The 98713-nt window shown below is 40.5% G+C and carries 99 protein-coding genes, 1 pseudogene, 2 riboswitches and 1 other annotated feature (1 of these 103 only partly in view); of the genes and pseudogenes, 72 read left to right on the top strand and 28 right to left on the bottom strand.

Going from position 1 to position 98713, the window contains the following annotated elements:
- The first annotated feature begins 347 nt into the window (after positions 1–347).
- From thiL to tsaD, 5 genes are read left to right on the top strand one after another with little or no spacing between them, the layout of a single operon-like run.
- The gene (gene thiL, locus QSJ46_RS18000; protein WP_285605140.1) at positions 348–1325 is read left to right on the top strand and encodes a thiamine-phosphate kinase; all 978 of its coding nucleotides are present in this window, start codon (positions 348–350) and stop codon (positions 1323–1325) included.
- Between the two features lie 13 nt (positions 1326–1338).
- Complete coding sequence (tsaE, locus tag QSJ46_RS17995; RefSeq protein WP_059376127.1) at positions 1339–1815, top strand: tRNA (adenosine(37)-N6)-threonylcarbamoyltransferase complex ATPase subunit type 1 TsaE; 477 nt, start codon at positions 1339–1341, stop codon at positions 1813–1815.
- On the top strand, positions 1796–2485 hold the full coding sequence (gene tsaB, locus QSJ46_RS17990) for a tRNA (adenosine(37)-N6)-threonylcarbamoyltransferase complex dimerization subunit type 1 TsaB (protein ID WP_185854137.1): 690 nt from the start codon (positions 1796–1798) through the stop codon (positions 2483–2485). Before tsaE ends, tsaB begins: the two co-directional genes overlap by 20 nt.
- Before the next feature lie 25 nt (positions 2486–2510).
- Positions 2511–2939 (top strand): ribosomal protein S18-alanine N-acetyltransferase, encoded by a 429-nt coding sequence (gene rimI, locus QSJ46_RS17985; RefSeq protein WP_047202836.1) that lies wholly within the window; start codon positions 2511–2513, stop codon positions 2937–2939.
- Positions 2932–3960 carry a tRNA (adenosine(37)-N6)-threonylcarbamoyltransferase complex transferase subunit TsaD gene (gene tsaD, locus QSJ46_RS17980; protein ID WP_107163983.1) on the top strand — a complete coding sequence of 343 codons (1029 nt, stop codon included), beginning with the start codon at positions 2932–2934 and terminating at the stop codon, positions 3958–3960. Before rimI ends, tsaD begins: the two co-directional genes overlap by 8 nt.
- Positions 3961–4230: 270 nt before the next feature.
- Here tsaD and QSJ46_RS17975 read toward each other — a convergent pair whose 3' ends face one another.
- Positions 4231–6153: an ABC-F family ATP-binding cassette domain-containing protein gene (locus tag QSJ46_RS17975; RefSeq protein ID WP_285605139.1), complete on the bottom strand. Its 1923-nt coding sequence runs from the start codon at positions 6151–6153 to the stop codon at positions 4231–4233.
- A gap of 138 nt (positions 6154–6291) precedes the next feature.
- Between QSJ46_RS17975 and moaC the strand changes: the two genes are divergently transcribed.
- The 4 genes from moaC to tatC are packed head-to-tail and all read left to right on the top strand — an operon-like array spanning position 6292 to position 8424.
- On the top strand, positions 6292–6783 hold the full coding sequence (gene moaC, locus QSJ46_RS17970) for a cyclic pyranopterin monophosphate synthase MoaC (RefSeq protein WP_212040312.1): 492 nt from the start codon (positions 6292–6294) through the stop codon (positions 6781–6783).
- A 15-nt stretch (positions 6784–6798) separates the two neighbouring features.
- Entirely contained in the window at positions 6799–7452 is a 654-nt protein-coding gene (locus QSJ46_RS17965; protein ID WP_008355687.1) for a redox-sensing transcriptional repressor Rex, read from the top strand.
- 27 nt (positions 7453–7479) lie between these two features.
- The gene (locus tag QSJ46_RS17960; protein WP_008355689.1) at positions 7480–7659 is read left to right on the top strand and encodes a twin-arginine translocase TatA/TatE family subunit; all 180 of its coding nucleotides are present in this window, start codon (positions 7480–7482) and stop codon (positions 7657–7659) included.
- Between the two features lie 6 nt (positions 7660–7665).
- Complete coding sequence (tatC, locus tag QSJ46_RS17955) at positions 7666–8424, top strand: twin-arginine translocase subunit TatC (protein ID WP_285605138.1); 759 nt, start codon at positions 7666–7668, stop codon at positions 8422–8424.
- 38 nt (positions 8425–8462) lie between these two features.
- On the opposite strand, the gene QSJ46_RS17950 is transcribed toward tatC, so the two are convergent.
- From QSJ46_RS17950 to QSJ46_RS17940, 3 genes are read right to left on the bottom strand one after another with little or no spacing between them, the layout of a single operon-like run.
- Positions 8463–9089, bottom strand: a complete 627-nt coding sequence (locus tag QSJ46_RS17950) for an NUDIX hydrolase (RefSeq protein ID WP_285605137.1) — start codon at positions 9087–9089, stop codon at positions 8463–8465.
- Positions 9090–9145: 56 nt separating this feature from the next.
- Entirely contained in the window at positions 9146–9340 is a 195-nt protein-coding gene (locus QSJ46_RS17945; RefSeq protein WP_003213897.1) for a YdiK family protein, read from the bottom strand.
- Positions 9337–10071, bottom strand: coding sequence for a CPBP family intramembrane glutamic endopeptidase (locus QSJ46_RS17940; RefSeq protein WP_047202831.1), 735 nt, complete (start codon positions 10069–10071; stop codon positions 9337–9339). Before QSJ46_RS17940 ends, QSJ46_RS17945 begins: the two co-directional genes overlap by 4 nt.
- Before the next feature lie 229 nt (positions 10072–10300).
- Between QSJ46_RS17940 and groES the strand changes: the two genes are divergently transcribed.
- From groES to QSJ46_RS17915, 5 genes are all read left to right on the top strand, one after another.
- A complete protein-coding gene (gene groES / locus QSJ46_RS17935; RefSeq protein WP_024426730.1) occupies positions 10301–10585 on the top strand; it encodes a co-chaperone GroES in 285 nt (94 codons plus the stop codon).
- A gap of 55 nt (positions 10586–10640) precedes the next feature.
- Entirely contained in the window at positions 10641–12275 is a 1635-nt protein-coding gene (gene groL / locus QSJ46_RS17930; protein WP_024424467.1) for a chaperonin GroEL, read from the top strand.
- Positions 12276–12533: 258 nt separating this feature from the next.
- On the top strand, positions 12534–14003 hold the full coding sequence (locus QSJ46_RS17925) for an MrcB family domain-containing protein (RefSeq protein ID WP_285605136.1): 1470 nt from the start codon (positions 12534–12536) through the stop codon (positions 14001–14003).
- 26 nt (positions 14004–14029) lie between these two features.
- A complete protein-coding gene (locus QSJ46_RS17920) occupies positions 14030–14359 on the top strand; it encodes a nucleotide pyrophosphohydrolase (protein ID WP_047202830.1) in 330 nt (109 codons plus the stop codon).
- 81 nt (positions 14360–14440) lie between these two features.
- Entirely contained in the window at positions 14441–16120 is a 1680-nt protein-coding gene (locus QSJ46_RS17915; RefSeq protein ID WP_285605135.1) for a DUF2075 domain-containing protein, read from the top strand.
- 566 nt (positions 16121–16686) lie between these two features.
- Here the strand turns inward: QSJ46_RS17915 and QSJ46_RS17910 are convergent.
- On the bottom strand, positions 16687–17223 hold the full coding sequence (locus QSJ46_RS17910) for an LptM family lipoprotein (protein ID WP_041087011.1): 537 nt from the start codon (positions 17221–17223) through the stop codon (positions 16687–16689).
- Between the two features lie 245 nt (positions 17224–17468).
- Between QSJ46_RS17910 and QSJ46_RS17905 the strand changes: the two genes are divergently transcribed.
- Positions 17469–17903 (top strand): hypothetical protein, encoded by a 435-nt coding sequence (locus tag QSJ46_RS17905; RefSeq protein ID WP_107163989.1) that lies wholly within the window; start codon positions 17469–17471, stop codon positions 17901–17903.
- Positions 17904–17933: 30 nt separating this feature from the next.
- Here QSJ46_RS17905 and QSJ46_RS17900 read toward each other — a convergent pair whose 3' ends face one another.
- The 3 genes from QSJ46_RS17900 to QSJ46_RS17890 form a co-directional block, all read right to left on the bottom strand.
- Positions 17934–18284 carry a DUF4064 domain-containing protein gene (locus tag QSJ46_RS17900; RefSeq protein ID WP_047202828.1) on the bottom strand — a complete coding sequence of 117 codons (351 nt, stop codon included), beginning with the start codon at positions 18282–18284 and terminating at the stop codon, positions 17934–17936.
- A gap of 138 nt (positions 18285–18422) precedes the next feature.
- On the bottom strand, positions 18423–18890 hold the full coding sequence (locus tag QSJ46_RS17895) for a hypothetical protein (RefSeq protein WP_285605134.1): 468 nt from the start codon (positions 18888–18890) through the stop codon (positions 18423–18425).
- A 124-nt stretch (positions 18891–19014) separates the two neighbouring features.
- Entirely contained in the window at positions 19015–19689 is a 675-nt protein-coding gene (locus tag QSJ46_RS17890; RefSeq protein ID WP_285605133.1) for a hypothetical protein, read from the bottom strand.
- Positions 19690–19898: 209 nt separating this feature from the next.
- On the opposite strand from QSJ46_RS17890, the gene QSJ46_RS17885 reads away from it, so the two are divergent.
- Complete coding sequence (locus QSJ46_RS17885; protein ID WP_024424478.1) at positions 19899–20267, top strand: RlpA-like double-psi beta-barrel domain-containing protein; 369 nt, start codon at positions 19899–19901, stop codon at positions 20265–20267.
- Positions 20268–20340: 73 nt separating this feature from the next.
- The gene (locus QSJ46_RS17880) at positions 20341–21390 is read left to right on the top strand and encodes a hypothetical protein (protein ID WP_047202825.1); all 1050 of its coding nucleotides are present in this window, start codon (positions 20341–20343) and stop codon (positions 21388–21390) included.
- Positions 21391–21604: 214 nt separating this feature from the next.
- Here QSJ46_RS17880 and QSJ46_RS17875 read toward each other — a convergent pair whose 3' ends face one another.
- From QSJ46_RS17875 to gabP, 3 genes are all read right to left on the bottom strand, one after another.
- On the bottom strand, positions 21605–21976 hold the full coding sequence (locus QSJ46_RS17875) for a carboxymuconolactone decarboxylase family protein (protein WP_039176890.1): 372 nt from the start codon (positions 21974–21976) through the stop codon (positions 21605–21607).
- A 275-nt stretch (positions 21977–22251) separates the two neighbouring features.
- Positions 22252–23784, bottom strand: coding sequence for a multicopper oxidase family protein (locus QSJ46_RS17870; protein ID WP_224930565.1), 1533 nt, complete (start codon positions 23782–23784; stop codon positions 22252–22254).
- A 98-nt stretch (positions 23785–23882) separates the two neighbouring features.
- The gene (gene gabP / locus QSJ46_RS17865; protein ID WP_073979373.1) at positions 23883–25271 is read right to left on the bottom strand and encodes a GABA permease; all 1389 of its coding nucleotides are present in this window, start codon (positions 25269–25271) and stop codon (positions 23883–23885) included.
- A gap of 482 nt (positions 25272–25753) precedes the next feature.
- Between gabP and QSJ46_RS17860 the strand changes: the two genes are divergently transcribed.
- From QSJ46_RS17860 to QSJ46_RS17790, 15 genes are all read left to right on the top strand, one after another.
- The gene (locus tag QSJ46_RS17860; RefSeq protein WP_034282879.1) at positions 25754–26653 is read left to right on the top strand and encodes a cation diffusion facilitator family transporter; all 900 of its coding nucleotides are present in this window, start codon (positions 25754–25756) and stop codon (positions 26651–26653) included.
- 102 nt (positions 26654–26755) lie between these two features.
- Positions 26756–27718, top strand: a complete 963-nt coding sequence (locus QSJ46_RS17855; RefSeq protein WP_039176899.1) for an AAA family ATPase — start codon at positions 26756–26758, stop codon at positions 27716–27718.
- On the top strand, positions 27715–28905 hold the full coding sequence (locus QSJ46_RS17850) for a DUF58 domain-containing protein (protein WP_285605132.1): 1191 nt from the start codon (positions 27715–27717) through the stop codon (positions 28903–28905). Before QSJ46_RS17855 ends, QSJ46_RS17850 begins: the two co-directional genes overlap by 4 nt.
- Before the next feature lie 9 nt (positions 28906–28914).
- Positions 28915–31119, top strand: a complete 2205-nt coding sequence (locus QSJ46_RS17845; RefSeq protein ID WP_285605131.1) for a DUF4129 domain-containing transglutaminase family protein — start codon at positions 28915–28917, stop codon at positions 31117–31119.
- Between the two features lie 187 nt (positions 31120–31306).
- A complete protein-coding gene (guaA, locus tag QSJ46_RS17840; RefSeq protein WP_047202820.1) occupies positions 31307–32848 on the top strand; it encodes a glutamine-hydrolyzing GMP synthase in 1542 nt (513 codons plus the stop codon).
- Positions 32849–33059: 211 nt separating this feature from the next.
- On the top strand, positions 33060–33254 hold the full coding sequence (locus QSJ46_RS17835; RefSeq protein WP_285605130.1) for a hypothetical protein: 195 nt from the start codon (positions 33060–33062) through the stop codon (positions 33252–33254).
- Between the two features lie 213 nt (positions 33255–33467).
- On the top strand, positions 33468–33791 hold the full coding sequence (locus tag QSJ46_RS17830; protein WP_285605129.1) for a hypothetical protein: 324 nt from the start codon (positions 33468–33470) through the stop codon (positions 33789–33791).
- A 60-nt stretch (positions 33792–33851) separates the two neighbouring features.
- Positions 33852–34214, top strand: a complete 363-nt coding sequence (locus tag QSJ46_RS17825; protein WP_285605128.1) for a hypothetical protein — start codon at positions 33852–33854, stop codon at positions 34212–34214.
- Positions 34215–34231: 17 nt separating this feature from the next.
- The gene (locus QSJ46_RS17820; RefSeq protein WP_285605127.1) at positions 34232–35620 is read left to right on the top strand and encodes an FtsK/SpoIIIE domain-containing protein; all 1389 of its coding nucleotides are present in this window, start codon (positions 34232–34234) and stop codon (positions 35618–35620) included.
- Positions 35621–35919: 299 nt separating this feature from the next.
- The gene (locus QSJ46_RS17815; protein WP_285605126.1) at positions 35920–36423 is read left to right on the top strand and encodes a peptidase; all 504 of its coding nucleotides are present in this window, start codon (positions 35920–35922) and stop codon (positions 36421–36423) included.
- A complete protein-coding gene (locus QSJ46_RS17810; protein WP_285605125.1) occupies positions 36404–37432 on the top strand; it encodes a replication initiation factor domain-containing protein in 1029 nt (342 codons plus the stop codon). The genes QSJ46_RS17815 and QSJ46_RS17810 overlap by 20 nt, the downstream gene beginning before the upstream one ends.
- Positions 37433–37452: 20 nt before the next feature.
- Positions 37453–37656 carry a DUF3173 domain-containing protein gene (locus QSJ46_RS17805; protein WP_056705756.1) on the top strand — a complete coding sequence of 68 codons (204 nt, stop codon included), beginning with the start codon at positions 37453–37455 and terminating at the stop codon, positions 37654–37656.
- Entirely contained in the window at positions 37656–38912 is a 1257-nt protein-coding gene (locus tag QSJ46_RS17800) for a tyrosine-type recombinase/integrase (RefSeq protein ID WP_285605124.1), read from the top strand. The genes QSJ46_RS17805 and QSJ46_RS17800 overlap by 1 nt, the downstream gene beginning before the upstream one ends.
- Before the next feature lie 274 nt (positions 38913–39186).
- Positions 39187–39822: a hypothetical protein gene (locus QSJ46_RS17795; protein WP_285605123.1), complete on the top strand. Its 636-nt coding sequence runs from the start codon at positions 39187–39189 to the stop codon at positions 39820–39822.
- Positions 39822–40826 (top strand): DUF262 domain-containing protein, encoded by a 1005-nt coding sequence (locus tag QSJ46_RS17790; RefSeq protein ID WP_285605122.1) that lies wholly within the window; start codon positions 39822–39824, stop codon positions 40824–40826. The genes QSJ46_RS17795 and QSJ46_RS17790 overlap by 1 nt, the downstream gene beginning before the upstream one ends.
- Before the next feature lie 6 nt (positions 40827–40832).
- Here QSJ46_RS17790 and QSJ46_RS17785 read toward each other — a convergent pair whose 3' ends face one another.
- Genes QSJ46_RS17785 through QSJ46_RS17770 form a run of 4 tightly spaced genes read right to left on the bottom strand, consistent with a single transcriptional unit; the run spans position 40833 to position 44294 of the window.
- A complete protein-coding gene (locus QSJ46_RS17785) occupies positions 40833–41072 on the bottom strand; it encodes a hypothetical protein (protein WP_285605121.1) in 240 nt (79 codons plus the stop codon).
- Positions 41065–41541, bottom strand: a complete 477-nt coding sequence (locus tag QSJ46_RS17780; protein ID WP_047202819.1) for a YbaK/EbsC family protein — start codon at positions 41539–41541, stop codon at positions 41065–41067. Before QSJ46_RS17780 ends, QSJ46_RS17785 begins: the two co-directional genes overlap by 8 nt.
- Before the next feature lie 2 nt (positions 41542–41543).
- A complete protein-coding gene (locus QSJ46_RS17775; RefSeq protein WP_285605120.1) occupies positions 41544–42632 on the bottom strand; it encodes a helix-turn-helix domain-containing protein in 1089 nt (362 codons plus the stop codon).
- Positions 42633–44294 (bottom strand): 2-isopropylmalate synthase, encoded by a 1662-nt coding sequence (locus QSJ46_RS17770; RefSeq protein ID WP_285605119.1) that lies wholly within the window; start codon positions 44292–44294, stop codon positions 42633–42635.
- Positions 44295–44350: 56 nt separating this feature from the next.
- Positions 44351–44615 (bottom strand) — a binding site (T-box leader).
- Between the two features lie 249 nt (positions 44616–44864).
- Between QSJ46_RS17770 and QSJ46_RS17765 the strand changes: the two are divergent.
- Positions 44865–45042: pseudogene (locus QSJ46_RS17765) on the top strand (GMP synthase (glutamine-hydrolyzing)); the annotation flags it as partial.
- A gap of 106 nt (positions 45043–45148) precedes the next feature.
- Here QSJ46_RS17765 and QSJ46_RS17760 read toward each other — a convergent pair.
- The 5 genes from QSJ46_RS17760 to QSJ46_RS17740 form a co-directional block, all read right to left on the bottom strand.
- A complete protein-coding gene (locus QSJ46_RS17760) occupies positions 45149–47515 on the bottom strand; it encodes a hypothetical protein (RefSeq protein ID WP_285605118.1) in 2367 nt (788 codons plus the stop codon).
- 90 nt (positions 47516–47605) lie between these two features.
- Positions 47606–48337, bottom strand: a complete 732-nt coding sequence (locus QSJ46_RS17755) for a CPBP family intramembrane glutamic endopeptidase (RefSeq protein ID WP_285605117.1) — start codon at positions 48335–48337, stop codon at positions 47606–47608.
- A gap of 95 nt (positions 48338–48432) precedes the next feature.
- Positions 48433–48843 carry a hypothetical protein gene (locus QSJ46_RS17750; RefSeq protein ID WP_285605116.1) on the bottom strand — a complete coding sequence of 137 codons (411 nt, stop codon included), beginning with the start codon at positions 48841–48843 and terminating at the stop codon, positions 48433–48435.
- Between the two features lie 5 nt (positions 48844–48848).
- Positions 48849–49301: a LytTR family DNA-binding domain-containing protein gene (locus QSJ46_RS17745; RefSeq protein WP_285605115.1), complete on the bottom strand. Its 453-nt coding sequence runs from the start codon at positions 49299–49301 to the stop codon at positions 48849–48851.
- A 5-nt stretch (positions 49302–49306) separates the two neighbouring features.
- On the bottom strand, positions 49307–49873 hold the full coding sequence (locus QSJ46_RS17740) for a GNAT family N-acetyltransferase (RefSeq protein ID WP_285605114.1): 567 nt from the start codon (positions 49871–49873) through the stop codon (positions 49307–49309).
- Between the two features lie 131 nt (positions 49874–50004).
- Between QSJ46_RS17740 and QSJ46_RS17735 the strand changes: the two genes are divergently transcribed.
- On the top strand, positions 50005–50574 hold the full coding sequence (locus QSJ46_RS17735) for a hypothetical protein (RefSeq protein WP_285605113.1): 570 nt from the start codon (positions 50005–50007) through the stop codon (positions 50572–50574).
- Between the two features lie 45 nt (positions 50575–50619).
- Here QSJ46_RS17735 and QSJ46_RS17730 read toward each other — a convergent pair whose 3' ends face one another.
- Positions 50620–50793 (bottom strand): Fe3+ hydroxamate ABC transporter substrate-binding protein, encoded by a 174-nt coding sequence (locus tag QSJ46_RS17730; RefSeq protein WP_285605112.1) that lies wholly within the window; start codon positions 50791–50793, stop codon positions 50620–50622.
- Positions 50794–50972: 179 nt separating this feature from the next.
- Between QSJ46_RS17730 and QSJ46_RS17725 the strand changes: the two genes are divergently transcribed.
- Together QSJ46_RS17725 and QSJ46_RS17720 are read left to right on the top strand one after the other, a co-directional pair.
- On the top strand, positions 50973–51518 hold the full coding sequence (locus QSJ46_RS17725; protein ID WP_047202811.1) for a sigma-70 family RNA polymerase sigma factor: 546 nt from the start codon (positions 50973–50975) through the stop codon (positions 51516–51518).
- Complete coding sequence (locus tag QSJ46_RS17720; protein WP_285605111.1) at positions 51487–52935, top strand: DUF4179 domain-containing protein; 1449 nt, start codon at positions 51487–51489, stop codon at positions 52933–52935. The genes QSJ46_RS17725 and QSJ46_RS17720 overlap by 32 nt, the downstream gene beginning before the upstream one ends.
- 18 nt (positions 52936–52953) lie before the next feature.
- Here QSJ46_RS17720 and QSJ46_RS17715 read toward each other — a convergent pair whose 3' ends face one another.
- Positions 52954–54141: an MFS transporter gene (locus QSJ46_RS17715; protein ID WP_285605110.1), complete on the bottom strand. Its 1188-nt coding sequence runs from the start codon at positions 54139–54141 to the stop codon at positions 52954–52956.
- Positions 54142–54241: 100 nt separating this feature from the next.
- Between QSJ46_RS17715 and QSJ46_RS17710 the strand changes: the two genes are divergently transcribed.
- From QSJ46_RS17710 to ablB, 21 genes are all read left to right on the top strand, one after another.
- A complete protein-coding gene (locus tag QSJ46_RS17710; protein WP_107164008.1) occupies positions 54242–55138 on the top strand; it encodes a LysR family transcriptional regulator in 897 nt (298 codons plus the stop codon).
- A gap of 115 nt (positions 55139–55253) precedes the next feature.
- A riboswitch (purine riboswitch) is annotated at positions 55254–55355 on the top strand.
- Between the two features lie 144 nt (positions 55356–55499).
- Complete coding sequence (locus QSJ46_RS17705) at positions 55500–56825, top strand: NCS2 family permease (protein ID WP_041087063.1); 1326 nt, start codon at positions 55500–55502, stop codon at positions 56823–56825.
- Positions 56826–57032: 207 nt separating this feature from the next.
- On the top strand, positions 57033–57194 hold the full coding sequence (locus tag QSJ46_RS17700) for a hypothetical protein (protein WP_166644707.1): 162 nt from the start codon (positions 57033–57035) through the stop codon (positions 57192–57194).
- Positions 57195–57205: 11 nt separating this feature from the next.
- On the top strand, positions 57206–57385 hold the full coding sequence (locus QSJ46_RS17695) for a YezD family protein (protein ID WP_047202807.1): 180 nt from the start codon (positions 57206–57208) through the stop codon (positions 57383–57385).
- Positions 57386–57605: 220 nt separating this feature from the next.
- Positions 57606–58397: a hypothetical protein gene (locus QSJ46_RS17690; RefSeq protein WP_151284106.1), complete on the top strand. Its 792-nt coding sequence runs from the start codon at positions 57606–57608 to the stop codon at positions 58395–58397.
- A gap of 204 nt (positions 58398–58601) precedes the next feature.
- Entirely contained in the window at positions 58602–59156 is a 555-nt protein-coding gene (locus tag QSJ46_RS17685; protein ID WP_024424505.1) for a DUF2179 domain-containing protein, read from the top strand.
- The gene (locus tag QSJ46_RS17680) at positions 59153–59353 is read left to right on the top strand and encodes an NETI motif-containing protein (RefSeq protein WP_012009137.1); all 201 of its coding nucleotides are present in this window, start codon (positions 59153–59155) and stop codon (positions 59351–59353) included. Before QSJ46_RS17685 ends, QSJ46_RS17680 begins: the two co-directional genes overlap by 4 nt.
- A 79-nt stretch (positions 59354–59432) precedes the next feature.
- A riboswitch (purine riboswitch) is annotated at positions 59433–59534 on the top strand.
- A 169-nt stretch (positions 59535–59703) separates the two neighbouring features.
- Positions 59704–60192 carry a 5-(carboxyamino)imidazole ribonucleotide mutase gene (purE, locus tag QSJ46_RS17675; protein WP_039183007.1) on the top strand — a complete coding sequence of 163 codons (489 nt, stop codon included), beginning with the start codon at positions 59704–59706 and terminating at the stop codon, positions 60190–60192.
- Positions 60185–61327, top strand: a complete 1143-nt coding sequence (gene purK / locus QSJ46_RS17670) for a 5-(carboxyamino)imidazole ribonucleotide synthase (RefSeq protein ID WP_212040335.1) — start codon at positions 60185–60187, stop codon at positions 61325–61327. The genes purE and purK overlap by 8 nt, the downstream gene beginning before the upstream one ends.
- Positions 61324–62619, top strand: coding sequence for an adenylosuccinate lyase (purB, locus tag QSJ46_RS17665; protein ID WP_024426701.1), 1296 nt, complete (start codon positions 61324–61326; stop codon positions 62617–62619). The genes purK and purB overlap by 4 nt, the downstream gene beginning before the upstream one ends.
- Before the next feature lie 72 nt (positions 62620–62691).
- Positions 62692–63414 (top strand): phosphoribosylaminoimidazolesuccinocarboxamide synthase, encoded by a 723-nt coding sequence (gene purC, locus QSJ46_RS17660; RefSeq protein ID WP_039176936.1) that lies wholly within the window; start codon positions 62692–62694, stop codon positions 63412–63414.
- Positions 63407–63661 (top strand): phosphoribosylformylglycinamidine synthase subunit PurS, encoded by a 255-nt coding sequence (purS, locus tag QSJ46_RS17655; RefSeq protein ID WP_003214349.1) that lies wholly within the window; start codon positions 63407–63409, stop codon positions 63659–63661. The genes purC and purS overlap by 8 nt, the downstream gene beginning before the upstream one ends.
- Positions 63658–64341, top strand: a complete 684-nt coding sequence (purQ, locus tag QSJ46_RS17650) for a phosphoribosylformylglycinamidine synthase subunit PurQ (protein ID WP_024424510.1) — start codon at positions 63658–63660, stop codon at positions 64339–64341. The genes purS and purQ overlap by 4 nt, the downstream gene beginning before the upstream one ends.
- Positions 64325–66556 (top strand): phosphoribosylformylglycinamidine synthase subunit PurL, encoded by a 2232-nt coding sequence (gene purL / locus QSJ46_RS17645; RefSeq protein WP_073979912.1) that lies wholly within the window; start codon positions 64325–64327, stop codon positions 66554–66556. The genes purQ and purL overlap by 17 nt, the downstream gene beginning before the upstream one ends.
- Positions 66532–67962 (top strand): amidophosphoribosyltransferase, encoded by a 1431-nt coding sequence (gene purF, locus QSJ46_RS17640; protein ID WP_039183010.1) that lies wholly within the window; start codon positions 66532–66534, stop codon positions 67960–67962. The genes purL and purF overlap by 25 nt, the downstream gene beginning before the upstream one ends.
- 96 nt (positions 67963–68058) lie before the next feature.
- Entirely contained in the window at positions 68059–69099 is a 1041-nt protein-coding gene (gene purM, locus QSJ46_RS17635; RefSeq protein ID WP_047202803.1) for a phosphoribosylformylglycinamidine cyclo-ligase, read from the top strand.
- The gene (gene purN, locus QSJ46_RS17630; protein ID WP_058837849.1) at positions 69096–69665 is read left to right on the top strand and encodes a phosphoribosylglycinamide formyltransferase; all 570 of its coding nucleotides are present in this window, start codon (positions 69096–69098) and stop codon (positions 69663–69665) included. The genes purM and purN overlap by 4 nt, the downstream gene beginning before the upstream one ends.
- Positions 69666–69680: 15 nt before the next feature.
- Entirely contained in the window at positions 69681–71219 is a 1539-nt protein-coding gene (gene purH, locus QSJ46_RS17625) for a bifunctional phosphoribosylaminoimidazolecarboxamide formyltransferase/IMP cyclohydrolase (protein ID WP_024426697.1), read from the top strand.
- Positions 71220–71231: 12 nt separating this feature from the next.
- Positions 71232–72506, top strand: a complete 1275-nt coding sequence (purD, locus tag QSJ46_RS17620) for a phosphoribosylamine--glycine ligase (protein ID WP_285605109.1) — start codon at positions 71232–71234, stop codon at positions 72504–72506.
- 111 nt (positions 72507–72617) lie between these two features.
- Positions 72618–72818 carry a hypothetical protein gene (locus QSJ46_RS17615; RefSeq protein WP_047202800.1) on the top strand — a complete coding sequence of 67 codons (201 nt, stop codon included), beginning with the start codon at positions 72618–72620 and terminating at the stop codon, positions 72816–72818.
- A gap of 14 nt (positions 72819–72832) precedes the next feature.
- Positions 72833–73678 (top strand): putative beta-lysine N-acetyltransferase, encoded by an 846-nt coding sequence (gene ablB / locus QSJ46_RS17610; RefSeq protein ID WP_224930622.1) that lies wholly within the window; start codon positions 72833–72835, stop codon positions 73676–73678.
- On the opposite strand, the gene QSJ46_RS17605 is transcribed toward ablB, so the two are convergent.
- On the bottom strand, positions 73673–75331 hold the full coding sequence (locus QSJ46_RS17605; RefSeq protein WP_285605108.1) for a PucR family transcriptional regulator: 1659 nt from the start codon (positions 75329–75331) through the stop codon (positions 73673–73675). The genes ablB and QSJ46_RS17605 overlap by 6 nt on opposite strands.
- 190 nt (positions 75332–75521) lie before the next feature.
- Between QSJ46_RS17605 and QSJ46_RS17600 the strand changes: the two genes are divergently transcribed.
- From QSJ46_RS17600 to QSJ46_RS17585, 4 genes are read left to right on the top strand one after another with little or no spacing between them, the layout of a single operon-like run.
- Positions 75522–76886 carry an aspartate aminotransferase family protein gene (locus QSJ46_RS17600; RefSeq protein ID WP_107164016.1) on the top strand — a complete coding sequence of 455 codons (1365 nt, stop codon included), beginning with the start codon at positions 75522–75524 and terminating at the stop codon, positions 76884–76886.
- 12 nt (positions 76887–76898) lie between these two features.
- Positions 76899–77585, top strand: coding sequence for a CoA transferase subunit A (locus tag QSJ46_RS17595; RefSeq protein WP_064497684.1), 687 nt, complete (start codon positions 76899–76901; stop codon positions 77583–77585).
- The gene (locus QSJ46_RS17590) at positions 77561–78226 is read left to right on the top strand and encodes a 3-oxoacid CoA-transferase subunit B (RefSeq protein ID WP_285605107.1); all 666 of its coding nucleotides are present in this window, start codon (positions 77561–77563) and stop codon (positions 78224–78226) included. The genes QSJ46_RS17595 and QSJ46_RS17590 overlap by 25 nt, the downstream gene beginning before the upstream one ends.
- A gap of 14 nt (positions 78227–78240) precedes the next feature.
- Entirely contained in the window at positions 78241–79506 is a 1266-nt protein-coding gene (locus tag QSJ46_RS17585; protein ID WP_285605106.1) for a peptidase, read from the top strand.
- Positions 79507–79536: 30 nt separating this feature from the next.
- Here the strand turns inward: QSJ46_RS17585 and QSJ46_RS17580 are convergent, their stop codons facing one another.
- Positions 79537–79758 carry a YgaP family membrane protein gene (locus QSJ46_RS17580; RefSeq protein WP_285605105.1) on the bottom strand — a complete coding sequence of 74 codons (222 nt, stop codon included), beginning with the start codon at positions 79756–79758 and terminating at the stop codon, positions 79537–79539.
- 125 nt (positions 79759–79883) lie between these two features.
- On the opposite strand from QSJ46_RS17580, the gene QSJ46_RS17575 reads away from it, so the two are divergent.
- Positions 79884–81626, top strand: coding sequence for an adenine deaminase C-terminal domain-containing protein (locus QSJ46_RS17575; RefSeq protein WP_285605104.1), 1743 nt, complete (start codon positions 79884–79886; stop codon positions 81624–81626).
- 558 nt (positions 81627–82184) lie between these two features.
- Positions 82185–82499 carry a YerC/YecD family TrpR-related protein gene (locus QSJ46_RS17570; protein WP_024424524.1) on the top strand — a complete coding sequence of 105 codons (315 nt, stop codon included), beginning with the start codon at positions 82185–82187 and terminating at the stop codon, positions 82497–82499.
- A 242-nt stretch (positions 82500–82741) separates the two neighbouring features.
- Here QSJ46_RS17570 and QSJ46_RS17565 read toward each other — a convergent pair whose 3' ends face one another.
- Positions 82742–84322, bottom strand: a complete 1581-nt coding sequence (locus tag QSJ46_RS17565) for an FMN-binding glutamate synthase family protein (protein ID WP_041087101.1) — start codon at positions 84320–84322, stop codon at positions 82742–82744.
- Between the two features lie 139 nt (positions 84323–84461).
- Here QSJ46_RS17565 and QSJ46_RS17560 point away from each other — a divergent pair, with 139 nt between their 5' ends.
- The gene (locus QSJ46_RS17560; protein ID WP_039176971.1) at positions 84462–84692 is read left to right on the top strand and encodes a hypothetical protein; all 231 of its coding nucleotides are present in this window, start codon (positions 84462–84464) and stop codon (positions 84690–84692) included.
- 47 nt (positions 84693–84739) lie between these two features.
- Here QSJ46_RS17560 and QSJ46_RS17555 read toward each other — a convergent pair whose 3' ends face one another.
- A complete protein-coding gene (locus tag QSJ46_RS17555; protein WP_285605103.1) occupies positions 84740–85090 on the bottom strand; it encodes a DUF2283 domain-containing protein in 351 nt (116 codons plus the stop codon).
- A gap of 274 nt (positions 85091–85364) precedes the next feature.
- Between QSJ46_RS17555 and pcrB the strand changes: the two genes are divergently transcribed.
- The 5 genes from pcrB to QSJ46_RS17530 all read left to right on the top strand — a co-directional run bounded on the left by pcrB (position 85365) and on the right by QSJ46_RS17530 (position 92736).
- Positions 85365–86057, top strand: coding sequence for a heptaprenylglyceryl phosphate synthase (gene pcrB, locus QSJ46_RS17550; RefSeq protein WP_047204235.1), 693 nt, complete (start codon positions 85365–85367; stop codon positions 86055–86057).
- Between the two features lie 57 nt (positions 86058–86114).
- Entirely contained in the window at positions 86115–88337 is a 2223-nt protein-coding gene (gene pcrA, locus QSJ46_RS17545) for a DNA helicase PcrA (protein WP_024426683.1), read from the top strand.
- A gap of 44 nt (positions 88338–88381) precedes the next feature.
- On the top strand, positions 88382–90388 hold the full coding sequence (gene ligA, locus QSJ46_RS17540) for an NAD-dependent DNA ligase LigA (protein WP_285605102.1): 2007 nt from the start codon (positions 88382–88384) through the stop codon (positions 90386–90388).
- 15 nt (positions 90389–90403) lie between these two features.
- Entirely contained in the window at positions 90404–91600 is a 1197-nt protein-coding gene (locus QSJ46_RS17535; protein ID WP_047204232.1) for a CamS family sex pheromone protein, read from the top strand.
- A gap of 128 nt (positions 91601–91728) precedes the next feature.
- Positions 91729–92736, top strand: coding sequence for a phosphotransferase enzyme family protein (locus QSJ46_RS17530; RefSeq protein WP_285605101.1), 1008 nt, complete (start codon positions 91729–91731; stop codon positions 92734–92736).
- Between the two features lie 44 nt (positions 92737–92780).
- Here QSJ46_RS17530 and QSJ46_RS17525 read toward each other — a convergent pair whose 3' ends face one another.
- Positions 92781–93473 carry an MgtC/SapB family protein gene (locus QSJ46_RS17525; RefSeq protein ID WP_024424547.1) on the bottom strand — a complete coding sequence of 231 codons (693 nt, stop codon included), beginning with the start codon at positions 93471–93473 and terminating at the stop codon, positions 92781–92783.
- A 167-nt stretch (positions 93474–93640) separates the two neighbouring features.
- A complete protein-coding gene (gene putP, locus QSJ46_RS17520; RefSeq protein WP_047204230.1) occupies positions 93641–95122 on the bottom strand; it encodes a sodium/proline symporter PutP in 1482 nt (493 codons plus the stop codon).
- 422 nt (positions 95123–95544) lie between these two features.
- On the opposite strand from putP, the gene gatC reads away from it, so the two are divergent.
- The 3 genes in view from gatC to gatB are tightly spaced (at most 14 nt apart) and all read left to right on the top strand, a layout consistent with a single transcriptional unit that may run on beyond the window.
- Positions 95545–95835: an Asp-tRNA(Asn)/Glu-tRNA(Gln) amidotransferase subunit GatC gene (gatC, locus tag QSJ46_RS17515; RefSeq protein ID WP_285605100.1), complete on the top strand. Its 291-nt coding sequence runs from the start codon at positions 95545–95547 to the stop codon at positions 95833–95835.
- 14 nt (positions 95836–95849) lie between these two features.
- Positions 95850–97307 (top strand): Asp-tRNA(Asn)/Glu-tRNA(Gln) amidotransferase subunit GatA, encoded by a 1458-nt coding sequence (gatA, locus tag QSJ46_RS17510; protein WP_047204229.1) that lies wholly within the window; start codon positions 95850–95852, stop codon positions 97305–97307.
- 13 nt (positions 97308–97320) lie between these two features.
- A protein-coding gene (gene gatB / locus QSJ46_RS17505) for an Asp-tRNA(Asn)/Glu-tRNA(Gln) amidotransferase subunit GatB (protein WP_024424551.1) crosses the window boundary here: on the top strand, positions 97321–98713 show its 5' portion. 38 nt of this gene lie beyond the right edge of the window; only the first 1393 of its 1431 coding nucleotides appear in the window; the start codon lies at positions 97321–97323; its stop codon lies off the right edge, out of view.

Raw genomic sequence — 98713 nt, 5'->3', positions numbered from 1 at the left:
CCGGTAGTTCAGTTGGTTAGAATGCCTGCCTGTCACGCAGGAGGTCGCGGGTTCGAGTCCCGTCCGGACCGCCATTTTTATAACTTGTAAACGAAAACGTATAGTTTCGTTTTTTTTTATGTCTTTTTCTTTCTACAAGTACCCACGATGCAATGAAATGATTTGTGTTTGGCTACACTATATGAAAGAATAGATAGATTACTTCAACCCAGCCTGGTTTTTACACACCAGGCTTTCTTTATATCATTTTTAGTTGGAACTGAGACTTATATTCGCTACACTAATACTAACTGTGTTTGACATCATGTCTACTTAACCAATTGATTGCAAGAAGGGGCTGTCTTTTTATGGATGAATTTGATCTTATTCGCCGAATCACACCAAAAGATACATATCAGCGCTCTTTGATCATGGGCATCGGTGATGATGCAAGTGTTTATCAACCTCATTCACATTGTGAAGAGGTCGTTTGTGTTGATACAATGGTGGAACATGTTCATTTTCGTTTTGACTTTTCCACACCTTTTGAAGTTGGCTTTAAGGCACTGGCAGTCAATGTCAGTGATATCGCTGCAATGGGAGGCACCCCAAAGTATTATCTTGTTTCAATTGCAATCCCGCCTCATGGTGATGAAACAATCGTCACGGCTCTTTATGAGGGAATGAAAGCATTGGCTGACACCTATCGTATGGATTTGATTGGTGGAGATACAGTAGCCACCCGCAGTGACTTTGTCATTACCGTGACGGTTATTGGTGAGGTGTCAAAGGGAGCAGCTTGTTATCGCCACAGTGCTCAAACTGGAGACGTCGTATTTGTCACAGGTGAACTCGGTTCGTCGGCCGCTGGGTTATCAATCTTAATGAACGAAGCAGTTCCTTCTAAGGCGGTCGACGCTGATTTCTTTCTTAAGCGTCATAAAATGCCTCAGCCTCATATTGCTGCTGGTCACATTTGTTCAAGTTTCCCGCGGGTCACCTTGAATGATGTGAGTGATGGATTAGCGAGTGAGTTGAATGAGATAGCCGAAGCGAGCGGTGTGAAGATCGAGATAGAAGCTGATAAGCTTCCAATTCATCCAGATTTACAGGTGCTGCGCAAAGACTGGCATGAATGGGTGTTATTTGGGGGAGAAGACTTTGTTTTAACTGGTACGATACCAGAATCTGATTGGGAAAGCTTTGAATCTCAATGTCAAAAAGAAGGCATTCAGATCACACGTATTGGACAAGTCAAGGATGATCAAGCAGCTAGTGTTATGTTAAAAGACAATGATCAACAAACAATGTTAATGAAAAAAGGATATAATCATTTTAAGAAATGAGGTGACATCAACGGTGAAATTAACATGGACAACAAAAGGTGCGGATGAGACGAAACGAATTGCCGCTGCTTTGGCCAAACTTGTGATGCCAGGCGATGTATTGACATTAGAAGGAGATTTAGGCGCAGGCAAAACCACTTTTTCAAAAGGTTTTGCGGAAGGCTTAGGAATTACCCGTATCGTCAACAGCCCCACCTTTACAATTATTAAAGAATATACCGATGGCAGACTGCCACTTTACCATATGGACGTGTACCGCATGGAAGATGCGGAAGAAGACATCGGACTCGAAGAATATTTTGAGGGTGAAGGTGTATGCTTGGTTGAATGGGCACATCTGATTGAACCTCAATTGCCTTCTTCCTATTTAAAAATTGAAATGCTGAGAACAGAACGTGAAGAAGAACGGCATCTCACGTTTGATGCAAAAGGGGAGCGTTATGAGTCCCTTTGTAAGGAGATGAAAGAATTTGACCATACTGGCCATTGATACATCAAACCATACACTAGGAATTGCTCTTGTAAGAGACCTCACTGTGATTGGCGAGAGCATTACGTATTTAAAAAAGAATCATTCCGTCCGAGCGATGCCCACTGTTGAAGCATTAATGAAAGAATGTGGTGTAGCACCAAGCGAACTAAGTAAAATCGTTGTGGCAAAAGGACCTGGTTCTTACACTGGAGTCAGAATAGGTGTTACCATAGCAAAAACACTTGCGTGGACGCTGTCTATCCCGATATCGGCTGTTTCGAGTTTAGAAGCGCTTGCGGCAAATGGCCAATATTTTGATGGGTATATCTCACCTCTATTTGATGCGAGAAGAGGACAAGTTTATACTGGGCTATATACGTTTGAAAAAGGTAAAATCAAAGAGGTCGAACCAGATCAAAATATCCTGCTCACGGATTGGCTTCATGAGCTGAAGAAGACAGGAAAACCTGTTCTATTTCTTGGACAAGATGTGCACCTTCATGAAGAGAGCATTCGCTCCATTTTAGGAGAAACGGCTGTACTGGCAGAGGGGACATTTCATAACCCAAGACCTTCAGTGCTTGCATTTTTAGGCGCAGATCGTCCTGCTGAAGATGTTCATCAGCTTGTTCCTAACTATATTCGTTTGGCAGAAGCGGAAGTGAAATGGCTTGAAGGACAAAAATAACCTTAACATAGCAGAAATACGACAAATGACAGTAGCGGACATTCCAGAGGTGTATACGATTGAAGTGCATTCGTTTACAGCGCCTTGGAAAAAGGAATCGTTTGTCTATGAGATTCTTCATAACCAATACAGCCATTATTTCCTCATCGAAGAAGATCAGCAGCCTGTTGGATACTGCGGGGTCTGGATTGTCATGGACGATGCACAAATTACGAACATTGCGATTCTCCCTGAGCATAGAGGAAAAGGCTACGGGGAAGCATTGCTTCGATATGTCATGGAATTTTGCAAAGAAAAAAAGACAGATCATCTTTCTTTAGAGGTGCGGGTTTCAAATACACCAGCACAATCCCTCTATGAAAAGCTCGGTTTCAGACCAGCTTCTATTCGAAAGAATTATTATACGGATAATGGAGAAGATGCATTAGTCATGTGGGTGAATATAAATGAGTGAACAAACAGATCGATTCATATTAGGAATAGAAACAAGCTGTGATGAAACAGCTGCATCCATTGTGAAAAATGGAAAGGAAATCGTGGCAAATGTGGTCGCCTCGCAAATAGACAGTCATAAACGATTTGGCGGTGTTGTACCTGAAATTGCTTCGAGGCATCACGTGGAGCAAGTCACCATCGTATTAGAAGAAGTGATGACACAGGCGGGTATGAGCTTTAAGGATTTGGATGCGATTGCTGTTACGGAAGGACCCGGTCTCGTCGGTGCCCTGCTGATTGGCGTCAATGCAGCAAAGACACTGAGCTTTGCCCATCAAATTCCTCTTGTTGGTGTTCATCATATTGCAGGGCATATTTATGCCAACCAGCTTGTTGATGAATTGGAGTTTCCATGTTTAGCTCTTGTTGTCTCTGGCGGACATACTGAGCTTGTTTTAATGAAGGAGCACGGATCTTTTGAGGTCATCGGAGAAACATTAGATGATGCAGCTGGAGAAGCCTACGATAAAGTGGCCCGGACGATGGGTCTCCCGTACCCAGGCGGACCTCATATTGATCGGTTAGCACATGAAGGAGAGCCGACAATTAAGCTTCCTCGTGCATGGCTTGAAGAAGGGTCTTATCACTTTAGCTTCAGTGGTTTAAAATCAGCTGTGATCAACACCTTACACAATGCGTCACAAAAGGGAGAAACGATTGCCCCAGAGAATTTAGCCGCAAGTTTTCAAGCAAGTGTCATTGAGGTGCTTGTTGGGAAAACATTGAAAGCAGCAGAAGCCTATGGTGTGAAGCAGGTTGTTCTAGCTGGAGGAGTCGCTGCCAATAAAGGACTAAGAGAAGCTTTAACTTCAGCATTCACGAAACTGCCAGACGTGAAGGTTATTATTCCGCCATTATCACTTTGCACAGACAATGCAGCCATGATCGCTGCCGCCGGAACCGTTGCGTTTGAAAAAGGAAGCAGAGGCGATATGGCGATGAATGGCCAGCCAGGATTGCCGCTAGTCTCATATAAATAAAAACTCCTGTGGATTACAGGGGTTTTTATTTTTCTATGAAAGCGATTTATTCACATGTAAACGTTATATATCCACAATTATTAGAAAATTTTGTTTTAAAGTGAAGAGGATGTGTATAAATACGACATTTTTTGTGGATATGTGATTAAAACGCTGTGGATAAAGTGGATAAGTCTAAAGTATTTAAGAATAATCAAGAAGTTATTGTGGGTATCGTTGTGGATAATAAATTTTCATTGAAAGAAAAAAGAGTACCCTTTAGGGCACTCTTTAAGAATCTGACAGCTCTTCCCACTCCGCAAAAAGTGATTCTAACTCTTGATTGAGCGTATCATTTTCTGTTTGAACGGCTTGAACCTTCTCGTGATCTTGAAAAATATCAGGATCACATAACAGCTCTTCATTTTCACCGAGCTTGTCTTCAATGTCAGCAATCCGTTTTTCAATTTCTTCAATCCTGCGCTGCTTTTGTCTTTCTTTCTTTTTCAGTTCTTTTTCTTCCGCATAAGAAAGCTTTGTTGTTTCTACTGGCTTTGCTGCTTGTTTTTTAAGCGGTTCATTTTCTTGAAGCGCCTCGAGCTCTAATTGTTCATTTTTCTTTTCAAGGTAGTAGTCATAATCACCGAGATATTCTTTTGTTTCTGCATGCGACAGTTCGAAAACTTTCGTTGCGAGACGGTTGATAAAATAACGATCATGCGAAACAAATAAGATGGTACCTGGATAATCGATCAGTGCATTCTCTAAAATTTCCTTACTATCTAAGTCCAGATGGTTTGTAGGTTCATCGAGAATAAGGAAATTTGCTTTTTGAAGCATCAGCTTTGCCAGCGCAAGGCGTGCTTTTTCCCCACCGCTTAATGCATGGACAGGCTTTAAAACGTCATCACCTGAAAAGAGGAAGTTTCCTAAACATGTCCGAATTTCTTTTTCATTCATATGAGGATAATCATCCCAAAGCTCATTTAGCACTTTTTTCGAGGATGTCAGTTTGGCTTGCTCTTGGTCATAGTAGCCGATCGTGACATGAGATCCAAAAGTGATGTCGCCTTTTACTGGTGTTAATGTGTTCGTTAACGTTTTTAAAAGGGTTGATTTCCCGATCCCGTTAGGACCAATGAGTGCCACACTATCCTCGCGTTTAATCTGAAAAGAAAGAGAGGATAGGAGCGGTGTTTTTTCATCATAACTAATATCGAGATCATGTACCTTCAGTACATCATTGCCGCTTTGTCTCGTAATATCAAAATGAAAGTTTGCAGATTTTTCATCACCTAAAGGCTTATCTAAACGATCCATCCGTTCGAGCTGTTTGCGTCTGCTTTGAGCGCGCTTTGTGGTGGAGGCTCTTGCCAGGTTACGGTCCACGAAATCCTGGAGCTTTGAGATCTCTTCTTGCTGCTTTTCGTATAGTTTCATATCCCGCTCGAGCTGCTCTGCTTTCAGATCCAGATACTTACTATAGTTCCCTGCAAACTTTTTCATCGAAGTTCTTGAGACTTCATAGACGTGGTTTACGACTTTGTCTAAGAAATAGCGGTCATGGGACACGATGAGAATGGCACCTGTATAATTTTGCAAATACTGCTCAAGCCATGATAAGGTATCAATATCTAAATGGTTGGTCGGCTCATCCAGAATTAAGAGTTCTGGTTTCATTAACAAGAGCTTTCCAAGTGCTAAACGGGTTTTCTGGCCGCCGCTTAAAGATTGGACGGTTGTCTCATCTTCAAAATGACTAAAGCCGAGTCCATGAAGAATGGAGCGGACATCTGCTTCATATTGATAGCCGCCTTGATCTTTAAATTCCTGCTGAAGCCTGTCATAGGTTTTCATAAGGGCTTCCAGCTCAGAACCTGTGGAAGAAGCCATTTTCTCCTCAATGGTTCTCATCTCTTGTTCCATCTCTTTTAAATGATCAAAAACCGATAATAATTCGTTTTTTAGCGTACGTGTAGACGTCACATCGGTATGCTGTGCTAAATAGCCGATCGATAGGTCTTTTGGTTTGATGATCTCACCTTGCTCGTAAGACATTTGACCGGCAATGATTTTCAAAAGCGTGGATTTGCCTGCGCCGTTACGACCTACAATGGCAATTCGATCCCTTGCTTTGACTTCCAATTTTATATTCGTTAAAACGGTATCAGCGCCAAACGATTTGGACAGCTGATTCACTTGTAGAATCATCATGTAACTTCACCTCTGCTATAATATGTTAAGTGTAGCTTATCAGCAGTAAACCGGCAAATGTTACATACAATCGCCATATTCAAATGAAAGACAGATAGGAAAAAATAGTGTATCATTTGAGTGAGGGAGCGTTGAAAGATGAGTCAATTTAGCCACTTTAACGAACAGGGAAGAGCAAAGATGGTCGACATTAGTGACAAATCGTCTACAGTGAGAACCGCCGTTGCTGTTTCAAGTGTTCGTATGATAAAAGAAGTGTTTCATAAAATACAACAGCGTGAAATTGGAAAAGGGGATGTGCTGTCTGTTGCACAGGTTGCTGGCATCATGGCAGCAAAGCAAACATCTACCATCATTCCAATGTGTCATCCGCTTGCACTAAAAGGCGTGGATATCTCCTTTGATTGGGAGGAAGATGGAAATGCGCACATCCTGAACATACAAGTACAGGTAAAAACAAAAGGAAGTACAGGTGTGGAGATGGAAGCGCTCACTTCTGCTTCAGTATGTGCACTGACCGTTTACGACATGTGCAAAGCGATTGATAAAGGCATGATCATCGGTCCTACCTATCTAATTGAGAAGACAGGCGGGAAAAATGGTGATTTTCACAGAGCATCTGATATTTAAGTTGGAGGACCTTATATGAATATAGATCAGTCAAAAATTCCACAAGCGACAGCCAAACGTTTGCCGCTTTACTACCGTTTTTTAAAAAATCTGCATGCATCAGGAAAACAAAGGGTGTCATCAGCTGAGCTTAGTGATGCAGTCAAAGTGGATTCTGCCACCATTCGCCGAGATTTTTCGTACTTTGGTGCACTTGGGAAGAAAGGATATGGCTATAATGTCGATTATCTCTTGACCTTCTTCAGAAAGACCCTTGACCAAGATGAAATGACCAATGTCATGCTCATCGGTGTCGGGAATTTAGGAACTGCTTTTTTACACTATAATTTCATAAAAAATAATAATACAAAAATTTCAATGGCTTTTGACGTCAATGAGAGTAAAATAGGAAGTGAGATAGGCGGCGTGCCTGTCTATGATTTGGATAAGCTTGAAGAGCATGTTCAAGAGGTAGGAGATATCCCTGTTGCAATTTTGACAGTACCTGCCGTAGCAGCTCAATCCATTACAGATCGTTTGATTGCCCTTGGCATCAAAGGAATCCTTAACTTTACGCCGGCTCGATTGAATGTGCCGGAACACATTCGAATTCATCATATAGATTTGGCGGTTGAACTTCAGTCTCTTGTGTATTTCTTAAAGCATTACTCTGTTACGCAGGAGGACTGACGAAAAGGGGTAAAGGGGGTGGAGCAAATGGGTCCGATCGGTCCTGGGAGTTTGATTCTGATTGCGATTGTAGCGCTCATTATTTTTGGGCCGAAAAAGCTTCCTGAATTAGGAAGAGCAGCAGGAGATACATTACGTGAATTCAAAAATGCCACAAAAGGCTTAGCTGATGATCAGGAAGAAAAAAAGAAAAAAGAAGATCAGTAGAATAGGATGAGCTTCATGAATGTCAAAGATATGCCGCTTATGGAGCATATTGTGGAACTGCGAAAACGCCTAGTGATCATTGCGATGTTTTTTGTTGCCTTTATGGTGGCTGGTTTTTTTCTCGCTAAGCCGGTCATTGTGTATTTACAAAATACCGATGAAGCGGCAACACTGACGCTGAATGCATTTAAACTTACAGATCCACTGTACGTGTTTATGCAGTTCGCATTTGTCATTGCTTTGGTTTTGACGTGTCCCGTTATTTTATATCAGCTGTGGGCGTTTGTGAGTCCTGGCTTATATGAAAAAGAAAGAAAGGTGACACTTGCTTACATTCCGATTGCACTGCTTTTATTTTTGAGCGGTGTGGCTTTCTCTTACTTTATTTTATTTCCGTTTGTCGTCGATTTTATGATGCGAATGTCGAATGATTTAAATGTAGAGCAAGTCATTGGGATTCATGAGTATTTTACATTTCTAATGCAGCTAACACTTCCATTTGGCTTTTTGTTTCAGATGCCCGTCGTGTTGATGTTTCTCACAAGACTTGGCATCATCACACCGATGTTTTTATCAAAAATACGGAAGTATGCCTATTTTGTCCTCCTTGTCATTGCCGCACTCATTACACCGCCAGAGCTTGTTTCTCACCTCATGGTCACCTTGCCAATGCTCGTTTTATACGAAGTGAGCATTATCATTTCAAGAGTGACCTATCGCAAAATGCAGCAAATAGAGGAGAAAGAAAAACATTATGTTTCATAAAAAAGCATCATGATCCAATGAGGATCACGATGCTTTTTCTATTGTGTAAGAAATTGATTGATCGTGTGAAAGAGGTGCTCATAATAGGCGGGCTCATGCGGGACAAAATTATGAATACCCACTTCGATGCTTTCCTCACGTCGTTCTCCGTTTGCATCAACTATAAAGCCCTCGATACGAATTCTTTCACATGATCCTGTTAAAAGCTGCTGTGCATCAACCAGTTTTGCTCTGTACAGACCAGCGACTTCTTTTTTCTGTAGATGAACTTCCATGTGCTTTTCTTCATTCATATAAAGATACACATGGCAGAACTCACGGTCGATGAAAGAAGGCAGGTGAATTTCATCTTTTATGATTCCTGTATAAGTAAGGTCCTCAAAAAGGATAGAAAGACCAAGTTCTTCTTCTACCTCTCTTAAGCCATCAGAAGGCTGTTCATCTGCGAGAAGGTGACCTGCTGCGGTGATATCAAACAGTGAAGGGAAATCCTTTTTTGCAGGACTCCTTAGCTGAAAATAGAGATACACGGTGCCATGCTCCTTTTTGAGAAGCCAGAAATGAAATGTTTCATGCCAAAGACCTTGGGCGTGGACATCTGAACGAGCGGCAGCTCCAATGGTTTCATGCTGATCATTGAAGAAACGAAGTTTTTCATGTTCCATGAAGTTACATCCTCCATAAAAAAACCATTTTCCAAACGCGGAAAATGGTTTTTGATTTATTTTTGCTGCTGTTTTTTGAGTTTGACAGAGAAGGCAAACATTTTAAGCGCGATATTGATATTATAGGCCGCAAACACCATCAGCAAAATGCTGTAAAATGACCACATGTCACCTGGATTTTGAATGGCCATATAGGTGAAAGCCACACCTACGGCAAAATAAATGATGCCCCATACGACTGGGTTTCTCATGAGAAAAAGCCTCCAATAATCATTTGCATGGTTTGAGATTGTTCTTCGATCATTTTTCTTACGGGCTCAATCTGCACAAGAATAACGAGCGAGTTCATCAACATATGAGCGCCGATTGGAACAATGATTCGTTTTGTTTTCGCATATAAAAAGGCAAAGGTAAAGCCCATTGCAGTATATAGAAAGAAGTGGGGAAAATCAGAGTGTGCAGCAGCGAAAAATACTGAACTCACAAGTGCTCCAATAAAAAAATTCGTTCTTTCATAAATTACACCAAAAATGATTTTTCGGAAAACAATTTCTTCAAGTATTGGTCCAATCAGTGAAATAATGATAACAAGAAAAGGAAAAGCATCCATAATAGATAAAATATTTTGCGTGTTTTCTGACTCACGGCCAATGCCGAATGCATATTGTTCAATTATGCCTGCAATCGATTGTGTGAAAAGAGAAAGAAAGAAACCGCCAATGATCCAGGCGATAGCAGACCCTATGGAAACCGGTGCTTCATTTCGCAGTGAAGCTTTTGGGACGGTTCGAAGGATGAGCAGAATAATAATCAATCCGATACAGAAACTGATGATTGTCCACGTTCCTGATAATTTTGAAAGCTCTGTTTGAGTCATCGGTGATTGGATGAATCCCAGCCATTTCATCATGAGAAAATAAGGAAACGCAGATACCTGTACCAATATATACGTTAAGATGATGTACCAATATTGTTTTTTCAAGTAACGAAAACCCCTTTACTAAAAGAACTAAATTTATTGTAACACAAGTCTTCTTTTTCGATGAAAAGGAAAGAATCTGAGATTCAAAAAGATCGTGAAAGCGTAAAAATTTTTAAAGGTTTTCACTTGAAATTGCAGAAGACATTCTTTATTATAATAAATGTGTTAGCACTCACTGGTGATGAGTGCTAAAAAAGACTACATATAAAAATTGAGGAGGTTGTTTCTTATGTTAAAGCCATTAGGCGATCGCGTAATCATTGAACTCGTTGAATCTGAGGAAAAAACCGCTAGCGGTATTGTTTTACCGGATTCTGCAAAAGAAAAACCGCAAGAAGGTAAAATTGTTGCAGCAGGTTCAGGGCGTGTACTTGAAAGTGGTGAGCGCGTTGCGTTAGAAGTAAGCACAGGCGACCGCATTATCTTCTCAAAATATGCAGGCACTGAAGTGAAATATGAAGGAAAAGAATACTTAATCCTTCGTGAGAGCGACATTTTAGCTGTTATTGGTTAATCACATAAAAAACATTGAGATAAATTTTTAAAAAGACTGAGGAGGTTTCGTTATTATGGCAAAAGATATTAAGTTCAGTGAAGAAGCACGTCGCGCAATGTTACGTGGTGTAGATGCACTTGCAGATGCTGTAAAAGTAACTTTAGGACCAAAAGGACGTAACGTGGTTCTTGAGAAAAAATTCGGTTCTCCACTTATCACAAATGATGGTGTAACGATTGCAAAAGAAATCGAATTAGAAGATGCATTTGAAAACATGGGTGCAAAACTTGTGGCTGAAGTTGCAAGCAAAACAAACGACGTAGCTGGTGACGGTACAACGACTGCAACAGTTCTAGCTCAAGCGATGATCCGTGAAGGTCTTAAAAACGTAACAGCTGGTGCAAATCCTGTTGGCGTTCGTAAAGGGATCGAAGAAGCAGTAAAAGTAGCACTTGAAGGCTTGCACGAGATTTCTAAACCAATCGAAGGTAAAGAATCAATTGCTCAAGTTGCGGCTATTTCTGCAGCAGATGAAGAAGTCGGCAGCCTAATCGCTGAAGCGATGGAGCGAGTTGGCAACGACGGAGTTATCACAATTGAAGAATCTAAAGGTTTCACAACTGAGCTAGAAGTGGTTGAAGGTATGCAGTTTGACCGCGGATATGCTTCACCATACATGGTGACAGATTCTGATAAGATGGAAGCAGTTCTTGAAAATCCTTACATCTTAATCACTGATAAAAAAATCACAAACATTCAAGAAATCCTTCCTGTACTCGAGCAAGTTGTACAACAAGGAAAACCATTATTGCTTATTGCTGAAGATGTAGAAGGCGAAGCACTTGCAACTCTTGTTGTGAACAAACTTCGTGGTACATTCAACGCAGTAGCAGTAAAAGCACCTGGATTCGGTGATCGTCGTAAAGCAATGCTTGAAGACATCTCTGTTCTAACTGGCGGAGAATTAATCACAGAAGATCTAGGACTTGACCTGAAATCAACTGAAATCGGTCAGCTTGGCCGTGCGTCTAAAGTCGTTGTGACAAAAGAAAACACAACAATCGTTGAAGGTTCAGGAGATTCTGCTCAAATCGCAGCACGTGTGAACCAAATCCGTGCACAAGTAGAAGAAACAACTTCTGAATTCGATAAAGAAAAATTACAAGAACGTCTTGCAAAACTAGCTGGCGGCGTCGCTGTCATCAAAGTTGGTGCTGCAACTGAAACAGAACTAAAAGAGCGTAAACTACGCATCGAGGATGCACTGAACTCAACTCGCGCAGCAGTTGAAGAAGGTATCGTATCCGGTGGTGGTACAGCACTTGTGAATGTATACAACAAAGTCGCTTCAATTGAAGCTGATGGTGACGTTCAAACAGGTGTAAACATCGTTCTACGTTCTCTAGAAGAGCCAATTCGTCAAATCGCTCACAACGCTGGTCTTGAAGGATCAGTCATCGTTGAGCGCTTGAAAAACGAAGAAATTGGTGTCGGCTTCAACGCAGCAACAAATGAATGGGTAAACATGATCGAAAAAGGAATCGTTGACCCAACAAAAGTCACTCGCTCTGCACTTCAAAACGCAGCTTCTGTAGCAGCAATGCTTCTAACAACTGAAGCAGTCGTAGCTGACAAACCAGAAGAAGGCGGCTCAGGCGGCGGAATGCCAGATATGGGCGGCATGGGTGGAATGGGCGGCATGATGTAATCATGCTTCCTGAATCCCATTAAAATTGGGATTAGACCTATATTATTCTTAAGGTAACCAGGATAACGAAAGAGTAACATTAACTTCAATACAGGTCTAAATTAGAGGTTTTCCATAAGTTCTTTGAACTTTTGGGAAGCCTCTTTTTCATTTTTTTGTGACTTGTAAATAAACATTTCTTTATGACTAATGTCTTTTTGATTTATTGGATTCAGTATAATAAGCGGGAGTTATTTTGTTTCTAAAAGAGAAAAATTGATGTTGAGGTTTATGGAGAAAAACTGGTATGATGATTATATTATTCTGATTGAGGTGATTGATGTGGCAGCGTTTAATGAGTGTTTAGGGTCTGTTATACGTTTTTATAGAGAATCAAAAGGGCTAACGTTGAGAGAATTGGCTGGAGATTTAGCTGTTCCTTTTACATCTCTTTCAAAGATGGAAAGTGGAGATCAGAAAATAGACAGTGAATTTCTGGTGAAGGTAGCTGACTATTTTGGAGTATCAATTGATACAATGCTTAATCGCTCATTGGAAGATACAGAAAAAAACACCTATCAAAGAGAAAGTGAGCTAAGCATGCGTGAGGCACTAAAATATATACTCGATAATTACCAAGAAGCAAGATCTGAATCGTTCAAGAATCATGAAATGGGTAACCATGTACGGAATATCATTAAGAACACGATTGCTAACGAGGCAGAATTAGATGAAAATCAATTCTTTATAGTGGGTTCAGTTGGACAAGGACAATGGGCGGAAATACCATGGATTTCAATATTTATTAGAGATATCACCTCAACAGCTAAAAGAGGTTATTACATTGTTTACTTGTTCAAAGCAGATATGAGCGGTGTATATATATCCTTGAACCAAGGATGGACTTATTTTAAGAACAAGTATGGTACTAAATGGGGTCGTGAAAAAATACGGTCGACTGCAAATATCATTAAGAAAAAATTAAATATTGCACCAGTTAATATGACTGCAACAGCAATTACTTTAGGAGGACGAGGGGACCTAGCGCAAGGTTACGAAAATGGCCATATTTTCGGGCGTCTATATAGTGCAAATAATTTGCCTAGTTCAAAGGAACTTATCAGTGATCTTAAAGAATTGCTGACTTCTTACAAAGAAATTGAATATATGATGGGGGAAAGATCTGTAGATCAATTTAATGACTATTTGTTGTTAAGTGATGATGGTCACTATTTAGAAGAGGACCAATATCAAGAAGAGGATTTTCAAGATAGTGTGCAGTCAACCCTTGATAAAAAGGTAAAGGAAGCAGAAAAGAATTCAATGGCAGGATTGGAGACTGAGGATATTCCTTTGCCAAAACCAAATCCTGTTTTTGATAAATCAAGAAAGGAACGTTGGCCAAGAGATGCTCAAGTTGCAGCAAGAGCGCTTCGTTTATCCGAATATAAGTGTGCCTTCGATGATTCGCATACTTCATTTACTTCGAAAGTTACTGGGAAAAGATATTTGGAAATGCATCATCTAGTGCCAATGAAGTATCAGGGAGAGTTTGATGTAAATTTGGATAGGGAATCGCAACTTTTAGCCTTATGCCCTACGTGTCATCGTCAGATTCATCATGGTACAGATGAAGAAAAAGAGAACATACTAAGAAAGCTATTTTATGAACGACGTGAGAAATTAGAGGCAATAGGTATTGAGATAGGTTTTAAAGAACTACGTAAAATGTATGGTATCGGGAACTAAGTATAGGCGGAGAGGAGTTTATAATAATGGAAAATTTGAAAAAAGCTGTATTGCATTTTCGGAATGAGAGAGATTGGGGGAAGTTTCACAATGCAAAGGATTTAGTAATTTCCTTAAACCTAGAAGCAGCAGAATTACTTGAAAATTTCCAATGGAAGTCCAGCGTAGAAGCAACTGAAACTAAAATCGAGGAAATCAGAGAAGAAGTTGCTGATGTCATGATATATTTGCTCCTCCTATGTGACAGGTTGGATATTGATTTAGAAGATGCAGTTCATTCGAAATTAAAAATGAATGCGAAAAAATATCCAGTGGAAAAATCCTTCGGGAGAAAAACAAAGTATAACGAACTGTAGGAGAGATTTGTTACATTTTTAAACAGAGTACGCAGCAATGTTATTCAAGAAGTTAATTATGAAAGTGAGTCGTTGATCCTGATGTTATTCCCGACAAAATTATCTTCATTTGAAGTGGTTAAGAAATCACGCAAGGAATTTGAACAAATTGATTTTAAAGACTTTGATATAGATACTGTGCCAGTGGTTTATATTCAACGTGATAAGAAAAATCTATATGTAGGAAAGTCTACAGACATATACGGTCGCTTTTCTGCACATTTAAAAGATATTAGTAAAACATTTACTGAGATCATTATTATTAAAAGTGAACTGTTTAACGAAAGCTCAATTAAACACATCGAAACTCTTTTAATCGATTATTTATTAGCTGATGGTAAGTTTAATCTACTTAACAAAATTAAAGGGCAGAATATTCATTCTTACAACGGCATTGAAGATGTAAATAACATGTTCGTGAAAATTTGGGATAAGCTTATTCAAGAAGGAATTGCTAGTGAACAGCTAAAGGAAATTCATAATAAATTTATCTATAAATACTCACCCTTTAAGGTGCTCTCAGCTAATCAAATTGAAGTCTGCCAAGACATCTTAGAAGCAATGCTTACTACATCAGAAAGTCGACATCTGATTACCGGAGATCCAGGCACGGGTAAAACAATAGTATTGACGAATATTTTATATGCACTCATTTATGACCAAACAACTGGTAAGGATCGTGAAGATCTAGATCGTGAAGATGTGGCACTTGTGATTCCTCAAAACCATTCATTAGGTTTATATAAAGACTTAATTCGAAAAGTTGGTTTGCATGGTATTACCGTACTATCGCCTTCACAATTTATTAAAAAGGCAAAAGGTAAAGATGATAAATATAAATATGTTTTTGTAGATGAAGCGCATCGTCTAAAGCAATATTTCGGTAAGCAAGCTCGAGATTTGAAACATTTGATCACTGCTGATGGTCATAAAACGGAGTTAGAATTGATTTCAGACTATTCATATCATTTAACGGTTGTGTATGATCAGTATCAAACTATTCGACCAGCGGATATAGATACCGCTCGCTTTAAACAAATGACAGCTGATTATAAAAATTATATTTTACGTAAACAGTTTCGTTTGAAGTCTGGAGATCAATATTTAGCATGGTTGCGTAAATATCTACAGATTGCTAATGATGTCGCTGTTTATGAAAAAGGGCTGCTGAAGGGCTATGACTTTAAGATAATGGACTCCATTTCAGAATTGTACGCAGCAGTAAAGAAACTGAATAATGAACATGAACTGTGTCGTGTTGTTGCAGGTTACTCTTGGAAATGGGCTACACAGAAGGATAAGAATCTACATGATATTACAGATCTTACTACAGGTGAAGGATTTAAATGGAATTCCAAAACAAAAGGTTGGATTAATCAAGAAAATAGCGTAGAGGAGATAGGTTGTATTCATACAACCCAAGGTGCAGATCTGAATTATGTTGGAGTTATTTTGGGGGAGGAAATTGATTGCGATTATGCTGGCGAAGAAGATGGGGGCTATGATTTAAACAAAGCAAAAATTATAGTCAATCCGGAAAAGTATAGGGATCGAAACGGTCTTCCAATCAAAGGTACTGACTTAAATAATGAAGAATTAAAGGCCTATATCAAACGTATTTATTATGTATTGATGTCCCGTGGAATAAACGGTTGTTATGTATATGCAACAAACCCAAATATGCAAACATATTTGAAGGAAATTTTTAAAATCAGTAAGTGACCTTTTCAATCATAAAAAACGCTCAATATCCGGGTAAGTTAGCACATGATAACTTCCACTATTCATGTTACAAAGTAGTGGAATTATGGGTGGAATGATGTAACCCCTTGAAAACCCCTTGAAATATAGGGGTTTTTGATATGTCTTCATGATTTTGGTCATATGCAATAAAAAGTACCAGGTGATGATGAATTGAAACCTTTACTGCTTTTCAATCGTTAAAATAAGTGACAGTGTTTTCATGGGTCTTTACCCGATATGAAGAGAATGGGTAATTTAAAGAGAAAAGCGGTGATCGTATGGGCTTGACGACGTGGGTGGCGATTATTGTTGCACTGGCCGTCGTGTTTGGATTGTTTGGATCGAAGAAGCGTGATAAATAATGAAAGAGTTAACCCCCACTTTCAAATAGGAGTAGGGGTTTTTTATTGTTAAGTGGAAAGCATTTCAGAGTTTTAAAAGGCGATCGTGATTTTTGAAGGACCGTATGCATAAAGCATACCCTCTTCAAAGAAGCTGCTCTAAAATAAAAAAAGCCCTCATCATTCAAGGGCATTAATGAAAGTTTATTTTACTTTTACTGTGAATGTCACGTCTTTTCTATTCATGTAATCGTCAGTTGAGACATTTCCAAATTTTAGTTTTAATTCTTTGATGTTTTTAATGTTGATCTCTTTGCCTTCGGGAGCTAAGAATTGAATAACACCATCTTGTTTAACGCCACCTTCAACTTCGCCACCAATATCACCATCAGTCATAAACATATTCGCATCTAGTTGCATGCTTCCTGCTACAGCTTTACCTTGATCTGGATAGAAGTTTAGAACTTTATCTGTCGTATTTTCAATATTCATTCCAACATTGATTCTATCCTTCATAATTTTAATTTCGCCAAGGTTTACTTTCATTCCTTGAGCAGTTGTTTTGTGTTTGCTCGCATTTATTTTCTTTGAACCATCATCTTTTTTGTTTTTTGATTGTGTTTTTGTGCTTGTAGACTCTTTTTCTTTAGACGCACCTGTAGACACATCTTCTGTTGAGCCGCAAGCAGCAAGTGTAAATGTTAGCCCTAAAGCTAAAAATAAAGCATAGAATTTCTTCAAAATGAAAATCCCCTTTTGTTTAATTTATATAAGCGTCTTTTGCTTATACATTGACTATGACTATTATAATAGGATAAAAGAACCTACAAATCAACAAAAAATGATAAAAATAGAAAATAATTGTTTTTAAGTGTTTTTTGATAAACCAGTTAGCTTAAAATTACTTAAAATCCACTTCTGATGACTTAAAACGAACTTGAATTTCCTTATAATAGAATTATTATAAGGGATTGGGAGTGATTGAAATGGATGGTTCGTCAATCAAGACGGTTAATAGAGAGGATCAACATGAATTCTTGTTTCTGAATATATCTTCAAATACAATTGGGGCTCTTTCAAAGGAATCAGCTGAGAGGATTCTAAAGGTAAGGAACATCGATGAAATTCACCAATTGATGTATGTTCCTATTGAAAATCATGAAGACCTCAAATGGCTGATCCACTCTTTGCATAAAGCCATCATGGATGAAAAAGATGTACGTGTCGCTCTTGAATTGGCTGATCTACTCTATTTCTTTGTTGTCCCTGCTTACAAAGAAGAATTGATGAGCCGGGAAGATTTGTCACAGATGATGAATGACATTCTATTTATGTTGGATCTTTGGACAGATGAAAACATAATAGAGTTAGTTGTTGCCATACAATATGAATTACAAAAAGTAGAGAGAAAAGGCTTGTAGAGCAATCTCTACAAGCTTTATTCTCTCTACTTATACAGTTGTGTTATTGACGACAGGCTCTTTTCTAAACACGCCCATGCAGCCTGCAATGATGATTAATACAGCTGGAAGGATGAAGAACATAGAAATAGAAATAATGCCACCAACAGCAGATACTAATAATAAAATTCCACCAAGCTTTGCTTTTTTCTTTACAATCACAGATGCGACAATGGCAAGAATAGAGAAAAGCATTGCTGCCCAGCCTAATCCTGTAATTTCACTGGTGCCTGAATCGCTAAATGCCGCATCGATTCCTCCGAAAGCAAGAGCGAACATTGCGCCGAAAAATCCAAAAATACCTCCAATTAAACCTAAAACAAATTCTGTCGTTCTTTTCATAATACTTTCCCCCGATATGTACATAAGAATTATTGGTACTTAAGAACCAACACAATCTTACTAATCGGCATTTCTTTCATAATGTTAATAGTTTTGTTAAAAAAAAGAAGAAAATCCATAAAGGATTTTCTTGTCCAGTTATTGGGCTCTTTCCCAAGTGATTTTTGTTTCATTTGTTGTTTTCTTTCCTTTTGCGAGCACTTTGCCGTTTTCTTGTTTCACGGTGATGTTTAGATCATAAAAGGAATAGAGGGCGCCGAGGCTGTCGTTTTCTGGTTTATGCAGATTGTTTTCTTTTTCGGTTGATGCTCCAATGGCGAGCGTCTTGGCAAAGTTTAAACCGATGACTTCAGCGTAATCACTATTGGTATCAGAGGAAGCTGTTACGTTTAAAGAAATGATTTTTTTCTTTTGATCCACGGTGATGTCAGTGTCTTTGATGAGTTTAGACTGCTCCATCACTTCTTTCGTTTCCTTTTGAATGCGTTCATTAATTGTTGGAAGTGTCTTCGTTTCTGTTTTTTGTTCTTTCGTCGTATTTGAGCAAGCTGCTAGGATACAGAGAATTACAGCTAGACTCATGAAAACAAGTAGACTTTTTTTCACGTTCGATCTCCTTTTTTCTTCGAAGTATGTATGCTTATGTTACCACGAATCCTTGTTTTGATTAAAAGAGAAGTGTTGATAAGCTGTGAACAATAAAAAGCACCCTCTACCGGGCGCTTTATTCTTATTGTGCTGAAAGGCTTGTACTTAATGGGATAGAAGAAATGACGGTGAATTTAGGAGCTGCGGCACCGGATTCTAAATTTTTACGTAAAAGCGATGATTTGATTGACCCATCCCAATTTTTATAAACACTTCCTGATGTATTTGCACGAAGCTGTACATTCGAAAAGCTTGCTTGTGAATAGCTGTTTGTTCCATTATCCTGTACGCCGTGTACCATTTTGACAACATCAAGGTTTTTCAGACGGCTAGGGTTGTAAACAGGCTGCTTATAGCGCAATTTCCCATTGACATATAGTGACACCGTACCATCACCATTGTTAATAAGCTTTAAGTTGACGCGTGCGCCATCTTTAATACTTGAATCGTATTCGCTGTTCCAGTATTTACTGCCGCCTTGTGAGCCGCTGCCCAGAAAGACCTTATAGCCAGAAGACGTTTTTGAAATACCGCTCTCTACAACGGTAGAGCCGAGACCGAGATACCAGTCCGCATAGCCGTTTTTAATGGTGGCTGTTTTCGGCAGGACAATATCGGCAGAGATACCTGACCATTTGGCTTCATCCGTTTGTGTCACAATGGCGCCGTGACGAGGACTAGCCGCTGAGGCAGGAAGGCTTGAAAACATCAATACGAAGGCCAAACTTACAATTAAAACAGTGAACCACTTTTTCATGAAAATTCCCCCTTAAATTTAATTCACCTTCATTATATAAAATGAAAGAGGGGAGCTACTTACAATGTTCTAGCTGATTTTGGCAGTATTTATGAACTTAATCGGTCATAAAGTGGTCAACTTGTATTTGAATTGTAATGTGTCTGTAAAATAACTGGGTTCATCTTCATGTATAATAAGTGCAGAAACCAAAAACGGAGGATTTCTTAATGAATAAAAAGCTTATCACGACAATCGTAACAGTAGCTAGTTTATTTTTAGCATTCAGTTTCTCACATGGAGCAAGTGCAAAAAAAGTAAGCGGCAATATTACTTGGTATAATGGTGTCGGCAAAAAAGGCGCAGATGGAAAAAAACTCGGTCATTGGGATGCAGCAACTAAAATGGGCTTTGACGTACCGAAAAAAGGTACAAAACTAAGAGTGACAACAAAAGCGAAACCACATAAAGTGATTACAGTATATAAATATGATGTAGGCAGAATGCCAAATGCTGTACTAGACGTAAGTCCAAAAGCATTCAAAGCACTTGGGTATAAAACAAGTAAAGGTGTCGTAAAAGGGCATTACACTTATTAATACATAGGCATGCAAAGAAGCGGGAAAAGTTCATTTTCTGGCTTCTTTTCTTGTAGAGAGGGTCTGAAAGGCAATGAAAAAATCAACATGGTGGATCATCACAGTCATTGGCGTCGCAGTGATTGCGGCAGTTCTTTTCTTCATGATGAAGCCGGGGCAAGAGGCAAAACATGCAGGGAAAGTTAAAACAAACCAAGATGCAAAAGACGAATTGCTTGTTTCATTTACAGATCAAAAGTTAAACAATACTTATTACTTGCATGATCGGGCACTTCATACGGAGAAACTGACAGCATACCCTTCGATTGCTTATGATTCTACGAAACAGGTTTTATATTACACGTATACAGATGAAGATACGCAAAAGGTGAGTATTCGGGAATTAAAGGTGAAATCTGAAGAAGAAAAAACACTGTTTACGAGTGATGATTCCATCGACAGTATGAGGCTGTCTGGTGATGGGAAGAAGTTATTTCTTAGGTATAACAAGGATTCTGGAGAGCAATTTTATGTTGCGTCTTTTGATTTGAAAACACACAAAATGAAGGAGCTGTATCCAGAAAAAAGCAAGGACGATACGGTGAGTTCTTTTGCATATGATCCGACTTCAAATGATTTGGCGATCCAGCATTATTCTTTAAAAGAAGATTATCAAAAAACCGATGAAGCGAATGAAAAGGGCAGAGATCCTGAACCAACAACCATGAAGATCACCCTTCAGACAGGTGAGAAGGGGAAACGCATTGCACGCATCTCACAAACGATCAATGATATCTCATTTTCTCCAGATCATAAGAAATTGATTTATACAGAAGTAAAGGTTCGTAAAGAAAAAGAAATATCCTCTATAAAAATGCTTGATGTAGAAACAGGAAAAACGACGACACTCGTTAAAAACAGTCAGGATGTTCATATTTTAAGTGCTGCACAGCCACAATTTTCTACGGACGGGTCGTCAGTTTATTTCTTAGGTGTTGCAAAGAACGCAAAAGAATTAAAGGATGACACTGGACGAAAGGCTAAGGTAAGAACGATTTTTGAATACAATATGAAGAAGAAAGCAGTGGAAGCCGCTTGGGAGAAGGATGGCGGAATCATTAACAATTTCACTGTCAATCGATAAAGGAAACGTTCAGTTATCTATATAACTGGGCGTTTTTTTATTTTTCACTTGAAATGCTTGAGAAATGGGGGAATTTATAGGAAGAAAATCAGTTTTTAAGCAGTGATACGAGTGCTATTTTCATATTTTGCTTATGTGACAGAGGAAAAGAAAAAGGGTAATATGAGTGAACATAAAAAAACGAGAGGACTGATGACATCTCGTTTTCTCTGTTTTATTTGTTTTCATCTAATAAGTTTTGAAAGATAAACAGGGCATTAATGGAGTGAGGGAAGCCAGCAACCTTTGTACAGTGTTTAATAATCTCCATAATCTCTATGACAGAAAGTCCAATATGTAATGCTTGTTCAAAATGAGTCTTTAAGTCTTCATCACAATCGCCTTTTGTGATGAGGGAAGATAATGTGCTGATGGCCTTTTGTTTTTCATCTAATATGAAGTGATTGAATTCTTTTTGTTCACTGAGTTCAATGGTTAGTTGTTCAATGTTTGACCGAATGCTCTCGTTCTCATGAATTGAAAGCTTCTCTCTGTTACCTGCCGCTGTTTCTTGTTTGACCTGGCAAGTTTCTTTTTCTTCATTCAAATTGAACTCCTCCGTTTGTTATCGCAATTTTCCATTTGTTCGTTCATTATGGCTTATGTGCCTTTTGATAGATGTAATGGGTATATAGTAGTATTATCGGTTTGCTGCGTCAACTTTTTAAGTGTGTAATGCTCTTCAAAGGAATGATTCATGCGATTTATTTTTCCATTTTGAAATGGATCATAAAAGGGCTAATGAATAGATGTCCGTTAGCCCCTTTGTAATCAGTAGTTTCATAAAAGTTCTACGCATTTAGCGGAAGAGTGGTTTCATTTTTAATGAATGATATCCATCGGCCTCATCATGTCATAATCTTCATGCTCTAAAATATGACAATGCCACACATATCGGCCGGTATATGGAACAAATCGAGCAACGATCCGAATGACTTCACCTGCATGCGCCTGAATGGTGTCCTTGTAGCCTTGTTCATGTAGAGGAGGCGCTTCGTTTGGTCCTGTATACACGATTTCTCCTGTCGATTGATAGACTTCTGTATCAAACGGCCTTCTGTCTAAAACCCTAAATTGAACAAGGTGCAAATGAATAGGGTGTGTACCCCTAGTTGGATTGACGATAGACCAAACCTCTAGACTGCCAAGACGAGGATTTTCCGTGACAGGGTCATTCCAAAATTGGTTATCGAGCAATAGGATAGGGCGGCCGTATTTATCCTGTGTGCCGGTAAGTGTGAGTGTACGCTCTCTATCAGCTCGACTTGGCCGAAGCGGTGGCAGCGGTTTGAAAATCGGACGTAATGTCTTAGGTACCCTTCCTTTTAGCGGACGTGTGACTTTGAATTGCATAATGTTCGCATCTGTTTCAGGATTCACATCCTGTCCGCAGCCGGCTGTATTTTTGAGAGTGATCGTTTTGTTTTCGTAAGCTGAAAAGTCGATGATGACATCGAAACGTTCAGCAGGTGCGATGCTAAATGATTGATGGCGAACGGGTCTTGGCAAAAAGCCCCCATCGGAACCAATTTGCATGATTGTAGCGTCGTTATCTAGATGCAGCTCATAAGTTCTAGTATTGGACGCATTTAAAATACGAAAACGGTATTTTCGCGGCTCTACTTCTAAATACGGCCATACTTTTCCATTGACTAAGATTGTTTCTCCACAAAAAAAGGGCACGATGGATGGATCTGGTATGTCACTGTCTTCTGGCGTGTTGTTTGGTCTGCTAGGATAAAACAGTGAGCCATCCTCCTGAAATGTACGGTCCATAATCATTAAAGGAATGTCATAGTCATCTTTCGGAAGCTCTAAAGACTTTTCAAATGCATCTGATATCAAATAAAACCCAGCTAAACCGGCGTACACATTTAGTCGTGTCAATGCCATCGCATGATCGTGATACCACAATGTACAGGCTTGCTGATGATTGGGGTATACGTAAGTCTCTCTTTCAAAGAAGGGGCCGGTTGCTTCAAAGTCCCGTGAAAACCAGGCTTCTGGATAGCCGTCACTGCTTGCTGGTGTGACACCGCCATGCAGATGAACGACTGTTTTGACCTCTGGTTCATCGTGATGCCCAGGATGAATGGTGTGATCGACAGGGAGGAAATGTTTCAATGGCAATTTGTTCATCCATTTCACTTTGACCTTTTCATTTCGATTGGCTTTAATGGTTGGACCAGGCAAGCTGCCATTATAGGTCCATAGCTTGGTTGGGGGCAGGTCTCTATGAACTTTTAAGAATACCTCCTCCATAGCAATTTCATAATACGTTTGTCTTGGGTTCTTTTTGACGGGCTCCGCGACTTCTGGAATTGGAAGCTCGTCAACAAATTTTTCTAGGTTCATGTTGACTAATCCTCACTTAAATACAATTTGATACAGTATAAGTGCGGACATCCAAATAGGTGAATAAAATAAAAAAACCCGCTTTTCAGCGGGATAAATTAAGGGTGTTTATTTTCAAGCGCCGCATTTGCAGGCACTTTTTTATTCGGTTTAAAGATAAAATAAGCAGCCAGTACGCTAAAGGTAATGATACTCGTCAAAATGAGCTGTGGCCGCATGGATTCGATAAACAGCATCGATGTCAAGATGGCGCAAATGACCAAAATAGTAAAGTACGTGAGGTATGGGAACAGCCACATTTTGATTTTAAGCTGTTCTGGATTTTCTTTTTCGATTTTACGGCGCATTCTTAATTGTGAAACGGCGATGACCAAGTAGACAAGAAGGGCAATGGCGCCAGATGCATTGACTAAGAACAAGAAGATGGTTTCAGGATAAAAATAGTTCATCATGACAGCAATGTAGGAAAAGAAGGTACCTGCGACTGTAGCTGCTACAGGAACACCACGTTTGCTGATTTTCATAAAGCGTTTCGGTGCTTCGCCTCTTTCTGCTAATGAATAAAGCATTCTGGACGTTGTGTACAATCCGGAGTTTAAACAAGATAGAACAGCTGTTAAGACAATGACGTTCATGACTTGAGCGGCTGATGGAACACCGATGTATTCTAATACCGCAACGAAAGGGCTTGTTAAAATACTTGCGGAATTCCACGGAAGCAAGGTGACAACGACAGCAATTGATCCGACATAGAATACGATAATACGCCATACAACAGAGCGTGTGGCTGTCGTCACAGATTTGACTGGGTCTGCTGATTCACCGGCCGCTATGGCCACAATCTCCGTTCCCATAAAGGAAAAGATGACGACGACGATTCCGAGTAACACAGAGCTGAATCCATTTGGAAGAAAACCGCCGTTCCCTGTGAGATTGGCAAGACCTGAAGTATGATGACCGCCAAAACCAAAGATAAATGCAAAACCAATGAGTAGAAAGAGAATGATGCTGACGACTTTAATCAATGAAAACCAATATTCAAATTCGCCAAAAGATTTAACAGAAAAGATATTTGTTAATGTTAAGAGGATTGTGAGGATAAGACTTGTGAGCCAAACAGGTGCATCTCCATACCAATATTGAATAATGGCTGCACCAGCAATGGCTTCGATGGCGATGACGATCACCCAGAAGAACCAGTAAAGCCAGCCGATTGTAAAACCGGCCCATGGACCGATAGCATCGCTCGCATATTGTGAGAAAGAACCGCTTGTCGGATAGGCACATGCCATTTCTCCGAGCATTCTCATAATAAAGATCACCAGAAGTCCGGCAAAAGAATAGGAAAGAATGGATCCAGGCCCTGCAGAATGAATGACAGCGCCGCTACCAACAAATAGCCCTGCCCCAATGACCCCAGCAATGGAGATCATCGAAATATGTCTTGTTTTAAGGTTTTTTTGAAGACCGTTTGTCATGTTGGACATTTCTTTACCTCCAAACATTTCTCATGAATAGAGAATTTGTTTTTAGAATATTTTAAATTTTATCACACTGAATTGTCATTCAGCATTGGACAGGTTATCAAACTGACATTTCAAACCTCTTAACATGATGTTAAAAAGTATAAAGGATTTGAGAGATTATGTTCCCTCTTTTCCTTCGGATGATTCTTAAAATAACATAAAAAAGGGGGTGGGGAAGTTGTGTCACAAAATAAAATTATTCTGATAATTTCCCTAAGGAGAGAGATTTGACGATATGTCCATTTCGAAGAGAATTGGAAAAAGGTTGATAGGAGTAGGTCTTGAGGTCATTTGACCTTGTAAAAATAAGTTTACTTAGGTCAACACATTTCTATTTATCCTATTTTGCTGACATAAGCGAATCATGTTGCTGTAGACCCACACGGGCTTTGCTTTGTAAGATAAATAATAGAAAAGTGATGTGTGAGGAGGCGCGGTTCGACATGGAGCGCTATAACGAATTAAGACAAGGTGAAACGGGTGCTTGGGTTAGCATCATTGCCTATGTGATCTTATCTGCGGTCAAACTCATTATTGGGTACGTGTTTCATTCAGAGGCCCTTTCGGCAGATGGATTGAATAACACGACGGATATTATTGCATCCCTTGCTGTGTTGATTGGGCTGCGTATTTCTCAAAAGCCGCCTGATGAAGATCATCCATACGGTCATTTTAGAGCGGAAAATATTGCGTCTCTTGTGGCTTCCTTTATCATGATGCTTGTTGGGCTTCAGGTTTTGCTGAGTGCAGGGAAGTCGCTCTTCTCATCTGAGCATCAAACGCCGGATATGATCGCGGCTTGGACGGCAGCAGGAAGTGCTGTTGTGATGTACGGTGTGTATATTTATAACCGCAATCTGTCCAAACGGATCAATAGCCAGGCACTTCATGCGGCAGCTGCTGATAATAAATCAGATGCGTATGTGAGTATTGGAACATTTGTAGGAATTATGGCTTCTCAATTTCAGCTGGCATGGATTGATACGCTTGCAGCGTTTGTCATTGGCTTAATTATTTGTAAAACTGCATGGGAAATTTTCAGAGATGCTTCTCATTCGTTAACAGACGGTTTTCATATCAAAGATATGTCTAAATATAAAGAGACCATTGAAGCAACACCAGGAGTGGGCGATTTAAAGGATATTAAAGCGCGTTATCTTGGAAGTACAGTCCATGTGGATGTAGTGGTTGAGGTCGAGCCCAACTTGAACATTGCAGAAAGCCATGATATTGCAGATGAAATTGAACGCAGAATGAAACAGGAGCATGATATTTTACACTCTCATGTTCATATGGAGCCAGCAAGTGAGCCGAAAGAAGAGAAGAAGTCTTTTCCATCGTGAGAAGGCTTCTTTTTTATACGTGCTGATGTTATATGCAAATGCGTGTTGTATGGTAAAGTTAGACTATATGAAATTTGACAGAAACGTGATAGGAGGATCAGGATGGCATTTGAAGAACCGATGCATTCAGATTTACAAAAAATCGTAGATAACATCAATAAAGTCATGGTTGGGAAAAAAGACATTGCGATATTAAGCCTTGTTGCGATTTTGGCGAAGGGGCATGTGCTGCTAGAGGATGTGCCTGGTGTAGGGAAGACGATGATGGTTCGTGCTTTGGCAAAATCCATTGGCTGTGAGTTTAAGAGAATCCAATTCACTCCTGACCTTTTGCCTTCAGATGTAACAGGCGTGTCGATTTACAATAAAAAGACGAATGAATTTGAATTTAGGCAAGGACCGATCATGGGGCAGATTATTTTAGCTGATGAAATCAACCGGACCTCTCCTAAAACACAATCAGCATTACTTGAAGCGATGGAGGAAGGCAGTGTCACAGTGGACGGAGAAACGATGCCGCTTGCGGATCCATTTTTCGTCATGGCGACGCAAAATCCAGTGGAATATGAAGGAACTTATCCGCTGCCAGAAGCGCAAATGGACCGGTTTTTATTCAAGCTGCAGATGGGATATCCGACCATGCTAGAGGAGCTGGAGGTGCTCAACTTGCAGGAGAAGCAATCCCCGATTGATACGCTCCAAGCTGTCATGACAAAGGAACATATCCATGCGTTGCAACAGGCTGTTCAAACCATTCATGTGGATGCATCCATTAAAGAATATATTGTTGAAATTGCTCAAGCGACGCGTAAACACCCATCTGTTTATCTAGGTGTGAGTCCAAGGGGATCGATCGCCTTGATGAAAGCGGCACAGGCGTATGCGCTTTTGAATCAGCGCGATTATGTGATTCCTGATGATGTACAGTATTTGGTGCCTTATACATTACCGCATCGTATGATTTTAACATCAGAAGCGACATATGAAGGGAAGAAGGCGGAGACACTGCTGCGACAAATGCTAGAGCAAATTGGCGTGCCAGTTCAAAAGTCGATGACTCAATGAAGTCACGTCATCGTTTAGCAGTTTCATTATGGTTACGGGTGATGATGCTCATCATTCTCACTGCGGCAGCCTTTTGTTATGCCATGTTTCAGGGAGGGTTTGTGAGCTGGTTCCTTTTTTATGCATTTTTACCATATGCTTTGTATGCATTGCTGTTTGCGCTCGTACCGCTTCGCGCGACAGCCAAGAGGGCATTACAGCAAACCCATTTGAAGGCGGGGGATGTGCTGTCCGTTGACCTTGAAATCAAGCGGACACATCCATTTCCGTACGTTTACGTCATGATAGAGGATGCTCCGCCAGACACCTTTCATTTACAGGAACAGATTGAAATGAAGCAAATGCTGTTTCCTTGGTTTCGGAAAACATGGCGATTTTCTTATCAATTGAACGATATTCCGCGGGGAGAGCATCATTTGACAGCGATTAGAATCAAAACGGGTGATATGTTTGGGTTTGTTGAAAAAGAAATCATCATTCCGCTAGAGAAAAAGCTGCTTGTCTACCCAAAAGTGCTAGATATCCCTGTAGAGCCTGCTGAGTCAGTGAGTGAAAATGGAGGCAAAGCGGTTCACTCGTGGTTAAATGAACCGACCCATGTGACAACAGGCGTACGGGAATACCAGCAAGGAGACCGGTTTGCTTGGGTGGATTGGAAGACGACGGCCAGAAGAGGCCAGCTGATGACGAAGGAATTTGAACAGAATCAAGCACAGGACCTTGTCGTGTTTGCTGATTTTACTGATCAAGCTGTTTATGAAACAGTTGTATCTATTACAGCATCTGTTCTTCAAACGGCTGTGAAAAAAGGAGTGCCGTCAGGTCTTGTCCCACTAGGAGATCAGCATGCCTTTCGAGTCGATCAAGGAGAACTTCATTTACAGGACATGCTTTATTATTTAACAAGGGTACAGCATCAGCCTTCCCGCGCACTAGAATATAAACCGTTAGCAGCGAGTGAGTACCAGCATTCAGGAAAATATGTCGTCACAGGTCAGCTGCAGGAGGAATTTGCGGCAAGTCTCTTTGGAAATCGAAATAGAAAGAACATCACCGTGCTTTTAGTGAAGAAAGCCGTTGACCGTTTGACGACAAAAGAAAAACAGCTTGCAGACCGGCTCAAGGCCTCTGGAATACGCATCACCCTTTTATTTGAAGACCGGCTGCACGAAAGAACTGTGAGGTGACAAACATTTATGCTGCATACGCATCTGCGGCAAAGCCGTTTTGAATTGTTCATCTATTATGCTGTAGCTTTTCTGCTGCTATGGGAGTGGCTTCGTCCACTTCAAGATTTTACAGAGACGAGCCATACGTCTTATTTCATCATTTTTATCGGGCTTACGTGTTTGTTTACGTTCTTTCGTCTGAAGTGGTATGTGACGTTTCCTATTTGTGCTGGACTGATTTTGCTCGCCTTATATTTGATCTTTTATCAATCAGCGCCAGGCTATCCGTCTGCTTTGTTTGCTGATATTAAGGATAATATCACGTTAATGAGCATGGGTATGTGGAGTGATATGTATCCGTCTTTCCGTACATTGTTGTTTTATATTTTGCTGTGGCTGCTTGTCTACTTGCTTCATTATTGGGTGGTTTATCAGCAGCGTATCTTTTTCTTTTTACTGATGACGATTGTGTATGTCACGATTCTTGATACGTTTACGCCATATGATGCGACCTTTGCGATCGTTCGTATTATGGTATTTGGCTTTTGTTTGCTTGGATTGCTGTATTTCGATCGACTGCGTTCAGCTGAGGGCGTTCGAGTGTCTCAGAAAGCGCGTCTAAAGTGGTTTTTCCCCATGCTGGCGCTCGTCCTTCTATCAGCGTCACTCGGTGCTTCTTTGCCAAAGTCTGATCCGAAATGGCCCGATCCTGTCCCGTTTTTTAAGGCGGTCACGAATCAAGATGGGACAGCCGGGCAGAATAAAGTGGGATATAGTGCAGATGATTCGGCGCTTGGCGGACCGTTTAGTGAGGACCGCACACCTGTCTTTAAATGGAGCGGAAAGGAGCCGTCTTACTTTCGTGTAGAAACAAAAAGTATTTACACAGGAAAGGGCTGGGAGGATGCATCAAATGATACGAAGCCTACTCGGCTAAAAGGCGCCGAGGTTACGAATAGATGGTTTACCAATCGTGTGAAAACAGAGGTACATGAAACAAGAGTTGATATAGAATCGGACTATCGATTTAATCATGCCGTCTATCCAATTGGGATGATTTCATTGACACCAATGGAAAACATTCCGCTGCAAATCATGGGCAAAACGGAGAAAATTGTCCCGTCTATGCAAAACCCACCCAAAAATTTAGGGAACTATCAAGTCAGCTTTTTATCCCCTACATTTATCCTAGAGGATTTGCAGAGAATCAAAGTACCGACAAAAAAGCAGGTGAATCAGCAGGTTGGCCGTGAATACTTGCAGCTTCCATCCTCACTCCCAGAGCGTGTGAAAACTTTGGCAAACAGCTTAACGGAAACGAAGGATAATATGTATGATAAAGCGAAAGCGATCGAGGATTATTTAGGATCTGCGAAGTTTTCATATGAAACGCAAAATGTCGCTGTGCCTGGTCGTAATGAAGATTATGTGGATCAATTTTTATTTGATACGATGATTGGCTACTGTGATAATTTTTCAACCTCTATGATCGTGATGCTTCGATCGATCGGGATTCCGGCGAGATGGGTGAAGGGATATACGTCTGGTCAGTTATATGAAACACAAATGGATGGAAACAATGTGTATGAAGTGACCAATAACAATGCGCATTCATGGGTAGAGGTTTATTTTCCAAACAGAGGCTGGGTCACCTTTGAACCGACAAAAGGATTTACAAACCCAGAGACATTTACGAATGAAGCCGTTTCAAGCGATCAAACGGATGATCAAAAGGAAGAAGAAAATCAGTCTAGTTCTGATGCAAGTGAAGAAAAGCAGCAAGACCAGCCGCAGCAGCAGGAGACAGAGCAGCCGGCACAACCAAAGGAACAAACAGCGAAGGCAAAGCCAAATATGGTACATGCTGGTTCAATTGCAGGATATGCGGCAGGAGCTATTGTCCTGCTTGGATTCATCAGCTGGATGCTTTATCGATTCAGAATAAGATGGCTGCCATTCTTTATTGTAAGAAAGGTGAAACGTCTGCCAGAGGATGAAGCATTCTTCTATGCATATGCGGCTCTATTAAAGCAGCTAGGGCGCAGGGGAATTGAGAAAAAGCCAGGTATGACGCTAAGAGAATTCGCTTCTTTGATCGATGACAAGGATGGAGATCATGACATGTCAGAGCTGACGCAGCTCTATGAACGTGCGCTTTATCGGCGAGAGGATTCGTCGGCGCTTTGGCAGCAGTCGACAAAGTTATGGGAAAATTTAATAAACAGGAGATAGTCTTGACCGCGTACCTTCCTGTTGTTAGAATAGGTGAATATTAAAACCTTCTAAAAATACATGAAATTGAAGCGTTCGGATGTGAGTCTGGGCGCTTCAAAAGCGTGATTCACACTGAGAGCAGGTTTTCTCCTCTCATTTTTTCTGTGCGTTTATAAAAAACTATATTGGACATAGAGGTGACACCATGACAAATTTAGTAAATGAAATGATTTTGGTTCTCGATTTCGGCAGTCAGTACAATCAGTTGATCACACGCCGTATTCGTGAATTTGGTGTGTACAGTGAGCTTCATCCGCACACTTTAACTGCTGAAGAAATTAAAAAAATGGCGCCTAAAGGAATCATCCTTTCTGGTGGACCAAACAGTGTTTATGATGAAGGATCTTTCCGCTGTGATGAAAAGATTTTTGATCTAGGCATTCCGGTTCTAGGCATTTGCTACGGCATGCAGCTCATGACTCACTATTTAGGCGGGAAAGTAGAAGCGGCCAGCCAGCGTGAATATGGAAAAGCAGATATTCATATTAACGGAACACCTGCTTTATTCAAAGATCTTCCTACGGATCAAGTCGTTTGGATGAGCCATGGTGACCTCGTAGTTGAAGTACCAGAGGGCTTTACAGTCGATGCAACAAGTGCACATTGTCCAAACTCAGCGATGAGCTTAGCTGAGAAGAATTTCTATGGCGTTCAATTCCACCCAGAGGTACGTCACTCTGAGTACGGAAATGACCTATTGAAAAACTTTGTCTTCGGTGTGTGTGATTGCGATGGCAAATGGTCAATGGAGAACTTCATTGAAATCGAAATGCAGAAAATCCGTGAAACAGTAGGCGACAAGCAAGTATTGTGCGCACTAAGCGGCGGTGTCGATTCATCTGTTGTGGCGGTATTGATCCACAAAGCCATCGGCGATCAGCTGACATGTATTTTCGTTGACCACGGTCTTCTTCGCAAAGGCGAAGCAGAAGGGGTTATGAAAACATTTAGCGAAGGTTTCAACATGAACGTGATTAAAGTAGATGCAAAAGATCGTTTCTTAAACAAGCTAAAAGGAGTGTCTGATCCTGAGCAAAAACGTAAAATCATCGGTAACGAATTCATCTATGTATTCGATGACGAAGCGGACAAGCTAAAAGGAATCGACTACTTAGCACAAGGAACACTTTACACAGACATCATTGAGAGCGGAACAGCAACAGCGCAAACAATCAAATCTCACCACAACGTAGGCGGTCTTCCAGAAGACATGCAATTCGAATTGATTGAGCCACTCAATACGCTATTCAAGGATGAAGTCCGTGCCTTAGGTTCAGAGCTTGGCATTCCTGATGACATCGTCTGGAGACAGCCATTCCCAGGTCCAGGACTAGGTATCCGTGTACTAGGTGAAATTTCTGAAGAAAAACTAGAAATCGTCCGTGAATCGGATGCGATTCTACGCGAAGAAATTGCCAACTTCGGCCTTGAGCGCGACATCTGGCAATACTTCACGGTTCTCCCAGACATCCGCAGCGTAGGTGTTATGGGTGACGCAAGAACATACGACTACACAATCGGTATCCGTGCTGTTACTTCTATTGATGGTATGACGAGTGACTGGGCAAGAATCCCTTGGGACGTACTTGAGAAGATCTCGACTCGTATCGTGAATGAAGTGAAGCATATTAACCGCGTGGTGTATGATATTACGAGTAAGCCGCCTGCTACAATAGAGTGGGAATAAACACGTATGTTGATTTGATTAATTTAATTTGATATAGGGCTAGTTTCTATGTATAAAGAGTGTGAAAAAAAACATGATTTAATATAGATACCCCCCAATAACCCCACCAATATATAGGTGGGGTTATTTAATTATGAAAAAAATAATGTGGATGCTATAATAATATCAAAGCATCTAAAGGATTCCTAAATGCGTATAAGGAGGATGAAATATGGCTAAAATGGGAAGAAAAGTTTCGTACAATTTAACCTTGGCTAATGAAGAAAAGGAAAGAAAAGTTAGAGAAAAGTGGGAGGAAGAAGGTGGAAGAGTTACAACTGCATATGTATTGAATAAAGCTATGGCTCTATTGTATGAGAAAGAGTTCCCAAATGAAAAAGATATAGATAAAGTAGAGAATGATTAGAATTAATTCTCTTTCTGTTATCACTTAACTAGTCCGATAAGTTAGTCTTATCGGATTTTTTATTATGGTTTTTAGGGTGATTAAAGAATATTTTAGATTATTAAATAATATTATAGTTGACCTAAGAAGATTTTAATTGTACTCTATAAGAGTATTTAAGAATCCTTAAGATTCTTAAAGAGTATTAAAAGGTATTAGGAAAGGGGAATAGAAATGAATTTAAATTTTGAAGGTGTATTGGGCAAGCTTCTACAAGGAGAATATTCAGCAAGAACGATTCGCAAAGTCCATGGTCAAGAAAGGAAGATTAGAGGAATAAAAAACATTCCTCATTATGACCTTGAAGAGACTGCAAGAAAAAAGTTAGAGGAGATATTCAACGCAGGTAAAGTCTACGGTAAGTATGCAAGAGAGACCTTATGTGCTTTACAGTACTGTTCAAATCATCATCATTATTTAACAGATTCCTTATTGATAGACGATATTGTTGATCATAAGAGAATTGTTTTTAACAACTATCTCATCGAGTATAGGTAATCAAAAAAGAGGGTAGCTAACTAGTTACTCTCTATTAACTAGGGAAATAAGGAGATTTTAATGAAAAATAAAATTAAAGTGATAAACAAGTTCATCTTTGAAGTAGCCATAATTCTTCTACCTTTTACGATTGTTTATTTGATATTGGGGAATTGGCTGTCAGGTATTACGGATTTTGGTAGAACTTATGTGTTTTCATCTGATGTAACTAATCTTCGTGAGGTTTATGGGACAGGAGTAAAGTATGGCTGGATAGAGTTTGATACCTTTGGACAAGGTTTTAAAAATTACAGTTTTGATGTTTCCCATGTATTTTGGGGCGGATTAATATCTGCAATTCTTCTAGTTTTAGTTGGCAAGCTAATTCATGTGGGCCTTGTTAAATTATTAATAAATCGAGTAAATATTAAAAATAGAATTTGAAAGGGCGTTAGTAATCCGTGAAGCTAGAGGCACTAAAGAATATCCTTAGTAGAAGGCAGAGTGAATGGCATCATGTTGTTTTTCCGCGCAGGAAAATGAATTTATTAAAATATCTCCTTGGAGTATTCATATTTGTGCTGACAGCTTTCTGTGGAATGGTGTCTAATGCTATTCCTCCACTAATAATTAATATTCCTGTGGTGTATCGCTCAATCAGTTTTAATGGTTTCGTTAATCTAATCATCATCATTTTTTGGGCGATATCCATTTATAAAAGTATAAGGCTCTACTTTAACATTGTTAAGAATCCTAAATCATGGATTGCGAACAATTTAGCTTATATGATTGATACTTTGAAATTATATGACGAGGAATACTTTGAATCTATTAAAAACGATAAAGTTGTTAGGGAGAAGAGAATTGTCAGAGTAATCCGCATCCAATATAGGGAAACAAGTAGGCATGTGGTCGTAAGAATTTTACGTGATGGTGACAGGTTTACTAAAGAAGCAACGAAACTAGGAGAGAATTTAGAAGCTGCTTTAGGCTTGGAGCTAGACTCTACCAATAAGACAGTGGATTATGCTGAATATGTATTTTTAAAGCACAAAGATGAACGTATAGATTTAAATTCTACTGTAACTAACGTAAATGATTCAGATGAAATCAAAATAACTGGCAACATATCTTATGAGCTTCATAAGGTTCCCCATTCTCTCATTGTAGGAGGCACTGGATCGGGCAAGTCTTTCTTTATATTGGGTAAAATTGTTAATTATCTGAAGTTAACTCCGCAAGCTGATTTGCGAATTATAGATCCTAAAAAAGCCGATTTGAGTCTGTTTAGATTTGTTACTGGATTTGAAAATAAAGTTGCAACAGATGCTAACCAAATATGTCGAATTCTTAGGGAAACTGTCGAGTTGATGGAACGAAGATATACGGAGTATTTTAATGATATATCAGCTTTCGGAAAAACGTATCGAGACTTCAATTTGCCTGTTGTTATTGTGATATTTGATGAATTTTCAGCTTTTATGCATTCAGTGGATAAGAAAATTGCTAAAGAAGCATTAGATTATGTATTTACTCTAGTTATGAAAGGTAGACAAGCAGGAGTAATGATCGAGATCCTTATGCAACGTCCATCAGCAGATGATCTACCTACGAATATAAGGGCACAAATGGGGTTTAAAGCTGGGTTAGGTGCTATGGATTCCATTGGCTATAATATGATATTTGATACGAAAAACGTTGAATATAAAACTGTCACAGAAAAAGGTGGAGGTTACATACAACTAGATGGCAAACACACTTCTCCAGTTTATTTCGAAACGCCGTATATAGACAAAGATTTTGATTTTATAGCAGAAATAGAAAAACTAATGAGTCAGAGAGTAAATTAAGTGTTTAATGCTATTCTTGTCAAACAGCTACAGCCAATATTGACCGTCAATTTTTGTGAAGGTTTGGGGCGGTGGCAGAGCCATCCGAACGGAGTGGTCGAAAACGTTCACAAAAAGTGATGGCCAGTTGAGCGATTTTTGCTCAACATGAATCGAAAAATAGGGTCGCACCAGTTGGGTAACACTGGTGAATCTCCCTCAACGAAAATGCTCGAAACCCTTGGTGCTCTTGGGTTAGAGGGCTGTGTGGAATCCCGAGAGTTGGGGATTTAAAAAATGATAAAGAGGTGTCTGTAAAAATGGGAAAACTAATATTAAAATCGTCTAAGTTACATTCGTTAAATGACTCGGAAAATGTGGATTTAGCTGATTTCCACTTTGATATTAAACAATTTAAGATTCCTACAGCCATGCTGATTCAGAAAGACGGCTTTACTACTCGAATTGAGAAAGAAAAAAATCTAAATGGAGAGTTAGTTGAAACTGGAAAGTATTCTGTCACATTTAAAGTATATGATCGTCCATTTATCGAACTCGTCTTACAAAATGGCGGTACTGAGATTGGCTCTCCTATTACTATAATAGTTGAAAAACAAGATAGCCTACCTATTTTAGATGATTATGAAGATGGTGAGTTCATTCCGATTTCTTTTGCAGGACTAAAAGTGAAACCTAAAAAGGTTCAAAAGAAAGCCTTTGTTGGGCAAGGTAAGCCAATGATTGATACATGGCAGTATTCAGAGCTTAAAGTTGAGGCTGATAGTTATATTATTGGTGAAGAACATGAGCCTAAATCGAAGTAATCAGTGTCTTATTGATTACTTTCGTTGTTCAATTCCGAATAGTGAATTTCCAATCGTTGCTAATGAAATTTTAGGAATCCCTATCTCTGAATTTTCTTCAGAGATTAAGGGGTCGCCTTATCCAACATACGATAGGTGCATTAGCTTTGCGAATATAAAACTTCACTCTTCAGGAAATCATGGAAGCATTCTTGTAGATATGTCAGGACAAGCTTGTCGACAGTATGAGGAATACATGTCAAGAATTGATGGATGGCATTGGTACAAATTTGTATCATTTATTTTAGGAATACAAGGGAAGGTATCAAGGATAGATTTGGCATTAGATATATTCGATAATGCTTCTCCATCTGTAAAAAAGCTACAGGATTATGTGAAACGAGGGCAGTTGAGTACGAAAAGCCATAAATATGTTGAAATAAATAGTGGAAGGATTCTTGATGGGAAACTAACAGGATTTACGTTGTACGTAGGATCATCTCCTCAAATTTTACGAATTTATGATAAGAAACAAGAAAGGCGAGATAATGCAGATGAAGTTGTGAACGTTGGAAAATGGGTTAGATGGGAATTGGAGTTGACAGGAAACAAAGCAATGTTAGTTGCACTTCAAATCTCAAATGGGAAACCATTGAACGCTATAGTTAAAGGTGTTCTATCAGCACATTATTGTTTCAAGAGGCAACCTAAGAATGTTAGTGAGTTACATAACAAAAATAGGCTTCCTACAATGAAATGGTGGGAAAAATTTATAGAAGGTATTGAAGAAATACCTTTGAAAGTACATCGTGAAAAGTTAACTTTAAAGAAAAAGAAAAAATGGGTTGAACATTCAACTGTAAAGTCAATAAGTATGATCTATGAATCATTTAGGCGAGTATACGGTGAAAAATATGCTGAGGAATATTTGAAAGAGTTAGTACATATAGGGAAAGAAAAAATCACTGAGTCTGATCAATCATTAATCGAGCAACGTGTTTTAGAACTTGTAAGCGAGGATGAATATTAGTGTGGAAAGGGATATGTGTGATGGGTACAACAATTTGTAAAGATGATTTAATAAAACTAGGCTATAAGAAATATCAAGCTATTTCGCTAATTAGGCAGGCAAAAGCAATCATGGTACAAAAAGGTTGTCCGTATTATAACAACAAAAGGCTGGGGAGAGTACCGAGGGATGTGGTTGAATCAATTTTAGGAGTTTCCCTTTTGGCAGAAATGAGTAACTCCTAATGAAAAATAAAACGCAACAAACAACGAAATACCCTGGTGTATATGTTGATGATAAAGGAAATTTCTTTTTTCAATCAGAATTTGGTATTGATCGAATTACGGGAAAACGAATACGTAAAAAGGGAAGAAAAGATGTTAATGGTAAGCCTTTTGCTTCTGCATTTGAAGCAAACAAAGAGTTAACTAGATTAAAAAGAGAATACCATAAGGTTAACAGTTATTCTAACTATAAAATGACTTACGAACAATTTATGAATAGTGTGTACATACCTTATTATCAAACAAATGTTGAGGAAAGTACATTCTCCGTTCGAAAAAGAATATTGGAGAAGATCAGGGATAGATTTGCTTCTATCCCTCTTCGTTCAATTTCAGTTGAAGACGTACAGCATTTTCGCACATGGTTATTAACAAGTAAAGAAAATGGTGGTGCTGGGTATTCACAATCGTATGCAAGTCTAGTCTTTGGAACGTTCCGTAAAAGTTTAGATAAAGCTGTGGAAATGCAATACCTAGAAATGAATATTTCTAAGAAGGTTAGAGCTATTCCAAAAGGTAAGGCGATTGTTTCGTATTGGACGAAAGAAGATTTTGAAAAAGTGATAAACCAAATTTATATAGAAGATTTTTATGAACATTTGAATTTTGTTATGTTGTGGGTCTATTATATGACTGGAATACGAGTGAATGAAGGCACTGCTTTATGGTGGAATGATGTCGATTTGAAAAATAAACGTTTACGTGTCCATCATATGTTAATTATGAAAACGAGAAGTGAATGGAAAAGAAATTCGTATACAAAAACGGAAGATGGAAAGAGAATAATTGCACTTGATGATGATACAATAAATATATTAAAAGCATGGCGAAATCGACAATTGGAGATAGGGTTAGGTAATTCAAACGACTTTATTTTTAGTTATGATGGATTGCCAATGATTAAATCGACAATAGGCAGAATCATTAAACGTTATTCTAAATTCGCAGGAGTAACAAAGATTCAAGCAAAAGGATTGCGTCATTCTCATGCTTCATATCTAATCAATGAATTTAACGTTTCTGTTCTTGTGTTATCACAACGTATGGGGCATTCAAGTCCAGAGATTACTTTAAAACACTATGCCCATATGTGGAGTGGGGCAGATACTGCAATTGCTGAGATAATGGCGGGGAACATTAAAATTAAAACAGCTTCAAAAACGAAAATTAAATTTAATGGCAATCAATCATTAAATAATGATATTGTAAGAGGATAACCTTATTAAGAATGAAAAAGAGCGTTGGGACAAGATTTAAAGTCCAGAAAAGTAGAGTCTGTGTACAATTTTTTAGTTTCTCTTCAATCAATTTTATTTTATCAAAATATCATTTATGTCGATCCTTTAGCCTTCTAAGAGTAATTTTTCTTTAATAGGATTCAATGTAGTGATTTTTCAAGGTAGTTTTTGCAAAAGTTGTGACAAGAATTAATTAAAATCTATAATTGTTCCACTACAAAAATTAAGTAACTGACTACGAAGGAGGAATAAAGTGGTTGAAGTTGATGATTGTATTGATATTAATAATCGTATAAATGAATTTAAAGAATATCTTAATGATGATGCAAATTCAACTCAAGAGATAATTGATAAGTATTTAGTGTTTGGGACTCCACATATTTACTCAAATCAGGAGGTTTTGTACTATAACTTAAAACAGAAAGTTGCTTCCTTTTTTAATGTGAATCAAAGGGATATTTTCATGATAGGTTCTTCCAAGTTAGGATTCAGTATCTCTCCCTCGAAATTGTGGAGACATATAGATGGAGATCCTAAAAAAGATTCGGATATAGACTTAGTAATCATCTCTGATGTAATTTTTGATAAATATTGGAAGTCGATTTTCTCCTTCATAGAAAAAACAATACCTACTAGTAATATTGATGAAAATCATGTGAAATTCTTAGAATATTTTTTTAAAGGTTGGTTAAGACCAGATAAATTCCCACATAAATATGAGGGATCAGACGAATGGTTTGAATTTTTTCGTGAGATATCCTATAAAGAAGAGTTTGGTTCAAGGAAAATAGCTGCTGCTATTTATAGAGATGAGTACTTTTTCAATGCATATAATACAAAGAATATTGATGGAATTAGAACAAATTTAAAAAATAGGGAGGGTTTGTAATGATCGGAATTGGAAGTAATAAAAAAATAATTGATATATATAATGAGATTAAAGCTGGAAATTTAAAACTACAACCAGATTTCCAAAGAAAATTAGTTTGGAATAAGGACCATAAAGAAAGTTTTATTGAAACAATCATTCTTGGATTACCTTTTCCTGAGGTATATACTGCGGTAGGGGAGATAAATCTTGAAACTAGGAAGACGGAAGTTCTAGTAGTCGATGGTCAACAAAGATTATCAACTATATATGAGTATATAAATGGGGCAGATACCATTACATACAAAAAAATAGAAAAATTCAAAGATTTGTCACCGGAAGAACAAAAGGATTTTTTTTATTATGTAATTGTAGTTAGAGACTTGGGACATCTCCCTTTACCAGATATTAAACAAATATTTAGAAGGATTAATTCCGTCGATTATGCATTAGGGGCTATGGAAATAAATAATGCTCTTTATGATGGAGAATATATTTCAACAGGTAAAGTCATTGTTGATAAATATAATTTATGTCATACGTTTAAGGAAACAGAAGTTTCGAGAATGAAAGATCTTGAATTTATTTTGGCAATAATGGTTACAAACGATACAGGTGGTTATTTTACTGGTTATAGAGAAGTAGAAGATTACGTTAGAAATTATAATGATTATTATAAGGACAGGGAAAAAACATTAAGGTCTTTTGAAAAACTTTCTAATATAATTGATTCACTTAATCTTTTAGAAGATTCTATATGGTTAAATAGCCGATCGTGTTATTTCACCTTATTGGTAGAATTACTTAAAGTATCTGATAATATTTCTATTGAAAATGATTCTGGAAATTTGAGTGAATTGCTTAATGAGTTTAATAATAAGGTAATGGAGACTCGAGAAATAATTAAAGAAGGGAGAGAAAAATATTCAGCGTTTTATAAAGCTATGTATCAAGGCACTAGCAGCAAAAAAAATAGGACTTTAAGAGGGAAACTCTTAGCAGAAGAACTAAAAGATTATAATTAATTTTACTTATTCATTTATTGAGAAGAAGAAACAGGCGTTTATCTTTTTGGATTGCTTTTCCCACCAAATAAACCACCAAAATCTTATTGTATATAAAAAATGTTGTAAAACAAGGGTGGGTGAGTATCGTCTATTATCGAGTGGGAATAATTGTAAAAGAGCTAGAAACCTTTGTGTATCAAGGGTTTCTAGCTCTTTTTTATTTTTAACTGCACTTTTTCCTTCCGTCTTCATGTGTTCATTCATCATTCCATCCCTTACACACATCAATCCATTGTGAATAACCGGAGTGTTTTTCTAATTGTTTTATTGTGAGTTCAATAGCACTGTTACTGCTCCCGCAGGCTGGATAGACTGTCTCAAAACGTTTGAGTGAAATATCTAAATAAACGGAAACGCCATTCTTTGTAGCGAAAGGACATACTCCGCCAATTTCATGACCGACCAAGTCAACAACCTCATGAGGAGAAAGCATTTTAGCTTTTGTTTTAAAATATTCCTTGAATTTTTTGTTATCAACTTTTGCATCGCCAGAGGTCACAATTAAAATAGCTTGTCCATTTACTAGAAAGGAGAGTGTTTTTGCGATTCTTTCAGGTTCGCAGCCCAGTGCAGAAGCAGCCAAGTCTACGGTTGCACTAGATACTGAAAATTCTTGAATTCGCGTATCCATATCATATTGTTTAAAATAATCTTTTACTTTTTTGATTGACATGATCATTTCTCCTTTTTATTAGTATTGATTTGACATGATCTATTTTTTAAACGATATTGATGTGGTGTTAGGTGATACTTTTTCTTAAATAAACGAATGAAATGCTCTGCATTTTGATAACCAACGGCTGCCGCAATATGATCTACTTGTAAATGGCTACAAGTGAGCATTTCGCAGGCTTTTTCCAATCTTATTTCTTGTCGAATCTCACGAAATGATTTGCCAAGCTTACGAGCTATATATTTTGACAGATAAGATTGTGAAAGGTTAAATTCCTCTGCCATCTCCTGGATGGTGATATGCTCACAACATTGCTGAATATATTGTAGCATTTGAATCATACGTATATCACTAGATTGTTTGACCTGATTGACGTTCATATGGCTTGGTTTGAATCTTAATAAGAGACATAATAATATCTCAAACACATTATTCATAATCAACTGGTAACTAGGGAACCGATTATAATTTTCTGCAAATAGTTGAAGAGAGCAGTCTAGCAAATGTTTATCCAAGTGACTATGGAAAATAAGAATATTTTTATTTTCTTTTATATACAATGCATTCAAAAAGAACTCTGAAATGACATGATTTCCTTTTAACATTTTAAAAAACACTTTTTGAAAAGTACTCTTACGAATCATGATTTGCATTGCGATTGTATTCTCCATTACAATTGGCTTGTGAATTGTGTTAGGTGGAATAAAGGCAATATCTCCTGATTTTAAAGCCATTTTTTTGCCTTCCACTTCTACATACATCTCATTTTCCAGAACATAGATCATCTCAAAGAAATCATGGATAGCCGACAATTGGGGCATAAAGCGGCTATACTTTCTCACTTCGATATCTTTCTCCTGATCTAACCACATGGTATCTTCCTTTTCAAATTCATTCTGCCCTTTTAGCAAAAATTCTTCTATATATATTTGTTTATGCATTAGACTGTGTTTATCATAATCCTTCAAAAATAATTGCAATGATGTGTTGTCATGCTTTTTCAGTTGGTATTGTTGATAAAAGATTTCTTGTTCGTTATATTCTCTTAAATATTGCATCACTTCATGTTTTTCAAGTTTATCTTTTTCCATCTACATCCAAACCTCTAGTTTATTTACTGCCACCACCAGGGCCTTTACTGTTGCTTCTATAATATCTTTATCAATTCCCGCACCCCAATGCATTTTTCCTTGAGATGAAATTCCAATCTGTGCACAGGCTTTTGCTTCGGAATCCTTGCCCAAAGAATTCTGTTCATAGACTTCCAAAACATACTCGAGATGAAAATATGCTTTTAACGCATTACTGATGGCATCTAAACTTCCAGTGCCAGTTCCTTGTATTTCAATTTGTTGCTGATCTCTCAGCAAAGTTAAGGTGACTTCCTGCTTATTTCCCTTATTAAATTGATAATCAAGCAGCTGGAAATGAGGGTGAAAATCAACATACTGCTTTTCAAAAACATGATATATTTCTTCGATAGACAATTCCCTATTTGTCTGATCAGATACTTTTTTCGCTGCATATCCCATGGCTTCATTCATTTGATAAGGAAGTTTAATGCCATAATTTGTTTCTAGTATATAGCCTATGCCGCCTTTTCCAGACTGGCTATTGATTCGAATCACATCCGTTTGATAGTTCCTCCCCAAGTCAACTGGATCTACTGGGATATACGGAACGTCCCATTTATCAACATTATTTTCTTTTCTATATTTCATCCCTTTAGATATCGCATCTTGATGTGACCCAGAGAATGCGGTGAAAACCATCTCCCCAGAATAGGGCTGCCTCTCAGGAACAGTGATTTTTGTTAGTTTTTCATATTTTTGACGAATAGCTTCTAGGTTATTGAAATTCAATTTTGGATCATAACCTTGTGAATACATATTCATCGCCAAGGTAATCAAGTCTACGTTCCCTGTACGTTCACCGATACCAAATAATGTACCTTCGACTCTTTCTGCGCCAGCTAGAACACCAAATTCTGCATCACTCACCCCAGAGCCGCGGTCATTATGAGGATGAACAGATAATGTCACACTGTCTCGGTAAGACAGATTTTTGTGTATATACTCAATTTGACTTGCAAAGATATGAGGCATTGAATATTCAACTGTTGTCGGAATATTGATGATTGCTTTATGAGTTGGTGTCGGTTTCCAAATATCTAAAACACTATTACAAATATCTAACGCATAATCAACTTCTGTTCCTGGAAAGCTTTCTGGACTATATTGAAAATAAATATCACTATTTGTTCTTTCGGCAAGTTCTTTTACTAAAATAGCTCCATCAATGGCAATTTGTTTAATTTCATCTTTTGTTTTCTTAAATACTTGTCTGCGCTGCGCTTCTGAAGTCGAATTATATAAATGAACAATCGCTTTCGGCACCCCCTTAATGGCTTCGAAGGTTCGGCGGATAATATGCTCTCTCGCTTGCGTAATCACCATAATCGTGACATCGTCTGGAATCATATGATGATCAATCAGTGTCCGTAAAAACCTAAACTCCGTATCAGAAGCAGCTGGAAATGCGATTTCAATTTCTTTAAAACCTATCTCTACTAATAACTGAAACATTTCCAATTTTTCTTCTAAGTTCATAGGAATAGGTAATGCTTGATTTCCATCCCGCAAATCCACACTGCACCATATCGGAGCACTTTCTAAAGTTTCTTTCTTCACCCAATCATAAGTAAGGTTCGGTGGCAAAAAGTATTTCTTTTCGTATTTTTTGTGGTTAAACATCATCGATTCCTCCTGTAATTGGAATATAAAAAAAGCCTATCATCTCCAAGATTTAACTTGGAGACGAAAGACTTCTTCTTACGCGGTACCACCCCTGTTTCATGATAACCATACATTATCATGCCCTTATTCGGATACAGATTGTTTGATCTTATATCCTTCCCATATAACGGTGGGGTGCCGACCTTAACTACATCAATACTTTTCATTTCACTAAGGCTACTCTAAGGTGAGTTCCCTGCCTTTTTGTTATTGCTTCTCATCAGCCAGCAACTTTCTGAAAACATTTCGGCAAGTACTATTCCTTATCATCGCATTCTCATTTTTCTGATTTTTTCTATTATACCAAGTCTACAAAAAAGAGATAGGGATAGAGATATCTTTTTTAATTGATTTTTTTTGTCCTCTGGGTGCCTATCTTCATTTTTAATTTTATTTTCTTTGAGCCCCTAAACAATCAACTAAATATTTCACTGTGACCCATACTTTTATTTGGTTCTCTTTTTCTTGAAATGCTTTAATGAATGGCTAGGTATAATCTTTTACATAAAGTAGTGTCATAGGATACGATACACAATCGGCATCCGTGCAGTTACATCTATTGATGGTATGATGAGTGACTTGGGCAAGAATCCCTTGGGAAGTGCTTGATAAGATATCAACTCGTATCGTCAATGATGTGAAGCATATTAATCGCGTGGTGTATGATATTACGAGTAAGTCGCCTACTAAGATTGAGTGGGGGTAGGCATACAAAAGAGCCGGGTTCGTTTGATAACAACAGTTTCGGCTCTTTTGTATGATCGGTGTTGCATTGTTTGTTTTTAGTTTTATGAAAGCTATTAATAAAAAAGTTAACCAAAAAGAATTTTTTCTAATTTAATAGAAAGCTGCCTCAAACTAGCCTTCCCAATTTTTCCGTGGACTGAATTTTTAAGTTTTTCATAAATTGTTTCTAGATATTCATCTAATGTCATATCTATTCTATCAAGGATAGATATTCCACCAGTTTTAAACGCATCTAAAAACTGTGTGTTTTTGAAATTTTGTTCATATCTACTATCAGTAATTTTTAACGCAAAAAATGTGAATATAGATTCTCTGTTTAAAATAATATATGTGTCTCCTCCATTTCCATATGTGATAGACTCAAGAAATAGATTATTTGCCGAGACTCTCATTTTATAATTTACGATGAATTCATAATACAACAGACTGACTATATTCAAATCATCAACTATGCTTTTCATATCTAGAGGTATTTCTCGTAGTAAATATTCCATTGAATTTGTTAACTCTTCATATTTCGTTATTTTTGGTATTTTATCAACGGCACGTAAAAATTCAATACAAAGATTTTTAATCATCCTTAAATCAGTTTCTGTTTGTTGTGTTGTTAGGACAATTTTATGTAAATATTTGTTGTTAGGTGATAATATCGCTTGAATCAATAATATTTTAAGAGGTGAGATCCGACTATAAGCAAATTGATCATAGTAGTCCATATTTTCAATTTGCTTTTCTCTGTCTGTATAAATAGTCGTTAGCACTTTGAAAGTGATTCTGTGATTTATATGAGTTTTTGCAACTATTTTGGCGGATGAAAAATATAAATTTTTTTTCTCGTCCTCTTCAGCCCAATGAAATGCATTTATTAATTTTCTTTTGAAATATAAAGTATTATCATTCCACTTTTCATTAGCTGGGTAAAGTAATTGATATAATGAATAGGCAATGAGGTATTCCTTATTCAATAAAGAAATTAGCTTTTCCAATTTTTCATTCTCAGAAATGTTCTCTCTTAAATTACCATGACTTCTAATTAAGTAATCAAACACTGCTTTTGAAAACAGTTCATCATTGTCGTATCTCGAAAAGGTAGGTAGGTCAAACTGAGATTCTGAAATTAGATATTTTTGAGCTATTTTCTCCCATTTGTATTTCTCGATTTTAGAATAATATTTTAAAAAATCAGTTGTTTTGTTCTTTTTTTCTGACTTAAATTTCATGTTGAAATTGTTTTTTTTGATATCTGTATACAACTCCTCCATTTTAGTTGAATCAGAAACTGCTTCTTCTATTAACAGATCGAATAAATAAATATGAATATTTCCTATTTGTTTATTTAAGACTGAACTAAAATCAAGTTCATTTATATTTTTTTCTAATAACTTTGGTGATTCATCTAATAAACGGTTAAAAGTGTACATATCTTGGTCAATAATTTTTTTTAAGTAGTACCAATCAATTTCCTTTTGAATATCAGATAAGTATTCCCATTTTTTGTATATGAATCTTTTGTAATTATCATATAAATAAATTTCTTCTTCCCCAAAACGATGTTTCTCGATTCGGATCCTTTTGAATTTTACATATTTTGAGCCTACCTCAATATCTATTTTAGAAAATACTTTGTTTAAGAAGTAGCCAATTGAATGATTATCTAATTTTGAGATATCATATTTGAGAACTCTAAAGAAAAATCTTATATCGTCATAATCAAACTTACTTTTATACATTTTTCTGAATAGTCTATAATACTTTTTAGATATTGATTCATTTATAGTATGTTCTAATCCTATATCTGATTTTCCTTTTATTAGAAATAGCATGCGGATAATTTGTAGGCTCATTCCAATTAAAAAGATGTAAATCCAAAATAGCATTGTAACACTTGTTTGCCAGGCAAAGATTAGATTGTCTTTCAGTTCTCCACTAGTATTAATAATTAGAATAGGAGAAGTAATAGTTAAAAATAATATCAATAGAAATGGTTTAGTTTGCGTAATCTGATACCAAATAGACGTATCTGCTAAATGTTTAATTTTACTTCTTCCTAAATATTTAACTTTATCACTGTCACCAACTAAAAATTGCAAAAAACCTATATAAATACCATAGATACTTAAAAGTCCAACAACAAATCCATATACACTAACTAAATTAAAATATTGATTTTGATATTCAATAAATTTGATTCCAAATTCACATTGAACAATAAACAAAGAAAAATATAAAACTAAAAATAATGATTTACTAAACCGTGGTAAATTTCTTTCAGATAAAAGAACATCTCCGATGAAGTTTACCAATTTTGTACCAAGTTTTGTTTGAATCATTAACAGTTGGATTTTTAGTTTAATTGTTGATAAAAACAAAGATATTAAAAATGCTATTATTAAAAATCCAATAAATGTAATTTCGTTATCGGATATTCCCAAGATATAACCTCGCTTCTTTTCGTTTTTCTAAGCTGGTTGTATACACACACACACTTCTCATTCGTCATTTTCCCTTATCTACTGATATTTTTATTGTTTGTATTTCACTTTCTTCGTCCTTAAATATCTCCACAACACCACCGCAAGAACAAGCAAAATGACACATTGAATTGACAGTAAAAGCATTTGCAATTCCACAGATGTTTGCCCATTTGTCATTTGATCCACGATATTATGCACTGCGTGCCATATGATGACCCATTGCAGGCTGTTTGTGAGTGCCACAATTTCAGCTGCAACGAATCCAAATAAGAAGGCGAATAGGATTTGAGCAACGGTTAAGGTGAGGCTTTTTCCACTTAAAAGATTCGCAGCATGACCAAGACTGAATAGTACGGCGGAACCCCATATGGCGGTGCTTAGATTGATTTGCTTTAAATATTGAAACAGAATGCCGCGAAAAATACCTTCTTCAAAAATACCGACACAGACCATGAAGAAGCAAAGTGCCGTAAAGGAAGAGAGGGATAAATCCGTGTTTAATCCAGCGATGAACGGGATGGCCTCGATGATAAGGATGGGAATGACCCACTTCCCGAGAGCCCCTTTTCGGCAGCCTATTTCTTTCAAGTGAAAACGGCTTTTCTGAATAATCAATAGAAGAAAAAGACACCCAGCCAGCATGGCACAGCCATTGATGATATAGATGGTCATAGGATCGGTCACTTCTTTGATGGATATATAGACACCTGCACTTGTTGGAATAATTAAAGAAAACAGCAGTAGAAGCACAGCTTTTCGAATGATTGTCATTGGTTTCATGTTTTGATTCCTCCTCTAATGTCAGAGTAGTGGAATCAAGTAGAAGCCTCAATCAAATCTTCCTAACATGTCAATTTTTAACCCTAAGATGCATATTAAGATGTTGTTCGTTTTTTTCGCTGCTGTAAATGGTCATTGATTTCCGCAGCGGTTGCCTGATCTTTTTTATACAATAGGTACTTAATTAAAAAGAATAATGCCATGACCACAAGGAAATTCACGATGAACGAAAGGAGACTAATTTCACCGCTGACGATAATGATAGTTGTCATTATCATACACATCACAAGGACAATATATAGGGTTTGTTGAAAAAGAATCCGTTGATGGCTATATGTTTGTTTTGGGTATAGCAAGAAAGTCAGGGCGCTTGAAAAAAAGGAATTGGAAATGATCGCTTCTAAAATGTAAATCGGCATCGATCCAAATGTGAAACAGTAAATCAACACTAAGGCTGTAAAGATCATACAAAATGTAATCAAAAGATTGATGATGTAACGTTTCATTCTATTCACTTCCTCCGTAATCCAAGCTTCTCTTTTAATGCTTGAATATAAAAACGTGAAATCATTACTTTTTCTTCATTTTTAAGGTTTGCTTCAAAACGGCCACTTGTTTTAGGAGAAATGAAGGCGATAGAATCAATATTCAGAATCATCGATTTCGAGATTCTGACATAATCATGCGCTTCAAGGTGTTCTTCAAGTTCAAATAACTTTTCCTTTATGAGAAAAACCCCGTCTGTCGTATACAAAAACGATTTTTTATCAACACTTTCAATATATAAAATGTCGTGATAATAGATTTTTTTCATGCTTTCTTTCTCAGGGTCTTTCGCTAGGAAGAAGGGGGCTGATTGCTCCACTTGCTGGACAAGCTTTTCAATCGCCGGATTGAGCTCATAAATGTGAAAAGAAACATATTCTGATTGCGGCTTTTGAATGAAATGAATATCTATTTTCATCTGTTTTATTTGTAATCCCTCTTTAAAATCGAATACATATACACATCATCAAACCCATTTTGACCAAGATCATACTCCCTCAATAAACCCTCTCGTACAAATTTAATCTTCTCCAATAATTGAACAGAGAATGTATTAGCTGGATCAATAATCGCTTCAATCCGATTCAGGTTCATTTCCTGAAACCCATATCGTAACACCGCAGCAATCGCCTCGCTCATAATGCCTTTTCTCCAATGATCGTGATGCAATTCATAGCCAATTTCCGTGCGGCAGTGCTGTTTTTCCAAGTTAAGAAATCCACAGCTGCCGACGATCGCAGGATCATCTTTTAAAGAAATGCCCCAGCGGATGCCTGTTTGTTCTTTGAAGATGTTGTCATACCACTGGATTTCTCCTTTTGTGTCTTCAATCGTTTTATGAGCATCAATTCCCATGTAGCGGCACACGGTTTCATTGGATAAATAGATGTGCATATCCTCAGCGTCTTCGATCGTCGCTTGTTTTAAGATTAGTCTTTCGGTATGTATGGTTGGAAATGATTGCGGGAATACCAGTTCACGTCTAGTCATATTTTTCTCCTTGTGCAATTTTATTTAAATTATACCTGTACTGGTCGATTTTGTGTAATGCTTTGGTGTAATATGAGAATATGATTGTGGGAATAATTCACAAACGAATTCGATAAAAGAGGATAATTGAAATGGGCATTTTTCTAATTATGATCGTCATCGTGATGATCGCCGTATCTTTAGTGATCTATTTATTTATAAAGGGAATCATTCAATCTAAAGTGCTAGTGATTGTAGGTTCTGTTTTAGGAGGAACCGCACTATTTGTTTGGGTGGCTATGTTTTTTAATTTTCACTCTGTATCTTTAATAAATGAATCGTTAGGTCATTTTAAGATCGGTGAAAAATTTGAGGGAGATCATACTTTTGCGGAGAATACTCAATTCTCTCATCCTAAACAGAGTGTCTATATGGAAAAAGAAAATCAAGATTTTGTAGTATCAGTTGATCAACATCATCGAGTTACATCTATTTACAATCAGTCAAAACAGAAAACTCTTCAAACATCTAAGGGAGTTAAAATAGGAGAAGATTATTCATCTGTGATACAAACATATGGAGAGCAATTCAAGAAGCTCTGGTTTTTCGAAGGGTATAGCAAAGGTATACAATATCAAGATCAATCAAACGGTATCATTCTAGAGTTCTTTTTCAATGACAATAAACTAGCACTCATTGAACTTCGTAGTAAGCGGAAATAAAAAAGTAGAAAGTAAAAACAAGCATTTTAATTGAAATGCTTGTTTTTATGTTGCTTTTTCATAACATGCCTTACAATAAAAAACCCCTTCATTCCTCAGCCAAGCCTTTACCTCTGTCATTCCGCGTCTCTTTGGATAGACGAGCTTGACGTACACTTCTTCGTTACCTTCTATCTTCTTCTGACAGCTAGCACATACGGGTTCTTCAAATGGAAACAATTGACATACTCCTTTTTGTAGATATTTCTTCCATTATATCAAATATGCAACATAATCTTTGCGGCCTGTTCTTCACTTTTTCTATTTTTGTCCGACATATGGTAAGGAAAAGAAATTTTAGTTTGTTGAAACCGTTTGAGAGAAACCTTGCTCTAACAGGTGTAGGAGGTGTGGATGAGATGAAGCAAGTGCGTCTAATTAAAAAAGCACAAAAAGGGAATGTCCCGGCATTTGAGAAATTAATGCTGATGTATCAAGAGCGTTTATATAAAACGGCTTTTCTCTATACAAGAAATAAAGAGGATTCGTTAGATGCTGTTCAAGAGACGGTCATTAAAGCGTTTAAGCATCTATCTGGCTTAAAAGAACCGGCTTATTTTTCTACCTGGCTGACACGGATTTTGATTCATACGATTTTTGCGATGAAGAAAAAGCAGCAAGATGTTGTTCCGTTAGAACAGCATCATGAGAGCGTTGAGCGACATGATTTTTTAGAAGACAAGCTTGATTTAAAAAATGCACTTGAAGTGTTAGATGAGCAATATCAGCTCGTGATTCAGCTATTTTATTTTCAAGATTATTCGATTTCGATGATTTCTGAACAGATGGGTGTGCCTGAAGGAACGGTTAAAACTCATTTGTATCGAGCAAGAAAGCTATTAAAGCAAACATTGGAGAAGGAGGAGAGTGTCGATGGAACGAAAAGAAATGAAAAAGCTTTATGATGAGATTGATGTACCAATGGTTGAAGTAACCTCTGCGATTCGCCAAGCAATAGGAGATGTAAAAGCGGAACAGAAAAAACATTGGTTCAAATGGAACTGGAGAACACCAGTATACTCTGCCATTGTTCTCATCGTCCTTTACTTTTCATCAGGTTTCCTTTTTCCTTCTCTTAATACAGCAATGGCACGTGTCCCGATTGTTGGGCAATTTTATATGATGTTTCACGATAAAGTAGGAATGGCTCTTTTTCAGAGTGATTTGGTGAAACATGTCAATGAGGGGGCTGAATCAAGAGGAATTACTGTGAAAGTAAACAGTGTATACTATGATGCCGGGCGTCTTGTTTATACGTTTACTGTCGATCATTTGAATACAAAGGAAGATTCTGTACCATTCATCGTCAGCAACTTAAATCATATAAATGAAAATTTCCAACCGAGTTACGACAATCAGGAATTGAAAAAATTAAAGGATGGCCGATATCTTGGGCAAATGGAAGTCTATACAAATGGACAGACAATTAAGCAAGGTCAAAAAGCCCCACTCGTCATTTCAAAAATTGGAGATATTGTAGGGAATTGGCGTTTTGAATTACCTGTAGTGAAGCAAAAAACCACTTTATTAGCTGGACAAAAAGACGTGTCTATTTTAAATGGACGTTATCAAATAAGAAACGTAAAGGTAGAAAATGGAGTGAATGGCTCTGCTATTCAATATGCCATTGATTACAATGGTTTTGCCAAAGATGATAGAGTTAGTATTGATAGAATGAAGGATAATTTAGGGAATGAGTATGAGCTTGAGATTGGAACCGTTTTAAGAAAAAAACAACTGACTTCTGACAAAACTAGAAAAGATCATTTGACAATTTTGAATCAGCCGATCAATCCAAAGGCGACTGAATTGACATTTTACACAGATGTGAGATACGAACGAGAATACAGCCACATCATTCCTCTCAAGACAAAGCTGCCTGTTCAGTTCAAAACAAAACACCATGGCATCGGAATCAAAATCATTAAGATAGAGCAAAAAGACCGTTCTGTGATTGTTGATTATCAATTTACTGGAGTAGATCAAAAAGAATTAGATCAGGATGTGATGGAGAATATAGGTGAATTCATTGGATTAGGCGATGTTGAAAAGATGAAATCATGGCCCGATCCACAAGCAGACTATGAAAGCGGATATTACTTGAAGGGGAACCATGCGAAGGTGACGAATTTAAAGACAGCTTCCATGCAATCCACCTTTGAATTTGATGATAAGAATTTAGAGACTTTATCATTAAACCATTTTTCTTTTAAAGAATATGGGCTTTATCTTGATTTGACTGAACTGAACATGTTGGCACCACAGAAAGAGATAAAGGTAACCATTCCAGTCAAAAAAGAAACTTCAAAAGCTAGTCAATAAATAAGAGAGCGAACATGATTACACATGTTCGCTTTTTGTCTGTTGTTCTACCAGTCGATGACGATTGAACGAATACCGAATCAACATCAACGCCACAAAACTAGCTATCCCACCAATCCAACTTAAATTCGTTACATTTGTATACTGAATAATCACGCCGCCCATAGACGATCCGAGCATCATGCCGATGTTCATAATCGCTGTATTAAAGCTCAGCACGGTTTCTGATGCTTGTGGTTTAAGGGAGATCAGATAGTATTGCTTCGCTGGTGTTGTTGTCCATGTGGCGATGCCCCAAATGGCGAGTGTGATCAAGACGCTAATTGTAGAGAATTGCGTAAAGAATAAGGCAAAGAGAGCGAACATCTGGATCATGATGCTGATCGAGATGGTTCGGTTTGGTCCCCATTGATCGACGGCGAATCCGCCAAAACGTGAGCCAATAAAAGCAGAAATGCCTAAGACGAGCAAGGCAATGCTTGTCATTTCAAGTGAAAAGCCGGCGGTCTGTCGCAATAAAGGAGAGATATAAGCAAAGACCATCGTGTAGCCTAAGATCCAAAAGACGGTTGTGGCTAAACCGCTGATTACCCTGCGGTCTTGAAGGATGTGTAATTGCTGCTTTAATGGCAGATGAGAATGTCCCTCTATGCGTGGCAGCAATTGATAAAGAAGCAAGAAGAGACAAGCAGAACCTAGTGCAATGATGAGAAAAATATAGTGCCAATCCACATGACCTGATAGAAATGTTCCAATCGGCACACCAAGTACGAGTGAAATGGTGAATCCAGTGATGACCGTCGCCATTGCACTCCCCTTTTTTTCTGGCGGGGCGATCTGCGCTGCATAATTCGTGGCAACGACAATATATAAGCCGCCGCTCATGGCCATAATGACACGAGATAGCAGGAGCAGCACAAAATGATGGCTGAAAAAGGCGAGCATATTGCCTAAAATAAACACAAAAATAGCTGATAACAAAACCTTTTTTCGGTTCAGTTTCGACGTTACCATGACTAAAAAGAGAGCGCCTACTGCATAAAAAAGAGAATAGACGGTGATGAGCTGACCGGCAGCAGGAATGGAGATGTGTAAATCGACAGCAATGATATCTAGAATCCCTGACACGACGAATTCTGACGTGCCTGTGACAAATGAACCGACAGCTAAAAGAACAATCAATAGCTGATGAGATGTGTTTTTCATTTTGAACCCTTCCTTCATGTTGATACGTTGTCTTTAGTTTAAATTCCGTGCTAACATAAGTAAAATTGATGTTTTTCATGAAGGAGATGAGTAAATACTCATGAGCTTTGTTCGTTTTGATATTATCGCAAAAGTGGTGGAGCTTGGCAGTTTTACAGCAGCAGCTGAAGCATTAAATATGACGCAGTCAGCTGTGAGTCATGCAGTGGCGAATTTAGAGTCAGAGTGGGGCGTGTCTTTATTCATTCGTGACCGAAAGAAGGGCATTATGCTGACGGACATTGGTCAAACGCTTCTCCCGCATATTAGAGAAGTGTTAAATAGAGTGGAGAAAATCCAGCAAGAAATTGCATTAACGAAAAATATTGAAACAGGTTTAATTCGTATTGGCACATTTGCCAGTGCCTCTGCTTGTTTATTACCTAAACTGCTTGTGAGCTATCAGAAAAAACATCCAAAAATCGAATTTAAATTCTATGAGGGAACGTATGAAGAAATATTGGAGTGGCTGGATTCTGGCATCATTGATGTTGGATTTGTTGTGAAAGGCCATGCGGATGAAGCCTTTGATTTACTGCCGCTTATGAAAGATGAGATGGTGGTCGCCTATCACCCAAATCATCGATATGAACAGCAGCCCATTGTAGATATAACAGATTTGGCGGGTGAACCATTTATTATGCCGACTGGCATGTATCAATCACATGTAGAGGATATTTTTTCGGAGGCGCAAATGAAGCCAGCTGTTTTATTTGAAGTTCATGATTGTACGACCATTGCTCGTATGGTAGGGGAAGGACTTGGTGTCACGATAGGTCCGGAGTTGTTTTTAAAAACGCAGCAGCTTGTGCATATTCGTCAGCTGAATGTCTCTCATCATCGTGAGGTTGCGCTCGCCTGTCCCTCTCTCTCCCAAGCTTCTCCAGCAGTGAAAGAGTTTTTCCATGTAGCCGAAACGGTTTTTGCAAAAGAGAAGGATTTGGAGAAGGGTGTATAAAGAACTAGATGTGAATTTCCAAATTCGTGTAATAAGACGAATGAAGCGGACATTTCTTTGAAAAATGTTCGCTTTTCATATTGTATTTTAAAAATGAAGTTGGTACAATAGACACAGAAATCAAATAGATAGAAGTCGTATAATCGCGGGGATATGGCCCGCAAGTTTCTACCAAGCTACCGTAAATGGCTTGACTACGTCAATTCACACTCGTTTGATATAAATCATGCATTGTTCTTGTTTTATGTCACAGTCTGAATTCACATATGTAGTCAAGCGTCCCAAAATTGTTGGGGCGTTTTTTATTTGACTAGTGAATGGGACAGACTAAAACAAAAGGACATGAAGGGAGTCAGTTGGCTTGAAACAGTATTTTCAGTTTGATGAGTTAGGAACGAATTACCGCAGAGAAATCATCGGTGGTTTAACCACATTTTTGTCGATGGCTTACATTCTGTTTGTTAATCCGATCACACTTGCATTAGTGTCGGTACCGGATTTTCCAGATAAATTACGTATTGATCAGGGCGCTGTCTTTACAGCAACGGCGTTAGCTTCTGCTGCAGGGTGTTTCCTGATGGGATTGATCGCCAGGTATCCGATTGCAATTGCACCAGGTATGGGTCTGAATGCGTTCTTCGCCTTTTCGGTTGTGCTTGGCATGGGCATTAAATGGGAAGCAGCACTTTCAGGTGTGTTTGTTTCAGGATTGATTTTCGTTGCCCTTTCTTTAACAGGTTTCCGTGAAAAAATCATCAATGCCATTCCAGCTGAGCTGAAGCTGGCAGTTGGTGCAGGTATTGGTTTGTTCATTACGTTTGTTGGTCTACAAGGCTCTGGCATTATCGCCAATAATGATAATACACTCGTTTCGATTGGAAATATTCATAGTGGTCCAGTTCTGTTAACGGTGTTTGGTATCGTAGTGACTGTTATATTAATGGTTCTTCGTGTGAATTCAGGTGTCTTCATTGGGATGCTTGTGACTGCTATTGCCGGGATGCTTTTTGGTCTTATACCAGTACCGTCTCAGATTGTGGGAAGTATTCCAAGTTTGTCTCCAACCTTTGGTCAAGCCTTGATTCACTTACCAGAAATATTCTCGATTCAAATGCTTATTGTGATCTTAACGTTCCTTTTCGTTGGATTCTTTGATACAGCTGGTACGCTTGTAGCTGTGGCAACACAGGCTGGTTTAATGAAAAATAATGAGCTTCCTCGTGCAGGAAGAGCACTGCTGGCGGATTCTTCTTCTATTGTTGTAGGTTCTGTTCTTGGTACATCTACAACAACATCTTATGTTGAATCTAGCTCAGGCGTTGCTGCTGGTGCGCGTTCTGGTTTTGCAGCTGTCGTCACAGGGATTTTCTTCTTGCTGGCGATGTTCTTCTCACCGCTTTTATCCATTGTTACACCTAATGTGACAGCACCTGCTTTGATTATTGTTGGTGCACTGATGGTCGCTCCGCTTGCAAAGATTGCATGGGATCGCTTTGAAATTGCGGTACCAGCGTTCTTAACGATGATTATGATGCCACTGACATACAGTATTGCAACAGGGATTGCGGTTGGCTTTATTTTCTACCCGATTACGATGATCTTTAAAGGGAAAGCCAAAGAAGTGCATCCAATCATGTACGGATTGTTTGTCATCTTTATTCTATATTTCGCTTTCTTAAATCATTAATTGAACATCTGAAACAGCAGCTCATGGGGCTGCTGTTTTTTGTTAAAAAAATCAAAACATAGTTGACTTATAGGAATTATGTGTTTATGATAAAAAGACATAATTCGCTGATTGGATCACCAAAGGCGCTTTGATTTCCTTTTTTAATAGAAGGTTTCAGGGTGCCTTTTTTTCTTGCAAACATTCAAAAGGGGGAGGAGATGTCTTTTGTCACGCTGGCTTAGACAGGTGATTGAACGAAAAAAGCAGGTGCTGATTCAAAAGCTCCTTTTATGGGGGCATGAAGAAAAGCAGGAAGCGCTCATGCATTATACAATTCATGAGCTGGAAAATGAGGTTCTCTATTTAAAAGAGCGAAAACAAAAATAGGGGGATGAGCGATGGATGAACAAAAGCTGAATTATATTTTATCTGCCTTAAAAGGGATCGACTATGGATCAGTGGTCATCACCATTCATAATGGACATATTACACAGGTCGATACGACCAAAAAGACTCGGTTCCCCGCTCATCAGGAGAATCTCCGAGTTCAGCAAGGAAAGCGGAGTCACTATCGTTGACCATGAATTTCAACATTGATAAAAAGCTGATGGAGGCCGTCAGCTTTTTTGTTTTGTCTTATTTTCTCTCCATTTTAAAACCTCTTCTGCCTTTTATCCGTCTATTCGTATGAACGTCAAGGAATCTTGACTGAATAGAGAGACTCCGCTACTTTAAGAGGAGTCATCCGAACAGTTCATTCACTTGAACCTGTAAGGATTGGATAGGAGTTGATATGAGATGTTAGAGAAAGATCAAGATCAGAGGACATCTGAAAAGAAAAATGAAGAGTCATCAATAGATCAAGAAACAAGGCAATCCCGCCTCAGCCGCAGCGCTGCAAAACGTGGAAGAATCTCAAAATCAGCAGAGGATGAGCGTTCAACCATCCAGCGTATGCTGCAAGGTGTAGGAGGCGCGTTTAAGCGCTATGGTTCATATGGACTGGCGATGTTAAAATCACCGAGCCAGGCCATCAATCAAGCGGAAACATTGCGTATGAAGTACGCCTGGATCTCGATTGTGTTATTCAGTGTGTTTTTTGCTTTAGGCAACTATGTTCAATTAAAGGCGTCAAAAACCCGTTTATTAGGCTTTGGCATTCATTATTCTTTTGGTGACGCCTTTTTGAGGGTTGCAGTCTTTACACTCATTGTGTTGACATTGATGATGCTCACCGTCTGGCTGCTCGGAAAATACATGCTAAAAGGAAACATATCACTGAAAGAAGTGATCATGAAGTTTGGTGCTGCGCTTGTGCCGGTGTTGGTTTTATCCATCCTTTGGCTTGTATTTGCCATGCTGAATATTCCATATGTGACCGTCATATTATCCGTGATGATGTTTGTCGGCCTTCAGTTGATTGCGGTCGTGCTCTTTCGCTCGATTCAATCGGAGCACGATGCCGTACGTGGAGATTTGATGTATGCAGGCTGGATCTTTTTATTGGTTGAGCTTGTCATCATTGCGCTGCTCTGGGGCATAGTCGGGGAGTATTTGATTCCATCACTTGTTCCTGTTCGATTCGGATAAAACACACTGAAAACCTCCTTTTTTGAAAAAGGGGGTTTTCATGTTGAGAAGAGAAAAAAACGGGTAAACTCTTGGTAACAAAGACCACCCTTGTTGTCGAAAGATATATGTGTTTTGATCGCGTAAATTTGATTGTATCAAGGTATGTTCTCTAGTAGAATATGGGGTGCTTTATTTGATTTTTTAGTGCAGGGGGTTCGAATCGTGCTTCAACAACTTTTATCCAATGCGTTCACCATGGTTTTAATCATTTTAGTGATTAATATTGTCTATGTTTCTTTTTCCACCATGCGTTTGATTTTAACAATGAAAGGCAGAAGGTACGCAGCTGCTTTTGCGGGTACGATCGAAATGCTCATTTATGTCATTGGGTTAAGTATCGTTCTAGATAACTTAGATCAAATACAAAATGTCATTGCGTATGCGCTAGGTTATGGAATGGGAATCATTGTCGGGATGAAAATTGAAGAGAAGCTGGCACTTGGCTACACAACTGTTAACGTGATCACAAAAGAATTGGATGTCGATCTCCCAAGACAATTGAGAGAAAAAGGATATGGTGTCACCAGCTGGGTAGCAGGCGGTCTTGAAGGAGACCGGACAGCATTGCAAATTTTAACACCGAGAAAATATGAACTGCAATTATATGAAACGATTAAGACGCTGGATTCAAAGGCGTTTATCATTTCATATGAGCCCAAATCGATTCACGGCGGCTTCTGGGTGAAGGCTGTGAAGAAAAGGAGAATTAAAGAATGACCGCAAAACCAAAGAAGAAAAAATTCTATGTGGAAGACAACATGACGATTGATCAAGTGTTGTCCCAGATGGCAGCGGAAGGCTACTCGCCTGTCCGACGAATGGAGGAACCGATTTTTCAGGAAAAGAAGGAAAATGGGTCGATTCAGATCATTCCGATTGGGAAAAAAATCGTATTTGAAGGAAAAATAGTCTAAATCCGAACATTAAAACGACGACTTCATAGATTGTTCGATAAATCCGTTGACATGATGAACATCCGTTGTTAAGATAAACATGAAATCAAAACACGAGCCTCATATAATCTTGGGAATATGGCCCATAAGTTTCTACCCGGTTACCGTAAATAACTGGACTATGCAGGATAGTGAACAAAACTGACATGGCGTTACAAAAGCGAACAGCGCTTACCATGGCCCGGTTTGTGTTGCTTCCTAACAATGCAATGCAAATCGGGCCTTTTTGTTCGGCGTTTGACAAGCTGCTTAGGTTTGGGAAGCGTGTCAAACGATACAAAATCGAATATCAGCTTAAAGGTGGGGACAAAATGAAGCCGCTTGTAGGTGTCATCATGGGAAGTACATCTGATTGGGAAACAATGAAAAATGCGTGCGACATCTTAGAGGAATTAAACATTCCGTATGAAAAACAGGTAGTATCCGCACACCGGACACCTGACTTGATGTTTGAATATGCGACTGAAGCAAGAGGTAAAGGACTAAAGGTCATCATTGCCGGTGCTGGAGGCGCAGCACATTTACCGGGAATGGTCGCAGCAAAAACGACACTGCCGGTCATTGGTGTGCCTGTACAATCAAAAGCACTAAACGGGCTGGATTCCTTATTATCCATCGTTCAAATGCCAGGCGGTGTACCAGTTGCTACAGTAGCAATTGGCAAAGCAGGTGCAACAAATGCAGGCCTTCTTGCCGCACAAATGATTTCAGCATTTGATGAAACAATCGCAGCTCGCCTTGAAGAAAGAAGAGAGCAGACAAAACAGACTGTACTAGAAAGCAGTGATCAGCTTGGCTAAGCAGACCATTTTTCCAAACGCAACCATCGGTATCATTGGCGGCGGACAGCTTGGCAGATATATGGCTGTCAGCGCAAAGCAAATGGGGTACCGGGCAGCAGTTCTAGACCCGGTCACACAATCTCCTTGCGGACAGGTTGCCGATACAGAAATCACAGCCGCATATAGTGATCTTGAAGCGATTCGAAAGCTGGCAGAAATCAGCGATGTGGTGACTTATGAGTTTGAAAATATCGATTATGATGCACTGAATCAGCTGAAGGAAGAAGCCTATTTACCACAAGGAAGCGACCTTCTTCTTTTAACTCAAAATCGTGAGACCGAGAAAAAAGGGATTGTAGACGCAGGCTGTGAAGTAGCACCTTACCGCATCATTCATGATGAGAAAGAGCTGGAAGATGCAGTGGACGTGCTCGGTTTGCCAGCCGTGCTGAAAACATGCAGAGGCGGCTACGACGGAAAAGGACAGTACGTCATCAAAGAAAAAGGACAGCTTCAGGAAGCAGCTGCACTTCTCACACATGGAACTTGTATTTTAGAAAGCTGGGTTCCATTCCAAATGGAGCTTTCGGTGATCGTCACTCGTTCTGTTCATGGAGAGATCGCAGTATTCCCAGTCGCTGAGAACATTCATAAGCATAATATTTTGTTCCAAAGCATTTTACCTGCAAGGGTAGAGAATCGCATTCAGGAGAAGGCGAAAGAACTGGCAACAACACTGGCTGAAAAGCTAGGGCTGGTTGGTACCCTTGCTGTAGAACTGTTCCTGACAAATGACGGAAAGCTGCTCGTCAATGAACTGGCACCACGCCCGCATAATTCTGGTCATTATACGCTCGATTTATGTGAGACAAGTCAGTTTGAACAGCACGTCCGCGCTATATGTGGTCTGCCGCTTGGCGGTACAGCCCTTTTATCAGAGGGAATGATGGTGAATTTATTAGGCGATGAAGTGGACATTCCAAAAGAGCATCCTGAGCTTCTCAAAGAAGCGAAGCTTTATCTATATGGAAAGCATGAAGTAAAAGCCGGCCGCAAAATGGGGCATATGACGTTTATGAAACAGCTCGATGATGAATGGATGACAAACATCACAAAGATATGGACTGAAAGAGATGGAGGAAACGGGAAATGATCGAACGTTACGCACGACCAGAAATGTCAGCAATCTGGACAGAGGAAAACAAATTTAATGCATGGCTTGAAGTAGAAATTCTCGCTTGTGAAGCTTGGGCAGAGCTTGGCGTCATTCCGAAAGAAGACGTTGTGACAATGCGCAAAAATGCAAGCTTTGATATTGGACGTATTCTGGAGATTGAACAAGACACGCGCCACGACGTGGTTGCCTTTACGCGTGCTGTATCTGAATCTCTAGGAGAGGAAAGAAAGTGGGTTCATTACGGATTAACATCGACAGACGTAGTGGATACGGCGCTTTCATATCTATTAAAACAGGCGAATGATATCTTGCTCAAGGACATTGAGAGATTTGTTGACATACTAAAAGAAAAAGCAAAAGAGCACAAATATACCGTCATGATGGGCCGTACACACGGTGTACACGCTGAACCGACAACATTTGGCCTGAAGCTTGGACTTTGGTACGAAGAAATGAAGCGTAACCTAGAACGTTTTAAACAAGCAAAAGCTGGCATTGAATACGGCAAAATCTCTGGAGCTGTTGGCACATATGCGAACATCGACCCGTTTGTTGAGCAATATGTATGTGAGAAACTTGGCATCAAAGCTGCACCAATTTCAACCCAAACCTTGCAGCGTGACCGTCATGCAGATTACATGGCTACTCTTGCTTTAGTGGCAACGAGCATTGAGAAATTTGCTGTTGAAATCCGTGGTCTTCAAAAGAGTGAAACACGTGAAGTAGAAGAGTTCTTTGCAAAAGGACAAAAAGGATCATCAGCAATGCCGCATAAGCGTAACCCAATCGGTTCTGAGAATATGACGGGAATTGCCCGCGTTATTCGTGGATATATGCTGACAGCTTATGAAAATGTACCGCTTTGGCACGAGCGTGATATTTCTCATTCATCTGCTGAGCGCATCATTTTACCAGATGCTACGATTGCACTGAACTATATGCTCAACCGTTTCTCAAACATCGTGAAAAACTTGACGGTCTTCCCTGAGAACATGAAACGCAACATGGACCGCACTCTTGGCTTAATTTACTCACAGCGCGTTCTTCTTGCCTTAATCGATACAGGCATGGCACGTGAAGAGGCATATGACACGGTTCAGCCAAAGGCAATGGAAGCGTGGGAGAAGCAAGTGCCGTTCCGTTCATTAGTAGAAGCAGAAGAAAAAATCACGTCACGTTTAACACCTGAACAAATCGCTGACTGCTTCGATTACAATTATCATTTGAAAAATGTCGATATGATTTTCGAACGTCTAGGTCTTGCGTAAGAAACGGGCCGCCTGCTCGCCAGGCGCCCAATCCTGAAAATTGCCAACATTCAAATTAGGAGGCCAACCTGAATGACTGTGAAACAAGAACTTCTCTACGAAGGCAAAGCGAAAAGAATCTATCAGACCGATGACGAGCATATTTTATATGTTGAATATAAAGACTCAGCTACAGCATTTAACGGCGAAAAGAAAGCCGAAATCGAAGGCAAAGGCAGATTGAACAACGAAATTTCGAGCTTAATCTTTCAAATGCTGCATGAGAAAGGAGTCAACAATCACTTTGTGAAACGCCTTTCTGAAACAGAGCAGCTCATTCAAAAGGTGCAGATTGTTCCGCTTGAAGTGGTTGTACGAAATGTAGTGGCAGGCAGTATGTCAAAACGCCTCGGCATTCCAGAGGGAACGAAACTGGACACACCTTTGATTGAGTTTTACTACAAAGATGATGCACTCGGCGATCCGCTCATTACAGAAGATCATATTCGCATTTTACATGCAGCGACACCTGAACAGGTAGAGGAAATGAAACAGATCACAAGACAAGTGAATGAAGAATTAAAGCAAATCTTCTCAGACTGTCATGTGAATTTAATTGATTTCAAGCTTGAATTCGGAATAGATCACGAGAATCGTATTTTGCTAGCTGATGAGATTTCACCTGATACGTGCAGGCTTTGGGACAAAGATACAAACGAAAAGCTTGATAAAGACGTGTTCAGACGAAACCTGGGCGGCTTAACGAATGCATACGAAGAAATTTTCAAAAGACTTGGAGGCCATAAACATGTATAAAGTGAAAATTTTTGTCAGCTTAAAAGAGAGCGTTCTTGATCCACAAGGAAGTGCCGTGCAGCACGCTTTGCACAGCATGTCTTATCAGGAAGTAAAGGATGTCCGTATCGGGAAATACATGGAGCTTGTCATTGAAAAATCAGATCGTGATTTAGACACAGTCGTCAAAGAAATGTGCGAAAAATTACTTGCCAACACGGTGATTGAAGATTACCGCTATGAGGTGGAGGAGGTTGTCGCACAGTGAAGTTTGCAGTGATCGTCTTGCCTGGCTCTAACTGTGATATCGATATGTACCATGCGATTCAAGATGAGCTAGGTGAACAAGTTGAATATGTATGGCACGACGAAACGAGTCTTGACGGTTTTGACGGTGTACTCGTACCAGGCGGTTTCTCCTATGGGGATTACTTAAGATGTGGTGCGATCGCTCGCTTCTCAAACATCATGCCGGCGGTGAAGAAAGCAGCTGAGGAAGGAAAACCTGTTCTTGGTGTTTGTAACGGGTTCCAAATTCTTCAGGAGCTTGGCATTCTTCCGGGTGCGATGAGACGAAATAAAGACTTGAAGTTTATCTGTCGACCAGTTGAACTCATTGTAGAAAACAACGAAACGCAATTTACAAGCGGTTATCAAAAAGGCGAATCCATTACGATTCCTGTAGCGCACGGTGAAGGCAACTTCTACTGTGATGAAGACACTTTAGCGAAGCTCATTGAACGCGGCCAAATCGCTTTCACTTACGGAGACGATATTAACGGCAGTGTGAATCGAATTGCAGGTGTAACGAATGAAGAGGGCAATGTACTCGGCATGATGCCGCACCCTGAGCGCGCGGTTGATTCATTACTAGGCAGCGCAGACGGACTTAAATTGTTTCAATCTATCGTGAAAAATTGGAGGGACACTCATGTCACTACTGCTTGAACCAAGTCACAAGCAAATTAAAGAAGAGAAATTGTATCAGCAAATGGGATTGAGTGATGAAGAATTCGCTTTAATCGAATCCATTATTGGCAGGCTGCCAAACTACACAGAAACGGGTATTTTTTCTGTCATGTGGTCAGAGCATTGCAGTTATAAAAACTCAAAGCCTGTTTTAAGCAAATTCCCGACAAAAGGAGAGCACGTTCTTCAAGGTCCTGGGGAAGGCGCTGGAATCGTTGATATTGGAGACAACCAAGCGGTTGTATTTAAAATCGAATCACATAACCATCCATCTGCGATTGAACCGTATCAAGGAGCGGCGACAGGTGTCGGCGGAATTATCCGTGATGTATTCTCCATGGGTGCGCGTCCAATTGCTGTATTAAACTCTCTTCGTTTTGGTGAACTGACTTCACCGCGCGTGAAGTACTTGTTTGAAGAAGTAGTGGCAGGGATCGCAGGCTATGGAAACTGTATCGGAATTCCAACAGTCGGCGGAGAGGTTCATTTCGATCAAAGCTATGAAGGCAACCCGCTCGTGAATGCAATGTGTGTTGGACTAATCAACCATGAGGACATTAAAAAAGGGCAGGCCAAAGGTGTTGGCAACACGGTCATGTACGTTGGTGCCAAAACGGGACGTGACGGAATTCACGGTGCAACATTTGCGTCTGAGGAATTTTCTGATGAATCAGAAGAAAAACGCTCAGCTGTTCAAGTCGGTGATCCGTTCATGGAAAAACTGCTGCTTGAAGCGTGCCTTGAAGTCATCAAAAACGATGCACTCGTTGGGATTCAGGATATGGGAGCGGCTGGCTTAACAAGCTCAAGTGCGGAAATGGCGAGTAAAGCAGGTTCTGGTATCGAGATGAATCTAGATCTCATCCCGCAGCGTGAAACAGGCATGTCAGCATACGAAATGATGCTGTCTGAATCTCAAGAGAGAATGCTTTTGGTCATTGAAAAAGGCCGTGAACAAGAGATCATTGATATTTTTGAAAAATACGATCTTGAAGCGGTATCAGTCGGTCATGTGACAGACGATAAAATGCTTCGTTTACTTCACCAAGGTGAAGTGGTATGTGAGCTTCCTGTTGACGCGCTTGCAGAAGAAGCGCCGGTTTATCACAAGCCGTCAAGTGAGCCTGCCTACTATCGTGAGTTTTTAGAAACAAAAGTTGAAGCACCTGCTATCACAGATGCAGCCGACACGTTAAAGCAGCTTCTCCAGCAGCCAACAATTGCAAGTAAAGAATGGGTTTATGATCAATATGACTACATGGTTCGGACAAATACAGTCGTTGCACCAGGCTCTGATGCGGGCGTTTTAAGAATCCGTGGAACGAAAAAAGCCCTTGCGATGACAACCGATTGTAACGCACGTTATCTGTACCTTGATCCAGAGGTCGGCGGGAAAATCGCAGTCGCAGAAGCAGCACGTAACATTGTGTGCTCAGGCGCTCGTCCGCTTGCAGTAACAGATAACTTAAACTTCGGTAACCCAGAGAAACCAGAAATTTTCTGGCAAATTGAAAAATCTGCTGACGGTATTAGCGAAGCTTGCCGCAAGCTAAGCACACCAGTTATCGGTGGTAACGTCTCTTTATATAACGAATCAAATGGAACAGCCATTTACCCAACACCAGTCATTGGGATGGTTGGTTTGGTCGAAGATACAGCTCATATTACGACGCAGTCATTCCAGCAGGCTGGTGATGTGATTTTCGTGATTGGTGAGACGAAGGAAGAATTCGCAGGCAGTGAGCTACAAAAGATGACAGAAGGCCGTATTTACGGAAAAGCACCAGAAATTGATTTGGATGTAGAGCTCACACGTCAGGAAGCCCTTCTTGCTGCGATTCAAAACGGACTTGTTCAATCAGCACACGATGTGTCTGAAGGCGGTCTTGGTGTCGCACTTGCTGAAAGTACATTTGGAACAGACGGTCTTGGCGCTCATATCCAAATGGATTTAAACAGCGCAGCTTCATTATTCAGTGAAACACAGTCACGTTTTGTTGTCACAGTGAAACCAGAGCACCGCGAAGCATTTGCTGCGGCTGTCAAAGATGCGAAAGAAGTTGGAACGGTCACAAATGATGGTGTATTCACCGTCAAAAATCAAGAAGGACAACAATGGATTCATGCAGCGGTCAACGAACTTGAACGCGCATGGAAAGGAGCGATCCCATGCTTGCTGAAATCAGAGGCTTAAACGAAGAGTGTGGCGTCTTTGGGGTTTGGGGACACGAAGAAGCCCCGCAAATCACATATTACGGATTGCATAGTCTTCAACACCGTGGTCAAGAAGGTGCGGGAATCATTGCAACAGATGGTGAAAACCTGACGGCACATAAAGGCCTTGGACTGATTACGGAAGTCTTTCAAAACGGTGAGCTAAAGGATTTGAAAGGAAAAGGTGCAATCGGACATGTCCGGTATGCGACAGCAGGCGGAGGCGGCTTTGAAAATGTGCAGCCCCTTTTCTTCCGCTCGCAAAACAACGGCAGTCTTGCCCTTGCTCATAATGGGAACTTAGTGAATGCAACGCAATTAAAGCAGCAGCTAGAGAACCAGGGGAGTATATTTCAGACATCTTCTGACACTGAAGTGCTCGCTCATTTAATTAAACGCAGCGGCTATATTGAATTGAAAGAGCAGATCAAAAATGCCCTGTCCATGCTTAAAGGAGCATATGCTTTCTTAATTATGACGGAAACTGAAATGATTGTGGCACTTGATCCGAACGGCTTACGTCCGCTTTCACTAGGTATGCTTGGGGACGCTTATGTCGTTGCTTCTGAAACATGTGCATTTGATGTTGTCGGCGCCACGTATTTACGAGATGTGGAGCCTGGCGAAATGCTGATTATTAATGATGAAGGCCTCAAATCTGAGCGCTTCTCCATGAATATTAACCGCAGCATGTGCAGCATGGAATACATTTATTTCTCAAGACCTGACAGCAATATCAACGGCATCAACGTGCATAGTGCGAGAAAGAACCTTGGCAAAAAGCTTGCTGAGGAAGCACATGTCGAAGCAGATGTTGTGACAGGTGTACCAGATTCGAGTATTTCTGCAGCGATTGGATATGCCGAAGCAACAGGTATTCCATATGAGCTCGGTTTAATTAAAAACCGTTATGTCGGCAGAACCTTTATCCAGCCGTCTCAAGCACTGCGTGAGCAGGGCGTGCGCATGAAGCTGTCTGCTGTGCGCGGGGTCGTCGAAGGAAAGCGTGTCGTGATGGTGGATGATTCCATCGTACGCGGAACAACAAGCCGCCGCATTGTGACGATGCTAAGAGAAGCGGGTGCGACGGAAGTCCATGTCCGCATTAGTTCACCGCCAATTGCACATCCGTGTTTTTATGGAATTGATACGTCCACACATGAAGAGCTGATTGCTTCTTCTCATTCAGTGGAAGAAATTAGACAGGAAATCGGTGCAGACTCCATTGCATTTTTATCTGTAGACGGTTTAATGGACGGGATTGGCAGAAAGTATGATGATCCGCAGCGCGGTCAATGCTTAGCATGCTTTACTGGGAAATACCCGACTGAAATTTATGAAGATACTGTTCTTCCGCATGTGAAGGAAACAGCACTGACGAAATAATCGAATAAAGGAGCAGCAGTCAAGATGCTTTGATATGCTGCTCTTTCATTCTGCTGAAAATAAATGGAAGAGAAGCAGCTAAAAGGAGTGAATGGGATGTCAGAAGCATATAAAAACGCCGGTGTCGACATCGAAGCAGGATACGAAGCCGTCAAACGAATGAAAACACACGTAGAACGTACAAAAAGAGCAGGCGTCATGGGTGCTCTAGGTGGATTTGGCGGTATGTTTGATTTATCTGAGCTTCCATATAAAAAGCCCGTTCTTGTTTCAGGAACAGATGGTGTCGGAACAAAATTAAAGCTTGCCTTTTTAATGGATCAACACGATACGATCGGCGTCGATGCCGTGGCAATGTGTGTCAACGATGTGCTTGCACAAGGGGCAGAACCGCTCTTTTTCTTAGATTACTTAGCAGTCGGAAAAGCAGATCCTTTGAAAATTGAATCCATTGTCAAAGGTGTGGCTGACGGCTGTGAGCAGTCTGGTTCAGCGCTTGTCGGCGGTGAAACAGCAGAAATGCCGGGTCTTTATACAGAAGATGAATATGATATTGCTGGTTTTTCAGTAGGCGTCGTTGAAAAGGATGAAATCGTGACAGGAGAGAGCATCAAAGAGGGGCACTTGCTGATTGGACTCAGCTCAAGTGGAATTCATAGCAATGGGTACTCTCTCGTTCGTAAAGTATTGCTTGAAGACGCTGGTCTTGACCTTCATCAGACGTATGAACCTTTTACAAGACCGCTTGGAGAAGAGCTTCTTGAACCGACTAAAATTTATGTAAAGCCTGTTCTTAAACAAGTGAAAGCCGGTAAGGTTGACGGTATGGCACATGTGACAGGCGGCGGTTTTATTGAAAATTTACCACGTATGCTACCTGAAGGGCTTGGCATTGAGATTGATAACGGTTCATGGCCAGTACCGCCAATTTTCTCCTTTATTCAAGAAAAAGGACAGTTAAAGGCAGAAGAAATGTTCAACGTGTTTAATATGGGCATTGGTTTTGTCTTAGCGGTAAAAGAAGATGATCTTGTCGAAGTGATCAGAGGACTTGAAGAAGACGGAGAGAAAGCTTTTCTCATCGGCCGTGTTCAAAAAGGAGAAGGTGTCACATTCGGCGGTGGAAGCCTCTCATGAAGAAGTTTGCGATCTTCGCCTCCGGAAGCGGGACGAATTTTCAAGCCATTATTGATACATTAAAAAAAGAACAGTGGCAGGCAGAGGCTGCCATTGTGATTTGTGATAAACCGGGGGCAAAGGTGCTGGACCGTGCTGAGAAAGAGGGCATTCCCTCCTTTGCATTTACCCCGAAGGCTTTTCCGAATAAGGCCGCTTTTGAACAAACGATCATTGAACAGCTTAGGCTGCATGAAGTGGAATGGGTTTTCCTTGCTGGGTATATGAGACTGATTGGTCCGACATTACTTGAAGCATTCAGAGGGAAAATTGTTAATATCCATCCGTCCTTGCTGCCAGCCTTCCCAGGGCTTGATGCTATTGGTCAAGCCTATCAAGCAGGCGTCAAAGTGGCAGGCATTACTGTCCATTTTGTCGATGAAGGCATGGATACAGGTCCAATCATTGACCAAGCGTCGATTTACATCGAACAAGGGGAAGAGCTTGAATCGATTGAAAAAAGAATGCATGAACTAGAACACACACTATATCCAAAAGTGATCAAATCACTTTTAGAATTATCTTAATGAGGTGACGAAGGCATGACGATCAAACGCGCATTAATCAGTGTTTCCGATAAAACGAATCTTGTACCTTTTGTGAAAGAATTAACAGAACTTGGTGTTGAAGTGATTTCAACTGGAGGTACACACAAGCTTCTTCAAGAGAACGGCATTGATGTCATTGGGATTTCAGAAGTCACTGGATTCCCTGAAATCATGGACGGACGACTCAAAACACTTCACCCGAACATTCATGGCGGGCTTTTAGCAGTGAGAGAAAACGATGAGCATATGGCGCAGATTGAAAAGCATGGCATTCAGCCGATTGATCTTGTTGTCGTGAATCTCTATCCATTCAAAGAGACGATCTCAAAAGACGATGTGACATATGAAGAAGCGATTGAAAACATTGATATTGGCGGACCGGGAATGCTTCGTGCAGCATCAAAAAACCATCAAGACGTCACAGTGATTGTCGATCCTCGTGATTATGATACAGTCATTCAGCAAATCAAAGAAGGCGGCGTGTCACTAGAGAAAAAGCGTGAGCTTGCTGCAAAGGTATTCCGTCATACGGCTGCTTACGATGCTCTAATTGCAGATTACTTAACGAATTTTGTTGGCGAAACAGAGCCAGAACAGTTCACTGTCACGTTTGAGAAAAAACAATCCCTTCGTTATGGAGAAAACCCGCACCAAGCGGCGACTTTCTATGAAAATGCTCTTCCAGCGAAAGGTTCGTTGGCTACTGCAAAGCAATTACATGGAAAAGAGCTTTCCTATAACAATATTAAAGATGCAGATGCAGCACTCCAAATTGTACGAGAATTCACGGAGCCAGCCGCTGTTGCTGTGAAGCATATGAACCCGTGCGGCGTTGGTACAGGAGAAACGATTGCAGAAGCATTTGACCGAGCGTTCAAGGCAGACGAAACTTCTATTTTTGGCGGCATTGTGGCACTTAACCGTGAAGTAGATAAACAAACGGCTGACGTACTGCATACGATTTTCTTAGAAATTGTCATCGCTCCTTCGTTCAGCCAAGAAGCACTTGACGTGTTAACGGCGAAAAAGAACCTTCGTCTATTAACATTAGATGTAGAAGCGGATCTCGGGAAAAAAGAAAAACAGCTGACAAGTGTCCATGGCGGATTGCTTGTTCAGGATATTGATACGTACGGCTTAGAGGAAGCAACGATCTCTATTCCAACGAAAAGAGAACCAACAGAAGACGAATGGAAAGACTTAAAACTTGCTTGGAAAGTGGTCAAGCATGTGAAATCAAATGCCATTGTTCTTGCGAAAGATCAAATGACAGCAGGGATCGGCGCTGGACAAATGAACCGTGTTGGCTCAGCGAACATTGCGATTGAGCAAGCAGGTGAAAAGGCAAAAGGAAGCGCACTAGGCTCTGATGCGTTCTTCCCAATGGGCGATACAGTGGAAGCTGCTGCAAAGGCAGGCGTCACAGCGATCATTCAGCCAGGCGGATCTATTCGTGATGAAGAATCGATTCAAAAGGCAGATGAATACGGCATCGCCATGGTCTTCACTGGCGTTAGACATTTCAAACATTAAGGGGATGACAGTGTGAACGTACTAATTATCGGCAGAGGCGGAAGAGAGCATACCATCGCATGGAAAGTGAATCAAAGTGAACTTGTCAGCCAAGTATTTGTCGCACCCGGCAATGATGGAATGACAGATGCTGCGAAGCTTGTACCAATCGACGAAGGCGATCATGAGGCATTAATTCGTTTTGCAAAAGAAAACGAAATCGGCTTAACCATTGTCGGTCCAGAGGTTCCTTTAATCGCAGGTGTCGTTGATGCATTTGAAGAAGCAGGTCTAAAAGTATTTGGACCGAATGCAAAAGCTGCGGTCATTGAAGGCTCAAAGGAATTTGCAAAAGACTTAATGAAAAATTACCATATCCCGACAGCCGCCTATGCTGCCTTTACATCGTTTGAAGAAGCAAAGGCGTATGTGGAAGAAAAGGGTGCGCCGATTGTCATTAAAGCAGACGGGCTCGCCGCAGGAAAAGGCGTGACAGTGGCTATGACGCTTGAAGAGGCGATCGATTGTCTGCATGATTTCTTAGAGGATGAAAAGTTTGGCGATGCAAGTGCATCTGTCGTCATCGAAGAATTTTTAACAGGCGAAGAATTTTCACTCATGGCCTTTGTCAACGGAGAAAAGGTGTACCCGATGGTGATTGCGCAGGATCACAAACGGGCCTTTGAAGATGACAAAGGGCCGAACACCGGCGGAATGGGCGCTTATTCACCAGTTCCGCAAATTTCAGATGAAGTCGTCCGAAAAGCGGTGGAGGACGTCGTCAAACCGGCAGCTCGCGCGATGGTGCAGGAAGGGCGTCCATTTACAGGCATTTTATATGCTGGCTTAATGCTGACACCAGAAGGCTCAAAGGTGATTGAATTCAATGCACGCTTTGGCGACCCTGAAACGCAAGTGGTTCTCCCTCGTCTACAATCAGATCTAGTTCAAGTATTTCTCGATATTCTTGATGGAAAAGATGTGGACTTACAGTGGAAAGACACTGCGGCTGTCAGTGTGGTTCTTGCATCAGAAGGATACCCAGAAGACTATGCAAAAGGCACACCAATCGGTACCTTGCAAACGACTGTCTCTGATGTCGTGACCTTCCACGCAGGAACAAAAAAAGAAAACAATCAATTCGTCACGAATGGCGGCCGTGTAGCGAATGTGACCGCATTTGACGACACATTTGAAGCGGCAAGATCAAGAGTGTATGAAGCGGTTGAAGAAATCATACAGCCAGGTCTATTTTATCGCCGTGACATTGGTGCCCGTGCGCTGAAGGCTGCGGGGAAAAACGTTTAATCAAAACACCTTTCTATCTGACGAGATGGAAAGGTGTTTTTTGTTCATGAGAAGGGATGATGCTCGAATATGAAGAAGTAATATGGGATGACGAATTTATGAGGAGGCAGCATGGTCATTCAAGGAATCATTCTATTTGCCATCGTACTACTTATTTTATTTATACTGTTCTCAAATCTCATCATGTATGAAGCGAGAAAGCAAAACAAAGCCAAAAAAGGCTCAGCCATTAGGTATATGATCATGTCGATTTTTTCTGGTATCGTCATTGTTTCATGTTCCATTTGGATTTTTTTTTTAGCTGATTTATAAGAGAGGATGAGTATATGGTGCAATTGAAGGAACTTGCGAACGAGCGTTTTTCTGCTTTGATCTGTATGGATTCATTTAATGAGCGAATTCGTTTGGATGACTATAGCGGCAGGGTGCGGGATGTGATTCAGTCGGTTCTTCAGGAAGCGGCGGACTGTAAGGCTTCTAAGGTCATTGTGAAAGTCAGGCGTGAGCATATGCCTCTTTTTTTAGAAAAAGGCTTTCGGCTTGAAGGTGTGTTTTCTCATTATTTCCTTGGAAGTGATGCGTACGGCATGTCGCTCTTTCTGACGGAGAGTCGAATGAACAGCCCATATTGGCTGAAGGAAGATGAAATTGTTGCGTCTATTCAAGAAAAGCCTCTCAAAAAAGATCAAGGCACGTGGCAGGATGAGTATGTGATGAGGAAAGCGGATACGCAGGATATTCACAAGCTGGCAAAGCTCTATGATACTGTCTTTGAAACGTATCCTACGCCAATGAATGAGCCAGATTACATCCAAAAGGTGATGGAGGAAGGGACGGTGTTTTATGCCGTTGAACACGATGGGCACATTGTGAGTGCAGCATCTGCTGAAATCAATGCGCCTTATGGTCATGCGGAATTAACAGATTGTGCGACCCTTCCGGCATACAGAAAACTAGGATTCATGCATCATTTGATTCTAGCACTCGAAAAGGAACTTCAATCCATGCACATTTATGTCTTTTATTCTCTCGCACGTGCACTGTCCTATGGAATGAATCAAGTGTTTTATCAGCTCGGGTATACGTATACCGGCCGTTTTCAAAACAACTGCTATATTTTTGACAAAATTGAAGATATGAATCTATGGGTCAAAACGCCGAATGAATCATGAAATGGTTCTCATCTGATCAAGCAGACCAGATAGGCGGTACGCCATGATACTGAGCTGCAGCTTCATCCGATCATCCGTGGATTTGAGGCTGCAGCCTGTTCTCGTTTCAATTTGTTTTAGCCGGTAGCTTAATGTATGTCTGTGAATAAACAATTCTCCCGCAGATTTTTGAATATTTTCATTGTGGGCCAAATACACTTCGAGTGTATGGATCAGGTCTGCTCCCTGTTTTTTCGTATAAAGCAAAGGACTTAACAACTCCACGTAAAAGTCATGCAAATTCATACCCGCTTCATTCATTTCAAGAAGCATCCCGTATAAGCCGAGCTTCTGATAATGAATGATGCATTCGTCGGTCTTTAAAAGCGGAAGAAGCCTTGCTGCATACTGTGCTTCCTTCGCGCTTTTTGCAAAGAGACCGATCTGGTCATAGGCTCTCCCAATACCAATCACGATCGGATGGACGGGAAAAAAATAAGACCAAGTGCTCCGGCACTCTTCTGCTGCGCGATACCACTCCGCTTCTTGAAACGCTTTTTTTCCTGCGGGGGTAAGAACAAAAATGGAATCGAGCCTTGTCTTAAGTAAAAAAGGAATATGTCTGCGTTCAAATATCGACGTGAGCAATTGAGATAGGCGCTGCATCATTTGGTGATCGAGCTGTGTGTGCTGATGCTGAAATTGAAAGTAGATGACCACCTGCTCATCGCTCATATCATATTGCAGCTTTGTTGCTTGTTCGATGACATAGCTTTCTTCTGTGTATTGCTGCTGCAAAATATCATCTAACAAATGACCTTGCATTTGGTTTTCTGTATCTTGAATGGCTTTTTGCTTCAGCCATTCAATCGCATACACGGCTCCGGCATGCTCGATGGCAATCGCGTCGAGATGATGCCACGCATCCTTTCTCTTCAAAGACACAATAAACCCGAAAATATCACCCATTGCAATCACCGGACATGCAGCAAGGACAAACGCACCGCACGTGTCATAAACGAGCCGTCCTTTCTCCTCAGCCTGCTTGAGAAGAGGCGTCGTTTCAATTGGTTCACGATCTGTCAGAAAGCCAAAAGCAGGAGAGTACGTCACTTCATCTTTTATGAGATGAACTGCTGTTTGATGTAAAAAAACATCAAGCACAACGATGTTTGCCGAAGTGAGATGTGCCAGCTCATCTGTAATTTGTGTGACATTTTTATTGCTGACATTTAAATGAGTCAGTCTTTGGTGAATGGCTGAAGAATATTTAAGCTGGTGGAGCTGGCTGCTGACGATTTGCTCTAGAACGGCTTTTGTAATGTCTGAGAAGTTGACATGTGAAGGAATCTCGATGAGTGGAATGCCGCTGTTTTTGGCAGCTTCGATCAGTGATGCAGGAATTTCCGTTAAGTACACGCCTTTATAAATGGCAATGGCGGATAGACGATCAGATTGAATCAGTTCTTCAAGCCGGGCGCGCCTTTCCCTATTGTCTGCAAGCCCAAAGCCGGTTGTGACAAGCAGCTCTCCTTCTGAAAGCCTTGAAGTATCTTCGATAATTTCCACGATGGTCACCCACTGAATGAGGCGATCCAGTCCATTTTCTCCAGCAAGCAGCTTTGTTTCCTTCATGATATCGAGCGAGAGTGCATCTTTGACGAGAATCGCCATAGACTCATGACCTCCTTTTGAACACTCTTATACACGATGTATAAAAAATACGTGTGAAATTCGGGCATGTGGCGAATGGAGGATGACTGCCCTCTTGATTAAGCTAATCTTATAACAAGTATACAAAATTTTCTTGCGATTCATGAAAAAAGAAAGATGCAGCTGCTGACGAGAGAGGGAGGAATGACAAGTGGAGACCCGGGATTACTTAATCAAACCAATGTTGAATCAGCATTATCCTGTGGCTGTGAAAGGAGAGGGGATTTATTTATATGATCGGGACGGGAAAAAATATTTAGACGGCTCATCTGGTGCTGTCACGGCAAGTATTGGACATGGCATACGAGACATCATTGATGCCATGACAGAGCAAGCGAAAAAGGTGAGCTTTACGTACAGATCACAATTCACAAATGAACCAGCAGAAGAACTTGCCTATGAATTGAGTACACTCTGCCCAGGGAACCTGAACTGGTCTTTTTTTGTCGGAAGCGGATCAGAGGCAACAGAGACCGCCATGAAAATTGCCATTCAGCATTGGCAGGAGCAGGGGAAGGCTGAGAAGAATCATATCATCTCAAGATGGATGAGTTATCACGGCATCACACTTGGTGCGCTGTCGATGTCAGGACATATTGCAAGGAGAGAGCGCTTTGAACCACTGCTCGAAAAACACCCGGTGCTGTCTCCGCCATACAGCTACCGTTCATGGCTGCCAAAGGAAGATAGCAAGCAGGTCGAATGGTATGTCCAGGAATTTAAAACCGTCATTCAGCGTATAGGAAAAGAGAGGATTGCGGCTTTTATTGCAGAGCCGATTGTTGGAGCAGCGGGCGCGGCACTTGTACCGCCAGATGGATATTTTGAGGCGATGAAGCGAGTTTGTGAGGAAAACGATATTTTAATGATTGCAGATGAAGTCATGACAGGCTTTGGACGAACTGGGAAAATGTTTGCCATGGAACATTGGGGCGTCGTACCAGATATTATGGTACTCGGAAAAGGCATGAGCGCCGGCTATTCACCAATTGCGGCAGCTGTCTCAGCGGATCATGTGATTGCACCGATTCTCAGCGGTTCGGGCTCTGTGATGGCAGGCCACACATATAGCGGCAATCCGCTTTCAGCAGCCGTCTCACTGGCTGTCATTCGATATATGAAAAAACACCAGCTTTCAGAACGGGCTGATTTGTCTGGCCGATATTTAATGAATGCTTTAAAGGATTTGCAATCAAAACATTCCATTATAGGAGATGTGAGAGGAAAGGGACTGCTCATTGGCATTGAGTTTGTCGCAGACCGATTATCGAAAACACCATTTCCTGCCCATGCTCAAATGACACATTTAGTTGTAGAGACGGCCAAGCAGAATGGGTTGCTTGTTTACCCAGCAAGCGCTGGAGAGGATGGCGTAGGAGGTGCAGCAATCATGATCGCACCGCCGCTTTCCATCGCGCAGCAGGAGATGGATGAACTCATTCATTTATTCGGGCAGACAATGACGCAGGTTGAACAAGAAGTCATCAATCGAGGGTTTTTCCCATCTGCCATGTAGGGAGGAAAGAGGATGAACAAAACAGCGAGTCTTGATGAAGTGATCACACGTTTTAAGGACGGGATGACCATTATGTTTGGCGGGTTTGGCGGTGTGGGCTCACCGCCATCATTGATCGATGCCATCCTAGAAGCCAATATCAAAGACCTGACATTGATCGGAAACGATGCAGGCTTCCCGCAAATTGGTGTTGGCAGGCTGATCACAGAAGGAAGAGTGAAGAAAATCATTGCTTCACATATTGGCTCTAATCCAATTGCCGGGCAGAAAATGCAGGCGGGTACACTAGACGTTCTTTTTTACCCGCAGGGCATCCTAGCGGAAAAGATTAGGGCAGGCGGAATGGGTTTAGCGGGCATTGTGACAGATGTCGGCATGGATAGCCTCAATCTTGATGAGAAACAATTGGTTCCGCTAGGTGGAAAGCAGTATATTCTTGAGCCTGCGCTGACTGCGGATATTGCGATTGTGAATGCCCTCAAAGCAGATGAAGCAGGGAACCTGATTTTTGATAAAAGTGCACGGAATACAAACCCGATTGTGGCGATGGCAGGAGACTGGACCATTGCAGAAGTAGAAGAGATTGTGCCTGTGGGCAGGCTTCATCCAGAGGAAATTGTGACGCCAGGCGTATTTGTGAACCAGATCGTGCAATCAAAAGGAGTGAACTGGACATGGGCATGGGAGACATCGATTTAAGACACCGCATAGCGAAACGTGCGGCACAGGAAATTGAAGATGGGATGATCGTCAATCTTGGGATCGGCATCCCAACCCTTGCAGCTGAATACATCCCACCACATTACGAGGTGTGGCTGCATGCAGAAAACGGCATTATGGGAGCAGGCGCTTCACCAGCACGAGGGGAAGAAGACCCGAATTTGTGCAATGCCGGAGGTTTCCCTATTACGTTAACAAAAGGCGGCTCATATATGGACAGCACAACCGCTTTTGGCATCATTCGCAAAGGGATGCTGGATATGACGATTTTAGGTGCACTAGAAGTCAGCAGTCAGGGGGATCTTGCGAATTGGATTGTACCAGGTAAACGAGTACCGGGTATGGGCGGAGCGATTGAACTCGCGCAAAAAGCGAAAAAGGTAGTGGTCGTGATGAGCCACCTTGATAAACACGGACAATCTAAGATAAAAGCCGCCTGCACGCTGCCTTTAACAGCTAAGTCTTGTGTGGATCTGATTATTACAGATATGGCAGTCATTGAGGTCAAATCAAAGCTGCTCATTTTGCGTGAAGTCATGCCGCCGTTTCAGCCGGAAGATGTCATGAGGGCGACAGAGGCGCCGCTCATTTTAGCGCCTGATGTCAAATCTGTTGTGTAGAAAGGATGACCGACTTGCAGCCAATTACACGTATCAGAAGCTGGATGAAAGAGCATAAGGAAGAAGCCGTGACGCTTCTTCAGCAAATGGTGCAATGTGACAGCACACAAGGAAATGAGCAAGACGTACAGCAAATCGTAGCAAATAAACTTTCTGCTATAGGTTTTGATGTCGACATATGGGACATTGGCGGAGATGACTTGCTGAACCACCCGTATTTTTATTCCCCAAGGCGTTCTTTTAAAGGAAGTCCTAATGTCGCCGGACGATTGAAAGGAAAAGGCGGCGGCAAATCTATTTTATTAAATGGGCATGTGGATGTTGTCCCAGCAGGAGATCACAAACAATGGACATATCCGCCCTACAGCGGGCATATCATAAACGGGAGACTTTATGGACGCGGGGCAACAGATATGAAAGGTGGAAACGTTTCTTTACTCTTTGCACTTGAGGCACTGCATGCGCTTCAGATTCCGCTGAAGGGAGATGTCGTGTTTCATAGTGTTGTTGAAGAAGAGAGCGGCGGTGCAGGCACCCTTGCAGCCATACTGAGAGGATATACAGCAGATGCAGCCATCATTCCAGAGCCAAGTCATATGAAAATATTTCCGATTCAGCAAGGATCTAAATGGTTCAGACTGCATATTAAAGGAAGGGCTGCTCATGGCGGAACAAGATATCACGGCGTTTCTGCTATTGAAAAGAGTACGATTGTCCTTTCACATATAGCGGCACTAGAAGAAGAAAGAAATCAGCGAATCACGGAGCCGCTGTTTCAGCATATTCCAATTCCAATTCCGATCAATATCGGGAAAATTCAAGGCGGTGATTGGCCATCCTCTGTAGCAGACCTTGTCACAATGGAAGGCAGGCTCGGGGTGATGCCGGGTGAGACAGTAGAACAGGCAGAAAAGGAACTAGAAAATTGGATGGCAGGACTCGGAGAAAAAGATGAATGGTTCCAAGAGCATCCTGTTGAGGTCGAATGGTTTGGTGCAAGATGGCTACCGGGTTCAATCGATACGGATCATCCGCTTTTAGGTTTATTGAAGGAACAATATGAAGCGGTCATGAAGCAGCCGCCGAAGATCGAAGCCGCCCCTTGGGGAACTGACGGCGGATTACTGTCACAGGCAGCAGGTATTCCCATTATCGTGTTTGGACCTGGAACAACGGAGCTTGCCCATTTTCCGAATGAATCTATCGACATTGAGCATGTGATAGAAGCAGCAGAAATCATTGCAGGGACAATGGTCGAATGGTGTGAAGCAGCGGAATGAGATGAAATGAACATAAAAAAGAAGGCTGCCTTATTCAGCCTTCTCTTTATGTGTGTTTTGCTGCTCACACATATATGTCACTGGACAAAAACGAAGAATGCCAGATCCTAGTTTCATACCGCCCAACATGATGCCCAAAAGCAGCATTTTACTCCATGGTTTTCTAGTATATAAGGATCCAGCTACAGTACATATTGTCATTCCGCAGGCAATTCTAATGAGCGCTTCCATTAAGCCGAGATTAGGTTTCATTGAAGGTGAATCTCCTTTTTTAAATTATTTTAAGTGTGATTTCAAGAAATTGTAACGTTTCATTAATGCGTAACGTGGTTCGTTATGTTACGATAGGGCTAATACAAATGAAGGAGAGTATGTGAATGTCCGAACGTACTTTTAATTGGAGAAATAATGACATCCGCACACAAATCGATGTAGTCGACTCAAAAATAGTTCCAACACTCCTTTTAACGAATGGACTCGTGCTTAACCCGTTTTTGAAGCAATGGGTGAAGGCAAATATTTGGATACATGATGATCGAATTGTTTATGTCGGAGCAGAGCTTCCTCAAAATAAATCAGCTAAACGTGTGATTGATTGTGAAGGGAAATACATTGTGCCTGGGTATATAGAGCCTCACGCGCACCCGTTCCATATTTATAATCCCCAATCACTTGCAGAATATGTGTCTCAATTTGGCACAACAACAATGGTCAGCGATAACTTATTTCTTCTTTTGCAAAGCAATGAAAAGAAAGCGCTTTCCACTCTGTGTGAATTAAAAAAGCAGCCATTTCAGTATTTCTGGTGGTCCAGATACGATCTTCAAACGGAAGTCAGATATGAAGATGAGATGCTGCCTGTCAACTACCGGAAGGAATGGATTGATCATCCTGACGTCCTTCAAGGCGGCGAATTAACAAGCTGGCCAAGATTGATGGACGGTGATGATCTCATTTTATATTGCATGCAAGAAACGAAGAAGCAGAGAAAACGAATTGAAGGGCATTTCCCTGGAGCTTCTGAGAAAACGCTAACAAAAATGAAGCTGTTTGGCGCGGACAGTGATCATGAAGCGATGAATGCGGACGATGTGTTAAAACGCTTGTCCCTTGGCTATCATGTTTCATTGCGGCATTCTTCCATCCGCCCAGATTTAGTGAACATTTTAAGAGAATTGCATGAGCGTGATTTTAGACACTATGACCACTTTTTCTATACAACAGATGGTGCTGCTCCTCACTTTTATGAGGAAGGCATGATTAACCGCTTGATTTCGATCGCCCTTGAAGAAGGCGTGCCGATCATTGATGCGTATAATATGGCGACATTTAACATTGCAAAATACCATCAAATTGATGACTTATTAGGCGTTGTCGGTCCTGGACGGCTGGCTTCTTTGAATATTTTAGATGATCCAATGAACCCAAATCCTGAAACAGTCATATCTAAAGGGGTTATCCTCAAATTAGATGGCGAGAACCAGCATCAATTCCAAGAAACAAAATGGGAAAATGGCGGGCTTCTTCCATTAGATTTGGGGTATGATCTGACGATGAGTGATTTGCAATTCTCTATGCCGCTAGGTGTGAAGATGAGAAATGCCGTCATCATGGAGCCTTATACAGTGGAAATTGATAACTCAATCAACCAGCTGTCATGTGACCATGATCAAAGCTTCTTTAGCCTGATTGACCGAAAAGGCGAGTGGCGTGTGAATACGATGCTAAAAGGATTCGCAAACAAAGTGCAAGGCTTTGTCAGCTCATTTTCGCTCACGGGTGACATTTTAGTGATCGGGAAAAATAAAGAGGATATGATGCTGGCACATAAGCGGATGAAAGAAATTGGCGGGGGAATCGTCCTCACAGAGAACGGGAAAATTTTGCATGAAATCCCGCTGCAATTATCAGGCTGTGCATCGGCTGAACCATTTGAGACTATTCTTCAGCAGGAACAAACATTACGCGAGCTGCTCATTGAGCGCGGCTATCCATTTGACTGCCCAATTGATACACTTGTCTTTTTCCAAAGTACACATTTGCCATATATTCGAGTGACGCCAAGAGGAATATTTGATGTCATGAAAAAAACTGTACTCTTTCCGTCTATAATGCGTTAAAATATAACAGAGTGGAGCTGTATCATCTTTGCCGCATTTCTGACTGCTGTTATAGGGCAGAAGTGAGCTATGGTTCTCTTCACTGCCATGTAAGTGATCATGATCTTATGTGGAGCTGTTGACAAAGCAGAGGGCTTTGACATGACGAATGAAGTACTCTAATTGTAAAATGATTCTGTCGGTTACGCTGACCGGCCAACATATTTTGAATGATCGAGCAAGGCGGGGCGCATATTTGTGGGTCTCGCTGAGCTTTCCGCAAAGTCTATATATTAGGGCAGAAGACCTAACCAAGCAGAAGTCATCTTTATACCGGAAGCAAACAAGTTTGTCAGATTGTCATACAAGGAAAATGACAGAACTTGTCGAATTTGTTTACGATAAAGAAGCTTCGGCTTACGAAAGAACCTGACGGCATTTTCAGCGTAGAACCAAACCTGTCATGATCTGTTCAAAGCTCATTGCTGAGGTTTTAAAAAAATTAGTCAGGAAAGATACCGCTTTCTTAGAAGATCGTGCGAAGCGGTGTGGCAATAGTAAAGGAGAAGATGTATTAAGATGCAAATTGATAAATTAAGGGGCAAAAGCTTAGACCAGTTATTCAACTCCATCTTATCCCTTAAAGACCTGGAAGAATGTTATCGATTCTTTGATGATTTGTGTACTATCAATGAAATTCAATCTTTATCACAGCGTCTTGAAGTAGCACGTATGCTTCGCGAGGGAAACACGTATCATAAAATTGAGACGGAAACAGGTGCAAGCACTGCAACCATCTCACGTGTCAAACGCTGCTTGAACTACGGCAACGATGCCTATACGATGGCACTTGACCGCGTAGCCGAACAGCAGGAAAATAACGAAACAAAATAAAGCAGCTTTCACTGTAAACAATCCTTTTTACGAAAAATGGACTTGTTTGCAGTTTTTTTATGAAAAGGCGGGCAGGGACTGATAAATTGTCCCTGTTTTTTTAATTTAGCTCGTCCATAAACCATCTTTCTCATTCATAGGAGATGTCATCTTCGTTTGAGATGATTTTCTTAAACTCTACTGTTTGCTAACTTTATACGAAAATGTTAATAAAAAAAGGTGCGTTTCCGCACCTTTTCAAGCTAGACAGATGGCTGTGTGCCTGAGAACATCGGCACTTCGCTTGTCTCGCCATTCTCTTGTCTAAAAATAATATGTTTTTCATTAAAATGAATAGGCGATTCTATTCCCGCAGCTGCGGATAAGTTAAACAAACCTTCTCTAAGAGACAGGATATAATTGCACACTCGGTATTTTTTTTCTTCAATTGATAAACCCTTTTGCAGCTTTGGATCAGTCGTGGCGACCCCGACTGGGCATTTATTCGTGTGGCAGACTTGGGCGCGAATGCATCCGACTGAAAACATGAGACCTCTAGCAATATTCACAAAGTCAGCTCCCATTGAAAGGGCAATCGCAATTTTATCTGGCGATAGAAGCTTGCCAGAAGCAAAGAGCTTCACCTGATCTCTGACACCGTATTCTTTCAAAATTTGATGAACCATAGGAAGTGCCGTGAAAATTGGCAGCCCTGCGGAATCCGCCAATTCATGAAAGGACGCCCCTGTACCGCCTTCTCCGCCATCAACTGTAATGAAATCAGGGTGTTTCCCGCTTTTTTTCATATAGCTGGCAAGCTCTTCAATATTTTCTTTATGCCCGACAACAAGTTTGATTCCAACTGGCTTTCCGCCTATACTCCGCAGCTCCTCAATGAAATCAAACATGTCAGGAATGGAGTGGAACATCTCAAAGCGGTTTGGGCTGTCAATGGATTGGTGAGGCGGTAATTTACGGATATTCGCAATTTCTTCCGTTACTTTTTCGCCGTCAATATGACCGCCGCGTGTTTTTGCTCCTTGTGCCAGCTTGAGTTCAAAGGCTTTGACTTCCTCGTGCTCGCTTTTTTTCTTGAATTCTTCAAAGGAAAATGCGCCATCCTCTGTTCTAACGCCAAATAAACCGGGCCCAATTTGACAAATGATATCTGCGCCGCCTTTGAGGTGATAAGGAGAAAGCCCGCCTTCACCTGTGTTCATCCACGTACCGCCGGCCATTTTTAATCCTGAGGATAAAGCTGTAATGGCCCTGTCGCCTAAGGAGCCGTAGCTCATAGCGGATTGGCCGATCAGTCCTTTCACATGGAAAGGCTTTTGACATGTGTGTTCGCCAATGACTTGTACATCCTCTTGATGGAGAAAGTAAGGATTTGCTTCGACTTCTTTGAAATGTTCACTTCTTCGCAGTAAATTGTCTTGATCAATTTGATACACTTTCGTTTTGATTTTTTCAGATTGATCGATTCGTAGTTCATCTCGCTGCTTTGGAAACAGGACGTTTCGAATGTAATAGCCTGGCTTGTCAAAATCACGTTTTGATCCAAAGCCCATTGTCCGGCTTTTGTACTTTCCTGACATGACCGCCTGCTCGTATTCTCTTCTTGAGAAGGGCAGCTCCTCTCGGTCATTCAGAAACAGATATTGGCGAAGCTCAGGTCCTATTTTTTCAAAGATAAACCGCAGCTTTCCAATGACCGGATAATTTCGCAGAACTGAATGTTCTTCTTGTTTTTCATCCCTCATCCAAATCCAGATCAATAGAATGATTGGGATAATCAAAAAAATGATTAGCAATGTGCCGATGATCATTAAGGTTGTGGTCATGAAGATCCCCTCTTTTCTCTTTCATTGCTGTTGTTATTCCACTTTTCATAAAAAGAGAAACCACATCAACATATTGTGATGTTTAGAAATGAAAAGGCGGGGTAACTTACAAATAAGATCATAAGGGGAGGGAACATACATGAATAAGCGTCCAAATGCGTATGTACTTGCAGGATTAGGGGTTGGAGGAGCTGTGTTATTAGCCGTAAAAAATAAACAGCATCTGAAAAAATGGGCAAGCATGTTCCGGTCAGATGAAAAGGTTCCTGAAAAAGCCGGCCACCCAGATCCATTAGATATCCAAGACAACAAGATGGTCGACGAAGGGGCCATGACATCCGTCCATTATTTTAATGAAGCGAGACAATAGTTTGAAAAAAACCGTTTTGAAAGATCAAAACGGTTTTTTCTTGTCTATCATTTGATGTTATATCGAAGAGGATCGACAATGGTAAAACCGATCAGCCCTTTGTGATCAGGTGTCGAGAATTGGAATTCAATGCCTGACAGATGATAGGTTGAGAGAATTTCCTGATCCGTCAAACGTAAAGAAAGCTCATCCTCATAAACCGGTACATTCCGCAGCACTTCGGATTCTTCTGCAAATAACTCCAAGCCAGCCACTCGGTCCTCTTTGTCGATATCTACATTGATACATTCATTGACATCTAATTCAATGGTTTCTTTGATTTTCAAACGCTCCGATTGCGTGGTGATATAGATGTATCCGATATCTATACTTTGTTCATATGTAATTGTTCTTTTCAAAAGAGTCACCTCTGTTCAATAGATCTTTTTTGAATCTATAGTAAAATATTCCTTTATTGTATAATAGCATGTGACAAAGTGCCAAAATATCAACCTCTTTCAGCTCCTCTTCAAGTCGATTTTTTCATCTTTTCTCCAGCCATTTTATCTAAAGTCACAATCGCTCATTTTCAAAAGAATGAAACTTTTAGCTGAAGGAGGTTACCCATTTTTTGCGGCCTTTGATTTTGTTATAATATTTAAATGGAATGAAACGAATGGAGGAACGTTTTTCATGTATGATGTTACCGAGTGGAAGCATGTCTTTAAACTCGATCCAAATAAAGAAATCTCCGATGAACAGCTAGAAGCGATTTGCGAATCTGGGACGGATGCCATATTGATTGGCGGCAGTGACAATGTGACAGAGGACAATGTGCTTCAATTGATGTCAAAGGTCCGCCGGTTTCTAGTTCCTTGTGTGCTCGAAATCTCAACACATGAGATGATTGTGCCGGGCTTCGATCTGTATTTCATCCCGACCGTTTTAAACAGCTCTCATCCTGACTGGATTGTTGGGCTTCATAAGGACGCGATGAAGGAATTCGGTGATTTGATGTCAATGGAAGAGATTGTGCCTGAAGGTTATGTCATCTTAAATGAAGATTGTAAAGCGGCCAAGCTCACAGAGGCAAATACAGCGCTGGATATCGATGACGTCAGGGCATATGCAAGAGTGGCAGAGCATTTGATGAAGCTGCCCATTTTTTATCTGGAATACAGCGGAACGCTTGGAGACATAGAGCTTGTCAAAGAAACAAAAGCAGTGCTTGATGAAACAGTTCTTTTTTATGGCGGCGGCATCGAGAACGCTAAGCAGGCAAAAGACTTCTCCCAGCATGCAGACGTCGTGGTTGTAGGAAACGTCATTTATGACAATTTCAAAGAAGCATTAAAAACAGTGGATGCAGTCAAAAAATCATCATAGTCAAATAAGACGAAACGGGTTAAAATAGAACATAAGTTCGAATTGGCGGTGAATGGAATGAATGAAATATCGAATCATCTATTAGAAGGGCTGAATGACGCACAGAAAGAAGCAGTCAAAGCAACAGACGGTCCTTTATTGTTGATGGCAGGAGCAGGAAGCGGGAAGACACGGGTGCTCACACATCGAATTGCCTACTTAATGGCAGAAAAGCATGTGGCGCCGTGGAACATTTTAGCGATTACATTTACAAATAAAGCAGCACGTGAAATGCGTGAACGTGTCCAAGCTATTTTAGGGCCTGGCGCAGATGACATCTGGATTTCTACGTTCCACAGCATGTGTGTCCGTATTTTAAGACGCGATATTGACCGCATTGGTGTGAATCGCAACTTCTCTATTTTAGACACATCTGACCAGCTTTCAGTCATTAAAAACATTTTAAAAGAACGGAATATCGATCCTAAAAAGTTCGATCCACGCAGCATTTTAGGATCGATCAGCAGTGCAAAAAACGAACTCATTGACGCAGAGGAATACGCCAAAACAGCCGGTGATTTCTATGATCAAGTGGTGAGCGATGTCTATACAGATTATCAAAAGCGTTTACTCAAAAACCAATCACTCGACTTTGATGATTTAATTATGATGACAATTCGTCTGTTTGAGCGCATCCCTGAAGTGTTAGAGCACTATCAGCGGAAATTCCAATACATTCATGTGGATGAGTATCAGGATACGAACAGAGCGCAGTACATGCTTGTGAAACTGCTCGCGCAGCGTTTTCAAAATATATGTGTTGTCGGTGACTCGGATCAGTCTATTTATCGCTGGCGCGGAGCGGATATTACAAACATTCTCTCCTTTGAAAAAGATTATCCATCCAGTGAAGTAATTCTGCTTGAGCAAAATTACAGATCGACGAAACGCATTTTGCATGCTGCAAATACGGTGATTCAAAACAATGCAAACCGGAAGCCGAAAAATCTTTGGACAGAAAATGATGAAGGGGCGAAGATAGCCTATTACCGTGCAGATAATGAATTCGGTGAGGGACAATTTGTCGCAGGAAAGATTCGTCAACTTCATCAAAGCGGAAAGCGTAAATTATCCGATTTTGCGATCCTTTACCGAACAAATGCCCAGTCTCGTGTCATAGAGGAAACGTTAATGAAAGCCAACATTCAATACAACATTGTCGGCGGCACGAAGTTCTATGACAGAAAAGAGATCAAGGACATTTTGGCATACTTACGCCTAGTGGCAAACCCAGATGACGATATTAGTTTTGCACGAATTGTCAACGTACCAAAGCGCGGAATCGGTGCGACATCTGTTGATAAAATTGCAGCATATGCGGAGATGAATGACCTGTCTATGTTTGAAGCACTTGGTCAGGTGGATTTCATTGGACTGAGTGCACGAGCAGCCAATGCGCTTGATGAGTTCAAACAGCTCATTGATCAAATGACGAACATGCAGGATTATTTATCTGTCACAGAATTAACAGAAGAAATCTTAGAGAAAACAGGCTATCGTGAAGCGCTTAAGCTCGAAAAAACGATTGAAGCACAAAGCCGCTTAGAAAATATTGACGAGTTTTTATCCGTCACGAAGAACTTTGAAGAACAAAATGAAGACAAGTCACTTGTGACCTTCCTGACAGATCTCGCCCTCGTCGCAGACATTGATAAGCTGGATGAAAATGAAGAAGAAGATCAGGATGCTGTCATCTTAATGACACTTCACGCCGCAAAAGGTTTGGAATTCCCTGTTGTTTTCTTAATGGGAATGGAGGAGGGTGTCTTCCCGCACAGCCGTTCATTAATGGAAGATGCAGAGATGGAAGAAGAGCGCCGCCTCGCTTATGTAGGCATCACACGGGCTGAAGAAGAGCTTTATTTATCAAGTGCGAAAATGAGAACACTTTTCGGCCGGACGAACATGAACCTTGAATCAAGATTCATTCGAGAAATACCAGCCGATTTATTGGACAACCTAAATGAGAAAAAAGAAACAAAAACACCGTTTGGCCAAACAAGAGAAAGACCGCAAAGACGGGGACCTGTCTCACGTCCGCAAACACAAACCATTCAAAACACAGGCGGCGGCAGTATTGGCTGGGCTGTGGGCGATAAAGCGGCCCATAAAAAATGGGGCGTTGGTACGGTTGTGAGTGTGAAAGGCAGCGGAGACAGCACAGAGCTTGATATTGCGTTCCCAAGCCCTACAGGCATTAAGCGTCTTCTCGCAGCATTTGCACCAATCGAGAAGCAATAAACTGATAGGACTGACAAAACGGATGAATTGAAAGGAAGAAGCAGATGGATAAAGAAGCAGCGAAACGCCGGATCGAGGAACTGCACCAGATTTTGAATCAATACAACTACGAATATCATACACTTGATCGTCCAAGTGTTCCTGACGCTGAATATGATGCGCGGATGCGTGAGCTGATCTCTTTGGAGGAAGAGCACCCTGACTTAAAAGCAGCAGATTCTCCATCACAAAGAGTAGGCGGCGCTGTTTTAGACGCCTTTCAAAAAGTGCGTCACGGCACACCAATGCTCAGCCTTGGGAATGCGTTTAATGAACAGGACCTTTTTGATTTTGACCGCCGGGTTCGTCAAGCAGTCGGTGACGATATCGCATACAATGTCGAGCTGAAAATTGATGGACTCGCTGTTTCTCTCCGTTATGAAAATGGCGTGTTTGTCCGAGGAGCGACGCGCGGCGATGGAACAACGGGTGAGGATATTACTGAAAATCTCAAAACAATTCGTTCCATCCCGCTTAAAATCAAACGCCCTCTGTCGATTGAAGTGAGAGGCGAGGCATTTATGCCAAAACCTTCTTTTGAAGCATTAAATGAAAAAAGAATACAAAACGAAGAAGAACCGTTTGCAAACCCGCGTAATGCGGCTGCAGGTTCACTTCGTCAGCTTGATACGAAAATTGCAGCGAAACGAAACCTTGATATATTCGTCTACAGTATAGCGGAGCTTGATGAAATTGGTGTTGAAACGCAAAGCGCAGGACTTGATTTTCTCGACGAACTTGGGTTTAAAACAAACAAAGAAAGACGGATGTGCCAAACAATCGAAGAAGTCATCGACCTCATTGAAACATTAAAAATAAAGCGTGCCGATTTTTCGTATGAAATCGATGGAATTGTCATTAAAGTCGATTCACTCGCTCAGCAGGAAGAACTCGGCTTCACAGCAAAAAGCCCGCGCTGGGCGATTGCGTACAAGTTTCCGGCTGAAGAGGTCGTTACGAAGCTGCTTGATATTGAACTAAGTGTCGGACGTACAGGCGTGATTACACCAACAGCGATTCTTGAGCCTGTCAAAGTAGCAGGGACGACAGTGCAGCGTGCGTCTCTTCATAATGAAGATTTGATCAAAGAAAAGGATATTCGCTTGTTCGATCAAGTGATTGTGAAAAAAGCCGGGGATATTATTCCTGAAGTCGCAGGTGTTCTTCTTGATCAGCGTACAGGCGAAGAAAAACCGTTTCACATGCCAACTGAATGTCCAGAGTGTCATAGTGAGCTGGTGCGAATCGAAGGCGAAGTGGCCTTGCGATGCATCAACCCAGAATGTCCTGCCCAAATACGTGAGGGACTCATTCACTTCGTTTCCCGTAATGCAATGAATATTGATGGACTTGGCGAGCGGGTCATTACACAGCTCTTCAAGGAACAGCTCGTTTCTCGTGTGTCCGACCTTTATCGATTAACGAAAGAAGAGCTCATTCAGCTTGAACGAATGGGCGAAAAATCTGTCGACAATTTACTGCGTTCAATTGAACAATCGAAAGAAAACTCTCTTGAGCGGTTACTATTTGGACTCGGTATTCGATTTATTGGTTCAAAAGCGGCAAAGACCTTGGCGATGCATTTCGAAAACATCGATCAATTAAAGCAAGCGACGAAAGAACAATTACTTGAAGTCGACGAAATCGGTGAAAAAATGGCTGATGCCGTCGTCACGTACTTTGAGAAAGAAGAAATACTCGATCTGCTGAACGAACTAAAAGAGCTCGGAGTCAATATGACCTACACAGGGCCAAAGCCGGTAAAAGCAGAAGAAAGTGATTCCTACTTTGCAGGAAAAACCATTGTGCTGACAGGAAAATTAGAAGAAATGGCTCGAAACGATGCAAAAGCAGCGATCGAAGCATTAGGCGGAAAGCTGGCAGGCAGTGTGAGTAAAAAAACAGATCTAGTCATTGCCGGAGAAGCAGCGGGAAGTAAGCTGACAAAGGCAGAAGAACTCAATATTGAAATTTGGGACGAAGCTAAAATGCTCGAGGAGCTAAAGAAATAAGAGGAGTGTTTTCTATTGAAAAAATTGTTATTGCTGCTGACAATGCTCACACTGGTATTGTCAGCGTGTGCACCTTTTGGGGGAAAGGAAGAGGAAGAGGTCACACAAAAAACGGATGAAACGAAGGAAACAAAGGAAACAGCCATCATCCCGATGTACAATATCTCAGACTCCTATTACAAAATGGTGCTGCCGTTTAAACAAGGAGCTGCTAGAGGTCTAACAGCGGAGCGTCTCAATACACGCTTGGACATTGATGAATTTGAAACTGGACTCATGCGACTTGCAACAGAGTCATTTAATACAAACGACTATCTTTTCCAAGAAGGACAGCATTTAGATGAGGACACCGTTCTCAGCTGGCTGGCGCGCAAAAAAACAGGCAGTGATCTGAAAAAGGCAGAAAAAGAAGATAAAGACTTTAAGAATCTGGGCTTAAATCCAGCTCTTCCAAACTCAGGTTCAACAAAGTCTAAAAATGAAAATAGTCCAATTTACTTAGCTTCAATGCTAGAGCATAATTACTTAATTCGAAAAGACAAAAACAGCTTACAGCTTGGCGGAGTTGTCATTGGTCTTGCGCTGAACTCGGTTTATTATTACCGTGAAAAGATCGGTGACCCGCAGCAAGAGGTGACCATCGATTCATCGAAAAATTCAAAGAAACTTTTGGCAGAGGGTGAAAAAATCGCTGAACAAGTGATCAAGCGAATTCGTCAAATGGACGGACTGCAAAAAGTGCCTGTCATGATTGCCCTTTATAAGCAAGCACCAAAATCATCTATCGTTCCAGGTAACTTTATCGCCAAAACAGATGTGAAAGCAGGCTCCGCTGATATCGGAAATTGGGATACGATCAAAGAGGAGAATGTATTCTTCCCTTCAGATAGTGCGAAAAGCAGCTACAAAGATGATTCAGAGCGATTTGACCGCTTCAAGACAAAGGTAGAAGATTACTTCCCGAATTACACTGGTGTTGTAGGAAAAGGCTTTTACAAAGACGGCAACCTGCAAAAAATGAAAATCGAAATTCCAATGCAGTTCTACGGAAAAACGGAAGTCGTAGCCTTCACACAATATTTAACCGGAGAAGTCATGGATTACTACAAGAGTACCAATATTGAAATCAACATCACATCTTCTGATCAACAAGAAGCCCTGATCACGAAAAATGCTGAGGACAAAGAACCGACTGTTCATATATATGACTAAATAAGAGGGATTTCCAAACTCTTGTCAAAATATTAGTAGAAACCAAGAAGAAAGGCAGGTATGTTGATGCTCGTATAATGCTGATTACCGTCAAGAACATTTAAAAAGACGATAAAAGGAGAATCAGCATGCATAAAGAAGTAAAAGCACGATACGATGAACAGAAAGTCTTAAAGAAAGCGGCTCACTTGTATGACTTTCAGCTTGACCAAGTGACATTTCTAGCCGATGCAGAAAATTATGTGTATGAATATAAGGCAATGAATGGGGAGAATTATATATTAAAAATCACCCATACCATTCGTCGCTCACCCACATATATTTTAGGAGAAATGGACTGGCTTCGATTCCTGTCTCATCATGGTATTTCCGTAGCAAAGCCGATTTCATCAGCAAGAGGAAAAGACGTTGAAACCATTCCTGATCAAGCCGGAGGCGCATTTTTACTCCGTGTGTATGAAAAAGCACCGGGGAGAAAAGTGAATGAAGGAGATTGGAATGGGAAGCTGTTTGAAGCGTTAGGGTCCTATACAGGACGAATGCATCAAATAACAAAACAATATCAAGTAAAAGATCCTCTTTATAAGCGTCAAGAGTGGTATGAAGAGGAGCAATTAAAGCTTGATCAATATATTCCATCTGATCAAACGGTTGTGCTTCGAAGAAAATATGAATTGATGCAAAAGCTTCACCAGCTCCGAATTTCGAAGGATGTGTATGGGCTGGTGCATGCCGATTTGCATCACGGGAACTTTCATTATCATCAAGAAGAGATTATCGCATTTGATTTTGATGATATTGGATACCACTGGTTTATCAATGATATTAGTATTTTGCTATACAATGTTCTTTGGTATCCAGTGATTCCATATGATGATAAAGCTGAATTTACGGCAGAATTTATGAGTCATTTTCTAAAAGGCTATCGACAGGAGAATGAGCTTGATGACGCGTGGCTGGCAACAATCCCTGATTTTCTCATGCTGCGTCATATGCTTATTTATGGGCTTTTACATCAAGCATTTGATCTCCAAACATTGACTTCTGACGAAAAAGCCATGCTGTCATGTTTTCGAAAGGAAATTGAGCAAAAAACACCCATTACTCCTTTTGACTTTCAACAGCTGGCACGATAAAAGAAACCCCTTGCTGTGTTAAACAGCAAGGGGTTTTTTTATAACTACACCGTATCACACTTCACGCCAACGACGCCTTCTAGATCTTTAATATCAAAGTACACATCGGTTGTATAGCGGTCTTTATGCACACGTACGCGTACTTCCATGATCGGATAGTCTTTTTCTTTTAAATCATCAATTCGTACAGAATGAATGCGAATATTGAGGGCTTTCATTTCTTTTAAAATATCGGTCATACGGTTTCGATCAGAAAGAGACATTCTGATGCGGATTTCTTTTTCCTGCAGGCGAATCGGTCCGATCCGCTGGAAGAGCCATGGCAGGAATTCGACACTAATCAGAATAAAGAAAAGACTGAGGAAGGCCTCTTTATAAAATCCTGCACCGGTTGCAACCCCAAGTCCTGCTGCTCCCCAGATCATCGCAGAAGTCGTGAGACCTGAGATGACATCATTGCTTTTTCGAAGAATCACACCTGCTCCAATAAAACCAACACCAGATATAATTTGCGCCGGTAACCTGAGTGGGTCCATTTGAAGCTTAGAGACTCGAGGGAAATTGTAGGCTGCATCAATGCTGATGATGGTTAAGACGCAGGAGCTGACAGCAATGACAATACACGTTTTTAAGCCGAGGGGCTTTTTCTTCAGCTCTCGTTCAAGCCCGATAATCAGCCCGATTAAAGTGGCCACGGCTAATTTTAAGACTGTATCCCATTCAATTGTCCAAAACATGCGTATCGCTCCTTTCACTTCATGTACGTTTCACAACATGTATATGATCTTCTCACAGCCCATATGGCTGCACAACTCTTATTTTATTCAGTTTCTGAAGAAAGAAAAGCTTTTTATTTTATTTAAAAAGAGAGTCATCCGCATAGGGCAGATGACTCTTCAACTCTTTATTTTGTTTCTTCCTCAAGGTGATCTTCCATTTTGTGAAATAGCTGTTTTGATGCTTTTGACGGCTTACTTGTCAATAAGCTGACAATAATGGCAGCTAATCCACTTAGCGTAAAGCCTGGAATCATTTCATAAATACCTGTGGCATGGTTGAGTCCTGTCGTAATCCATGTCAGAACCACAACTGCACCAACGATCATCCCAACTAGAGCGCCATGATGATTCATTCGTTTCCAGTATAGGCAAAGCAAGATGACTGGACCGAATGAAGAACCAAATCCTGCCCATGCATAACCGACAAGATCAAGAATGGTGTCACTTGGGTTAAGTGAAAGGCATAAGGCAATCACGGCGACAACGAGTACAGACATCCGGCCAATCATGACAAGCTCTTTGTCTGATGCTTTTTTTCTAAAGAACGTTCTGTATAAATCCTCTGTCATTGCACTTGCTGTGACAAGCAGCTGAGACGAAATTGAACTCATAATCGCAGCTAAAATGGCAGAAAGTAAAAATCCAGTGATATATGGATGGAACAATACTTTAGAAAAGACGATAAAGATGGTTTCAGGGTCAGCAAGGTTCATGCCCGTTTCATGAACATAGGCAACACCCACTAAACCGACAGACAGTGATCCAATCACTGAAATAATCATCCAGCTCATTCCGATTCGGCGTGCTGGTTTTAAATCTTTAACAGACGTAATGGCCATAAAGCGCACGATAATATGCGGCTGTCCAAAGTAACCTAGTCCCCAAGCAAGGAAGGAAATAATGCCAATGACGCTCGTTCCTCTAAAAATATCAAGCAATTTAGGGTCAATCTGTTGAATATCTTGGAATGTAGCAACAGGTCCGCCTAATTGTGTAAAGGCAACGATCGGCACGAGCACTAATGCTAAAAACATGATAGCTCCTTGGACAAAGTCCGTTAAGCTCACTGCCAGAAATCCGCCGAACAATGTATACAAAATGACAATACTTGATGTTAAGATCAGTCCAAACATGTAGTGAGCACCGAATGCTGACTCAAATAAACGTCCGCCTGATACCATCCCAGACGATGTATACAGCGTAAAGAAAATTAAAATGATGACGGCTGACACAGCTTTTAATAAAGCAGATGATCCTTTGAATCGTTTATCAAAGAAATCAGGAATCGTAATTGCATCATCCGCAATTTCTGTATAAGAACGTAACCGAGGTGCAAGAATGAGGTAGTTCAAGTAAGCACCAACGATTAAACCAATCGCAAGCCAGGCTGTCGATAAACCTGTTTTATACATTTCACCTGGCACACCCATCAGCATCCATCCGCTCATATCCGCAGCACCTGCTGAAAGGGCTGTAACGAATGGACCAAGCCCGCGTCCACCAAGCATATAATCATTTAAATTATGTGTTTTCCTGAATGCATACCAGCCAATGGCAAGCATCCCAATAAAATAAATAGATAAGGAAATTGTAACTTCAATACTCATTTTGTGTTCTCACCTTTTTCGTATTAATTTGACATCACCTCAATCAAAATATACAGAAGTGCGATGGCAGCTTTTTTGTTTGACTGCCTGCTCACTGCTATGGTTACTTAACCTAACAGAGTATTCCCAAGTGATCAACCTGCCTAAACCTCTTCATTTTGAAGAAAAAATGGACAGATCGGTGATAAGAATCAACATGTAAGCGATTACAAAAATGAGCAAAAGTAAAAATTTTCTGAAAAATAAAAAGTCACCTGATGAATATTTCTTTTATCGATTTGATCATAAAGACGTTTCAAGAGAACGGACCTTTTACCGCACCTGCGTAAAGTTGCTTTAGAACAGTAAAATTTGATATGATAAAGTGTATATGACTTATGATCATGACCACGATCACGCATCATTTTTGGAGGTGAACCTGCATGTCAAGAATTTCAATAGAAGAAGTCAAGCACGTTGCTCATTTAGCAAGGCTTGCGATTACAGAAGAAGAAGCTGAGATGTTTACAGAACAGCTTGATAGCATCATTTCATTTGCAGAGCAGTTAAACGAGGTAGATACGGAAAACGTTAAACCTACTACACACGTATTAAAAATGAAAAACGTCATGAGAGAAGATGTTCCGAATAAAGGTCTTTCCATTGAGGCAGTCGTCAAAAACGCGCCTGATCATAAAGACGGCTATATTCGTGTGCCATCAATTTTGGACTAAAGGAGGCCCGAGACATGTCACTGTTTGATCACAAAATTTCTGAATTAAAAGAGCTTTTACATAAAAAGGAACTGTCTGTTTCTGATTTAGTGGACGAGTCTTATAAACGAATCAATGAAGTAGACGGGAAAGTACAAGCATTCCTTGCACTGGACGAAGAAAAAGCTCGTGCGTATGCAAAGGAATTGGACGAGGTAGTTGGTGAAAAGGACGAGCTTGGCCTATTGTTCGGTATGCCGATCGGTGTGAAAGATAACATTGTTACAAAGGATTTGCGCACAACAGCTTCAAGTAAAATCCTGCAAAACTTTGATCCAATTTATGATGCAACCGTTGTGAACCGCTTAAGAGACGCAGAAGCAGTCACAATCGGTAAATTAAATATGGACGAATTCGCAATGGGATCTTCTACGGAGAACTCAGGCTTCAAAGCGACGAAAAACCCGTGGAATTTAAACACCGTTCCAGGCGGATCAAGTGGTGGATCAGCAGCTTCTGTTGCAGCAGGTGAAGTACCGTTCTCACTTGGATCAGATACAGGCGGTTCTATTCGTCAGCCGGCATCTTTCTGCGGAGTTGTAGGTCTTAAACCGACATATGGACGTGTATCCAGATACGGATTAATTGCATTTGCTTCATCATTAGACCAAATTGGTCCGATTACACGCAATGTAGAGGACAACGCTTATGTTCTTCAAGCGATTGCTGGTGTCGATCAAATGGACGCAACTAGTGCAAATGTCGATGTCCCAGATTTTCTTTCTTCATTAACTGGCGACATCAAAGGTCTGAAAATCGCTGTGCCGAAAGAATATCTTGGCGAAGGTGTTGGCGAGGAAGCAAAAGAGTCTGTTCTTCAAGCGTTAAAAGTATTAGAAGGACTTGGTGCTTCGTGGGAAGAAGTGTCTCTACCGCATTCTAAATATGCGCTTGCGACTTACTACTTACTGTCTTCTTCAGAAGCATCTGCAAACCTTGCACGTTTTGACGGTATCCGCTATGGCTACCGTACAGATAATGCAGACAACCTGATTGATTTATACAAAAATACTCGTTCTGAAGGCTTCGGAGACGAAGTGAAGCGCCGCATCATGCTTGGTACATTCGCGCTAAGCTCAGGATATTACGATGCGTACTATAAAAAAGCGCAAAAAGTCCGTACATTGATCAAAAAAGACTTTGAAGATGTTTTTGAAAAGTATGATGTCATTGTTGGACCGACAACGCCAACTCCTGCATTTAACATTGGTGAAAAGACAAGCGATCCATTGACTATGTATGCAAACGATATTTTAACGATCCCTGTTAACCTTGCAGGCGTTCCAGGAATCAGTGTGCCTTGTGGATTTGCAAATGGCCTTCCGTTAGGACTGCAAATCATCGGCAAGCACTTTGACGAAGGAACAGTGTACCGCGTGGCTCACGCTTTTGAGCAAGCAACAGATCATCATAAAGCAAAACCTGAACTGTAAGGGGTGAATCAGAATGAACTTTGAAACGGTAATTGGACTTGAAGTCCACGTAGAGCTAAAAACACAATCGAAAATTTTCTCAAGCTCGCCGACACCTTTTGGTGCAGCTGCCAACACGCAAACAAGTGTCATCGACCTTGGATATCCTGGCGTACTGCCTGTACTGAACAAAGAAGCGGTGAACTTTGCGATGAAAGCGGCCATGGCGCTGAACTGTGAAATCGCAACGGATACAAAATTTGACCGTAAAAACTACTTCTATCCTGATAACCCAAAGGCGTATCAAATTTCTCAATTTGATAAACCGATCGGTGAAAACGGCTGGATTGAAATTGAAGTAGAAGGCAAAACAAAACGAATCGGTATTACGCGTCTCCATTTGGAAGAGGATGCAGGGAAACTAACGCATACAGGCGACGGTTACTCCCTCGTCGATTTCAACCGTCAAGGAACACCACTTGTTGAAATCGTATCTGAGCCAGACATTCGCACTCCAGAAGAAGCGTATGCTTACTTAGAAAAATTAAAATCCATTATTCAATATACAGGCGTTTCTGACTGTAAGATGGAAGAAGGCTCACTTCGCTGTGATGCCAACATTTCTCTTCGCCCAATCGGCCGTGAAGAGTTTGGTACAAAGACAGAGCTCAAAAACTTGAACTCATTTGCTTTCGTACAAAAAGGCCTTGAATTCGAAGAGAAGCGTCAAGAGCAAGTATTGCTTTCTGGCGGCTTGATCGAGCAGGAAACACGCCGTTATGACGAAGCGTCTAAAAAGACAATTCTTATGCGCGTTAAAGAAGGCTCTGATGATTACCGCTACTTCCCAGAACCGGATTTGGTGGAGCTGTACATTGATGACGAGTGGAAAGAACGCGTAAGAGCATCCATCCCAGAGCTTCCAGACGAGCGCCGCAAACGCTACATCGATGAGCTTGGCCTTCCTGCATACGATGCAATGGTACTCACACTGACAAAAGAAATGTCTGATTTCTTTGAAGCGACCATTTCAGAAGGCGCAGAAGCGAAGCAAGCATCGAACTGGCTCATGGGTGAAGTATCTGCATACTTAAACTCTGCTCAAAAAGAGCTGGACGATACAAAGCTAACGCCGCAAGGGCTGGCTGGTATGATCAAGCTGATTGAAAAAGGAACGATTTCCTCTAAGATCGCGAAAAAGGTATTCAAAGAGCTCATCGAAAATGGGGGAGATGCAGAAACAATCGTCAAAGAAAAAGGACTTGTCCAAATTTCTGACGAAGGTGCACTGCTCAAACTTGTCACAGAAGCACTTGATAACAACCCGCAATCCATTGAAGACTTTAAAAATGGTAAAGACCGCGCGATTGGTTTCTTAGTCGGACAAATCATGAAAGCATCGAAGGGCCAAGCTAACCCGCCGATGG

The sequence above is a fragment of the Bacillus sp. YKCMOAS1 genome, assembly GCF_030268125.1.
GTDB lineage: Bacteria > Bacillota > Bacilli > Bacillales > Bacillaceae > Bacillus > Bacillus safensis.
This window is presented reverse-complemented; position numbering and strand designations above follow the sequence as displayed.

What these genes read in the sequence shown, in the direction of transcription:
- groL (WP_024424467.1), top strand. Translation starts at nt 10,641, where the DNA reads ATGGCAAAAGATATTAAGTTCAGTGAAGAAGCACGTCGCGCAATGTTA.
- QSJ46_RS17525 (WP_024424547.1), bottom strand. Translation starts at nt 93,473, where the DNA reads ATGTTTTGGACAATTGAATGGGATACAGTCTTAAAATTAGCCGTGGCC.
- QSJ46_RS17690 (WP_151284106.1), top strand. Translation starts at nt 57,606, where the DNA reads ATGTTAGAGAAAGATCAAGATCAGAGGACATCTGAAAAGAAAAATGAA.
- ablB (WP_224930622.1), top strand. Translation starts at nt 72,833, where the DNA reads ATGGTGCAATTGAAGGAACTTGCGAACGAGCGTTTTTCTGCTTTGATC.
- QSJ46_RS17810 (WP_285605125.1), top strand. Translation starts at nt 36,404, where the DNA reads ATGAGCCTAAATCGAAGTAATCAGTGTCTTATTGATTACTTTCGTTGT.
- QSJ46_RS17575 (WP_285605104.1), top strand. Translation starts at nt 79,884, where the DNA reads ATGTCCGAACGTACTTTTAATTGGAGAAATAATGACATCCGCACACAA.
- QSJ46_RS17605 (WP_285605108.1), bottom strand. Translation starts at nt 75,331, where the DNA reads ATGGCGATTCTCGTCAAAGATGCACTCTCGCTCGATATCATGAAGGAA.
- QSJ46_RS17560 (WP_039176971.1), top strand. Translation starts at nt 84,462, where the DNA reads ATGAATAAGCGTCCAAATGCGTATGTACTTGCAGGATTAGGGGTTGGA.
- QSJ46_RS17965 (WP_008355687.1), top strand. Translation starts at nt 6,799, where the DNA reads ATGAATATAGATCAGTCAAAAATTCCACAAGCGACAGCCAAACGTTTG.
- QSJ46_RS17880 (WP_047202825.1), top strand. Translation starts at nt 20,341, where the DNA reads ATGAAAAAATCAACATGGTGGATCATCACAGTCATTGGCGTCGCAGTG.
- QSJ46_RS17580 (WP_285605105.1), bottom strand. Translation starts at nt 79,758, where the DNA reads ATGAAACCTAATCTCGGCTTAATGGAAGCGCTCATTAGAATTGCCTGC.
- QSJ46_RS17805 (WP_056705756.1), top strand. Translation starts at nt 37,453, where the DNA reads ATGGGTACAACAATTTGTAAAGATGATTTAATAAAACTAGGCTATAAG.
- guaA (WP_047202820.1), top strand. Translation starts at nt 31,307, where the DNA reads ATGACAAATTTAGTAAATGAAATGATTTTGGTTCTCGATTTCGGCAGT.
- putP (WP_047204230.1), bottom strand. Translation starts at nt 95,122, where the DNA reads ATGAGTATTGAAGTTACAATTTCCTTATCTATTTATTTTATTGGGATG.
- QSJ46_RS17960 (WP_008355689.1), top strand. Translation starts at nt 7,480, where the DNA reads ATGGGTCCGATCGGTCCTGGGAGTTTGATTCTGATTGCGATTGTAGCG.
- QSJ46_RS17570 (WP_024424524.1), top strand. Translation starts at nt 82,185, where the DNA reads ATGCAAATTGATAAATTAAGGGGCAAAAGCTTAGACCAGTTATTCAAC.
- rimI (WP_047202836.1), top strand. Translation starts at nt 2,511, where the DNA reads ATGACAGTAGCGGACATTCCAGAGGTGTATACGATTGAAGTGCATTCG.
- QSJ46_RS17740 (WP_285605114.1), bottom strand. Translation starts at nt 49,873, where the DNA reads ATGACTAGACGTGAACTGGTATTCCCGCAATCATTTCCAACCATACAT.
- QSJ46_RS17785 (WP_285605121.1), bottom strand. Translation starts at nt 41,072, where the DNA reads ATGAATGAACACATGAAGACGGAAGGAAAAAGTGCAGTTAAAAATAAA.
- QSJ46_RS17925 (WP_285605136.1), top strand. Translation starts at nt 12,534, where the DNA reads ATGTTGAGGTTTATGGAGAAAAACTGGTATGATGATTATATTATTCTG.
- ligA (WP_285605102.1), top strand. Translation starts at nt 88,382, where the DNA reads ATGGATAAAGAAGCAGCGAAACGCCGGATCGAGGAACTGCACCAGATT.
- purB (WP_024426701.1), top strand. Translation starts at nt 61,324, where the DNA reads ATGATCGAACGTTACGCACGACCAGAAATGTCAGCAATCTGGACAGAG.
- purL (WP_073979912.1), top strand. Translation starts at nt 64,325, where the DNA reads ATGTCACTACTGCTTGAACCAAGTCACAAGCAAATTAAAGAAGAGAAA.
- QSJ46_RS17845 (WP_285605131.1), top strand. Translation starts at nt 28,915, where the DNA reads ATGCTGCATACGCATCTGCGGCAAAGCCGTTTTGAATTGTTCATCTAT.
- QSJ46_RS17835 (WP_285605130.1), top strand. Translation starts at nt 33,060, where the DNA reads ATGGCTAAAATGGGAAGAAAAGTTTCGTACAATTTAACCTTGGCTAAT.
- QSJ46_RS17695 (WP_047202807.1), top strand. Translation starts at nt 57,206, where the DNA reads ATGGATGAACAAAAGCTGAATTATATTTTATCTGCCTTAAAAGGGATC.
- QSJ46_RS17775 (WP_285605120.1), bottom strand. Translation starts at nt 42,632, where the DNA reads ATGGAAAAAGATAAACTTGAAAAACATGAAGTGATGCAATATTTAAGA.
- QSJ46_RS17950 (WP_285605137.1), bottom strand. Translation starts at nt 9,089, where the DNA reads ATGGAACATGAAAAACTTCGTTTCTTCAATGATCAGCATGAAACCATT.
- QSJ46_RS17850 (WP_285605132.1), top strand. Translation starts at nt 27,715, where the DNA reads ATGAAGTCACGTCATCGTTTAGCAGTTTCATTATGGTTACGGGTGATG.
- moaC (WP_212040312.1), top strand. Translation starts at nt 6,292, where the DNA reads ATGAGTCAATTTAGCCACTTTAACGAACAGGGAAGAGCAAAGATGGTC.
- purE (WP_039183007.1), top strand. Translation starts at nt 59,704, where the DNA reads ATGAAGCCGCTTGTAGGTGTCATCATGGGAAGTACATCTGATTGGGAA.
- QSJ46_RS17870 (WP_224930565.1), bottom strand. Translation starts at nt 23,784, where the DNA reads ATGAACCTAGAAAAATTTGTTGACGAGCTTCCAATTCCAGAAGTCGCG.
- QSJ46_RS17725 (WP_047202811.1), top strand. Translation starts at nt 50,973, where the DNA reads ATGAAGCAAGTGCGTCTAATTAAAAAAGCACAAAAAGGGAATGTCCCG.
- purN (WP_058837849.1), top strand. Translation starts at nt 69,096, where the DNA reads ATGAAGAAGTTTGCGATCTTCGCCTCCGGAAGCGGGACGAATTTTCAA.
- QSJ46_RS17745 (WP_285605115.1), bottom strand. Translation starts at nt 49,301, where the DNA reads ATGAAAATAGATATTCATTTCATTCAAAAGCCGCAATCAGAATATGTT.
- QSJ46_RS17885 (WP_024424478.1), top strand. Translation starts at nt 19,899, where the DNA reads ATGAATAAAAAGCTTATCACGACAATCGTAACAGTAGCTAGTTTATTT.
- QSJ46_RS17920 (WP_047202830.1), top strand. Translation starts at nt 14,030, where the DNA reads ATGGAAAATTTGAAAAAAGCTGTATTGCATTTTCGGAATGAGAGAGAT.
- QSJ46_RS17855 (WP_039176899.1), top strand. Translation starts at nt 26,756, where the DNA reads ATGGCATTTGAAGAACCGATGCATTCAGATTTACAAAAAATCGTAGAT.
- gatA (WP_047204229.1), top strand. Translation starts at nt 95,850, where the DNA reads ATGTCACTGTTTGATCACAAAATTTCTGAATTAAAAGAGCTTTTACAT.
- purC (WP_039176936.1), top strand. Translation starts at nt 62,692, where the DNA reads ATGACTGTGAAACAAGAACTTCTCTACGAAGGCAAAGCGAAAAGAATC.
- QSJ46_RS17750 (WP_285605116.1), bottom strand. Translation starts at nt 48,843, where the DNA reads ATGAAACGTTACATCATCAATCTTTTGATTACATTTTGTATGATCTTT.
- QSJ46_RS17755 (WP_285605117.1), bottom strand. Translation starts at nt 48,337, where the DNA reads ATGAAACCAATGACAATCATTCGAAAAGCTGTGCTTCTACTGCTGTTT.
- QSJ46_RS17825 (WP_285605128.1), top strand. Translation starts at nt 33,852, where the DNA reads ATGAAAAATAAAATTAAAGTGATAAACAAGTTCATCTTTGAAGTAGCC.
- QSJ46_RS17680 (WP_012009137.1), top strand. Translation starts at nt 59,153, where the DNA reads ATGACCGCAAAACCAAAGAAGAAAAAATTCTATGTGGAAGACAACATG.
- gatC (WP_285605100.1), top strand. Translation starts at nt 95,545, where the DNA reads ATGTCAAGAATTTCAATAGAAGAAGTCAAGCACGTTGCTCATTTAGCA.
- QSJ46_RS17790 (WP_285605122.1), top strand. Translation starts at nt 39,822, where the DNA reads ATGATCGGAATTGGAAGTAATAAAAAAATAATTGATATATATAATGAG.
- QSJ46_RS17905 (WP_107163989.1), top strand. Translation starts at nt 17,469, where the DNA reads ATGGATGGTTCGTCAATCAAGACGGTTAATAGAGAGGATCAACATGAA.
- purH (WP_024426697.1), top strand. Translation starts at nt 69,681, where the DNA reads ATGACGATCAAACGCGCATTAATCAGTGTTTCCGATAAAACGAATCTT.
- QSJ46_RS17915 (WP_285605135.1), top strand. Translation starts at nt 14,441, where the DNA reads ATGTTATTCCCGACAAAATTATCTTCATTTGAAGTGGTTAAGAAATCA.
- QSJ46_RS17770 (WP_285605119.1), bottom strand. Translation starts at nt 44,294, where the DNA reads ATGTTTAACCACAAAAAATACGAAAAGAAATACTTTTTGCCACCGAAC.
- pcrA (WP_024426683.1), top strand. Translation starts at nt 86,115, where the DNA reads ATGAATGAAATATCGAATCATCTATTAGAAGGGCTGAATGACGCACAG.
- QSJ46_RS17830 (WP_285605129.1), top strand. Translation starts at nt 33,468, where the DNA reads ATGAATTTAAATTTTGAAGGTGTATTGGGCAAGCTTCTACAAGGAGAA.
- QSJ46_RS17860 (WP_034282879.1), top strand. Translation starts at nt 25,754, where the DNA reads ATGGAGCGCTATAACGAATTAAGACAAGGTGAAACGGGTGCTTGGGTT.
- QSJ46_RS17900 (WP_047202828.1), bottom strand. Translation starts at nt 18,284, where the DNA reads ATGAAAAGAACGACAGAATTTGTTTTAGGTTTAATTGGAGGTATTTTT.
- QSJ46_RS17720 (WP_285605111.1), top strand. Translation starts at nt 51,487, where the DNA reads ATGGAACGAAAAGAAATGAAAAAGCTTTATGATGAGATTGATGTACCA.
- tatC (WP_285605138.1), top strand. Translation starts at nt 7,666, where the DNA reads ATGAGCTTCATGAATGTCAAAGATATGCCGCTTATGGAGCATATTGTG.
- QSJ46_RS17710 (WP_107164008.1), top strand. Translation starts at nt 54,242, where the DNA reads ATGAGCTTTGTTCGTTTTGATATTATCGCAAAAGTGGTGGAGCTTGGC.
- QSJ46_RS17595 (WP_064497684.1), top strand. Translation starts at nt 76,899, where the DNA reads ATGAACAAAACAGCGAGTCTTGATGAAGTGATCACACGTTTTAAGGAC.
- QSJ46_RS17945 (WP_003213897.1), bottom strand. Translation starts at nt 9,340, where the DNA reads ATGAGAAACCCAGTCGTATGGGGCATCATTTATTTTGCCGTAGGTGTG.
- QSJ46_RS17590 (WP_285605107.1), top strand. Translation starts at nt 77,561, where the DNA reads ATGGGCATGGGAGACATCGATTTAAGACACCGCATAGCGAAACGTGCG.
- thiL (WP_285605140.1), top strand. Translation starts at nt 348, where the DNA reads ATGGATGAATTTGATCTTATTCGCCGAATCACACCAAAAGATACATAT.
- QSJ46_RS17800 (WP_285605124.1), top strand. Translation starts at nt 37,656, where the DNA reads ATGAAAAATAAAACGCAACAAACAACGAAATACCCTGGTGTATATGTT.
- QSJ46_RS17815 (WP_285605126.1), top strand. Translation starts at nt 35,920, where the DNA reads ATGGGAAAACTAATATTAAAATCGTCTAAGTTACATTCGTTAAATGAC.
- purS (WP_003214349.1), top strand. Translation starts at nt 63,407, where the DNA reads ATGTATAAAGTGAAAATTTTTGTCAGCTTAAAAGAGAGCGTTCTTGAT.
- QSJ46_RS17975 (WP_285605139.1), bottom strand. Translation starts at nt 6,153, where the DNA reads ATGATGATTCTACAAGTGAATCAGCTGTCCAAATCGTTTGGCGCTGAT.
- gabP (WP_073979373.1), bottom strand. Translation starts at nt 25,271, where the DNA reads ATGTCCAACATGACAAACGGTCTTCAAAAAAACCTTAAAACAAGACAT.
- QSJ46_RS17530 (WP_285605101.1), top strand. Translation starts at nt 91,729, where the DNA reads ATGCATAAAGAAGTAAAAGCACGATACGATGAACAGAAAGTCTTAAAG.
- QSJ46_RS17890 (WP_285605133.1), bottom strand. Translation starts at nt 19,689, where the DNA reads ATGAAAAAGTGGTTCACTGTTTTAATTGTAAGTTTGGCCTTCGTATTG.
- tsaD (WP_107163983.1), top strand. Translation starts at nt 2,932, where the DNA reads ATGAGTGAACAAACAGATCGATTCATATTAGGAATAGAAACAAGCTGT.
- pcrB (WP_047204235.1), top strand. Translation starts at nt 85,365, where the DNA reads ATGTATGATGTTACCGAGTGGAAGCATGTCTTTAAACTCGATCCAAAT.
- QSJ46_RS17715 (WP_285605110.1), bottom strand. Translation starts at nt 54,141, where the DNA reads ATGAAAAACACATCTCATCAGCTATTGATTGTTCTTTTAGCTGTCGGT.
- QSJ46_RS17780 (WP_047202819.1), bottom strand. Translation starts at nt 41,541, where the DNA reads ATGTCAATCAAAAAAGTAAAAGATTATTTTAAACAATATGATATGGAT.
- purF (WP_039183010.1), top strand. Translation starts at nt 66,532, where the DNA reads ATGCTTGCTGAAATCAGAGGCTTAAACGAAGAGTGTGGCGTCTTTGGG.
- QSJ46_RS17615 (WP_047202800.1), top strand. Translation starts at nt 72,618, where the DNA reads ATGGTCATTCAAGGAATCATTCTATTTGCCATCGTACTACTTATTTTA.
- purM (WP_047202803.1), top strand. Translation starts at nt 68,059, where the DNA reads ATGTCAGAAGCATATAAAAACGCCGGTGTCGACATCGAAGCAGGATAC.
- QSJ46_RS17565 (WP_041087101.1), bottom strand. Translation starts at nt 84,322, where the DNA reads ATGACCACAACCTTAATGATCATCGGCACATTGCTAATCATTTTTTTG.
- QSJ46_RS17735 (WP_285605113.1), top strand. Translation starts at nt 50,005, where the DNA reads ATGGGCATTTTTCTAATTATGATCGTCATCGTGATGATCGCCGTATCT.
- groES (WP_024426730.1), top strand. Translation starts at nt 10,301, where the DNA reads ATGTTAAAGCCATTAGGCGATCGCGTAATCATTGAACTCGTTGAATCT.